99 protein-coding genes (2 of these 99 only partly in view) are annotated in these 115,343 nt (G+C 63.7%); 63 read left to right on the top strand and 36 right to left on the bottom strand.

The window, feature by feature from the left end:
- On the bottom strand, positions 1–725 hold the 5' portion of the coding sequence (locus ABX298_RS04470) for an NAD(P)-dependent oxidoreductase (protein WP_075046117.1). Its footprint begins 163 nt before the window's first position; the window shows 725 of its 888 coding nt (coding positions 1–725); its start codon is at positions 723–725; its stop codon lies off the left edge, out of view.
- Between the two features lie 264 nt (positions 726–989).
- The gene (locus ABX298_RS04475; protein WP_085590181.1) at positions 990–1,301 is read right to left on the bottom strand and encodes a DUF2288 domain-containing protein; all 312 of its coding nucleotides are present in this window, start codon (positions 1,299–1,301) and stop codon (positions 990–992) included.
- A 359-nt stretch (positions 1,302–1,660) separates the two neighbouring features.
- Here ABX298_RS04475 and ABX298_RS04480 point away from each other — a divergent pair, with 359 nt between their 5' ends.
- From ABX298_RS04480 to nhaA, 8 genes are all read left to right on the top strand, one after another.
- On the top strand, positions 1,661–2,776 hold the full coding sequence (locus tag ABX298_RS04480) for a branched-chain amino acid ABC transporter substrate-binding protein (protein WP_025340355.1): 1,116 nt from the start codon (positions 1,661–1,663) through the stop codon (positions 2,774–2,776).
- Between the two features lie 185 nt (positions 2,777–2,961).
- Positions 2,962–3,885: a high-affinity branched-chain amino acid ABC transporter permease LivH gene (livH, locus tag ABX298_RS04485; RefSeq protein WP_025340356.1), complete on the top strand. Its 924-nt coding sequence runs from the start codon at positions 2,962–2,964 to the stop codon at positions 3,883–3,885.
- A complete protein-coding gene (locus tag ABX298_RS04490) occupies positions 3,882–5,138 on the top strand; it encodes a high-affinity branched-chain amino acid ABC transporter permease LivM (RefSeq protein ID WP_025340357.1) in 1,257 nt (418 codons plus the stop codon). The genes livH and ABX298_RS04490 overlap by 4 nt, the downstream gene beginning before the upstream one ends.
- Positions 5,135–5,902, top strand: coding sequence for a high-affinity branched-chain amino acid ABC transporter ATP-binding protein LivG (livG, locus tag ABX298_RS04495; protein WP_025340358.1), 768 nt, complete (start codon positions 5,135–5,137; stop codon positions 5,900–5,902). Before ABX298_RS04490 ends, livG begins: the two co-directional genes overlap by 4 nt.
- The gene (locus ABX298_RS04500; protein ID WP_013973921.1) at positions 5,903–6,604 is read left to right on the top strand and encodes an ABC transporter ATP-binding protein; all 702 of its coding nucleotides are present in this window, start codon (positions 5,903–5,905) and stop codon (positions 6,602–6,604) included.
- A 159-nt stretch (positions 6,605–6,763) separates the two neighbouring features.
- Entirely contained in the window at positions 6,764–7,438 is a 675-nt protein-coding gene (locus ABX298_RS04505) for a COG3650 family protein (RefSeq protein ID WP_025340360.1), read from the top strand.
- A 103-nt stretch (positions 7,439–7,541) separates the two neighbouring features.
- The gene (locus tag ABX298_RS04510) at positions 7,542–9,149 is read left to right on the top strand and encodes an NAD(P)/FAD-dependent oxidoreductase (RefSeq protein WP_046614721.1); all 1,608 of its coding nucleotides are present in this window, start codon (positions 7,542–7,544) and stop codon (positions 9,147–9,149) included.
- A gap of 312 nt (positions 9,150–9,461) precedes the next feature.
- Positions 9,462–10,637, top strand: a complete 1,176-nt coding sequence (gene nhaA / locus ABX298_RS04515; RefSeq protein WP_367394127.1) for a Na+/H+ antiporter NhaA — start codon at positions 9,462–9,464, stop codon at positions 10,635–10,637.
- Between the two features lie 69 nt (positions 10,638–10,706).
- On the opposite strand, the gene ABX298_RS04520 is transcribed toward nhaA, so the two are convergent.
- Positions 10,707–11,171 (bottom strand): glycine zipper 2TM domain-containing protein, encoded by a 465-nt coding sequence (locus ABX298_RS04520; RefSeq protein WP_013973925.1) that lies wholly within the window; start codon positions 11,169–11,171, stop codon positions 10,707–10,709.
- Positions 11,172–11,317: 146 nt separating this feature from the next.
- On the opposite strand from ABX298_RS04520, the gene ABX298_RS04525 reads away from it, so the two are divergent.
- Positions 11,318–11,551, top strand: coding sequence for a hypothetical protein (locus tag ABX298_RS04525; protein WP_317410475.1), 234 nt, complete (start codon positions 11,318–11,320; stop codon positions 11,549–11,551).
- Between the two features lie 128 nt (positions 11,552–11,679).
- On the opposite strand, the gene pdxH is transcribed toward ABX298_RS04525, so the two are convergent.
- The 5 genes from pdxH to dinG form a co-directional block, all read right to left on the bottom strand.
- Positions 11,680–12,327 carry a pyridoxamine 5'-phosphate oxidase gene (gene pdxH, locus ABX298_RS04530; RefSeq protein ID WP_025340364.1) on the bottom strand — a complete coding sequence of 216 codons (648 nt, stop codon included), beginning with the start codon at positions 12,325–12,327 and terminating at the stop codon, positions 11,680–11,682.
- An 18-nt stretch (positions 12,328–12,345) separates the two neighbouring features.
- A complete protein-coding gene (locus ABX298_RS04535; RefSeq protein ID WP_085614187.1) occupies positions 12,346–13,323 on the bottom strand; it encodes an OmpA family protein in 978 nt (325 codons plus the stop codon).
- A gap of 99 nt (positions 13,324–13,422) precedes the next feature.
- Positions 13,423–14,568: an EstA family serine hydrolase gene (locus ABX298_RS04540; protein WP_025340366.1), complete on the bottom strand. Its 1,146-nt coding sequence runs from the start codon at positions 14,566–14,568 to the stop codon at positions 13,423–13,425.
- A gap of 227 nt (positions 14,569–14,795) precedes the next feature.
- Positions 14,796–17,030 carry a beta-galactosidase gene (locus ABX298_RS04545; protein WP_367394128.1) on the bottom strand — a complete coding sequence of 745 codons (2,235 nt, stop codon included), beginning with the start codon at positions 17,028–17,030 and terminating at the stop codon, positions 14,796–14,798.
- 81 nt (positions 17,031–17,111) lie between these two features.
- Entirely contained in the window at positions 17,112–19,256 is a 2,145-nt protein-coding gene (gene dinG, locus ABX298_RS04550) for an ATP-dependent DNA helicase DinG (protein ID WP_013973931.1), read from the bottom strand.
- Positions 19,257–19,354: 98 nt separating this feature from the next.
- Here dinG and ABX298_RS04555 point away from each other — a divergent pair, with 98 nt between their 5' ends.
- A complete protein-coding gene (locus ABX298_RS04555) occupies positions 19,355–19,819 on the top strand; it encodes a CopD family protein (RefSeq protein WP_003258897.1) in 465 nt (154 codons plus the stop codon).
- A gap of 118 nt (positions 19,820–19,937) precedes the next feature.
- Here the strand turns inward: ABX298_RS04555 and ABX298_RS04560 are convergent, their stop codons facing one another.
- From ABX298_RS04560 to ABX298_RS04575, 4 genes are all read right to left on the bottom strand, one after another.
- On the bottom strand, positions 19,938–20,696 hold the full coding sequence (locus tag ABX298_RS04560; RefSeq protein ID WP_075046127.1) for a collagen-like triple helix repeat-containing protein: 759 nt from the start codon (positions 20,694–20,696) through the stop codon (positions 19,938–19,940).
- The gene (locus ABX298_RS04565; RefSeq protein ID WP_025340369.1) at positions 20,689–20,964 is read right to left on the bottom strand and encodes a DUF1145 domain-containing protein; all 276 of its coding nucleotides are present in this window, start codon (positions 20,962–20,964) and stop codon (positions 20,689–20,691) included. The genes ABX298_RS04560 and ABX298_RS04565 overlap by 8 nt, the downstream gene beginning before the upstream one ends.
- A gap of 98 nt (positions 20,965–21,062) precedes the next feature.
- Positions 21,063–21,782, bottom strand: a complete 720-nt coding sequence (locus ABX298_RS04570; RefSeq protein WP_075046128.1) for an OmpA family protein — start codon at positions 21,780–21,782, stop codon at positions 21,063–21,065.
- Positions 21,783–21,871: 89 nt separating this feature from the next.
- A complete protein-coding gene (locus ABX298_RS04575; RefSeq protein WP_025340371.1) occupies positions 21,872–22,564 on the bottom strand; it encodes an OmpA family protein in 693 nt (230 codons plus the stop codon).
- A gap of 159 nt (positions 22,565–22,723) precedes the next feature.
- Between ABX298_RS04575 and ABX298_RS04580 the strand changes: the two genes are divergently transcribed.
- The 4 genes from ABX298_RS04580 to ABX298_RS04595 are packed head-to-tail and all read left to right on the top strand — an operon-like array spanning position 22,724 to position 24,390.
- Positions 22,724–23,218: a DUF6231 family protein gene (locus ABX298_RS04580; protein ID WP_286100417.1), complete on the top strand. Its 495-nt coding sequence runs from the start codon at positions 22,724–22,726 to the stop codon at positions 23,216–23,218.
- Between the two features lie 2 nt (positions 23,219–23,220).
- Complete coding sequence (locus tag ABX298_RS04585) at positions 23,221–23,697, top strand: YchJ family protein (RefSeq protein ID WP_015271542.1); 477 nt, start codon at positions 23,221–23,223, stop codon at positions 23,695–23,697.
- Between the two features lie 2 nt (positions 23,698–23,699).
- On the top strand, positions 23,700–24,185 hold the full coding sequence (locus ABX298_RS04590; RefSeq protein WP_075046129.1) for an LEA type 2 family protein: 486 nt from the start codon (positions 23,700–23,702) through the stop codon (positions 24,183–24,185).
- Positions 24,186–24,192: 7 nt separating this feature from the next.
- Positions 24,193–24,390: an SEC-C metal-binding domain-containing protein gene (locus ABX298_RS04595; protein WP_003258907.1), complete on the top strand. Its 198-nt coding sequence runs from the start codon at positions 24,193–24,195 to the stop codon at positions 24,388–24,390.
- Between the two features lie 54 nt (positions 24,391–24,444).
- Here ABX298_RS04595 and ABX298_RS04600 read toward each other — a convergent pair whose 3' ends face one another.
- A complete protein-coding gene (locus tag ABX298_RS04600; RefSeq protein ID WP_367394129.1) occupies positions 24,445–25,641 on the bottom strand; it encodes an MFS transporter in 1,197 nt (398 codons plus the stop codon).
- A gap of 154 nt (positions 25,642–25,795) precedes the next feature.
- On the opposite strand from ABX298_RS04600, the gene ABX298_RS04605 reads away from it, so the two are divergent.
- Positions 25,796–27,136, top strand: coding sequence for a PLP-dependent aminotransferase family protein (locus tag ABX298_RS04605; RefSeq protein ID WP_367394130.1), 1,341 nt, complete (start codon positions 25,796–25,798; stop codon positions 27,134–27,136).
- A gap of 103 nt (positions 27,137–27,239) precedes the next feature.
- On the top strand, positions 27,240–29,681 hold the full coding sequence (locus tag ABX298_RS04610) for a penicillin acylase family protein (protein ID WP_367394131.1): 2,442 nt from the start codon (positions 27,240–27,242) through the stop codon (positions 29,679–29,681).
- A gap of 43 nt (positions 29,682–29,724) precedes the next feature.
- Here ABX298_RS04610 and ABX298_RS04615 read toward each other — a convergent pair whose 3' ends face one another.
- Together ABX298_RS04615 and ABX298_RS04620 are read right to left on the bottom strand one after the other, a co-directional pair.
- Positions 29,725–30,174 (bottom strand): type II toxin-antitoxin system HicB family antitoxin, encoded by a 450-nt coding sequence (locus ABX298_RS04615; RefSeq protein WP_025340377.1) that lies wholly within the window; start codon positions 30,172–30,174, stop codon positions 29,725–29,727.
- Complete coding sequence (locus ABX298_RS04620) at positions 30,171–30,353, bottom strand: type II toxin-antitoxin system HicA family toxin (protein ID WP_025340378.1); 183 nt, start codon at positions 30,351–30,353, stop codon at positions 30,171–30,173. Before ABX298_RS04620 ends, ABX298_RS04615 begins: the two co-directional genes overlap by 4 nt.
- A 206-nt stretch (positions 30,354–30,559) precedes the next feature.
- Between ABX298_RS04620 and ABX298_RS04625 the strand changes: the two genes are divergently transcribed.
- From ABX298_RS04625 to pdeM, 5 genes are all read left to right on the top strand, one after another.
- Positions 30,560–31,576, top strand: coding sequence for a ligase-associated DNA damage response exonuclease (locus ABX298_RS04625; protein ID WP_085706037.1), 1,017 nt, complete (start codon positions 30,560–30,562; stop codon positions 31,574–31,576).
- Complete coding sequence (locus ABX298_RS04630) at positions 31,573–33,231, top strand: ATP-dependent DNA ligase (RefSeq protein WP_075046134.1); 1,659 nt, start codon at positions 31,573–31,575, stop codon at positions 33,229–33,231. The genes ABX298_RS04625 and ABX298_RS04630 overlap by 4 nt, the downstream gene beginning before the upstream one ends.
- Positions 33,232–33,453: 222 nt before the next feature.
- Positions 33,454–34,569: a succinylglutamate desuccinylase/aspartoacylase family protein gene (locus tag ABX298_RS04635; protein ID WP_025340381.1), complete on the top strand. Its 1,116-nt coding sequence runs from the start codon at positions 33,454–33,456 to the stop codon at positions 34,567–34,569.
- Positions 34,570–34,636: 67 nt separating this feature from the next.
- Positions 34,637–37,090, top strand: a complete 2,454-nt coding sequence (locus tag ABX298_RS04640; RefSeq protein WP_367394132.1) for a ligase-associated DNA damage response DEXH box helicase — start codon at positions 34,637–34,639, stop codon at positions 37,088–37,090.
- Positions 37,087–37,740, top strand: coding sequence for a ligase-associated DNA damage response endonuclease PdeM (gene pdeM, locus ABX298_RS04645; protein ID WP_317409621.1), 654 nt, complete (start codon positions 37,087–37,089; stop codon positions 37,738–37,740). Before ABX298_RS04640 ends, pdeM begins: the two co-directional genes overlap by 4 nt.
- A gap of 10 nt (positions 37,741–37,750) precedes the next feature.
- On the opposite strand, the gene ABX298_RS04650 is transcribed toward pdeM, so the two are convergent.
- Together ABX298_RS04650 and dcd are read right to left on the bottom strand one after the other, a co-directional pair.
- A complete protein-coding gene (locus tag ABX298_RS04650) occupies positions 37,751–37,978 on the bottom strand; it encodes a hypothetical protein (RefSeq protein ID WP_367394133.1) in 228 nt (75 codons plus the stop codon).
- Between the two features lie 93 nt (positions 37,979–38,071).
- Positions 38,072–38,638, bottom strand: coding sequence for a dCTP deaminase (gene dcd / locus ABX298_RS04655; RefSeq protein ID WP_003258001.1), 567 nt, complete (start codon positions 38,636–38,638; stop codon positions 38,072–38,074).
- Positions 38,639–38,966: 328 nt separating this feature from the next.
- Between dcd and ABX298_RS04660 the strand changes: the two genes are divergently transcribed.
- On the top strand, positions 38,967–39,176 hold the full coding sequence (locus ABX298_RS04660) for a cold-shock protein (RefSeq protein ID WP_003254922.1): 210 nt from the start codon (positions 38,967–38,969) through the stop codon (positions 39,174–39,176).
- Positions 39,177–39,361: 185 nt separating this feature from the next.
- Here ABX298_RS04660 and apbC read toward each other — a convergent pair whose 3' ends face one another.
- Positions 39,362–40,456, bottom strand: a complete 1,095-nt coding sequence (gene apbC, locus ABX298_RS04665) for an iron-sulfur cluster carrier protein ApbC (RefSeq protein WP_012273870.1) — start codon at positions 40,454–40,456, stop codon at positions 39,362–39,364.
- Between the two features lie 158 nt (positions 40,457–40,614).
- Between apbC and metG the strand changes: the two genes are divergently transcribed.
- The 7 genes from metG (at position 40,615) to ABX298_RS04700 (ending at position 46,379) form a co-directional block, all read left to right on the top strand.
- Complete coding sequence (metG, locus tag ABX298_RS04670) at positions 40,615–42,654, top strand: methionine--tRNA ligase (RefSeq protein WP_317409623.1); 2,040 nt, start codon at positions 40,615–40,617, stop codon at positions 42,652–42,654.
- A 165-nt stretch (positions 42,655–42,819) separates the two neighbouring features.
- Positions 42,820–43,368, top strand: coding sequence for an Rnf-Nqr domain containing protein (locus ABX298_RS04675; RefSeq protein WP_367394134.1), 549 nt, complete (start codon positions 42,820–42,822; stop codon positions 43,366–43,368).
- On the top strand, positions 43,365–44,339 hold the full coding sequence (locus tag ABX298_RS04680) for an RnfABCDGE type electron transport complex subunit D (protein WP_367394135.1): 975 nt from the start codon (positions 43,365–43,367) through the stop codon (positions 44,337–44,339). The genes ABX298_RS04675 and ABX298_RS04680 overlap by 4 nt, the downstream gene beginning before the upstream one ends.
- A complete protein-coding gene (locus tag ABX298_RS04685) occupies positions 44,336–44,938 on the top strand; it encodes an RnfABCDGE type electron transport complex subunit G (RefSeq protein ID WP_075046141.1) in 603 nt (200 codons plus the stop codon). Before ABX298_RS04680 ends, ABX298_RS04685 begins: the two co-directional genes overlap by 4 nt.
- Entirely contained in the window at positions 44,931–45,455 is a 525-nt protein-coding gene (locus tag ABX298_RS04690; protein WP_025340387.1) for an NADH:quinone oxidoreductase, read from the top strand. Before ABX298_RS04685 ends, ABX298_RS04690 begins: the two co-directional genes overlap by 8 nt.
- A gap of 4 nt (positions 45,456–45,459) precedes the next feature.
- Entirely contained in the window at positions 45,460–46,098 is a 639-nt protein-coding gene (nth, locus tag ABX298_RS04695; protein ID WP_025340388.1) for an endonuclease III, read from the top strand.
- 104 nt (positions 46,099–46,202) lie between these two features.
- Entirely contained in the window at positions 46,203–46,379 is a 177-nt protein-coding gene (locus ABX298_RS04700) for a PA3496 family putative envelope integrity protein (RefSeq protein WP_003258006.1), read from the top strand.
- 43 nt (positions 46,380–46,422) lie between these two features.
- Here ABX298_RS04700 and ABX298_RS04705 read toward each other — a convergent pair whose 3' ends face one another.
- Positions 46,423–47,043 carry a response regulator transcription factor gene (locus ABX298_RS04705; RefSeq protein WP_023660944.1) on the bottom strand — a complete coding sequence of 207 codons (621 nt, stop codon included), beginning with the start codon at positions 47,041–47,043 and terminating at the stop codon, positions 46,423–46,425.
- A 365-nt stretch (positions 47,044–47,408) separates the two neighbouring features.
- Between ABX298_RS04705 and ABX298_RS04710 the strand changes: the two genes are divergently transcribed.
- Positions 47,409–47,891 (top strand): hypothetical protein, encoded by a 483-nt coding sequence (locus ABX298_RS04710; RefSeq protein ID WP_317409627.1) that lies wholly within the window; start codon positions 47,409–47,411, stop codon positions 47,889–47,891.
- A gap of 58 nt (positions 47,892–47,949) precedes the next feature.
- Here the strand turns inward: ABX298_RS04710 and ABX298_RS04715 are convergent, their stop codons facing one another.
- Both ABX298_RS04715 and ABX298_RS04720 read right to left on the bottom strand, forming a co-directional pair.
- A complete protein-coding gene (locus tag ABX298_RS04715; protein ID WP_367394136.1) occupies positions 47,950–49,167 on the bottom strand; it encodes an argininosuccinate synthase in 1,218 nt (405 codons plus the stop codon).
- A gap of 505 nt (positions 49,168–49,672) precedes the next feature.
- Positions 49,673–50,632 carry an OmpA family protein gene (locus ABX298_RS04720; protein WP_317409628.1) on the bottom strand — a complete coding sequence of 320 codons (960 nt, stop codon included), beginning with the start codon at positions 50,630–50,632 and terminating at the stop codon, positions 49,673–49,675.
- Positions 50,633–50,762: 130 nt separating this feature from the next.
- Between ABX298_RS04720 and pyrC the strand changes: the two genes are divergently transcribed.
- Positions 50,763–51,809, top strand: coding sequence for a dihydroorotase (gene pyrC, locus ABX298_RS04725; protein WP_015271562.1), 1,047 nt, complete (start codon positions 50,763–50,765; stop codon positions 51,807–51,809).
- The gene (gene rnt / locus ABX298_RS04730) at positions 51,806–52,480 is read left to right on the top strand and encodes a ribonuclease T (protein WP_003258010.1); all 675 of its coding nucleotides are present in this window, start codon (positions 51,806–51,808) and stop codon (positions 52,478–52,480) included. Before pyrC ends, rnt begins: the two co-directional genes overlap by 4 nt.
- A 159-nt stretch (positions 52,481–52,639) precedes the next feature.
- Here the strand turns inward: rnt and ABX298_RS04735 are convergent, their stop codons facing one another.
- Positions 52,640–53,242: a peroxiredoxin gene (locus tag ABX298_RS04735; protein WP_003254945.1), complete on the bottom strand. Its 603-nt coding sequence runs from the start codon at positions 53,240–53,242 to the stop codon at positions 52,640–52,642.
- Between the two features lie 224 nt (positions 53,243–53,466).
- Here ABX298_RS04735 and ABX298_RS04740 point away from each other — a divergent pair, with 224 nt between their 5' ends.
- Both ABX298_RS04740 and bfr read left to right on the top strand, forming a co-directional pair.
- Complete coding sequence (locus ABX298_RS04740; RefSeq protein ID WP_003254947.1) at positions 53,467–53,685, top strand: bacterioferritin-associated ferredoxin; 219 nt, start codon at positions 53,467–53,469, stop codon at positions 53,683–53,685.
- A 201-nt stretch (positions 53,686–53,886) separates the two neighbouring features.
- The gene (gene bfr / locus ABX298_RS04745) at positions 53,887–54,360 is read left to right on the top strand and encodes a bacterioferritin (protein ID WP_003258014.1); all 474 of its coding nucleotides are present in this window, start codon (positions 53,887–53,889) and stop codon (positions 54,358–54,360) included.
- Between the two features lie 57 nt (positions 54,361–54,417).
- Here the strand turns inward: bfr and grxD are convergent, their stop codons facing one another.
- A complete protein-coding gene (gene grxD / locus ABX298_RS04750) occupies positions 54,418–54,753 on the bottom strand; it encodes a Grx4 family monothiol glutaredoxin (RefSeq protein ID WP_003254949.1) in 336 nt (111 codons plus the stop codon).
- Positions 54,754–54,844: 91 nt separating this feature from the next.
- Entirely contained in the window at positions 54,845–56,953 is a 2,109-nt protein-coding gene (locus tag ABX298_RS04755) for a molybdopterin-dependent oxidoreductase (RefSeq protein ID WP_286101905.1), read from the bottom strand.
- A 397-nt stretch (positions 56,954–57,350) separates the two neighbouring features.
- Between ABX298_RS04755 and argF the strand changes: the two genes are divergently transcribed.
- Positions 57,351–58,271, top strand: coding sequence for an ornithine carbamoyltransferase (gene argF, locus ABX298_RS04760; protein WP_013973960.1), 921 nt, complete (start codon positions 57,351–57,353; stop codon positions 58,269–58,271).
- Positions 58,268–59,377, top strand: a complete 1,110-nt coding sequence (locus tag ABX298_RS04765; protein WP_085614210.1) for an ABC transporter ATP-binding protein — start codon at positions 58,268–58,270, stop codon at positions 59,375–59,377. Before argF ends, ABX298_RS04765 begins: the two co-directional genes overlap by 4 nt.
- Before the next feature lie 138 nt (positions 59,378–59,515).
- On the opposite strand, the gene ybaK is transcribed toward ABX298_RS04765, so the two are convergent.
- On the bottom strand, positions 59,516–59,986 hold the full coding sequence (gene ybaK / locus ABX298_RS04770) for a Cys-tRNA(Pro) deacylase (protein ID WP_075046147.1): 471 nt from the start codon (positions 59,984–59,986) through the stop codon (positions 59,516–59,518).
- Positions 59,987–60,289: 303 nt separating this feature from the next.
- Between ybaK and ABX298_RS04775 the strand changes: the two genes are divergently transcribed.
- The 4 genes from ABX298_RS04775 (at position 60,290) to glpD (ending at position 65,515) form a co-directional block, all read left to right on the top strand.
- Positions 60,290–61,141: an MIP/aquaporin family protein gene (locus ABX298_RS04775; RefSeq protein WP_075046148.1), complete on the top strand. Its 852-nt coding sequence runs from the start codon at positions 60,290–60,292 to the stop codon at positions 61,139–61,141.
- Between the two features lie 51 nt (positions 61,142–61,192).
- Positions 61,193–62,692, top strand: a complete 1,500-nt coding sequence (gene glpK, locus ABX298_RS04780; protein WP_075046149.1) for a glycerol kinase GlpK — start codon at positions 61,193–61,195, stop codon at positions 62,690–62,692.
- Between the two features lie 282 nt (positions 62,693–62,974).
- Positions 62,975–63,730 (top strand): DNA-binding transcriptional repressor GlpR, encoded by a 756-nt coding sequence (gene glpR / locus ABX298_RS04785; RefSeq protein WP_025340394.1) that lies wholly within the window; start codon positions 62,975–62,977, stop codon positions 63,728–63,730.
- A 252-nt stretch (positions 63,731–63,982) separates the two neighbouring features.
- A complete protein-coding gene (gene glpD, locus ABX298_RS04790) occupies positions 63,983–65,515 on the top strand; it encodes a glycerol-3-phosphate dehydrogenase (protein WP_317409630.1) in 1,533 nt (510 codons plus the stop codon).
- Between the two features lie 75 nt (positions 65,516–65,590).
- Here the strand turns inward: glpD and ABX298_RS04795 are convergent, their stop codons facing one another.
- Entirely contained in the window at positions 65,591–69,919 is a 4,329-nt protein-coding gene (locus ABX298_RS04795) for an NEL-type E3 ubiquitin ligase domain-containing protein (RefSeq protein ID WP_367394137.1), read from the bottom strand.
- 209 nt (positions 69,920–70,128) lie between these two features.
- Here ABX298_RS04795 and ABX298_RS04800 point away from each other — a divergent pair, with 209 nt between their 5' ends.
- The 8 genes from ABX298_RS04800 to ABX298_RS04835 all read left to right on the top strand — a co-directional run bounded on the left by ABX298_RS04800 (position 70,129) and on the right by ABX298_RS04835 (position 81,477).
- The gene (locus ABX298_RS04800) at positions 70,129–74,283 is read left to right on the top strand and encodes an NEL-type E3 ubiquitin ligase domain-containing protein (protein ID WP_367394138.1); all 4,155 of its coding nucleotides are present in this window, start codon (positions 70,129–70,131) and stop codon (positions 74,281–74,283) included.
- A 319-nt stretch (positions 74,284–74,602) separates the two neighbouring features.
- Positions 74,603–75,520 (top strand): glutamate/aspartate ABC transporter substrate-binding protein, encoded by a 918-nt coding sequence (locus ABX298_RS04805; RefSeq protein ID WP_025340398.1) that lies wholly within the window; start codon positions 74,603–74,605, stop codon positions 75,518–75,520.
- Between the two features lie 142 nt (positions 75,521–75,662).
- Positions 75,663–76,409 carry an amino acid ABC transporter permease gene (locus tag ABX298_RS04810; RefSeq protein ID WP_025340399.1) on the top strand — a complete coding sequence of 249 codons (747 nt, stop codon included), beginning with the start codon at positions 75,663–75,665 and terminating at the stop codon, positions 76,407–76,409.
- The gene (locus ABX298_RS04815) at positions 76,410–77,081 is read left to right on the top strand and encodes an amino acid ABC transporter permease (RefSeq protein WP_075046155.1); all 672 of its coding nucleotides are present in this window, start codon (positions 76,410–76,412) and stop codon (positions 77,079–77,081) included.
- On the top strand, positions 77,078–77,812 hold the full coding sequence (locus tag ABX298_RS04820; protein WP_003258023.1) for an amino acid ABC transporter ATP-binding protein: 735 nt from the start codon (positions 77,078–77,080) through the stop codon (positions 77,810–77,812). The genes ABX298_RS04815 and ABX298_RS04820 overlap by 4 nt, the downstream gene beginning before the upstream one ends.
- 73 nt (positions 77,813–77,885) lie before the next feature.
- On the top strand, positions 77,886–79,790 hold the full coding sequence (locus ABX298_RS04825; protein WP_025340401.1) for an ATP-binding protein: 1,905 nt from the start codon (positions 77,886–77,888) through the stop codon (positions 79,788–79,790).
- Between the two features lie 47 nt (positions 79,791–79,837).
- Entirely contained in the window at positions 79,838–81,115 is a 1,278-nt protein-coding gene (locus ABX298_RS04830) for a sigma-54 dependent transcriptional regulator (protein ID WP_230385126.1), read from the top strand.
- A 26-nt stretch (positions 81,116–81,141) separates the two neighbouring features.
- Positions 81,142–81,477, top strand: coding sequence for a GlpM family protein (locus ABX298_RS04835; protein WP_013973973.1), 336 nt, complete (start codon positions 81,142–81,144; stop codon positions 81,475–81,477).
- 158 nt (positions 81,478–81,635) lie between these two features.
- Here ABX298_RS04835 and ABX298_RS04840 read toward each other — a convergent pair whose 3' ends face one another.
- The gene (locus tag ABX298_RS04840; protein WP_317409633.1) at positions 81,636–82,631 is read right to left on the bottom strand and encodes an alpha/beta hydrolase; all 996 of its coding nucleotides are present in this window, start codon (positions 82,629–82,631) and stop codon (positions 81,636–81,638) included.
- Positions 82,632–82,827: 196 nt separating this feature from the next.
- Here ABX298_RS04840 and metR point away from each other — a divergent pair, with 196 nt between their 5' ends.
- Positions 82,828–83,745 carry a transcriptional regulator MetR gene (gene metR / locus ABX298_RS04845; protein WP_003258025.1) on the top strand — a complete coding sequence of 306 codons (918 nt, stop codon included), beginning with the start codon at positions 82,828–82,830 and terminating at the stop codon, positions 83,743–83,745.
- On the opposite strand, the gene ABX298_RS04850 is transcribed toward metR, so the two are convergent.
- A complete protein-coding gene (locus ABX298_RS04850) occupies positions 83,729–84,142 on the bottom strand; it encodes an NUDIX domain-containing protein (RefSeq protein ID WP_367394139.1) in 414 nt (137 codons plus the stop codon). The genes metR and ABX298_RS04850 overlap by 17 nt on opposite strands.
- A 245-nt stretch (positions 84,143–84,387) precedes the next feature.
- On the opposite strand from ABX298_RS04850, the gene ABX298_RS04855 reads away from it, so the two are divergent.
- Both ABX298_RS04855 and ABX298_RS04860 read left to right on the top strand, forming a co-directional pair.
- The gene (locus ABX298_RS04855; protein WP_367394140.1) at positions 84,388–88,656 is read left to right on the top strand and encodes a DEAD/DEAH box helicase; all 4,269 of its coding nucleotides are present in this window, start codon (positions 84,388–84,390) and stop codon (positions 88,654–88,656) included.
- A gap of 245 nt (positions 88,657–88,901) precedes the next feature.
- Entirely contained in the window at positions 88,902–90,521 is a 1,620-nt protein-coding gene (locus ABX298_RS04860) for an FMN-binding glutamate synthase family protein (protein WP_133975020.1), read from the top strand.
- Positions 90,522–90,645: 124 nt separating this feature from the next.
- Here ABX298_RS04860 and ABX298_RS04865 read toward each other — a convergent pair whose 3' ends face one another.
- A complete protein-coding gene (locus ABX298_RS04865; protein ID WP_075046161.1) occupies positions 90,646–92,064 on the bottom strand; it encodes an amino acid permease in 1,419 nt (472 codons plus the stop codon).
- 419 nt (positions 92,065–92,483) lie between these two features.
- Between ABX298_RS04865 and ABX298_RS04870 the strand changes: the two genes are divergently transcribed.
- From ABX298_RS04870 to ABX298_RS04880, 3 genes are all read left to right on the top strand, one after another.
- Positions 92,484–95,633 (top strand): transglycosylase domain-containing protein, encoded by a 3,150-nt coding sequence (locus ABX298_RS04870; protein ID WP_317409635.1) that lies wholly within the window; start codon positions 92,484–92,486, stop codon positions 95,631–95,633.
- Positions 95,634–95,722: 89 nt separating this feature from the next.
- Positions 95,723–96,268: a PadR family transcriptional regulator gene (locus tag ABX298_RS04875; protein WP_367394141.1), complete on the top strand. Its 546-nt coding sequence runs from the start codon at positions 95,723–95,725 to the stop codon at positions 96,266–96,268.
- On the top strand, positions 96,261–97,022 hold the full coding sequence (locus ABX298_RS04880; protein WP_367394142.1) for a siderophore-interacting protein: 762 nt from the start codon (positions 96,261–96,263) through the stop codon (positions 97,020–97,022). The genes ABX298_RS04875 and ABX298_RS04880 overlap by 8 nt, the downstream gene beginning before the upstream one ends.
- Before the next feature lie 119 nt (positions 97,023–97,141).
- Here the strand turns inward: ABX298_RS04880 and ABX298_RS04885 are convergent, their stop codons facing one another.
- Both ABX298_RS04885 and ABX298_RS04890 read right to left on the bottom strand, forming a co-directional pair.
- Positions 97,142–97,777 (bottom strand): Pr6Pr family membrane protein, encoded by a 636-nt coding sequence (locus ABX298_RS04885; protein ID WP_367394143.1) that lies wholly within the window; start codon positions 97,775–97,777, stop codon positions 97,142–97,144.
- A 1-nt stretch (position 97,778) separates the two neighbouring features.
- Positions 97,779–98,000 carry a VF530 family DNA-binding protein gene (locus ABX298_RS04890; RefSeq protein ID WP_003252112.1) on the bottom strand — a complete coding sequence of 74 codons (222 nt, stop codon included), beginning with the start codon at positions 97,998–98,000 and terminating at the stop codon, positions 97,779–97,781.
- Between the two features lie 165 nt (positions 98,001–98,165).
- Between ABX298_RS04890 and ABX298_RS04895 the strand changes: the two genes are divergently transcribed.
- From ABX298_RS04895 to cmoB, 7 genes are all read left to right on the top strand, one after another.
- Positions 98,166–100,211, top strand: a complete 2,046-nt coding sequence (locus ABX298_RS04895) for a TonB-dependent receptor (RefSeq protein ID WP_367394144.1) — start codon at positions 98,166–98,168, stop codon at positions 100,209–100,211.
- A 319-nt stretch (positions 100,212–100,530) separates the two neighbouring features.
- The gene (locus ABX298_RS04900; protein WP_075046166.1) at positions 100,531–101,865 is read left to right on the top strand and encodes a carbohydrate porin; all 1,335 of its coding nucleotides are present in this window, start codon (positions 100,531–100,533) and stop codon (positions 101,863–101,865) included.
- A 30-nt stretch (positions 101,866–101,895) separates the two neighbouring features.
- Positions 101,896–104,307, top strand: a complete 2,412-nt coding sequence (locus ABX298_RS04905) for a glucose/quinate/shikimate family membrane-bound PQQ-dependent dehydrogenase (RefSeq protein ID WP_085614224.1) — start codon at positions 101,896–101,898, stop codon at positions 104,305–104,307.
- 217 nt (positions 104,308–104,524) lie between these two features.
- On the top strand, positions 104,525–106,945 hold the full coding sequence (lon, locus tag ABX298_RS04910; RefSeq protein ID WP_025340416.1) for an endopeptidase La: 2,421 nt from the start codon (positions 104,525–104,527) through the stop codon (positions 106,943–106,945).
- A 170-nt stretch (positions 106,946–107,115) separates the two neighbouring features.
- Positions 107,116–107,508, top strand: a complete 393-nt coding sequence (locus tag ABX298_RS04915; RefSeq protein ID WP_286100482.1) for a protease inhibitor I42 family protein — start codon at positions 107,116–107,118, stop codon at positions 107,506–107,508.
- A 146-nt stretch (positions 107,509–107,654) separates the two neighbouring features.
- Complete coding sequence (cmoA, locus tag ABX298_RS04920; RefSeq protein ID WP_025340420.1) at positions 107,655–108,398, top strand: carboxy-S-adenosyl-L-methionine synthase CmoA; 744 nt, start codon at positions 107,655–107,657, stop codon at positions 108,396–108,398.
- Entirely contained in the window at positions 108,395–109,351 is a 957-nt protein-coding gene (gene cmoB, locus ABX298_RS04925; RefSeq protein WP_286100483.1) for a tRNA 5-methoxyuridine(34)/uridine 5-oxyacetic acid(34) synthase CmoB, read from the top strand. Before cmoA ends, cmoB begins: the two co-directional genes overlap by 4 nt.
- A gap of 68 nt (positions 109,352–109,419) precedes the next feature.
- On the opposite strand, the gene ABX298_RS04930 is transcribed toward cmoB, so the two are convergent.
- On the bottom strand, positions 109,420–109,623 hold the full coding sequence (locus tag ABX298_RS04930) for a hypothetical protein (protein ID WP_075046170.1): 204 nt from the start codon (positions 109,621–109,623) through the stop codon (positions 109,420–109,422).
- Between the two features lie 349 nt (positions 109,624–109,972).
- On the opposite strand from ABX298_RS04930, the gene ABX298_RS04935 reads away from it, so the two are divergent.
- The gene (locus ABX298_RS04935) at positions 109,973–110,647 is read left to right on the top strand and encodes a heavy metal response regulator transcription factor (protein ID WP_003258489.1); all 675 of its coding nucleotides are present in this window, start codon (positions 109,973–109,975) and stop codon (positions 110,645–110,647) included.
- Complete coding sequence (locus ABX298_RS04940; RefSeq protein ID WP_075046171.1) at positions 110,644–112,026, top strand: heavy metal sensor histidine kinase; 1,383 nt, start codon at positions 110,644–110,646, stop codon at positions 112,024–112,026. The genes ABX298_RS04935 and ABX298_RS04940 overlap by 4 nt, the downstream gene beginning before the upstream one ends.
- Before the next feature lie 127 nt (positions 112,027–112,153).
- Here ABX298_RS04940 and pdxJ read toward each other — a convergent pair whose 3' ends face one another.
- From pdxJ to rnc, 4 genes are all read right to left on the bottom strand, one after another.
- Positions 112,154–112,894: a pyridoxine 5'-phosphate synthase gene (gene pdxJ / locus ABX298_RS04945; RefSeq protein ID WP_015271593.1), complete on the bottom strand. Its 741-nt coding sequence runs from the start codon at positions 112,892–112,894 to the stop codon at positions 112,154–112,156.
- Between the two features lie 43 nt (positions 112,895–112,937).
- On the bottom strand, positions 112,938–113,621 hold the full coding sequence (gene recO, locus ABX298_RS04950; protein WP_286100486.1) for a DNA repair protein RecO: 684 nt from the start codon (positions 113,619–113,621) through the stop codon (positions 112,938–112,940).
- Positions 113,622–113,789: 168 nt separating this feature from the next.
- Positions 113,790–114,692 (bottom strand): GTPase Era, encoded by a 903-nt coding sequence (gene era, locus ABX298_RS04955; RefSeq protein ID WP_367394145.1) that lies wholly within the window; start codon positions 114,690–114,692, stop codon positions 113,790–113,792.
- A protein-coding gene (gene rnc, locus ABX298_RS04960) for a ribonuclease III (RefSeq protein ID WP_003258487.1) crosses the window boundary here: on the bottom strand, positions 114,685–115,343 show its 3' portion. 31 nt of this gene lie beyond the right edge of the window; 659 of the gene's 690 nt are visible here — the last part of the coding sequence; its start codon lies off the right edge, out of view; the stop codon is at positions 114,685–114,687. The genes era and rnc overlap by 8 nt, the downstream gene beginning before the upstream one ends.

Raw genomic sequence — 115,343 nt, forward strand, 5'->3', positions numbered from 1 at the left:
GTGCGCACGTGCCACTTGATCGGCTCGAAGCGGCTTTCGGCCATTTGCGGAGCGAGGATCTGCAACGGCTTGGAATCGGCAAAGCCGCCCGCCAGCGCTTCGGCGATCAGCGTCGCATCGACCCCGGACTGTTCAGCCAAGGCCACCACTTCGGCGATCACCAGGGCATTGCAGGCCACGATCATCTGGTTGCAGGCCTTGGTCACCTGGCCTGCGCCCACCGCCCCCATGTGCGTCACCCGCTGGCCGAGTACCTGCAGTACCGGGCGCGCCCGCTCCAGGTCGGCCGCCTCGCCACCGACCATGATCGCCAGGGTGCCGGCTTCGGCCCCCGGCGTACCGCCGGAAACTGGCGCGTCCAACCAGGCCATGCCGCACAGCGCTGCCAGTTCGGCGGCCATTTCACGGGTGGCGGTTGGCTCCAGGCTGGAGAAATCGATCAGCAACTGGCCGCTGCGCCCGCCCTGGGCGATGCCTTGCTCGCCGAACACCACTTCGCGGACCACGGCCGTGTCGGCCAGGCACAGCAGCAGCATGTCGCTGTCGCGGCACAGTTCGGCAGGGCTGCTGGCCAGGCGCGCGCCGGCGGCGACCAGTGCAGCGCACTTGTCCGGGCTGCGGTTCCATACCGTCAGCGGGTAACCCGCGGCCAGCAGGCGGCGGCACATGGGCAGGCCCATCAGGCCGATGCCGGCGAATCCAAGCGAAGGTAGTTTTGAGTTCATCAATGACTCCGGACAAATTCGATATCGATCCGGGCCGCTTTGCGGCCTTCGCGGGCGCGCCCGCTCCCACGGGACCAGCGCTGGTCTGAAGAGCAACATCTGACCTGTGGGAGCGGGCATGCCCGCGAAGGGCTGCAAGGCAGCCCCCATTACGCATCCCGTAAACTGTTACCGCCACGCCGAATTGTTACTTCCCTCTACCCGCTTTGAGCGCCTTCGAGCACCAAAACAGGGCTGCTGCGCATTTTCGCGCACCAAAAGCGATCACGCCTCTGCCGGGGGCTTCACCTGGATCACGATGAACGGCGAAACCACCACCGCCCAGATCTCTGGATCGCGGCTTTGCAGGTCATGGGCCTGCTCGGCGGTCACCGGCCCAACAGTGCCATCACTACGCCACTTGGCGAAGATCTCGCTGCGATTCTCGGCCATCGCCTCGGCAACGGTGATCAGGTCGAGGCTCGGGTCGACCCAAATCAGGTCACCCTTGGCCCAGAAACGCTCCAGCGCTTTCCACTCGATGATTGCCGTCTCGCCAAGCAATTTGGCATAGAGGGTGCTTGTTTGATCAGTCATGGGTGGTTTCCGCAAAAATCGGCCAATAAAAAAGGTCGGCATTTTTGCAGAAAAACCCGGTTTCAAATATGTAATTTGGTCGATTGATCCCGAACTTGTGGGGCGGGGTCGCAGATGCAGGCAGTTTGATGGCGCCTTTCTGTATCTTTGTGTCGACCATGCGACAACCCAGGAAGCAGGCACTTTTCGACCGCTTTTCAAGCGCTCGAACAGCGCTCTACACTGTACCGGTACAGTTCCGGGACATGTTCCGGGGGAAGGTGGGCTTGCGCGTTGGCATGGCCACGCCGCAAATCCCGCCCGGTCTGTAGCCCTGGCCGCCAGGACTATAAGAATTACAACAGAATGAGTGGAGCACTATGATCAAGATTTCCAAGCTGTTCGCCGCAATGGTTCTGGCAGGGGTAGCCAGCCATTCGTTTGCCGCCGATACCATCAAGATCGGGATTGCAGGTCCCAAGACCGGCCCTGTGACCCAGTACGGCGACATGCAGTTCATCGGCGCAAAGCAAGCCATCAAGGATATCAACGCCGCGGGCGGCGTGGATGGCAAGATGCTCGAAGCCAAGGAATACGACGACGCCTGCGACCCTAAACAGGCCGTTGCAGTCGCCAACAAAGTGGTCAACGACGGCGTCAAGTTCGTCATCGGTCACCTGTGCTCCAGCTCCACCCAGCCTGCGTCCGACATCTACGAAGACGAAGGCGTGATCATGATCACCCCGGCCGCCACCTCCCCGGAAATCACCGCGCGTGGCTACAAGCTGATCTTCCGTACCATCGGCCTGGACAGCGCCCAGGGCCCGGCTGCCGGCAACTACATCGCCGACCACGTCAAGCCGAAGGTGGTCGCCGTCCTGCACGACAAGCAGCAGTACGGTGAAGGCATCGCTACCGCGGTCAAGCAGACCCTGGAAGGCAAAGGCACCAAGGTTGCCGTGTTCGAAGGCCTGAACGCCGGTGACAAGGACTTCTCCTCGATCATCCAGAAGCTCAAGCAGAACAACGTCGACTTCGTCTACTACGGCGGCTACCACCCAGAGCTGGGCCTGATCCTGCGCCAGGCTCAGGAAAAGGGCCTGAAAGCCAAGTTCATGGGCCCGGAAGGCGTGGGCAACGACTCCATCTCGCAGATCGCCCAGAACGCCTCCGAAGGCTTGCTGGTGACCCTGCCGAAGTCGTTCGACGCGGACCCTGCGAACAAGAAGATCGTCGACGCCATCAAGGCTGACGGCAAGGACCCAAGCGGCCCGTTCGTGTTCCCGGCCTACTCGGCTGTCGAGCTGATCGCCCAGGGCATCAAGGCCGCCAAGTCCGAAGACGCCGAGAAGGTGGCCGAGGCCATCCACGCCGGCTCCTTCAAGACCCCGACCGGCACCCTGTCGTACGACGAGAAGGGCGACCTGAAAGACTTCAAGTTCGTGGTCTACGAATGGCACTTCGGCAAGCCGAAGACCGAAGTCTCCCCTCAGTAACTGCGTGACTAATAGCTGACCGTAGAAGCCCACTGTGCGAGCAGTGGGCTTTGTTTTACGAGGTTCATGGGCCTGATCCCCGCGATCCGGGGGCGGGCTCACCTGAAAATCTTAAAACCGTCACCCGCGGTTTCCTGGCCTACCCCCGCCAGCGAAATGCAAATCAGGTTTTTAGGAGCGCTGTAATGCCTGAGATCTACCATTTCTTCCAACAACTGGTTAATGGATTGACCATCGGCAGCACCTATGCCTTGATCGCCATCGGCTACACGATGGTGTACGGCATCATTGGCATGATCAACTTCGCCCACGGCGAGGTGTACATGATCGGTTCCTACGTGGCCTTCATCGCCCTGGCGGGCCTGGCCATGATGGGTATCCATTCGCTGCCGATCCTGATGACCGTCGCCTTCGTCGCGACGATCTTCGTCACCAGTGCCTATGGCTACAGCATCGAACGGGTTGCCTACCGCCCCCTGCGCAACAGCAACCGACTGATCCCGCTGATTTCCGCCATCGGCATGTCGATCTTCCTGCAGAACACCGTCTTGCTTTCGCAAGACTCCAAGGACAAGTCCATCCCCAACCTGATCCCCGGAAGCTTCTCGTTCGGGCCGGGCGGCGCGGAGGAAGTACTGATCAGCTACATGCAGATCCTGGTGTTCGTGGTCACCCTGGTGGCCATGACCTGCCTCACCCTGTTCATCTCCCGTTCCCGCCTGGGCCGCGCCTGCCGCGCCTGCGCCGAGGACATCAAGATGGCCAACCTGCTGGGCATCAACACCAACAACATCATCGCCCTCACCTTCGTCATCGGTGCCGCCCTGGCGGCGGTGGCGGCCGTGCTGCTGAGCATGCAGTACGGGGTGATCAACCCCAACGCCGGTTTCCTGGTGGGCCTGAAGGCCTTCACCGCGGCGGTGCTGGGTGGCATCGGCAGCATTCCGGGCGCCATGCTCGGCGGGCTGGTGCTGGGCGTGGCCGAAGCGTTCGGTGCCGATATCTTCGGCGACCAGTACAAGGACGTGGTGGCATTCGGCTTGTTGGTTCTTGTCCTGCTATTCCGGCCGACCGGCATCCTGGGCCGCCCGGAGGTTGAAAAAGTATGAACAGAAATCTCAAACAGGCGTTCTTCAGCGCCTTGCTGGTATGGGCCGTGGCCTTCCCGGTACTGGGCCTGAAACTGAGCATCGACGGCATCAGCCTGTCCGTGCACAGCCAGGGCTCGTTCAACCTCAGCATCATTGCCCTGTGCTCTGTGCTGATGTTCCTGCGCGTGCTGTTCGACAAGCAGTGGAACTCGGTAATGGGTCGCCGTTCGGATCGCAAGCTGATCCCGCCGGCGGTCAGCAACTACCTGACCCTGCCGAAGACCCAGCGCTACGTGATCATGGGCCTGATCGTCGCGGCACTGGTGTGGCCGTTCTTCGGCTCGCGCGGTGCGGTCGACATTGCCACGCTGATCCTGATCTACGTGTTGCTGGGCCTGGGCCTGAACATCGTGGTCGGTTTGGCAGGCCTGCTCGACCTCGGTTACGTCGGCTTCTACGCCGTAGGCGCCTACAGCTACGCCATGCTCTCGCACTACCTGGGCTGGAGCTTCTGGGTATGCCTGCCGATCGCCGGCCTGATGGCCGCTACCTTCGGCTTCCTGCTCGGCTTCCCGGTGCTGCGCCTGCGCGGTGACTACCTGGCGATCGTGACCCTCGGCTTCGGCGAGATCATCCGCCTGTTCCTGCGTAACCTCACCGACTGGACCGGCGGCCCCAACGGCATCAGCAACATCCCCAAGCCAGAGCTCTTCGGCCTGACTTTCGAACGCCGTGCCGCCGAGGGCATGCAGACCTTCCATGAGTTCTTCGGGCTGGAATACAACTCGATCAACAAGGTCATCTTCCTCTACCTGGTGGCCCTGCTGCTGGCCCTGCTGGCGCTGTTCGTGATCAACCGCCTGCTGCGCATGCCGATCGGCCGCGCCTGGGAAGCCCTGCGCGAAGACGAGATCGCCTGCCGTGCACTGGGCCTGAACCCGACCGTGATCAAGCTGTCGGCATTCACCCTGGGCGCCTGCTTCGCCGGTTTCGCCGGCAGCTTCTTCGCTGCGCGCCAGGGGCTGGTGACGCCGGAGTCGTTCACCTTCATCGAGTCGGCGATCATCCTCGCCATCGTCGTGCTCGGCGGCATGGGCTCACAACTGGGCGTGATCCTCGCGGCCATCGTGATGATCCTGCTGCCCGAGCTGATGCGTGAGTTCAGCGAATACCGGATGCTGATGTTCGGTGCGCTGATGGTGTTGATGATGATCTGGCGTCCGCAAGGCCTGCTGCCTATGCAACGTCCACACATGGAGCTGCGTCGATGAGCCGCGAAATTCTGCAAGTCAGCGGCCTGAGCATGCGCTTCGGCGGCTTGTTGGCGGTCAACGGCGTGGGCCTGACCGTCAAGGAAAAACAGGTGGTGGCACTGATCGGCCCGAACGGCGCCGGCAAGACCACGGTGTTCAACTGCCTGACCGGCTTCTACAAGCCCAGCGGCGGCACCATCCTGCTCGATGGCCAGCCGATCCAGGGCCTGGCCGGGCACCAGATCGCCCGCAAGGGCGTGGTGCGGACCTTCCAGAACGTGCGCCTGTTCAAGGAAATGACCGCGCTGGAAAACCTGCTGATCGCCCAGCACCGCCACCTGAACACCAACTTCTTCGCCGGCCTGTTCAAGACCCCGAACTTCCGCCGCAGCGAGAAGGAGGCCATGGAGCGCGCGCAGTACTGGCTGGAGAAGGTCAACCTGACCGAGTTCGCCAACCGTACCGCCGGCACCCTCGCCTACGGCCAGCAGCGCCGCCTGGAAATCGCCCGCTGCATGATGACCCAGCCGCGCATCATCATGCTCGACGAACCGGCAGCGGGCCTGAACCCGAAGGAGACCGAAGACCTCAAGGCGCTGATCGCCTACCTGCGTGAGTCGCACAACGTCACCGTGCTGCTGATCGAGCACGACATGAAGCTGGTGATGAGCATTTCCGACCATATCGTGGTGATCAACCAGGGCACCCCCCTGGCCCACGGCACGCCGGAAGAGATCCGCGACAACCCTGACGTGATCAAAGCCTACCTGGGGGAAGCGTAAATGCTGAAGTTCGAGAACGTTTCCACCTTCTACGGCAAGATCCAGGCGCTGCACAGCGTGAACGTGGAGATCAACCAGGGCGAGATCGTTACCCTGATCGGCGCCAACGGTGCCGGCAAGTCGACCTTGCTGATGACCCTGTGCGGCTCGCCGCAGGCGCACAGCGGCAGCATCAAGTACCTGGGTGAAGAACTGGTCGGCCAGCCGTCCTCGCACATCATGCGCAAGAGCATCGCGGTGGTGCCGGAAGGCCGCCGTGTGTTCTCCCGCCTGACCGTCGAGGAAAACCTGGCGATGGGCGGTTTCTTCACCGACAAGGGCGATTACCAGGAGCAGCTGGACAAGGTGCTGCAGCTGTTCCCGCGCCTGAAGGAGCGTTATATCCAGCGTGGCGGCACCATGTCCGGTGGCGAGCAGCAGATGCTCGCCATTGGCCGGGCGCTGATGAGCAAACCCAAGCTGCTGCTGCTCGACGAGCCCTCGCTGGGCCTGGCGCCGATCATCATCCAGCAGATCTTCGACATCATCGAACAGCTGCGCCGTGATGGCGTGACGGTGTTCCTGGTGGAGCAGAACGCCAACCAGGCGCTGAAGATCGCTGACCGGGCGTATGTGCTGGAGAACGGCCGGGTGGTGATGCAGGGTACTGGGGAAGCACTGTTGACCGACCCGAAGGTGCGCGACGCGTACCTGGGGGGTTGACCGGGAAAAGGGCCATCTACTGGCCCTTTTTTCTACCTGCCAGAAATGTATTGCCTGTGCCGGCGATAGGGCCAGCACAGGCAACCATTAACTTGTGATCCAGCGCCAGCCTGAGTAACGTGGCCTGCTTTCACGGCAAAGACCCCCGGAGCCCGCCCCATGCGCCTCACCCCCACCCTGCTGCTCACCGCCCTGCTGCCCCTGTTCGCCGGCTGCCAGCTCATGGCTGACGCCCCCAGCGACCCGAACATCGGCACCACGCGCATGCAGGGCGAGTTGCGTGCCGCCGGTGGCCAGCTGCTGTTCAAGCCGTGCAGCGAAAACCGCACTTTCGTGATCAACGACGTCGCCGCCACCGGCATCCTGCAGGAGGCCGCCAACCTCGCCAAGGACGCCAATGACAAGCTGTTCGCCGACGTCCGTGGCCGCCTCACCGGCAGCAGGCAGGCCAACAACGACGGCCAACTGGAGGTTCGTCGCCTGTACCGCCTGGAACCTTCCACCCGCGCTTGTGAAGACCCCAACTTCAAGCAGCTGACCCTGCGCGCCAACGGCCACGAGCCGGAATGGGACATCAAGGCCAGCGGCAAAGGCATGGTGCTCAACCGCGTCGGCCAGGAACCCCTGCCCCTGCCCTTCCTGGAAGAAGAAGTGCCCGGCGGCGGCCTGACCCTGACCAGCGAAGCCAACGGCCAGCACGTGGAGCTGTGGGTCGCGCCACAACGCTGCGTAGACACCGCCACCGGTGCCATCCACCACCTGCGCGCCGAACTGCGCATCGACGGCAAGACCCTGCAGGGCTGCGGTTACTACGGCGGTGCGCGCGACAACTGATCGCCGGGCGCTTTTATCCTGCCAGTCGGGGCGGCGAACAGCTTATACTTGGCGGTTTGTGTAAAGCCGCCGGCCGCCCATGGCCGGGATACTGGACCCTGCCATGCTACGAATCACCGAACTGAAGCTGCCCCTGGATCATCCCGACGAAGCCCTGCGTGAAGCCATCGTCCAGCGCCTGGGCATCCGCGACGAGCAACTGCTCAGCTTCAACCTGTTCAAGCGCAGCTACGATGCGCGCAAGAAGAACAGCGAACTGCTGTTCATCTACACCATCGACCTGGAAGCCAGCAACGAAGCCGAACTGCTCAGCAAGTTCGCCGACGATCGCAACATCGGCCCGGCGCCAGACGTGACCTACAAGTTCGTCGGCCAGGCCCCTGCCGATCTGCAGGAGCGCCCGATCGTGGTCGGCTTCGGCCCGTGCGGCATCTTCGCCGGCCTGTTGCTGGCACAGATGGGCTTCAAGCCGATCATCCTCGAGCGCGGCAAGGAAGTGCGCCAGCGCACCAAGGACACCTGGGGCCTGTGGCGCAAGAGCGTGCTCAACCCCGAGTCCAACGTGCAGTTCGGCGAAGGCGGCGCCGGTACCTTCTCCGACGGCAAGCTGTACAGCCAGATCAAGGACCCGCAGCACCACGGCCGCAAAGTGCTGGAAGAGTTCGTCAAGGCCGGTGCGCCGGACGAGATCCTGTACATCAACAAGCCGCACATCGGTACCTTCCGCCTCACCGGCATGGTCGAGCAGATGCGTCAGGACATGATCGCCCTCGGCGCCGAAGTGCGCTTCCAGCAGAAGGTCACCGACCTGCTGATCGAGGATGGGCAGCTGACCGGCGTGGTGCTGGAGAGCGGCGAACAGCTGCACTCGCGCCATGTGGTGCTGGCCCTGGGCCACAGTGCCCGCGACACCTTCCGCATGCTGCATGCCAAGGGCGTGTACATGGAAGCCAAGCCGTTCTCGGTGGGCTTCCGCATCGAACACCCGCAAACGCTGATCGACAAGGCGCGCCTGGGCAAGTACGCCGGTCACCCGAAACTTGGTGCCGCCGACTACAAGCTGGTGTACCACGCCAAGAACGGCCGTTCGGTGTACAGCTTCTGCATGTGCCCGGGCGGCACCGTGGTCGCCGCCACCAGCGAGCCAGGCCGGGTGGTTACCAACGGCATGAGCCAGTACTCGCGTAACGAGCGCAACGCCAACTCCGGCATAGTCGTCGGCATCGACCCCGAGCGCGATTACCCGGGCGGCCCGCTGGCCGGCATCGAGCTGCAGGAGCGCCTGGAAGCCCACGCCTACGTGATGGGCGGCAGCAACTACCAGGCCCCGGCGCAGCTGGTGGGTGACTTCGTCGCCGGCCGGCCGTCGACTGCACTGGGCAGTGTCGAGCCGTCCTACAAACCGGGCGTGACCCTGGGCGACCTGGCGCCAAGCCTGCCGGACTTCGCCATCGAGGCCATTCGCGAGGCACTGCCGGCGTTCGACCGGCAGATCAAGGGCTACAACCTGCATGATGCAGTGTTGACCGGGATCGAGACCCGCACCTCGTCGCCGCTGCGCATTACCCGCGGTGAGGACTTCCAGAGCCTGAACCTGAAGGGGCTGTTCCCGGCGGGTGAAGGGGCTGGGTATGCGGGCGGGATCCTGTCGGCGGGTGTCGATGGCATTCGTATCGCCGAGGCGGTGGCGCGGGATATGCTCGGCCTCTGAGCCTTTATTACATGCCAGGGCCTCTTCGCGGGTAAACCCGCTCCCACAGGTACTGCACAGGTATTGAAGACTGTGATGTACCTGTGGGAGCGGGTTTACCCGCGAAAGGGCCACTGCAGACATCAGAAAAATCCACAACAAACATCAGACTTCCCCTCCCCACTCTTTCCCCATCTGCATCTAGGCTTCCCTCAGCCCAGCCAGTAACAACATATAACAAAAACGAATATAGTTTTTGTTTGAAAGCATATCGTCACAGGCTAGGGTGTACGCCCGTTCCATCGTCAACTGCTCATGGAGAGCCTATAGCCCGTGCGTAGCCTGTTCACCCGCTTCTTCCAGCTCGAAGCCGCCAGCGGCCTGTTGCTGATCGCTGCGGCCATCCTGGCCCTGATCATCAACAACTCGCCACTGTCCTACCTGTACAACGGCCTGCTCGACGTCCCCGTCGCCGTCCAGGTCGGCGCGCTGCACATCGCCAAACCGCTGCTGCTGTGGATCAACGACGGCCTGATGGCCCTGTTCTTCCTGCTCATCGGCCTGGAGGTCAAACGCGAGGTGGTCGACGGCCACCTGTCCAAGCCCTCCCAGGTGATCCTGCCTGCCACTGCCGCCGTGGGCGGCATGGTGATACCGGCACTGATCTACTGGTTCATCAACCGTGACAACCCGGCGGCCGTGGCCGGCTGGGCGATTCCCACCGCCACCGACATCGCCTTCGCCCTTGGCGTACTGGCCTTGCTGGGCAAGCGCGTGCCTGTGTCGCTGAAACTGTTCCTGATGACCCTGGCGATCATCGACGATCTGGGTGCGATCATCGTCATTGCCCTGTTCTACTCGGGCACCCTGTCGAGCGTGTCGCTGCTGCTGGCCGCCGCCTGCCTGGTAGTGCTGGTGGCCATGAACCGGCTTGGCGTGGTCAAGCTTGGGCCGTACATGGTCGTTGGCCTGATCCTGTGGGTCTGCGTGCTCAAGAGCGGTGTACATGCCACCCTGGCCGGGGTTGCCCTGGCCCTGTGCATCCCGCTGCGCACGCGCCATGCCGAACGCTCGCCACTGCTCGCCCTGGAGCACGCCCTGCATCCTTGGGTCGCCTACGCCATCCTGCCGCTGTTCGCTTTCGCCAACGCCGGCGTATCGCTGGCAGGCATGACCGTAGAAAGCTTCACCCACCCGGTGCCACTGGGCATCGCCGTCGGGCTGCTGCTGGGCAAGACCGTGGGTGTCTTCGGCCTGACCTGGGTCGCAGTCAAGCTGCGCCTGGCCGCGCTGCCTGTAGGCGCCAGCTGGGGGCAATTGCTGGGTGTGGCGATACTTTGCGGTATCGGCTTCACCATGAGCCTGTTCGTTGGCTCGCTCGCCTTTGTGCCTGGCAGCAGTGATTACGCCGGAATGGACCGCATGGGTATTCTCACCGGCTCGTTCTTCGCCGCCGTGATCGGCTATGCGATAACCGCCATGGCCAGCCGCAAGCCCAACGTCGGCTGACCTGGCCGCAGCATGAAAAAACCCCGACTGGCGAGCGCCATGTCGGGGTTTTGTCTTGTTGGGCAACGGTCAGTGCGTGACGCGGCTGGTGCCATCGACAGTCATGATGCGCACGCGGTCGCCAACGCGGAAGATCTCGTTCTGCTGCACGGCCTGCACATAGGCACGCATGCTGCCATCATCCTCACGCACGGTGATTTCGACACCCTGGGTACGAGTCAGGCCTTCTTCGGCGGCGGAACCGGCCAGGCCACCGGCAACGGCACCGATCACGGCGGCGACGATGCTGCCACGGCCCCCACCCACGGCGCTGCCGGCCACGCCACCGACGATGGCGCCAGCACCACCGCCGATCGGGGTCTTGGTGCCCTCGATCTTGACCGGGCGCAGGGACTCGATGGTGCCCATGCGCACGGTTTGCACGCGGCGGGCCTCATCACGGGAGTAGCTGTCACCGGTCAGGCTCGAGGCACAGCCACCCAGCAACAACGACATGGTGGTAAAGGTCGCCACCAGCAAAGCGGATTTACGCATGGGTAAAGTCTCCATAAGTCAGGTGCTCATTAGACGCTGCACGTTGACGGCTGTCACGGTACAAACGTAATAAAATTGTTTTCATTCAGCCAAGGGACAGCCTGCGTGGCTGTGTCGAGGCCTTTCAAGTGAGACCAAGGATAGCCATGGATTACTTCATCGTCGTGGTCACCACCGTTGCGGGGTTGTACTTCCACTGGTGGCTGTATGTGCGCATGCGCCGCTGGATGGACCGTGACCTGGCGTTGTCGCTGGCTGGGGCGGACCCTGGAAAACGCGCTTATATGCTGCAAAGGCTGGAGCAGGCGCGGGTGGAGAAGGTGGGGCGCAAGCAGTTGGCGGGGTGGTTGGAGCGGGAGGCTGCGGGGTATCCGGGGTAGCCTTGGAGATTGCTGGGGCCGCTTTGCGGCCCTTTCGCGACACAAGGCCGCTCCCACAGATTGGGTCTGCGCTGTACCTGTGGGAGCGGCCTTGCGTCGCGATGGGCTGCGCAGCAGCCCCCGGAATCTCAGGGCGCCAACCGCTCCCGCAGCCACTGCCCATCCACCAGCCGGTAGTTCAGTCGGTCATGCAGGCGGCTGGCCCGCCCCTGCCAGAACTCGATACGCTCAGGCAGCAATCGATACCCACCCCAATGTTCCGGGCAATGCGGCTGGGTGTCGGAGAAGCGCGCCTCGGTGGCCTTGACCAGCCCCTCCAGCTCCTCACGGCCGGCAATCACCTGGCTCTGCGGCGAAGCCCAGGCCCCCAGGCGGCTGCCCAACGGGCGCACCTGGTAGTAGGCGTCCGACTCCTGGGGCGTGACCTTTTCCACCCGCCCTTCGATGCGCACCTGGCGCTCCAGTGCCGGCCAGAAGAAGGTCATGGCGGCGAAAGGGTTGACCAGCAGTTGCTGGCCCTTGGCACTATCGTAGTTGGTGAAGAAGGTGAAACCACGCTCATCGAGCCCCTTCAGCAGCAAGATACGGCAGTGAGGGCGGCCTTCACCATCGACAGTGGCCAAGGTCATGGCGTTGGCTTCCACCGGTACCTGCTCGGTTTTCACCGCATCGGCGAACCACTGGTGGAACAGGGCGAACGGCTCCCCCGGGGCCTGGGCTTCGGCCAGGCCATCACGGGTGTAGTCGCGGCGCATATCGGCCAGGGATTGGGTCATTGCTGCGTTCCTTGACGATCAGTTGGTCTTCGCAGGGCTATTGGCAGCTACTTTCTTGTCAGTGGTAGCTTTCTTGGCGACGGGCTTGGCCGGCGCGGCTTTTTTCTTGGCCGTGGTCTTGGCTGGCGCCTTGGCCTTGGCTTTGGTTACAGGCTTCTTCGCCGCAGCCTTGGTGGCCGGCTTGCTGTCGGCAGGCTTGGCGGCAGGCGCCTTGACGTCCTGCACCGCCACCATCGGGGCCCGCGCCGGGGCGGCTTGCTGGTACTTGGCCAGCAGGGCGACCATGGTGTTCTGCGGGGTCAGCAGCATTTCCACACGGCGGTTCAGGGCACGGCCCTCGGCGCTGTCGTTGGCGGCGCGCGGCATTTCCGAGCCCATACCCTTGAGGTTCAGGCGATCACGCTGCAGGCCGCTGAGGCGGAAAATGGCCGACACCGAAGCGGCGCGCTCCAGGCTGAGCTTCTGGTTGGCGGCAGCGACACCGCTGCTGTCGGCATGGCCGAGCACCAGCACGGCGGTCTTGGCATCGCCCTCGACAGTCTTGGCCACACGAGTGATCGGGCCCAGGGTCATCGGCAGCAGCATGTTCGGACGGTCAGGGTTGTACGAGCTGTCCACCGGGATGGTTACGGCCAGCACGTTGTCACGGCGCTCCAGTTCCAGCTTGCTGCCCTTGATCGCCTCACGCAGCTTGGGCTCGTACTCGTCCAGCCAGGCCTGGGTGGCCTTCTGGTCGATCTTCGGTACCACCGGCCCCTTTGCCTGCTTCTCTTCACCGCCGAACGGCCACCACCAACGGCTGGCGTTGTCGGACTTGGCGTCGGCCTTGGCCACGTTTTCCGTGACGGCTTGCTTCACTTCCTGCTCGGCAACCTTGTCCGAACCGAAGGGCCACCAGCTCGAGGCGCTGTCCTTCGAGCCGTCCTGGGGGTGACTGGCGCAGCCGGTAACGGCGGTCAGGCACAGGGCGAGTGCTAAGGTTTTGTGTGAAGACATCAGCGATACACCATGAAATAGAAAGAAATTTTGCCTACGCCTTTCAGGCGTTGGCATTGAGGATAGTCAAAGGGGTGGGCCAACACCCGCATTACCCGATCAAAGGCAACTGGCAAGGACGCGTACCAGTTTCTGGGCTCGCGGGTCCATGAGCACATAAGGGCCGAGGGTATTGACCACGAAACCGAAGGCCACATCATGTTCCGGGTCAGCGAAACCGACCGAGCCACCGGCACCTGGGTGGCCGAAGGCGCGGGCCCCGAGGCCGAACGTGGCATTGGCCACGTCGGGCTGGTCGAGCATGCAGCCCAGGCCAAAACGGGTCTGGGTGAGCAGGGTGCGATCCTGGCCGAGGCTGTGCTCACGGGTCAGTTCGTCGAGCAGTTCGGATTCGAGCAGGCTGCCGTCCAGCAACCCTGCATAGAAGCCCGCCAGGCTGCGCGCATTGCCATGGCCATTGGCCGCTGGCTGCTGCATGCGCCGCCACTCCGGCTTGTTGGTACTGGTCAGGATCGCCGGCGGGTTGGTGAAGGCACGGGTCGACAGGGCCTCGGGCTCGCGCATGGTCACCTGCAGCAGGCGCTGCGCCGCAGCGTCCCCGGCGTTGCCCTTGCCACGGGCGATGTGCGCCACGCGATAAAACTCATCGTCCGCCAGGCCGACATGAAAATCCAGCCCCAACGGCCGAGCGGTACGGGCCACGATCGAGTCGCCGGGGCCACGGCCGTCGGCACGGCGGATCAGCTCGCCGATCAGCCAGCCGTAGGTAATGGCGGCATAGCCGTGCTCGGTGCCGGGTGTCCACCAGGGCGTTTCGGCAGCCAGCGCATCGACCATGGCCTGCCAGTCATACAGTGCCTCGGCCGGCAGCAGCTCACGGATGGCCGGCAAGCCGGCACGGTGGCTGAGCAGCTGGCGCAGGGTGATCGCCTGTTTGCCTGCCTGGGCGAACTCGGGCCAGTAGTTGGCCACCGGCGCATCGAGGGCCAGCTTGCCCTCGCCGACCAGTTGCAGGGCGGTGACAGCGGTGAAGGTCTTGGTGCAGGAGAACAGGTTGGCGATGGTATCGCTGTGCCAGGCCTGCTGGCCGTCCTTGTCGGCACTGCCGGCCCACAGGTCGACCACGGTTTCGCCACCAACCTGGATGCACAGCGCGGCGCCACGCTCCTGGGGATCATCGAACAGCGCGGCGAAGGCTTCGCGCACTGCTTCGAACTTCAGCTCATAGTGACCCTGGATCTGCACCCGCTGTTCTCCGTACGACCAATTCCGAAAATGGTGTGCATTGTTTCAGTAGTTTGGCGTTTTGCAAACTGGCTTGGGCTGGGTGGTCACTGTGGGAGCGGCCTTGTGTCGCGATGGGCTGCGCAGCAGCCCCGGCAATTTATGCAGCGCCGCTGAATTCAGGGGACTGCTCCGCAGTCCTTTCGCGACGCAAGGCCGCTCCCACAAAAAGACCGCGTCGTCCTGGGCTAGGGCGCCGGTTTTTCCAGTTGGGCGCGCAGCTGGCTCATTGCCTGCAAGTTGCTCTTGCGCACGGTATCGACAAACCCCGGGTATGGCATATCGGTGATCGCCACCAACCCGAGGTGGCCGTTCTCGCCATCGAGCAGGCGGCCGCTGGCCGGCTGGTCGAGGTACTGGAACCAGTGCGCGCCAACGATCATCGGCTGCGCCAGGGCCGCCTTGAGGAAGTTGCCGTAGGCCGGGCCACGGTCTTCTTCCCGCGCCACTTCCAGCGGCCCCGGCCAGAACGGCCCGCGATCGCGCGAGCCGAACTGGAACTCGGACACCAACACCGGCTTGTCCAGCTCGGCCAGGCGGGCGAAGTCGTAGCCATCCTGCGGCTTGAGGGTATAGAAGTTGAAGCTGAGCACATCGCAGAACTCCGCGCAGGCCTTGACCGCCTCCGGCGTGCTGACGGCATAGCGGCCCCCCAGCAGCAGGTGATTGGGCGCATGCCACTTCAACGAGTCGGCAATGGTCCTGAAGTAGGTTTCGGCGAACACCTGCTGGAAGTGCTGGTAGTCACGCTCGATTTCCGGGTGCTCCGGGTCGGGCAACGGTGCCTCGAAGCCCGGGTCCTCCATCAGTTCCCAAGCGGTCAGCTCGATGCCCCAGGCCTTGGACAGCCCTTCCTGGTTGCGGTACTTGTCACGCAACTGCTTGAGGAAGGCGCGCTTGGCCGGTACATCGGTGGTCAGGCGCAAGGTACCGTAGGCCAGGCCGTAACGCGCCGTCGGGTCGCTACCGGGGGCGGCCCAGGCCAGTTCGTTGTCGGCGAAATAACCGATCAGCCAGGGGTCGTCACGGTGATCGCGGGCGGCAATGGCCACGGCGCGCTCGGTAGCCATGGCAAAACGCGGGTCGAACGGGTCGGGCATGCGGCCCCACCAGTCCATGCCGGTGCTGATGCTGGCGTAATCCCCCACGATCGATAGCGGCAAGGTGTACGGCATGCGCCTGGCTTGGCCCAGGGCCGGCTCGCTCCAGTTGCCGACCGTGTTGAAACCCCAGGCCTGCAGGCGGTCGAGCGCATGCGCCTGCCAGCGGGCGGCATCCAGCGCCAATGGTGGGCAGTTGGCCGGCTGCCCTTCTACCGCGGGCGGGCAGGGTTTGCCATAGGTGCGCTGCAGGTTGGCGGCATAGAAATCGAACCAGCGCCCCTGTTTGAAGTTGCGCCCTTGCGACGAGGGGTTGCCGTCGTCGTTGTTGCCGTCGCCATAGAATGCGGCCAGTGCATCACCCTCGCCCGGCAACGCCTTGAACATCCCTTCACGCCCGGCGACGTAGGTACGCCCGCCATCCGCGGCCACGGCATTCACCCCCAGGGAATAGAATGGATGCCCCTCGGGCGTTACCAGGTACCAGCGGCCGTCACGCTTTTCGGTGCGGAAGAAGCCTTTGGCCTCGAACGCCGGCCCGGCCAGCAGGCCACCGTATGCATCCAGCTGCTGCTTGCCACGCTCTGCCAGCCAGCCTTTGAGCTGTTGCTGCTCGCGTGCATCGGCCGCCTTGAGCTGCTCGTCATTGGCAACCTTTTCAGGCCAATGGCCGCGGGTGGACTGGCCATAGGCATCGATCAGTTCATGGTAGGCCGCCTTGTAGGCCTGGTCGTCATCCTGGATGCCGACCCGCTCGATCAGCAGGTTCTGCGCCACCTTGGGGTTGGGGATACTCAGGCTGACCGACGCCACCTGCTTGAGGTCGACCGCGCCGGCGCTGCTGGTCAGCAGCAGGCGCTGGCCGCCATGGTTCCAGGGCATGGGCGGGCCGGCGCGCATGCCCTGGCTCAGCGGCGAGCTGGCCGTCAGCGGTACCATCACGGTTTGCGCAGGACCGGCCGGAAGGTCGATGCGGCTGGTCAACGTGCGGCCATCACTGCCCTGCACCATGACGTCCACGGTCAGCGCCCAATCCATCGCGCTTTGCAGGCGCAAGGTCAGGAACTGACCGCCGGACCAATCCCACACACCGCTTTGCGGGCTCAGCCGCAGGGTCGGCCGCTGGGCCGGGTTGAACACCACGCGCCGCAACACTTCGCCTTCGGCCGTCTGCTCCGCGTTGTACTGCGGCATGCCGGCATCCTCGGTCGCCACGTTGACCACCGAGGCCGGGCGCACGAAGCTGAACAGCGTCTGCTGCCCAGCCAGCAAGGGCGAGCTGAACAACAGGGCGAAAACGGCGGGCAGGGTACGGCGGACCATAAGGCTGGGGCTCTCCTTCAGGGCCCTCATGGCCCACGACTGAGTAATGGACAACGCGCCGGAGCAAGTGTGCTCCGGCGGTCAGGAAATCTCCCGCCGGAACGGCGGCAGCGCATTGAGAATAGCCTTGCCGTAGCGCTGGGTGACCAGGCGCCGGTCAAGCAAGGTGATGACACCGCGATCCTGTTCGGTTCGCAGCAGGCGGCCGCAGGCCTGGATCAGCCGCAGCGAGGCGTCGGGCACGGCAATTTCCATGAACGGGTTGCCGCCGCGAGCTTCGATCCACTCGGCCAACGCCGCTTCGACCGGGTCGTCGGGCACGGCAAAGGGAATCTTGGCGATCACCACGTGCTCGCAGTAGGCACCCGGCAGGTCGACACCCTCGGCAAAGCTGGCCAGACCGAACAGCACGCTGTGCTGGCCATCGTCGACCCGCGCCTTGTGCTTGTTAAGGGTTTCCTGCTTGGACAGGTTGCCCTGGATCAGCACCAGCTTGCGCCAGTCACGGTCCAGGCCATCGAACACGTCCTGCATCTGCTTGCGCGAGGAGAACAGCACCAGCGCGCCGCGGGCATCTTCGACGATGTTCGGCAGTTCGCGGATGATCGCTGCGGTATGCGCCGCCGCATCCCGCGGGTCGGCCTTGAGGTCGGGGACCCGAAGCAGGCCGGCATCGCCATGCACGAACGGGCTGGGCACCACGCAGGTGACCGCGTCACGCGGCAACCCCGAGCGCATGCGGAAGCGGTCGAACTTGCCCAGCGCAGTCAGCGTCGCCGAGGTCACCAGCGCGCCATGGGCCACGCTCCACAGGCTGCGGCGAAGCATTTCGGCGGCCAGGATGGGGCTGGCGTTGACTTCGATATCGAACAGCGCACCGCTCTCGGCCAGGGTCAGCCAGCGGGCCATGGGCGGGCTGTCTTCCGGGTCTTCGGCGGTAAAGGCCGTCCACAGCTCCCAGTTGCCCTGAGCACGGGTGACCAGGCTACCGAACAGCGGGTACCACTCCTCGGCCTGGTGGCTGGCGATGCCGATGTTGACCTCACCGTCCATGCCCTCCTTGAGCAGGTCGGCCAGGCGGGTAAACAGGTCGTTGAGGCGGGCAAAGCCCTTTTTCAGCTCGATGCCCACTTCGCGAATCTGCTCCGGCACCACGCCGCCTTCGAAGCGGTAGCGCGGGCGCTCACGGCCTTCGTTGTCCTCGCTGGGGCGGAAGTCGGCAACCTGCTCGCACAGGGTGAACATGAACTGCTGCTGGGTGCGCACTTCCCGCGCAAGCTCCGGCACCTGTTCGATGTACTTGCCCAGGTCACCGGGCAGCGGGTGCTGGGCCAGCAGCTTGGTCAGGTTCTTGGCGGTCTGTTCCAGCCAGTCGGCAGTGGAGCGCAGGCGCGAATAGTGGGCGAAATGGCCGATGGCCTTGTCCGGCAGGTGGTGGCCTTCGTCGAATACGTACATGGTGTCGCGCGGGTCGGGCAATACCGCGCCGCCGCCCAGGGCCAGGTCGGCCAGCACCATGTCGTGGTTGGTGACGATCACGTCGACCTTGCCCATGCCTTCGCGGGCCTTGTAGAACACGCACTGCTGGAAGTTCGGGCAATGACGGCCGGTGCACTGGCTGTGGTCGGTGGTCAGGCGCGCCCAGTCCTGGTCTTCCAGGGCTTCGGGCCAGCTGTCGCGGTCACCGTCCCAGCGGTTGCCGGCAAGCTTCTCGATCATGCTGTTGAACAGCTTCTGGCTGCGCTCGTCGACTTCGATGTGGAAGCCTTCTTCCTCGAACAGCTGGGCGGTGGCCGATTGGGCGTGGCCCTCCTGCAGCAGGATGTCGAGCTTGGACAGGCACAGATAGCGGCCACGGCCCTTGGCCAGGGCGAAGCTGAAGTTCAGCCCGCTGCTGCGCATGAGGTCGGGCAGGTCCTTGAAGACGATCTGCTCCTGCAGCGCCACGGTGGCGGTGGCGATCACCAGGCGCTTGCCGGCGGCCTTGGCGGCCGGAATGGCAGCCAGGCTGTAGGCCACCGTCTTGCCGGTACCGGTGCCCGCCTCCACTGCCACCACGGCAGGCTCGCCGGCACGGCGGCCTTCTTCGTCGCAGGCGATGTCGCCGAGCACCTTGGCCACTTCGGCGATCATCAGGCGCTGGCCATAGCGCGGCTTGAGGCTCTTGGCTTCGAGAAAACGCGTATAGGCGCCCTGGATGGTGGCTTTGAGTTCGTTGCTGATCATGGTCTGCAGGCGCCCGGAGGGCTGGATATATTTTCAGTGTTTCGCATGGGGCGGCTATCATACCCCGCTATTGCCCTTTATGCCGCATGGAGATCCGGATGCTTGCCTTTGCCCTGCCCTACACACTGCATGTCCTGGCCGCCCTGGTGTGGGTCGGCGGCATGTTCTTCGCCTGGCTGGTGCTGCGCCCGGCAACGGTTGCAGCCCTTGAGGGGCCTGCCCGGCTGCGCTTGTGGGTGGAAGTTTTCCGACGCTTCTTCGGTTGGGTCTGGCTGGCCGTGGCGATTTTGGCGATAAGTGGTATCGGCATGTTGCACATGCGCTTCAGCGGCTTCGAGACTGCACCGAAGTATGTGCAGGTGATGATCGGTGGAGGCATCGCCATGTTTGCCCTGTTCATGCGCATCCAGGCGTTGCTGCTGCCGGAGCTGAGGGCGGCGGTGCAGGCCGAAGACTGGCCGGCAGGTGCGGCAGTGCTGGGGCGGATTCGGCGGATGGTGGGGATCAACCTGCTGCTGGGCCTGGCGGTGGTAGCCGTGGCCAGTTCGCGGCTGATGCTCTGATATTGCCTGCACCGGCCCTATCGCCGGCAAGCCAGCTCCCACAGGTACTGCACATGCCTTGCAGCCGATGCGGTCGCAGTGGGAGCTGGCTTGCCGGCGATAGGGCCTGTACAGGTTTTCACAAGCGCTGCAGAATCAGCTCACCTGCAGCCCCGGCCAACCCAGGCTGGCCCGGCTGCCCCGGCCGGCCATTGGCGCCGGCGTCTGTGCGGTACACCAGGCAACCCTTGCTAGCCCCGCCCTTGCCGGCCTTGCCTGCAGCCCCGGCCTTGCCCGGTGCGCCGCCGTCCAGGCGCACCACGATGCGTTCTTGCGGGAAGCCCTGCGGCACGCTCAAGCGGATGCGCCCACCCGGCGCACCATCGTGCCCGTTGCCGCCGTCATCGCCATTGGCACCGCGGCTGGCCTGGCCCCAGGTGCAGCCACCGGCCTGGCCGTTGGCGCCATCGAGCCCCACGTACCCCGGCGCACCGGCACCGCCACGGGCATCGATGGCCAGGCGCTCGGCATCCACTTCAGCCAGTTTCAGGTCCAGGCTGCGACCCGACCGGGCTCCCCGCTGGTAAGTACCCGCCGCTCCCGGCGCACTGAATTCGCTACCCTCACCCAGCCGCGCGCTGCGCGCCTCGATCAGCAACGGGCTATCGGACGGTGCAATGGCGATACGCGCATCGCGCCCCAACTCCAGTTGGTCGACCTTCAACTCAGCGAGCGTGGCAGGCAGCAGCAGGGTTGCGGCATCGGCGACACGCAACTGTGCCAGGTGCACGCTTGCCGACTTGTCGGGCAAGCGCAGCATGGAATTGGCGGCGACCTCCAGGCTTTCGGCCTGGGCCAGGGGAACGGCCAACATGGCCAGCAACATCAGATTACGCATTTCGCGGCGCCTCCTGCACACGGGGGATGGACATGACATGGAAGATACCCGTCAACAGGATCTGCAGACGATCGAACCAGCGGTGGCTGCGCCCGCGCAGGCTGCCATTGAAGAACAGCACTTCGAGCAGGTGCAGGCCCAGCAAGGTGATGCCGGCGGCGTTGATCAGCAGGTTGAACGGCAAGGGTTGTGGCATCAACTGATTGAACAACACCACACCCCAGAAAGCGACTGTCAGGACCTTGCCCAAGCCCAGGATGAATTTCATATCCCGCCCCCATGGATTGTTGTTATGTCGAGACGGCCCGTTCGAGCGGGCCGTGCGACCAACATTAACTGCAATGTCAGGACAGGCGCCAGCACCACTCAGTTGAGGTGCAGCTCCACCCGTCGGTTGCGGGCGCGGCCCTCCTCGCTTTCGTTGTCGGTGAGCGGTTCACTCTCGCCGCGCCCCTGGCTGGTGACCTTGCCCGCCTCCAGCCCCTGGCTGATCAGGTAAACGGCCACGCTGCTGGCGCGGCGTTCGGAAAGTGCCTGGTTGTAGCTGTCGGAGCCTACGTTGTCGGTATGCCCGATCACGCTTACTTTCGCCACCGTCGGTGAATCGAGCTTCGCCACCAGGCCTTGCAGGCGCTGCTGGGCCGCCGGGGTCAGCTCGGCGGAATCGAAGGCGAACATCACCGCGCCGTTGTCATCCAGGATGATCACCTCTGGCGAGGGTTCAGGTTCAGTGGCAGGCGGCGATGCGGGGTACACCTTCAACGGGCAACCCATGTGGTCGACCGCAGTGTTGGCGGGGGTATCGGGGCAAAGATCGCGGCGGTCGAAAATACCGTCGCCATCTTCGTCGCCATCCTGGGCGTAACAGATCAGGCCCCCGGCAATGGCGCCAAGGGCACCGCCGCCAGCCGCCCAGCTCGAACTTTCGATGGCGCCCAGGCCACCACCGACCAGGCCGCCGAGCAGGCTGCAGATGGGCCAGGTTCTCTGGTTGAGCGGCGCGCCGCCATCGCTGTGGGTGGCGCAGCCCGCGAGCAGGCTGGCAGCCACCAACAGCGGCAGCGCCGCCTTCGACGTCACACTCATGCTGAATGCTCCTGTGTCATTGGCCACGGACGGTTGACCGCCGTGAAGGCGCGCCCGTGCCACTGCTCAAGGCACGGGCGCACGCCGCTCTACCGCTGGATCTTGATCTCGGTACGGCGGTTCATGGCGCGCCCATCGGCCGTGGCGTTGTCTGCCACCGGCTGGGTTTCACCAGCACCGACCACCGACACGAAGCTGCTGCGCGGCACACCGCTCTCGACCAGGTAATCGGTCACAGAGTGGGCTCGGCGCTCGGACAGTTTCTGGTTGTAGCTGTCGGAGCCGACGCTGTCGGTATGGCCGCTGACGCTCAGGCGGGCGGACGGCGCTTCCTGTTTCAGGCGCGTGGCAATGGTGTTGAGGCGCTCCTTGTCGCTGGCGGTCAGGCGCGCAGAGTCGAACTCGAAGTGCACATCGCGGATGACGATGACTTCTTCCTTCTGCACCACCACTTCCTCGACCACCGCGGCCGGCTCTGGCGGGCAGCCGTTGGCATCGACCTGCACACCGCGCGGGGTGCCTGGGCACTTGTCACGGCTGTCCGGCACGCCGTCGCCATCCTCGTCGCCATCGCCATGGGCCCAGCAATAACCCGCCGCCAGGCCACCGCCCAGCAACGCGCCCCAACCAGCCCAGCTGGAGCTCTCGATGGCGCCCAGGGCAGCGCCGCTTACACCCCCGACGGCGGCACATTTCGGCCAGTCGGTCTTTTGCAAACCTGCACAACCAGTCAACACACTGGTGAGCAGAACCAGGGGTATCGCTGTGCGTACTATGCTCATTTCATTGCTTCTCCTAGGGGGAATCGGCATAAGGCCGATTTCAGGGAGTAAAGACCGAGCATCTGATCCCTGCCACCAATAAGCCACGACACAGTCACATGCCTCTTTGCCCGCACGCTGCGGCCCGCTAGTCTTGGACGACTTCAACGAGGATTGCCAATGACCGACGGTTTTTCCCAGCGCACCCCGCAGCAGGCCCTGGCGGCCCTGCTCGAGCGCTTCACCCCGCAACGCCTGCTGCTGGTGGGCACGCGCTTCCCGGCGCTGGACGCCTTCGCCCAGGCGCACCCACAGGTAACCATCGCCACGGCCGCCCCAGGCCCGTTGCCGGCCGACCTGGCAGCCCAGCGCTTTGACCTGGCGGTACTGGTGGACTGCCTGGAGCACCTGCCCAAACGCACCGGCCTGGAATTGCTCGGCGGCATTCGCAACCTCAATGCCAGCCGGGTCGCGGTGCTGGCCGACCTGGCCGCCTGTGGCTGGCAAGACACCGATTTCTTTGCCCTGGCCCTGTCGGCCAGCGAGAAATTCCGCCGTGACCAGCAGGTATTGAGCCTGTTCACCTATGATCTACATGACTACAAGCAGGTACCGGACTGGCTGAATGCCAAGTTCTGGGCCAACCCTGAAAACTTCGGCAAGTACTGGTGGTGATGATGAGTGTCTCGGTCTGCCCTTGTGGCAGTGGCAACCTGCTCGACGCCTGCTGCGGGCATTACCATGCCGGCACCCCGGCACCGGATGCCCAGGCGCTGATGCGCTCACGCTACAGCGCCTACGTGCTGGGCCTGGTCGACTATCTGGTGGCCACCACCCTGCCCGCCCAGCAAGCCGGCCTGGACCGTGCCGCCATGGCCGCCTGGAGCGCCCAGAGCACCTGGCTGGGCCTGGAGGTGGAAAGCGCAGAGGTGCTGGGCGGCCAGCCGGAGCACGGTTTTGTCACCTTCACTGCACGCTGGCATGACCAAGAGGGTGACCATCAGCACCGCGAGCGCTCGGCATTCGTCCAGCATGCCGGGCGCTGGTACTTCATCGACCCCACGGTCGGGCTCAAGGCCGGGCGCAACGACCCCTGCCCCTGCGCCAGCGGCCAGAAGTTCAAGAAATGCTGCGCCAGTTACGTGGGTAGCTGAACATGATCGCCCGCACCCGCCCGCTGCTGCTCGCCACCCTGATGGCATGCCTGGCACTGCTGGCGGGCTGCGCCAGCTGGGGCAGTGACGACTGGCGCGAACCCGAGGTGCACCTGGTCGAGGTGGAGACGGTCAAGGCCAGGTTGCTGGAGCAGGAGTTCGTGCTGCATCTGCGAATCGACAACCCCAATGACAGCCGCCTGTTCATCCGCAACCTGTCGTATGCCATACGCCTCAATGACCTGTTGCTGGTGCAGGATGAAACCAGCGTGTGGCGCAGTGTCGGCGGGCATGCCCGGCGTACTTTCAAGATCACCGCGCGGACCAACCTGTGGCAGCACCTGAAACCACTGGCCAAGCTGCTGAAAAGCGAACAACCGCTGCACTACAGCCTGCAGGGCGAGCTGGCGACCGGGTTGCTCATCCATCGGGACCTGCACTTGTCGCGCAGTGGTGAGATAATCCCCGGTGATTACAAACCGGAGTAACCCTGCAATGTCCCAGCAACCCCACGTTCATGGCCCTGACTGCAACCACGATCATGATCACCACCACGATCATGGCCATGTACACGGCCCGCACTGCAACCACGGTCACCAGGAGCCGGTACGCAACGCCCTGAAGGACGTTGGCCGTAACGACCCGTGCCCGTGCGGTAGCCAGAAAAAGTTCAAGAAGTGCCACGGCGCCTGACCTGAACAGCACTTGCGCGTCCCTGCCGCGGGCCGCGCAGTGGGTAGCCGGGGCCTAGCTGGCCCTGGCAGGCCCTGAAACCTTGCGCTGCAGCACCCCTGCGGTGGCCATGAGCAGCACGATGCACAGGGCCATGCAGATGGCATTGGTGCCATCCCAACCGACCGTGCCCAGCAACAGCGACGGGCTGAATGCGCCAATGGTCGCGAACACAGCAATGGCCAGATCGTTCTTCCCCTGCATCTGCATCGCTGCCGGGCTGTTTTGCAGCGTCTGCGCCAACAGCGCCCCACCGCCCACGTAGGTCAGGTTCCAACCCAGGCCCAGGGCTATCAGTGACAAGGTCATCATCGCGTAGCTGTGCGACCACATGTTCATGGCCGTGCAACCGATCAGCAGGCCCAGGCCGAGACAGATGGTGGCCCTGATGCCGAGCTTGTGGATGATGGCGCCGGTGAAGAACGACGGCGCAAACATGGCAATCACATGCCATTGAATCGCCAGGCGAACGTCGGAAAAGTCCTCATGCATGTGTTTCATGTGCATGGACGCCTGGATCATCAGCAAATTCATGATCCCGTAGCCCAGCGCGGCCACTGCCATGGCCACGGCAACCACCGGGCTCAGCGGCTCGGCGGTGGTGCCAGCCGGTTTCGCTGCACGGTCGTTACTGGCGGTGCCGGTATCGCCGGGCAGGCAGGCCGCTGTCAGCAACGACATCACCGCCAGGCCGACAAAAGCGGCGTAGCACAGCGAAAACAGCGGATACGCACCAACGTCCCTCAGCCACTCGGTGAGCGCCGGCCCGACCACGGCGGCGATCACCCCACCGGCCACGACCAGGGAAAGCGCCTTGGGCTTCAGGTTCTGGGCCAGATTGTCGGTGGCCGCGAAGCGGTTGAAGTTGGCAAACGCAATGTAGATGCCCAATGCCGAATGGCTGATCACCAGCATCGGGAAGTGCTGGTACTGCACCGCCAGGTAACCACTGATGCCAGACACCGCCAAAGGGATCGAGCCCAGCATGAAGGCGCGCTTGCGGCCAATACGGCTCATCAGCCTGGAGACTGGATAGGTGGCCAGCATCAGGCAGAGGAACTGGAAACCATAGGGCACGGTGGACCACGTGGCGGCAGGCGCCAGCGCCGCCCCGACAATGGCCGCCATGGTCACGGACATGACCGCAGTCGTCAGGTTGATCGATTGCGCGGTGAAATACAGGTACGTGCGCCGCGGAAGTGTGCTCGACATAGCATGTGCTCACGATTGGTGGACGGGTCGATTCGGCATTGGAAAAGCTGCCGACAGGTGCATGGTCGCATCTGCCGCGCCCTGAAATTCGAACAGTCGACGCGCTTTCCGGTTAACTGTTAGGCTGTTTTTTCTAACAGCTGCTGGACCCGCCATGCGCCCGCACAGCCTTCATGACCAGTTGAAACAGCGCCTCGAAGCCGGCGAATGGCTGCCCGGCCAGCGCATGCCGTCCATCCGCAAGCTGACGGCGGCGGTTGGCTGCAGCTACCACGATGTCGTCTCCAGCTATGCCCGGCTGGTCAGCGAAGGTGTGTTGACCGCCATTCCTGGCCGCGGCTACTTCGTCGCCAGCCACACACGGCAAACCAGCGCGGTGGATGCGCCCGCAGGCATGGCCGGCGACCCACTGTTCAAGCTGCTGCAGGGGGGCCAGCACTACATCAAACTGGGCAGCGGCTGGCTGCCACCCGCCTGGCGTGACACCGAGCTGCTGGCCAAGGCGATTCGGCGCACGGCGCGGCTGGAGCAGAGTTCGCTGGCGGAATATGGCGACATCCAGGGCTACCTGCCCATGCGCAAACAGCTGTGCGTGCACCTGAAACGCCTGACCCGTGTCGATGCCCGGCCAAGCCAGTTGCTGACTACGCTGGGCGCCACACAAGCGCTGGACCTGGTGGCGCGGTTGTTGATCAAGCCAGGCGATCACGTGTTCGTCGACGAGCCCGGCAACGGCAACCTGATCAAGCTGATCCAGTTGGCCGGCGGTCACGTGGTCGGGGTGCGCCGAACCCAGGACGGACCAAGCGTGGAAGACATGCAGGAGCACCTGGCCAGGCACAAGGTCAAGGCGTTCTTCTGCAACAGCACCTTCCACAACCCGACCGGCGGCAACATCAGCCCGCACAATGCCTTCAGCGTCCTGCGCCTGGCGGTGGAACACGACTTCTTCGTGGTCGAGGACGATGTCTACGGCGACTTCAGCCCGGGTGTGCGCCAGACCTTTGCCGAACTGGACAACCTTGAGCGGGTCATCTACATCGGCAGCTTCTCGAAATGCCTGTCCGCTTCATTGCGCGTGGGCTACATCGCCTGCTCGGCAGAGCTGATAGAGCCGCTGACGCGCCTGAAGCTGCTGACCTGCGTGGCGGTGCCGGCGTTTTGCGAACGCTTCGTCAACACCATCTTGTCCGACGGCACCTATGCCCGGCACATGCAAGACCTGCAGCAGCGCCTGATCCGGCAGCAGGCGCAGACCCAGCAGTTGTTGCGGGCGCGTGGCTGGCAGTTCGACATAACGCCCCAAGGCGGCATGTTCCTGTGGGTCTACCACCCCGAACTGGCCGACCTGCAGCCTTTCATGCGTCGCCTGGAACAGCACAAGGTGCTATTGATGCCAGGCTCGGCCTTCGCCGTCAGCCGTGACTATCAACGCCTTGCTCGCATCAATTGCACGCACTTTTCCGACGCCGTGGCCGAACATTTCAAGGTTTGAGTCGGCACTGGCAAATAAACCGCCCAGGGACCTTGCACGGCGCCTGCGCGCTCACTACCTTAGCGCCTTTCGAAACCCGCCACGCCTTGCAGGAGCCCTTGTCATGGCCGCCTCCGCCTTTCCTCCATTCCGCCCGCGGTTCGCAACCGCTGCCACGCTGCTCGGCATGCTCGGGCTGGCCGGCTGCCAGACGGGCGGCTACCAGGGCAGCGTGCCACCGACCAGCGGCGTGCAGCCGCTCAAGGGCCTGGCGCAGAACGTCTCGGTACGGCGCAACGCAATGGGCGCACCACTGATCGAAAGCAGCAGCTTCCATGACGCCCTGTTCAGCCTGGGCTATGTGCATGCCGGCGACCGCATCGAGCAGATGGTCGCCATGCGCCTGCTGGCCCAGGGCCGCCTGGCAGAACTGGCCGGCAGCGACGCGCTGGACATCGACCGCCTGATGCGCGCGGCCAACCTCAAGCAGAGCGCCGCCCAGCAGTACGCCGACGCGTCGCCACGGCTCAAGCGCTTCTTCGAAGTGTATGCACGCGGGGTCAACGCCTACCTGTTCCGCTACCGCGACAAGCTGCCCGCCGGCCTGGCCAGCAGTGGCTACCGACCCGAATACTGGAAGCCCGAAGACTCGGCGCTGATCTTCAGCCTGTATGCGTTCAGCCAGTCGGTGAACCTGCAGGAAGAACTGAGCGCCCTGACCCTGGCGCAGAAAGCCGGCAGCGACAAGCTGGCCTGGCTGCTGCCCGGTGCCCCGGACGAGCCGTTGGCCGAAGCCGAAGTGGACAAGCTCAAAGGCCTGAACCTGGACAGCCAGTTGCCGGGGCTGCCGGCCCTGGCAGCTGCCAGCCAGAAACTGGCCGACCTCGACCTTCTGGGCAGCCCGGGCTCGGCCAACCTGGCACTGGCGCCGCAGCGCAGCCGCAGCGGCAAGAGCCTGCTGGCCAGCGACAGCCGAGCCGCCTGGGCCCTGAGCCCGGTACAGATCCACACCGGCAAGTACCAGGTCGCCGGCCTGTCGTTGCCCGGCCTGCCGATCGTGCTGGCCGGCTACAACGGCAAGCTGGCCTGGAGCAGCAGCGCGGTCATGGCCGACAACCAGGACCTGTACCTGGAGCAACTGCGCCACCAGGGCAGCCAGCTGAGCTACCTGGCCGACGGCAAATGGCTGCCGGCCCGCGCCCGTAGCGAAACCTTCTTCGTCCGCGGCCAGCGCCCGCTGCGCGAGGTGATGTACGACACCCGCCACGGCACCCTGCTGGCCCAGCCAGGCAATGCCAGCCTGGGCCTGGCGCTGAACCTGCCACAGTTCAAGGGCGACCGCAGCCTGGATGCGCTGTTCGACCTGACCCGTGCCAAGAGCGTGGAGCGTGCCTTCGACAGCACCCGTGAAGTGACCGCCGCCGCCCTCAACTTCGTCTTCGCCGAACCCGAGCACATCGGCTGGCAAGTCAGTGGCCGCTACCCCAACCGCCGCGAAGGCCAGGGCCTGCTGCCCTCGCCGGGCTGGGACGGGCGCTACGACTGGGACGGCTATGCCGACCCGATGCTGCACCCTTACGATCAGGACCCGCCCGCCGGCTGGATCGGCCACGCCAACCAGCGCAGCCTGCCGCGTGGCTATGGCATGCAGCTGTCCAGCACCTGGTACTACCCCGAGCGCGCCGAGCGCCTGGCCCAGCTGGCCGGCAATGGCCGCCACGACAGCCGCAGCCTGATGGCCCTGCAGAACGACCAGACCACCCTGCTGGCCGACAAGCTCAAGCAGATGTTCGACGCCCCGGGCATGGCCCAGCCGCTCAAGCAGGCGATCGACGCCCTGCCCGCCGCACAGCGCGACAAGGCCAGCGACGCGCTGGTCCGGCTCAAGGCCTTCGATGGCCGCCTGAGCCCGGTATCGGCCGATGCCGCACTGTACGAACTGTTCCTCCAGGAAGTCGCCCGGCAAACCTTCCTCGACGACCTGGGCCCGGAATCCGGCCCGGCCTGGCAGGCTTTCGTCAGCAATGCGCGGTTGTCGTTCTCGGCGCAGGCCGACCACCTGCTGGGCCGCGACGACAGCCCGTTCTGGGATGACCGCAGCACGCCGCAGAAAGAAGACAAGCCGGCCATTCTCGCCCGCAGCCTGGCTGGCGCGGTGGATGCCGGCACCGCGCAACTGGGCGCCGACCGCCGCGCCTGGCAGTGGGGCAAGCTGCACCAATACCGCTGGCCTGCACCGGCCTACCATGGCCTGGGCGACGCCCTCGGCCGCTCGCCGCTGGCTGCCGGTGGCGACTTCACCACCCTGGCCCTGACGCCATACGCCTGGGGCAGCGACTTCGACACCCGCCTGCCGGCCTCGGCGCGGATGATCGTCGACTTCGGCCAGGCCGAGCCGTTGCAGGTGCTGACCAGCAGCGGGCAATCCGGCAACCCGGCCAGCACGCATTACAGCGATGGGCTGGATGCCTGGTTCAAAGGGCGCTTCATGAGCCTGCCACTGCAGCAGCAGAACTTCGGGCGGGCGTATGGCAACCAGCGTTTGACCCTGGTGCCCGGCAAGTAAACCTCTCAATCAAGCCGCCACCTGTGGCGGCTTGGACTATGCACTAAACAGCTACGACTGAAAGCTCGATCCGCTGTCCCAACACGTGCAGCGCATGCTCGACCTGCTCGATCTTGGAACGGTGCAGCAGATCGACCAGACGATCGACCTGGGGACGATTCACTCCAAGTCGGCGCGCCATCTCGGTCTTGCTGATTTTTTGTGCAACCATCGTATTCCACAACGCTGCCTTCGCGGCGGTCAGGGCTGGCAGACGTACGACGGGTTGACCTTCGGTTGGTGTTGCAGGCAGCGGAATAGCTATTTTTTGATCCACATAGAACGAAAGTGCGGACTCCAAGGCATCCACGGCATCGAACAGAGCTTCCTCCGAAGTGTCACCTGCGCAGGCCATCTCAGGCACATCGGGACAACTCACCCAGACACTGCCGTCTTCCAGATGAACGACTACCGGATATTCGAATACCATCACGTGCTCCCCTAAACCGTTCATGATTTCAACCCTAGGTCCTTCAGGATCTTCCGTCTCAGGCCTTCGCTTATTTCCTTCGCCCCGTGATCTGGGAAAATCGTCTGGCGATTACCTAGATAGACCTTGAAATGACTACCCTTGGCAGCGACAAACGTAGCGCCTTGGCCGCGCAGCCATCGGCGAAATTCACTGTATTTCATATCAGCCTTTGTCGAACCAATGTGCATCATGCGCCGACAGACCGCAACATTTTTGTTGCACCCCTTCGACCTGAGGACACAGTTAACCGCAAAAGGCGGTTCGGCATTTCTGAATGGCAAGTAGTCCATTTCGCTTGTTAAAACGTTCGAACTCTCATGACATTCCCGCGCTCCTAACAAGAACGTCGGCCACCAGCGCCCATACCATGGACCTCGTCATCGCCCGCCCCGAAGGCCTGTATTGTCCGCCCGGTGATTTCTACATCGACCCCTGGCGGCCAGTGGAGCGTGCCGTCATCACCCACGGCCACGGCGACCATGCCCGCGTCGGCAACCGCCATTACCTCACCGCCGCCCCAGGCGCCGGCATCCTGCGCAGCCGCCTGGGCCAGGACATCAACCTGCAAACCCTGCCGTACGGCGAACGTCTGCTGCACCATGGCGTAACCCTGAGCCTGCACCCGGCCGGGCATGTACTGGGCTCGGCGCAAGTGCGCCTGGAGTACCAGGGCGAGGTCTGGGTCGCCTCCGGCGACTACAAAGTGGAACCCGACGGCACCTGCACGCCGTTCGAACCGGTGCGCTGCCACACGTTCATCACCGAATCGACCTTCGGCCTGCCCATCTACCGTTGGCCCAGCCAGGGCGAGATCTTCACCGGCATCAATACCTGGTGGCGCGCCAATAGCGAACAGGGCAAAGCCAGCGTGCTGTTCTGCTATGCCTTCGGCAAAGCCCAGCGAATCCTCCACGGGCTGGACGCCAACATTGGTCCTGTCCTCGTGCATGGCGCTGTCGAACCACTCAACCGGGTGTACCGGGACGCTGGCGTCTACCTTCCGCAAACCCGCTATGTGGGCGATATCCCACGCAACGACCCGCTGCTGCGCCAGGCACTGGTCCTGGCACCGCCTTCGGCGGGTGGCAGCAGCTGGATGCGCCGTTTCGGCGACTACAGCGATGCCTTTGCCAGTGGCTGGATGCTGTTGCGCGGCACCCGCCGCCGGCGCGGGGTAGACCGAGGTTTCGTGCTCTCGGACCATGCCGATTGGCCGGGGTTGCTCTGGGCCATCGGCCAGACTGGCGCAGAACGCGTGATGGTCACCCATGGCTCGGTCAATGTGCTGGTGCGCTACCTCATCGAACAAGGCCTCGATGCCCGCGCTTTCGTGACCGAGTACGGCGAGGAAGATGACGTGGTAGCTGCGGAGCCAGACGCATGAAGGCATTCGCCGAGCTGTACCTGAGGCTGGATGCGACTACCTCCAGCACTGCAAAGCTCACGGCGCTACGCGACTACTTCAGCACCGCCCCGGCTGGGGATGCCGCCTGGGCGGTGTACTTCCTGGCAGGTGGCCGCCCCCGCCAACTGGTGCCGACACGCGTGCTGCGGGAGCTGGCCGGCAGGTTGGCGGGGCTGCCTGACTGGCTGTTCGAGGAATCCTACCAGGCCGTTGGCGACCTGGCCGAAACCATCTCCCTGCTGGTACCGGAAAGCCACCACCCTGGCGACGACGGCCTCGCCCGCTGGGTCGAAGCCCATCTGTTGCCATTGCGTGGCCTGCCGGTCGAGGAGATCCAGCAACGCCTGCCGCCTCTTTGGGCCCAGTTGGACCGCCCCAGCCTGATGCTTTGCCTGAAACTCATCACTGGCAGCTTTCGCGTGGGGGTATCGAAGCTGTTGGTCACTCGCGCCCTCGCGCAACTGGCCGGGCTGGATGCCAAACGCGTGGCCCAGCGCCTGGTTGGCTACACCGACATCAGCCACCGCCCGACGGCAGCCAGCTATCAACGGCTGATAGCCCCGGAATCAGACGATGAACATAGCCAGCGTGGCGGCCAGCCCTACCCGTTTTTTCTGGCCCACCCCTTGCAGGTACCAACCGAACAGCTCGATGCACTGCTCGGGCCGCCGAGCGAATGGCAGATCGAATGGAAATGGGATGGCATTCGCGCCCAGGTGGTCAAGCGCGAAGGCCAACTGTGGGTCTGGTCACGCGGTGAGGAACTGGTCACCGAACGCTTCCCCGAATTGCACAGCCTGGCGCAGACGCTACCCGACGGTGTCGTGCTCGATGGCGAGATCCTGGTGTGGAAACCCGGCGGCTCAGCGGCTGAACTGGCTGTACAACCCTTTGCCATGTTGCAGCAGCGCCTGGGTCGAAAGACCTTGGGCAAGAAGCTGCTGAGCGACGCGCCGGTCGTGCTGCAGGCCTACGACCTGCTGGAATGGCAAGGCGAGGACTGGCGCAGCCGGCCGCAGCATGCACGCCGCCAACAGCTGGAACACGTGCTTGAGCAGCACCCATTGGCCCCGGTGTTGCTCTCGCCTCTACTCGAAGGGCGGGACTGGGCCGACCTTGCCTGCCAGCGGGAACAGTCCCGCAGCCTGGGGGTGGAAGGGCTGATGCTGAAACAGCGCGAGGCCTTGTATGGCGTGGGGCGCACCAAGGACATGGGCACCTGGTGGAAGTGGAAGATCGACCCGTTCAGCGTCGATGCCGTGCTGATCTATGCCCAGCGCGGCCACGGCCGGCGGGCCAGCTTGTACAGCGACTACACCTTCGCCGTGTGGGACGCGCCAGCCGGTACGCCGGGGCGGGCACTGGTCCCCTTTGCCAAGGCCTATTCAGGGCTCAGTGACGAAGAGATGCGCAAGGTCGACGCCATCATCCGCAAGACCACGGTTGAAACCTTCGGGCCGGTACGCAGCGTGACGCCGACGCTGGTGTTCGAGCTTGGCTTCGAGGGCATCGCGCTGTCGAGGAGGCACAAGAGCGGCATTGCCGTGCGCTTTCCACGGATGCTGCGCTGGCGGCTGGACAAGCCAGTGGAAGAAGCGGATGACCTGGCTACATTGCAGGCGCTGCTGGCCTGAAAAAATTTCTGGACCGTGCTGGCTTCTTCGCGGTTAAACCCGCTCCCACAGGTCATGCACAAAAGCTGAGTTTTGTGCGATCCCTGTGGGAGCGGGTTTACCCGCGAAGAAGCCAGCGCGGTGGCCAGGAGGGCACCGATGGAGGCGCAAGCCCGAAAACTGTGCTTCCATCTCTGTGCCGACTGTGTCGCAGACCGTTTTCGCCACGCACCCAGGACCACCATGCACCATTCAACTCACGACCTGCTCTCGCCCGTTCCGGGCATTACCCGCCAGTTGCACAGCTTCCACTTCGGACCTCGCGGTGGCGGCAAAGTCTATATCCAGGCCTCACTGCATGCCGACGAGCTGCCCGGCATGCTGGTGGCCTGGCACCTCAAGCGCCGCCTGGGTGAACTGGAACAGCAAGGCCGCCTGCAGCGCGAGATCATCCTGGTGCCGGTGGCCAACCCGGTCGGCCTGGAACAGGTGCTGCTGGACGCGCCGCTGGGGCGTTTCGAACTGCAAAGTGGCGAAAACTTCAACCGTAACTTCGTCGACCTTTCCGACAGCATCGGCGACCAGATCGAAGAACACCTGACCGACGACCCGGCACACAACCTCGCACTGATCCGCGAATACCTGCGCCGGGGGCTGGACGCACACCCGGCGCGCACACCGCTGCAGGCCCAACGCCTGATACTGCAGCGCCTGGCCTGCGATGCCGACATGGTGCTGGACCTGCACTGCGACTTCGAGGCGGTCGAGCACCTGTACACCACGCCAGACGCCTGGCCGCAGATCGAACCGCTGGCCCGCTACCTGGGTGCCCAGGCAAGCCTGCTGGCCACCGATTCGGGCGGGCAGTCGTTCGATGAATGCTTCAGCCTGGTGTGGTGGCAGTTGCAGCAACGCTTCGGCAAACGGTTCCCGATTCCGCTGGGCTGCTGCTCGGTCACCGTCGAGCTGCGCGGCCAGGCCGATGTCAGCCACGACCTGGCCAGCAAGGACTGCCAGGCGATTCTCGATTTCCTGACCCATGCGGGGGTCATCGAAGGCGCAAGCCCGGCCCTGCCCGACTTGCGCTGCCCGGCCACGCCGCTGGCCGCCGTCGAACCGGTGATAACGCCACTGGGCGGGCTGCTGGTGTACCACGCTCGGCCAGGCCAGCACCTGGAAGCGGGCCAGTTGATCGCTGAAGTCATCGACCCGCTCAGCGACCGGGTGACTGCCATCCACAACAGCCAGCCCGGCCTGCTGTATGCACGTAACGTACGGCGCATGGCTACCGCCGGCATGGTCATCGCCCACGTCGCAGGCGAGCAGGTGTGCCGCAGCGGCTACCTGCTGGCAAACTGATTCGGTAAAACCATTGCACCTGGCTGGTTGTCTGTAGAAACACAGCCACCGAAGGACCCTATGCCCCATGCCCGCCGCCACCGACCTCGCCAAGGCCTGGTTCGCCAAGCGTGGCTGGAAGCCTTTCGCTTTCCAGCGCCGTGTATGGGCAGCCGTGGACCGGGGCGAATCCGGCTTGCTGCATGCCAGTACCGGTGCCGGCAAGACCTACGCGGTATGGCTCGCCGCGCTGCGGGCCTTCAAGGCCGAAGCCCAGGGGCGTCATGCTGCACCCTTGCAGGTGGTGTGGGTTACCCCCATGCGTGCCTTGGCCGCCGACACCGCCCGCGCGTTGCAGATGCCGCTAGACGACCTGGGTTTGGCCTGGAGCGTGGGCGTTCGCAGCGGCGACACCGGCAGCGCCGAACGTGCCCGGCAAGCACGGCGCCTGCCCAGCGTACTGGTCACTACCCCTGAAAGCCTTACGCTGCTGCTGACCCGGGCACAAGCCCGCGAAGACTTCGCCACGCTGCGCCTGGTAGTGGTGGACGAATGGCACGAACTGCTGGGCAACAAGCGCGGGGTACAACTGCAACTGGCGCTGGCCCACCTGCGCCACTGGCACCCGAGCCTGCCGACCTGGGGCCTGTCCGCCACCCTCGGCAATCTTCAACATGCGCTGGACGTATTGCTGCCACAAGGCGGCTTGCTGGTACAAGGCCGACAAGACAAGCCGCTGCAGGTCGATACCCTGCTGCCAACGGCTATCGAGCGCTTCCCCTGGGCCGGGCACATGGGTTTAAAGATGCTCGACCAGGTCAGCCGGGAGATCGATGCCAGCACCAGTTGCCTGGTATTCACCAACACGCGGGCGCAGGCCGAACTCTGGTACCAGGCCCTGCTCGAAGCACGCCCCGACTGGGCCGGCCTGATTGCCTTGCACCATGCCTCGCTGGCCCGCGATACCCGTGACTGGGTCGAGCGCAGCCTCAAGCAAGGCAGCCTGAAGGCAGTGGTCTGCACCTCCAGCCTGGACCTGGGGGTGGACTTCCTGCCCGTGGAGCGAGTACTGCAGATCGGTTCCGCCAAGGGCATTGCCCGCCTCGTGCAACGGGCCGGGCGCTCCGGCCACGCGCCGGGGCGGCGCTCCCGGGTTACTCTGGTGCCCACCCACAGCCTGGAACTGGTGGAAGCAGCCGCCGCCAGGCAGGCCTTGGCAGCCGGGCACATCGAGGCCCGTCATTCGCCGCGCTTGTGCATGGACGTGCTGGTGCAACACTTGGTCAGCATGGCCCTGGGCAGTGGCTTTCACCCGGAGCAGTTACTGGCCGAAGTGCGCAGCACCTGGGCCTTTCGCGAGTTGCGCGACAGCCAGTGGCAATGGGCGCTGGACTTCGTCTGCCATGGCGGCAGTTCACTCAGCGCCTACCCGGACTACCAGCGCGTCGAGCGCCAGGCCGACGGTGCTTACCGGGTTGCCAGCGAACGCCTGGCACGTCGCCACCGCATGAGTATCGGTACTATCGTCAGCGACGCCAGCCTGCAGCTCAAGTACTGGAGCAAGGGCGGCGGAGGCAAGGCGCTGGGCAGCGTCGAAGAGGCGTTCATTGCCCGTTTGCGCCCTGGCGATACCTTGGTGTTCGCCGGGCGAGTGCTGGAACTGGTGCGCGTGGAAAACATGACCGCCTACGTACGCCGCAGCACCGCGCGCAAGGCAGCGGTCGCTCGCTGGAATGGTGGCCGCATGCCGCTTTCCAGCGAACTGGCCGACGCACTGGTCGAGCAGCTTGGCGCAGCATCCCAAGGGTGCTTCCGAGGCCCGGAGATGCGTGCAGTGCGCCCTCTGCTGACCTTGCAGGCGCTATGGTCGGCGCTGCCCACCTCCGGCACGCTGCTGGCCGAGACCTTCAAGTCGCGCCAAGGTTGGCACCTGTTCCTGTACCCGTTCGCCGGACGCATGGCCAACCTTGGCCTGGCCAACCTGATTGCCTGGCGAGTGAGCCGCGTGCAGCCGCTTTCGGTTTCGATTGCCGTCAATGACTACGGGTTCGAACTGCTCAGCCCGGGCAACGTGGACTGGGCAACGCATCTGCCACAGGCGCTGGGTACCGAACACCTGCTGGAGGATGTGCTGGCCAGCCTCAATGCTGGAGAAATGGCATTGCGCCGTTTTCGCGAGATCGCGCAGATTGCCGGGCTGGTGTTTGGCGGGTATCCGGCGGCGCAGAAAAGCCTGAGGCAGATCCAGGCCTCCAGCGGGTTGTTCTATGAGGTATTTCGCAAGCACGACGCCGGCAACTTGCTGCTGGCCCAGGCTCGGGACGAAGTGCTGAATGAGGAACTGGAGATCGACCGGCTGCACCGGCAATTGCTGAAAATGGGGCAGTTACGGCTGGAGCTGCGAAAGCTTGAGCGGCCCGGGCCTTTGGCATTTGCCTTGTTGGTGGAAGGCATGCGCGAAACGTTGAGCACCGAGAAACTGGCGGACCGGATTGCCAGGATGGTCGCGGAACTGAACAGTGCGGCGGACGCTACGGAATGACCAGCTTTCTATCCATCGAACACCATGGCCAGGTGCTCTGGCTGCTTTCGGACAAGGCCATCTACTGGCCAGCCCGTCGTGCCCTGCTGGTGGCCGACGTGCACATCGGCAAGGCAGCAAGCTATCGCGCCCTGCACCAACCGGTGCCACGCGGCACCACCGAAGCGACACTCGAGCGTCTGGATGCATTGCTGGCCGCGCATGATTGCGAGCAACTGATCGTTCTTGGCGATTTCCTGCATGCCCGAACAGCGCGGGCGCCATCAACGCTCACCAGGCTGCAGACATGGAGGGAACGGCACAAGGCCCTGAAAATCGTGCTGATACGCGGCAATCATGATCGCAACGCCGGTGATCCACCCGTGTCGCTCGAAATAGAAGTCATGAACGAACCCTGGCTGCTGGAACCCTTCGCGCTCCAGCACGAACCCGAACCGCACCCCAGCCACCCGGTACTGGCAGGCCATGTACATCCGGTATTTGTACTGCGTGGCAAGGCTCGGCAACGCCTGCGACTGCCCTGCTTCCTGATCGATGGCCAGGTCAGCCTGTTGCCGGCGTTCGGTGAATTCACCGGGGGTTGGGAAATCGCGCCCACGAGCGCCAGCCGCGTGTACCTGGCAGGGGCAGACCGTGTCTGGGCGCTCTAGCCGAGTGCACTCAGGCTACAGGCGCCGGAGGAGGCTCATCAGGCAAGGTGGGCTCGCCCGGTTCCATGGGTGGTGTTTCACCGGGCTCCGGGGGTTGCGGGGTATCTGGGTCAGGCTGGTGGGGCACGCCGCCCACCTGCATGGGCAGCGGGTGTGCCAGCAGTGACCATGGCAGCAACCCGACGTGGTTGGGCTGCAGACCTGCCAGCTTGGCACTGATTGCGGGGTGGAGTTTCATTGGCTGCTCCTGACAAGGCCGCTGCGCATCATGCGCACCGGCGTTATCCAGTTGGAGTGCCAAAGGCGCGGGGAATTCCCCGCGCTCGTCGGCTCAGGTACGCGGCAGGGTGACGCCGCGCTGGCCCTGGTACTTGCCGCCACGGTCCTTGTACGACACTTCGCATTCTTCGTCGGACTGCAGGAACAGCATCTGGGCCACACCTTCGTTGGCGTAGATCTTCGCCGGCAGCGTGGTGGTGTTGGAGAACTCCAGTGTCACATGGCCTTCCCACTCGGGCTCGAGCGGGGTGACATTGACGATGATGCCGCAACGGGCGTAGGTGCTCTTGCCCAGGCAGATGGTCAGCACATCACGCGGAATGCGGAAATACTCGACGGTGCGCGCCAGGGCGAAGGAGTTCGGCGGGATGATGCATACGTCGCTCTTGATGTCGACGAAACTGCCGGCATCGAAGTTCTTCGGGTCGACGGTGGCCGAGTTGATGTTGGTAAACACCTTGAATTCGTCGGCGCAGCGCACGTCGTAGCCGTAGCTGGAGACGCCGAAGGAGATCACCCGGCTGTCCTGTTCGCCGCGCACCTGGCGCTCGACGAACGGTTCGATCATGCCGTGTTCCTGCGCCATGCGGCGAATCCACTTGTCCGATTTGATGCTCATGGCGGGGTGTCCTGAAGAGTTGCGAGGTGAAAATTCGAGACGCGCATCTTACCGGTCCCGGCGCCCAGGTTAAAGTTCCATGCCTCATCCCGCGCCGGGCGGGGGCTGTAGCCGCCGTCGATCCGAATTTGCGTAAAGCGCCTTCTGACCATTGGCAGGTTGCGGAAAGTGGGGTAAGGTGGCGCCACTGTGCTGCACGTGACACCGAGAATCTCTAGTTTGATGCACGATCCTGATCGGCCCATCGCTGAATTTTCTGCTCTCTTTGCGCTCAGTCCCGGCCAGGGTTTTTCCTGACCGTTATCAAATTGTCCAAGGAGACAGAAAAATGTCCAACCGTCAATCCGGTGTTGTTAAGTGGTTCAACGATGAGAAAGGCTACGGCTTCATCACCCCTCAGTCGGGCGACGACCTGTTCGTGCACTTCAAAGCCATCCAAGCTGACGGCTTCAAAACCCTGAAAGAAGGCCAGGCTGTTACTTTCGTCGCTACCCGCGGCCAGAAAGGCATGCAGGCTGAAGAAGTTCAGATCGCCTAAGTCGATCGAAGCTTCCTAGCTTTCAAAAAACCCGCCTTCCGGCGGGTTTTTTTATGCCTGGCCGAAAGACCGAGCCGGCCTCTTCGCGGGTAAACCCGCTCCCACAGGGACAGCGCGGTACTTGAAGGCTGCGCTGTACCTGTGGGAGCGGGTTTACCCGCGAAGCAGGCGACTCGGTCTGCCAGTCAATCTTCGCTGATGGTAATGCTAGGCATCGCCGGCGCAGCAGCTTCCTGCAGCACGATCCGCGCGCCCACCTGGCGGGCCAGTTCCTGATAGACCATGGCAATCTGGCTTTCCGGCTCGGCGATCGCCGTCGGCTTGCCACTATCGGCCTGCTCGCGGATCAGCATCGACAGCGGCAACGACGCCAGCAGGTCGACGCCATACTGGCTCGCCAGCTTCTCGCCACCGCCTTCGCCGAACAGGTGCTCGGCATGGCCGCAGTTCGAGCAGATGTGCACGGCCATGTTCTCCACCACGCCCAGCACCGGGATGTTGACCTTGCGGAACATCTCCACGCCCTTCTTGGCATCCAGCAAGGCCAGGTCCTGTGGGGTGGTGACGATCACCGAACCGGCCACCGGTACCTTCTGCGCCAGGGTCAGCTGGATGTCACCGGTGCCCGGCGGCATGTCGATCACCAGGTAATCCAGGTCGTCCCAGGCGGTCTGGGTCACCAGCTGCAGCAGCGCGCCGGAAACCATCGGGCCACGCCATACCATCGGCGTGTTGTCGTCAGTCAGGAACGCCATGGACATGACTTCCACGCCATGGGCCTTGATCGGCACGAACCACTTCTGCTCGCGAATCTGCGGGCGGGTGCCTTCGGCGATGCCGAACATCACGCCCTGGCTGGGGCCATAGATATCGGCATCGAGAATACCCACCCGCGCACCCTCGCGGGCCAGCGCCAGGGCCAGGTTGGCCGCGGTGGTCGACTTGCCCACACCGCCCTTGCCCGAGGCCACGGCGATGATGTTCTTGACGTTGGCCATTGCCGGCACCTGGGCCTGGGCCTTGTGCGCAGCCACCACGCAGTCGATCGACACCTGGGCACCGCTGACGCCCTCGAGGTTGCCGATGGCGGTCTGCAACACCTGGGCCCAGCCGTTCTTGAACAGCCCTGCGGCATAACCCAGCTGCAACTGCACGCTGACCTGCCCGCCCTGGATATCGATGGCGCGCACGCAGCCGGCGCTGACCGGGTCCTGGTTCAGGTAGGGGTCGGTGTACTGGCGAAGCACGCCCTCGACGGCGGCACGGGTGACGGCACTCATGGAGACTCCCAATGGCAAACTGAATGTAAAACAGACGCCTATCCTAACCCGTCAATCGTCAGCAGATGCGCATGCGGGGTGAAATATCTTCGCCAGCCCTTTATAGTGGCCGATCAACCTCATTTTTACCCCGTCGCCAGATAAGTAGCCGAGCCACCATGTCCGAGCCACGTCAGATTCTCGTCACCAGCGCCTTGCCCTATGCCAACGGATCGATCCACCTTGGCCATATGCTCGAGTACATCCAGACAGACATGTGGGTCCGCTTCCAGAAGCTGCGCGGCAACCAGTGTATCTACGTCTGCGCCGACGACGCCCACGGTTCGGCCATCATGCTGCGCGCCGAAAAGGAAGGCATCACCCCGGAACAGCTGATCGCCAACGTCCAGGCCGAACACAGCAGCGATTTCGCCGACTTCCTGGTGGATTTCGACAATTTCCACTCCACCCACAGCGAAGAAAACCGCGAGCTGTCGAGCCTGATCTACGCGCGCCTGCGTGACGCCGGGCACATCGCCACCCGTTCGGTGACCCAGTACTTCGACCCGGAAAAGGGCATGTTCCTCGCCGACCGCTTCATCAAGGGCACCTGCCCCAAGTGCGCGGCCGAAGACCAGTACGGCGACAACTGCGAAAAATGCGGCGCCACCTACGCGCCCACCGAGCTGAAGAACCCCAAGTCGGCGATCTCCGGCGCCACCCCGGTACTGCGTGATTCCCAGCACTTCTTCTTCAAGCTGCCGGACTTCCAGGCCATGCTGCAGCAGTGGACCCGTAGCGGCACGCTGCAGGACGCGGTAGCCAACAAGCTGGCCGAATGGCTGGACTCGGGCCTGCAGGAATGGGACATCTCCCGCGACGCGCCGTACTTCGGCTTCGAGATCCCGGGCGAGCCAGGCAAGTACTTCTACGTGTGGCTGGACGCACCGATCGGCTACATGGCCAGCTTCAAGAACCTCTGCGCACGCCGCCCGGAGCTGGACTTCGACGCGTTCTGGAACGAGGGCTCCAAGACCGAGCTGTACCACTTCATCGGCAAGGACATCGTCAACTTCCACGCCCTGTTCTGGCCAGCCATGCTCGAAGGCGCCGGCTTCCGCAAGCCGAGCGCGGTCAACGTGCACGGCTACCTGACCGTGAACGGCGCCAAGATGTCCAAGTCGCGCGGCACCTTCATCAAGGCCCGCACCTACCTCGACCACCTGCAGCCGGAATACCTGCGTTACTACTACGCGGCCAAGCTGGGCCGTGGCGTCGATGACCTGGACTTGAACCTGGAAGACTTCGTGCAGAAGGTCAACTCCGACCTGGTCGGCAAGGTGGTCAACATCGCCAGCCGCTGCGCCGGTTTCATCCACAAGGGCAACGAAGGCGTGATGGTGGCTGGCGATGCCGCACCGGAGCTGACCGAAGCCTTCCTGGCGGCCGCCCCGTCGATCGCCGACGCCTATGAAGGCCGCGACTTCGGCCGTGCCATGCGCGAAATCATGGCGCTGGCCGACCGTGCCAACGCCTGGATCGCCGACAAGGCACCATGGTCACTGGCCAAACAGGAAGGCAAGCAGGATGAAGTGCAGGCCATCTGCGCCCAGGGCATCAACCTGTTCCGCCAACTGGTGATCTTCCTCAAGCCTGTCCTGCCAGTGCTGGCCGCCGACGCCGAGGCCTTCCTCAACGTGGCACCGCTGACCTGGAACGACCACCTGTCGCGCCTGGAAAACCACCAGCTGAACCCGTTCAAGGCGCTGATGAGCCGTATCGAACCGGCCAAGGTCGAAGCCATGGTCGCCGCCAGCAAGGAAGACCTGCTGGCCGCCGAAGCCAAGGCCCCGGCCGGCAACGGCGAGCTGGCCAAGGACCCGCTGTCGGCGGAAATCGAGTTCGACACCTTCGCAGCCGTCGACCTGCGCGTGGCACTGATCGTCAAGGCCGAGGCCGTGCCGGGTGCCGACAAGCTGCTGCAACTGACCTTGGACATCGGTGACGAGCGCCGCAACGTGTTCTCCGGCATCAAGTCGGCCTACCCCGACCCGTCCCAGCTGGAAGGCCGCCTGACCATGATGGTGGCCAACCTCAAGCCACGCAAGATGCGCTTTGGCGTGTCCGAAGGCATGGTCATGGCGGCCGGGCCTGGCGGTGAAGAGATCTACCTGCTGAGCCCGGACAGCGGTGCCAAACCGGGCCAGCGCATCAAGTAACAAAACCTGCTGGACCTTGTGGGAGCGGGCGTGCCCGCGAAACGGACTACGCGGTGCATGGCACCGGCGCTGCCGGTGTTCGCGGGCACGCCCGCTCTCACAATGACTCCGGCACCTTGATGCCAAACCCGGACAATCGCCCCGATTCCCGGCTATCGTCATCTCATGAGCGACTACATCCTGGTCCTGATCAGCGCTGCGCTGGTCAATCACCTGTGCCTGCAACAACAGCCACTCGCAAGGCTGCACCTCCATGTGCACGGCCTCGCCTGCGCACTGTGCATTGCCTTGGGCGTGATCGGCGCACAACTACTGGTGCGCGGGGTGCTTGCCCCGCTGCAGGCCCAGGACCTTGCCCTGTTCCTGTTGCTGCCCTGGCTGGCCGTGCTTGCCTGGGGCGTGCCATGGCTGCTGACAAGGTGGCGCCCGAGCTGGCCGGTGACGCAACTGCCCGCGCTGCTGTTGAGCAACGCGGTAGTACTAGGGTTGACCCTGCAACAGGCAAGCGACGACAGCACATGGCTCGCTACCTTGCTGCAAGGCCTGCTGGCCGGCGGCGGCTTCTGGCTGGCGTTGGTGCTGTTCGCCGACCTGCGCCAGCGCAGCGCTCATGCCGACGTCCCCAGGGCAATGCGCGGCCTGCCCATCGAAGTGCTTGGGGCCGGGGTAATGGCCATGGCGTTTTCCGGCTTCAACGGGCTGTTCGCCCAATGACCGGCAAGCCCGACCCGCGGCTACGCACCAGCATGGGCCTGGTGTTGCTGGCCTGCGTACCTGGCCTGCTGGCGCTGTTCTGGCTGCATGGCTGGAGTTTGCTACTGAACCTGTTGCTGTGCGCCAGCGCCGCGCTGCTGTGCGAGGCGCTGTTGCTTACCTTGCGAACACAACCGCTGCGCACGGCGCTGAACGACGGCAGCGCGCTGGTGACCGCCGTGCTGCTGGCCGCCGCCCTGCCCACCCTGGCGCCCTGGTGGTTGCCTGTGGTCGCAGCCAGTGTTGCCATCGGCATCGGCAAGCAGGCCTTTGGCGGGGTCGGGCGCAACCTGTTCAACCCGGCCATGGTCGGCTACGCCTTCGTGCTGCTGAGCTTCCCGTTGCAGATGAACCATTGGCCAGGGCCGGCACCAGGCCTGCTCGACAGCCTGCAGCTGGTGTTCGCCGGCGGCGAGCAGATCGATGCCTGGGCCCGGCCGACACTGCTCGACGGCCTGCGCCACAACCGCAGCCTGACCATCGATGAACTGTTCGCCAGCCATCCGGGCTTCGGCAGCATCGGTGGGCAGGGCAGCGAATGGGTCAACCTGGCGTTCCTGCTGGGCGGCCTGTTCTTGCTGCAACGCAAGGTGATCAGCTGGCATGCGCCGGTTGGCCTGCTGGCAGGGCTATTCCTGTTCAGCCTGTTGGGCTGGAATGGCTCGGGTTCGGACTCCAACGGCTCCCCCCTGCTGCACCTGTTCTCCGGCTCGACCATGATGGCGGCGTTCTTCATTGCCACCGAACCGGTGTCCGGCCCCCGGCAGGAGTGGGCGAAGCTGGGGTTTGGCCTGGGGGCGGGCCTGCTGATCTACCTGATCCGCACCTGGGGCAGCTACCCGGACGGTACGGCGTTCGCCATCCTGCTGATGAACCTCATGGCGCCGAGCCTCGAACGCCTGGCTTTGCAGCGCCAGCAGGTTGCACGATGAAGCGCCTGGTACGTGATGTGGGCCTGTTGCTACTGACCGGGGTACTGGCACTGTCGGCCACCCTGGCCTGGCGACACTGGACCAGCGCGGCCATCGCCGACGCCGAGAAACAACTGAATAGCCGTCAGCGGCTGGCAGTGCTGCCAGAAGGCAGTTACGACAACCAGCCCCTGGACAGCCCGCTGCCCAGGCCCGCCGCACAGCGGCCAAACAGCCGTATCCTGGCAGCTTACCGGGCGACGCTGGCAGGCAAGCCGGCCGCCATCATCCTGGTCACCCAGGCCCAGGGCTATGCCGGGCCGATCGTGCTGAGCGTGGCCATCACCCCGGACGGCCGGCTGATCGGCAGCCAGGTGGTCGAGCAACAGGAAAGCCCCGGGCTGGGTGCACGCCTGGGTGATCCGCAGCTGAACTGGCTTGGGCAATTTGCCAACCGCCAGTTGGGCGATCGCTGGGCGCTGAAGCGCGACCAGGGCGACTTTGACCAGTTGGCAGGCGCAACCGTGACCTCACGGGCGGTGATCGGCGCGCTGCAGGAAGCGCTGAGCTACTTCGATGAGCAGCGCAGCGTATTGCTGGAGGGCGCCATGCATGAATAGGTTCTGCCTGCTCGGCGCAAGCCTGGTGCCCCTGCTGGGCGCCACCCGAACACTGAGCGAAGGCGCCACCATCGGCGTGTGTGCGGTGCTGATGAGCAGCCTTCACCAGCTGTTGCTGGCCCCCCTGCGCCAGCGGCTTGCCACCTGGACCTATGTGCTGGCCAGCCTGCTGCTGTTGGCGGCCCTGGCCAGTTGCCTGCAACTGGCGCTGCGTGCCTGGCTGCTGCCAGTGGCACTTGCCCTCGGCCACTATCCCGCACTGCTGTGCCTGCAATGCCTGGCCACTGACCACCTGCTGCCCGATCAAGGGCGCTGGCGCCTGCTGGCCGGCCACCTTTGTGCGCTGCTTGCCACATGCCTGCTGCTCGGCGCCAGCCGCCAATGGTTGGCCGACGGTACCGGCCTGCACCTGGCCAGCCTGGCCCCGGGCGCCTTGCTACTGCTCGGACTGCTGTTGGCCTTGTACAATCGCCTGCGTCCGGGCCCCGCCCAACCACGTCGTCAAGGAAAGCTCTGATTTCATGAATGCCGCCAAACGCCTGGAGATCTTTCGCAGGCTGCACGAAGACAACCCCGACCCGAAGACCGAACTGGCCTACACCACCCCGTTCGAACTGCTGGTCGCCGTAACACTGTCTGCGCAGTCCACCGATGTCGGCGTCAACAAGGCCACCGCACGCCTGTTCCCGGTCGCCAACACCCCCGAGGCCATCTATGCGCTGGGCGTCGAAGGCCTGAGCGAGTACATCAAGACCATTGGCTTGTACAACAGCAAGGCCAAGAACGTCATCGAAGCCTGCCGACTGCTGATCGAACGCCATGGCAGCCAGGTACCGCAAACCCGCGAAGCCCTGGAGGCGCTGCCCGGCGTGGGCCGCAAGACCGCCAACGTGGTGCTCAACACGGCGTTCCGCCAGCCAACCATGGCGGTGGATACCCATATCTTCCGGGTCAGCAACCGCACGGGCATTGCGCCAGGCAAGACGGTGCTGGAAGTGGAGAAAAAGCTGATCAAGTTCGTGCCAAAGGATTACCTGCTCGACGCCCACCACTGGCTGATCCTGCACGGGCGCTATGTGTGCCAGGCACGCAAGCCGCGCTGCGGCAGTTGCCGGATCGAAGACTTGTGCGAGTACAAGCACAAGACCTCCGACGATTGAGTCGATAGCTGGAAACCAGCTGCGGCGATTGAAAAAATCTTTTTTACCAGCGTCTGCTTTCTGGTTATAAGGACGGCCAATGGCCCCTTGGCTTGGAGCGACTCATGAGTAGCGATAAAGACGACCTGTCGATCGAAGATGATTTTGTTGCCGCGGATGACGAAGCGGAACCCCAGGTGGAAACCGCAAAGACCAACCTGAGCAAGCGCCGCACCATCGACAACATGCTGGAAGAAAGGCGCCTGCAGAAGCAGCTGGCCGACTTCGACTACGATCTGTAACCCTGGCAAAGCCTCCTGGCTGGAGGCTTTACGGCCTTGGCGGTCAGTTCAACCCTTGCCGCTGCGCCAGCTCGATCAGGTCGACCAGCGAGCGCGCATTGAGCTTGAGCAACAGGCGCGACTTATAGGTACTGACCGTCTTGTTGCTGAGAAACATGCTGTCGGCAATCTCCTTGTTGGAACGCCCTCGCGCCAGCTGTTGCAACACGGTCATCTCGCGCGCCGAGAGGCGGTTGACCATATCCGTCTCGCTTCCGCCCCTGCCACGTGACACATGCAAGGCCTGGTTGGGGAAGTAGCTGTAGCCCGAAAGTACGGCCTTGATGGCGCTCAGCAGCTCGGTGAGTTCCTGCTGCTTGCACACATACCCCGCCGCCCCCGCCTGCATGCAGCGCATCGAGAAGTTGCCGGGGGCCTGCGATGTCAGCACCAGCACCTTGCTGCCCGGGCTGAAAGTTGTCATGCGACCGATCACCTCCAGGCCATCCAGCTTGGGGATACCGATATCGAGCACCACGATATCCGGCAGGTGTTGCCGTGTGAGTTGCAGCGCAGCCACCCCGTTGTCGGTTTCCGCCACGACGTCATACCCATGCCGCTCCATCAGCATGCGTACGGCCAGGCGTATGACCGGATGATCATCCACGATAAGCACTTTATTCATGCGATATCCATTCATTGCTTTTGCTTTGGCCCGCCAAGATAACCTACAGAACGCTTACTGGCGCGGTGATTTACCGGCGAAATATATGAACAGATAGAACCTACAACACTTACAGAAATTTCCTACACTCAACTGATGCACTTGTAACAATCAAATTCCCTGTTACCGAATGAACGGTATCACCGGCCGGTAAAAGTGCACCAGTTGGAAACCGGCCGACACCTCAGGAAATATTCAGCTCAAATGCGCTGAACAAACACCGTCATCAGGATTTCAAGCGATTATTCTCACCCGGGAAACAATCCAGTCTTTAGTTGAGCATCGCCGTAAGGTAAAGATGTGCAAAATCGCTGGAGACGACCCATATGCACCAAGTACAGCCTGTCGCCCCGCTGACGATCATTGCCATCTTCGCAGGGATTATCGAAGCCTCCGCCCTTGCCACATTGCCGTTTCTCAGCGAATCCAGCCAAAAGCTCTATACCTGGTTCCTGGTGGGCTTCCCATTCTTCCTGACGGCACTGTTCTTCCTCACGCTCAACTTCAATTACAAGTCGTTCTACGACCCTTCATCAAACAGGACGGCAAATGACAACACGTCGACACAGAGCGATGTGGCCAAACATGCAACGCCCGGTAATACCAGCGAAGCGCTGCAGGGCGAGCCTGTCACATTCATGTTTTCCGGCCCCGATGCCTATCGCATGATGGAGCAGCAATTGCTGTCCGCCCTTGCCCAACCGCCGCAGCAAGCGCGCACGTGGCGCTTTTGCAACCTGGATAGACGCCAGTGCGCACAACTATCGATCAGCGCGCTTGATGGACAGCAGGCGAACGACGGCCATTGATATCACAGACAAAAAAAACCCCGGCCTGGGCCGGGGTTCTTGTTTCACATGCCAGCGATCAGAGCAGCGAGCGGCCCTTGTTGGCAGCAATGCGCATACGCAGGGCGTTGAGCTTGATGAAGCCCGCTGCGTCCGCCTGGTTGTAGGCGCCGCCATCTTCCTCGAAGGTAGCGATGTTGGCATCGAACAGCGAGTCGTCCGACTTGCGGCCGACAACGGTGACGTTGCCCTTGTACAGCTTCAGGCGTACCACGCCGTTCACGTTGAACTGGGAAGCGTCGATCATCTGCTGCAGCATCAGACGCTCCGGGCTCCACCAGTAGCCGGTGTAGATCAGGCTGGCGTACTTCGGCATCAGCTCATCCTTCAGGTGAGCGACTTCGCGGTCCAGGGTGATCGACTCGATGGCACGGTGGGCCTTGAGCATGATGGTGCCGCCTGGGGTCTCGTAGCAACCACGCGACTTCATGCCGACGTAACGGTTCTCGACGATGTCCAGACGGCCGATGCCATTGGCACCACCGATACGGTTCAGGTCGGCCAGGACGGTGGCCGGGGTCTTCTCGACACCGTCGATGGCAACGATGTCACCGTTGCGGTAGGTCAGCTCGATGTAGGTAGCCTGGTCCGGGGCGTTCTCGGGCGAGACGCTCCAGCGCCACATGTCTTCTTCGTGCTCGGTCCAGGTATCTTCCAGGACACCGCCTTCGTAGGAGATGTGCAGCAGGTTGGCGTCCATCGAGTACGGCGACTTCTTCTTGCCGTGGCGCTCGATCGGGATGCCGTGCTTCTCGGCGTAGTCCATCAGCTTCTCGCGGGACAGCAGGTCCCACTCACGCCATGGGGCGATTACCTTGACGCCTGGCTTCAAGGCGTAGGCACCCAGTTCGAAACGCACCTGGTCGTTGCCTTTGCCGGTGGCGCCGTGGGAAATGGCGTCGGCGCCGGTTTCGTTGGCGATTTCGATCAGGCGCTTGGCGATCAGCGGACGGGCGATGGAAGTACCCAGCAGGTACTCGCCCTCGTAGACGGTGTTGGCGCGGAACATCGGGAACACGAAATCACGCACGAATTCTTCGCGCAGGTCGTCGATGTAGATCTCTTTAACGCCCATTGCCTGGGCCTTGGCACGAGCCGGCTCGACCTCTTCGCCCTGACCCAGGTCAGCGGTGAAGGTCACCACTTCGCAGTTGTAGGTATCCTGCAGCCACTTGAGAATCACCGAAGTATCAAGGCCGCCGGAATACGCCAGTACGACCTTTTTTACGTCCGCCATGCCATCACTCCACGGGGTTGTACGGAAAGGGATCGATTCTAACGACGTTACGGATAAATTTACAGTGGGGCGACAGCTTCTGACGACAAAGCGACAGGAAGTTTCGGAAGGGCGACGGGAGAATAGTATCAGGGCCCCAAGGTGAATGCCTTGACCTGTACAGCGCCTATGAGATCGAGCGCCGCCCGCGCGGCGCATCGCCGGCAAGCCGGCTCCCACATCTGTTTCGGGCCAGTTACTCCTGCCTCCTGCGCACTCGCACCCTGGGGTGCATGGCTGGAGATTGCAGAAGAGCAGCAGCGCTACCTTCGATATCGTGTCGTACAAACAAGGGGTCGCGCGCGCCAGGCACAGAAGAGACTGGCCCGAAACAGATGTGGGAGCCGGCTTGCCGGCGATGCGCCGCGCGGGCGGCGCTCGGTCTCACAGGCGCCAAAAATGTTGTGGCGGACACCTGTAGGCCCTGATGCAATCCCCTGCCATGTACCCGGCAACCAACCCGATCTCAGGGCGCCTTCGCCCCCGGCGCGGCAGCAGCCGGACTGGCTGGCGCTGGCGTCGGAGCAGCAGGCGCCGCCTGCTCAACCGGCTTCTCCACCGGTTTTTCAACCACCGCCACCCGATCCAGTTCAATATTCACCCGACGATTACGCGCCCGGTTGGCAGCATTGGTGTTCTTCGCCAATGGGTAACGCTCGCCGTGGAAACGCACGGTAATCTGCTCTTCCGGAACGCCATGGGCCTTGAGGTAGTCGGCCACCGCCAGTGCCCGGCGGCGCGACATGTCGCGATTGGTCAGGCGGTTGCCACTGTTGTCGGAGTGGCCGTTGAGCTCGACATGGTTCACCGTCGGGTCAGCCTTCATGTAGTCGAGGATCACGTCCAGCCGCGCCTTGGCCGCACCATCCAGCTCGAAGCCGCCCCCGGGGAAGCCCACCTGGGTCTGGCGCACCTGGTCGTAATTCATCGGCAGCAGCTTGCCGGCACAGGCCTGATAGTCGCTGTAGGCCTTGGCGAAGCTGACCGGTAGCACACGCACTTCCATCGGCCTGCCCGCCTCGCCGGCGTAATTGCGTACCACCGTGCTGCGCCCATCGAGCAGGCCGTTGATCAGGCGGCTGGCCTGGCCCTGGGACGAACTGAACAGCACCCCGGTGCGAGCCATGCGCACGCTGCCCAGGTTGATGTCGCTGCGCCCGGGTTGCCACGGCGCAGCGGCTGCCAGCAAGGTGGCCGTGCCCGCACCCAGTACATTGCTGTCCGAACGCAGCTGGAACACCGGCTGCTCGCCCGCGCGGCGCACGAACTCGCCGCTGCCGAAGCCGTCGATCGGCTGGATCAGCCGGCACTCGAACTGGTCACCCTCGACCTTCCAGGCGATGTTCTCCATGCGCGTCTGGAAGGTCAGCGCGCCGGCCGGCAGGCTGGCGAACAGGGTCAACAGGGCTAGGTAACGCTGGCGCACGGGCGGCTCCACAAATTCTGACGGCTTACCTGCAGGCTATCGGACGCCTGCCGGAAAACTTGATAGCCGTGCTCCACCCAGGGTTTTCCGGTAGCATTGGGGCTTGAGTTCGACCCGCCTGGAATCCCCAATGTCCGATCGCCTGACCCTCCTGCGTCCCGACGACTGGCACATCCATCTGCGCGATGGTGCCGTCCTGCCCCACACCGTTGGCGACGTGGCGCGTACTTTCGCCCGTGCCATCATCATGCCCAACCTGGTTCCGCCGGTACGCAATGCCGTCGAGGCCGGCGCCTACCGTGAGCGCATCCTGGCCGCCCGCCCGGCTGGCAGCCGCTTCGAGCCGCTGATGGTGCTGTACCTCACCGACCGCACCAGCCCCGAGGACATCCGCGCGGCCAAGGCCAGCGGTTTCGTGTACGCCGCCAAGCTGTACCCTGCCGGCGCCACCACCAACTCCGACTCGGGCGTGACCAGCATCGACAACATCTTCCCGGCCATCGAGGCGCTGGCGGAAGTTGGCATGCCGCTACTGGTGCATGGCGAAGTGACCCGCAGCGAGATCGACGTGTTCGACCGCGAGAAGCGCTTCATCGACGAGCACATGCGCCGTGTGGTCGAGCGCTTCCCGACGCTGAAGGTGGTGTTCGAGCACATCACCACCAGCGATGCCGCGCAGTTCGTCACCGAGGCCCCGGCCAACGTCGGCGCGACCATCACCGCGCAGCACCTGCTGTACAACCGCAACCACATGCTGGTTGGCGGCATTCGCCCGCACTTCTACTGCCTGCCGATCCTCAAGCGCAACACCCACCAGGTGGCGCTGCTGGACGCGGCCACCAGCGGCAACCCGAAGTTCTTCCTGGGTACCGACTCGGCCCCGCACGCCCGTCACGCCAAGGAAGCCGCCTGCGGTTGTGCCGGTTGCTACACCGCCTACGCAGCCATCGAGATGTACGCCGAAGCATTCGAGCAGCGTAACGCGCTGGACAAGCTGGAAGGCTTCGCCAGCCTGCACGGCCCGGCGTTCTACGGCCTGCCGGCGAACACCGACACCATTACCCTGGTCCGCGAAGAATGGACCGCCCCGGACAGCCTGCCGTTTGGCGAGCAGACCGTGGTCCCGCTGCGCGCCGGCGAAAAACTGCGCTGGCGCCTGCTGGAGGAAAACGCGTGAGCGAAGACCTCTACGAAGACGACCTGGACACCCAAGGCAGCAGCGGCTCGCGCCACCCGATGGCCGAGCGCTTCCGCGGCTATCTGCCGGTAGTAGTGGATGTTGAAACCGGCGGCTTCAACAGCGCTACCGATGCCCTGCTGGAAATTGCCGCTGTCACCATCGGCATGGACGAAAAGGGCTTCCTGTTCCCCGAGCACACCTACTTCCACCGGGTGGAGCCATTCGAGGGCGCCAACATCGAGGCGGCCGCGCTGGAGTTCACCGGGATCAAGCTGGACCACCCGCTGCGCATGGCGGTCAGCGAGGAAAGTGCGCTGACCGACATCTTCCGCGGCGTACGCAAGGCGCTCAAGGCCAATGGCTGCAAGCGGGCGATCCTGGTCGGCCACAACAGCAGCTTCGACCTGGGCTTCCTCAATGCAGCGGTAACGCGCAATGACCTGAAGCGCAACCCGTTCCACCCGTTCTCCAGCTTCGACACCGCTACCCTGGCGGGCCTGGCTTATGGCCAGACCGTACTGGCGCGGGCCTGCCAGAGCGCAGACATCGACTTCGACGGGCGTGAGGCGCATTCGGCGCGTTATGACACCGAGAAGACGGCCGAGCTGTTCTGCGGCATCGTCAACCGCTGGAAAGAGATGGGCGGCTGGCGCGATTTCAACGATTGAGTTGAAAAAGCATTCGCGGGCATGCCCGCTCCCACAGGTACTGCAGTGGCCTCAGCCATTGTGGGATTTCTGTGGGAGCGGGCAAGCCCGCGAAGAGGCCGGCACAGGACGGCACAAAAAAACCGGCCACAAGGGCCGGTTTTTTCATGCGCTTGGCAATTACAGCTTGCCAGCGTTCTCGCTCAGGTAGGCAGCAACGCCTTCCGGCGAAGCGTTCATGCCTTTGTCGCCTTTTTTCCAGTTGGCAGGGCAAACTTCGCCGTGCTCTTCGTGGAATTGCAGGGCGTCGACCAGGCGCAGCAGCTCGTCCATGTTGCGGCCCAGTGGCAGGTCGTTGACGATCTGCGAACGGACAACACCGTTGGTGTCGATCAGGAAGGCACCACGGAAGGCCACGCCGCCTTCGGACTCGACGTCGTAGGCCTTGCAGATTTCGTGGGTCATGTCGGCAGCCAGGGTGTATTTGACCTGGCCGATACCGCCGTTGTTGACCGGGGTGTTACGCCAGGCGTTGTGGGTGAAGTGCGAGTCGATCGACACGCCGATCACTTCCACGTTGCGCGCCTGGAAGTCAGGGATGCGGTTGTCCAGGGCGATCAGCTCGGACGGGCAGACGAAGGTGAAGTCCAGCGGGTAGAAGAACACCAGGCCGTACTTGCCCTTGATGGCCGAAGCCAGGTTGAAGCTGTCGACGATCTCGCCATTGCCCAGCACGGCCGGAACGGTGAAATCGGGGGCTTTCTTACCAACGAGTACGCTCATTGTAATCTCCTGATGAGGGTGAAAAACCGTTTGCCGGGCCAGACGGGCTTGCCCGACATCCAACAAAGGCCGACCATCATACACGGCTTCTGGTGACAGGCCGACTCCAACGACGAAGCAACCGCCGGTCGCTCAAGCACGGCCCTTTCAGAAACTCCTTTGACAAGCATTCTCATTAACATTAAGCTCCACCCCATCGAGCCCACCAACGATGGTCAGCCTTTATGTATGTGTGTCTTTGTGTCGGCGTTACCGACGGACAGATCCGCGATGCGATCTATGAAGGATGCTGCAGCTACAAGGAAGTGCGAGCCGCGACCAATGTCGCCAGCCAGTGTGGTAAATGTGCCTGCGTGGCCAAGCAGGTGGTCCGCGAGACCCTGACCGAACTCCAGGTCAGCCAGGCAGCCCTGCCCTACCCCGTGGAATTTACCGCAGCCTGAAAACCCAGAATTCGAAGAACCGGACCTTGCGTCCGGTTTTTTTATGCCCGCAATTCAATAAGTTAGCGCTCCAACGCGGTTCACAAACATTCTTATTTACATTAATTTTCACTTATTATTCAAGAACTTAGGTTTGACACACCTAAGTATCGGGCTCAAACTTCACTGTATTGGCACACTTCTACAGGGCAGGAACCCGACATGAAAGGCGACGTAAGCGTCATCCAGCATCTCAACAAGATCCTCGGAAACGAGCTGGTCGCGATCAACCAGTACTTCCTGCACGCACGCATGTACGAAGATTGGGGCCTGAACAAACTCGGCAAGCACGAGTACAAGGAATCCATCGACGAGATGAAGCACGCTGACAAACTGATCAAGCGTATTCTCTTCCTCGAAGGCATCCCCAACGTCCAGGACCTGGGCAAGCTGCTGATTGGCGAGCACACCAAGGAAATGCTCGAATGCGACCTGAAGATCGAACAGAAAGGCCTGGTCGACCTGAAAGCAGCCATCGCCCATTGCGAAACCGCTGGCGACTTCGGCTCGCGTGACATGCTCGAAGACATCCTCGAGTCCGAGGAAGAACACATCGACTGGCTGGAAACCCAACTGGGGCTGATCGACAAGATTGGTATCGAGAACTACCTGCAGTCGCAGATGGGCGAAGAATAAATATTCGCCCCATGAAAAAACCCGCGATGAGCGGGTTTTTTCATGCTTGCCGGAAATTCAGGCTTCGGAAGCCTTGGCCTTGGCAGCCGCTTCCTTGATCAGGGTCTGCAGCTCACCCTTTTCGAACATTTCCAGCATGATGTCGCTGCCGCCGACCAGCTCACCGGCTACCCACAGTTGCGGGAAGGTCGGCCAGTTGGCGTACTTTGGCAGGTTCGCACGGATTTCCGGGTTCTGCAGGATGTCGACGTAGGCGAACTTCTCGCCACAACCCATCACGGCCTGCGATGCACGCGCAGAGAAGCCACACTGCGGGGCATTCGGCGAGCCTTTCATGTAAAGCAGAATGGTGTTGTTGGCAATCTGCTCTTTGATCGTTTCGATGATATCCATGTAGCACCTCGGCTGAACTTTCCGACGCGGTCGTCGGCACGGTGACGCATTGTATCGGAAAGCCGAGCAGCATGCTCGGCCTTACCGTTCCTTACGCGGCCTCTACCTGCACGGGTACGCCATTGAGGGCGGCATTGCCGGAAACCTGATCACGCAGGCGCTCATCGGTGAGGTCGTTGGCGCTCACGCCAGGTTGCGCCTGGGCGGTCTGCATGTGCACGCCCCGACGAGAGTGACCGAAGCCATGGGGCAGGCTCACCACGCCCGGCATCATGTCCTCGCAGGCCTGCACCTCGACTTCAAGCTCCCCGGTACGCGAGCGGATACGAACCCGCTGGCCGTCCTGCAGCTGCCGCTGCTGCAGGTCCTGCGGGTGCATCAACAACTGATGTCGCGGTTTGCCTTTCACCAGCCGATGAAAATTGTGCATCCACGAATTGTTGCTGCGTACATGGCGACGGCCGATCAGCAGCAGTTCGCCCGGCGTCGGAGGGGCTTGTTGCGCCAACCGCCCCAGGTCGTCCAGCAGCACCTGGGGCGCCGCTTCGACAGCCTTGCTGGCAGTCGTCAGGCGCGCTGCGAGGTTGGCGCGCAATGGCCCCAGGTCGAGGCCATGCGGGTGCTCGTCCAGCGCTGCCAGCGACAACTGCCAGGGTGTCGCTTCACCATAGCGCCCCTTGCGCAGGGCCAGGTCGATCATCTGCGCTGGCGCCCAGGTCGGCTTCAACTCCAGCTCGGCGCGTTTGGCGAACGCTTGTGCCAGCCCGACGAAAATCTCCCAGTCATGCAATGCCCCTTCGGGCTTGGCCAGGATCGCCCGGTTGAAGCGGGTCACGTTGCGCACGGCCAGCAAGTTGAACGTTGTGTCGTAATGGTCGTTTTCCAGCGCCGAGGTGGAGGGCAGGATCAGGTCGGCATGGCGGGTGGTTTCGTTGATGTACAGGTCGATGCTGAGCATGAACTCCAGCCCTTCCAGCGCCGCATCCAGCTGGCGGCCGTTGGGCGTCGACAGCACGGGGTTGCCAGCCACCGTCACCAGCGCGCGCACCTGCCCTTCGCCGGGTGTGAGCATTTCCTCGGCCAAGGCCGCCACGGGCAATTCGCCGCCGTACTCGGGCAAGCCCGACACCCGGCTCTGCCAGGCGTTGAAATGGCCACCCGAGGTGGTCGCCACCAGGTCGACGGCAGGCTCGGTGCACAACGCGCCGCCTTCACGGTCAAGGTTGCCGGTCACCAGGTTGATCAGTTGCACCAGCCAGTGGCAAAGGGTGCCGTAGGCTTGGGTCGAAACCCCCATGCGGCCGTAGCACACCGCCTTGTCGGCCGCGGCGAAGTCCCGTGCCAGCTGGCGGATGTCTGTAGCGGCAATGCCACAGTGCGCACTCATGGCCTCCGCGCTGAACGGCGCGATCGCTTCGCGCACCTGCTGCAGACCCGCGACCGGCAAGTGCGAGCCGCGCGCCAGGCCTTCAGCGAACAGGGTGTTGAGCAAGCCGCACAACAAGGCCGCATCCCCTCCAGGGCGAATGAACAGGTGACTGTCGGCCATCGCCGCCGTTTCGCTGCGCCGCGGGTCCACCACCACCAGGCGCCCACCCCGGGCCTGCAGCGCTTTCAGGCGTTTTTCCACATCCGGCACGGTCATGATGCTGCCGTTGGAGGCCAGCGGGTTGCCGCCGAGGATCAGCATGAAACCGGTCTGGTCGATGTCCGGGATCGGCAGCAGCAGGCCATGGCCGTACATCAGGTGGCTGACCAGGTGCTGCGGCAACTGGTCCACCGAGGTGGCAGAGAAGCGGTTGCGGGTTTTCAGCAGGCCCAGGAAGTAGTTGCTGTGGGTCATCAGGCCGTAGTTGTGCACGCTCGGGTTGCCTTGGTACACCGCCACCGCATTGCGCCCATGGGCCTGCTGGATCGCCCACAGCCTGTCGGCGGCCAGGGCAAAGGCCTCGTCCCAGCCGATGGCCTGCCAGTGCTCGCCCACCCGCTTGTGCGGTTGGCGCAGGCGGTCGGGGTCGTTCTGGATGTCCTGCAGGGCCACGGCCTTTGGGCAGACATGGCCGCGGCTGAACGGGTCCTGGGGGTCGCCCTTGATCGAACTGATCAGCGCCCGCCCGTCGTCGTCATGGCTGACTTCGATGTTCAGCCCACAGATCGCTTCGCACAGGTGACAGGCACGGTGATGCAGGGTCTTGGTCATGGCCGCCTCTGCCTTGTTGTCGTGGAGGATGTGTAGAGGGTTGTCGAACATCGACTATGCGCCCGGCCCCCGCCGCCGACCAGCGCGCTTCGCGGCGTGAATCCACCGACATCAGGCACACGATTTGCGACAGCCATTTGCCAAATTGCCGGCAAGCCGTGTACAACCCTCTGTAGCAAATAAAAAACAGCACTGCCCGTCGGGTAAAGACACCCTTTGCAACACCCTTTGGTACTGGGCAGCTGTTTCCCCTCTTGGCTTCAGGCGACATTTACTTATAGTATTGCGCCTTTCCCTATTTCGTCCGCCCCCGTGCGGCTTACGCCGCAGGTCACTCCCGTTGTCAAAAAAAACCATACGGTCGACCTGCATACCGTTGCAGATAAGGTAGTCAATCATGAGCGCTAGGCACTTTCTCTCCCTGCTGGACTTCACCACCGACGAATTGCTCGGGGTGATCCGCCGCGGCATCGAGCTGAAGGACCTGCGCAAGCGAGGCGTGCTGTTCGAGCCCCTGAAGAACCGCGTGCTGGGCATGATCTTCGAGAAGTCCTCGACCCGTACCCGCGTGTCGTTCGAGGCCGGCATGATCCAGCTCGGCGGCCAGGCCATCTTCCTGTCCCCGCGCGACACCCAGCTGGGCCGTGGCGAGCCGATCGGCGACAGTGCCATCGTGCTGTCGAGCATGCTCGACGTGGTGATGATCCGTACCCACGCCCACAGCACCCTGACCGAATTCGCCGCCAACTCGCGTGTGCCGGTGATCAACGCGCTGTCCGACGAGTCGCACCCGTGCCAATTGCTGGCCGACATGCAGACCTTCCTCGAACATCGCGGCTCGATCCAGGGCAAGACCGTGGCCTGGATCGGCGATGGCTTCAACATGTGCAACTCGTACATCGAGGCAGCCAGGCAGTTCGACTTCCAGCTGCGCATCGCCTGCCCGGAAGGCTACGAGCCGGACCCACGCTTCATGGCCATTGGTGGTGACCACGTGCAGATCGTGCGTGACCCGAAGGAAGCCGTGCGCGGCGCCCATCTGGTGACCACGGATGTCTGGACTTCCATGGGCCAGGAGGAGGAAACTGCACGGCGCCTGGCGCATTTCGCGCCTTACCAGGTCACCCGCGAACTGCTCGACCTGGCGGCACCCGACGCCCTGTTCATGCACTGCCTGCCAGCCCACCGTGGTGAGGAAATCAGCCATGACCTGCTCGACGACCCACGTTCGGTCGCCTGGGACCAGGCTGAAAACCGCCTGCATGCACAGAAGGCCCTTCTCGAATTCCTTGTAGAACCGGCTTACCACCACGCATGAGTCAACCCCTACTGCTCAACCTGCGCAACCTCGCCTGCGGCTATGGCGACCAGCGCATCGTCCAGAACCTCAATCTGCACCTGAACGCAGGCGACATCGGTTGCCTGCTGGGTTCATCCGGTTGCGGCAAGACCACCACCCTGCGCGCCATCGCCGGTTTCGAACCCGTGCACGACGGCGAGATCCAGCTGGCTGGCGAGGTCATTTCCCGGGCTGGCTTCACCCTGGCCCCGGAAAAACGCCGCATCGGCATGGTGTTTCAGGATTACGCGCTGTTCCCGCACCTGACCGTGGCACAGAACATTGCCTTCGGCATCGCCAAGCACCCGCGCCAGGCCGAGGTCATCGAAGAGATGCTCGAGCTGGTCAAGCTGGGCGGCCTGGGCGGGCGCTACCCGCATGAACTGTCCGGCGGCCAACAGCAACGGGTCGCCCTGGCCCGTGCGCTGGCACCGGAGCCGCAACTGCTGCTGCTCGACGAGCCATTCTCCAACCTTGACGTGGAGCTGCGCCGGCGCCTGAGCCATGAGGTTCGCGACATTCTCAAGAGCCGCGGCACCAGCGCCATCCTGGTGACCCATGACCAGGAAGAGGCCTTTGCCGTCAGCGACCAGGTTGGCGTGTTCAAGGAAGGCCGCCTGGAGCAGTGGGACACGCCCTACAACCTTTACCACGAGCCGCAGACGCCGTTCGTGGCCAGCTTCATTGGCCAGGGGTATTTCATCCGTGGGCAGATGATCAGCCACGAAGCGGTCAATACCGAGCTGGGTGAACTGCGCGGCAACCGTGCCTACATCATGGCGCCGGGCAGCTCGGTGGATGTGCTGCTGCGCCCTGACGATATCGTCCACGCACCGGGCAGCGCGCTGCAGGCGAACATCGTCGGCAAGAGCTTCCTTGGGGCATCGACCCTGTACCGCCTGCAGTTGCCGACCGGCAGCCAGCTGGAGGCGATCTTCCCTAGCCATGACGACCATCAGGTCGGTGAGGATGTGGGGATTGCGGTCAAGGCCGATCACCTGGTGCTGTTCCCGGTTCCGGGCAGCGTGGCGGCGCAGTTGCCGCGGCAGGAGAACGGCGTTCGCCGATACAGTTCGGCGACCTGATTCGACATTCTGGGGCCGCTCTGCGGCCCTTTCGCCGGCAAGCCAGCTCCCACAGAATCACCACATGCCCTGAAGGCAACGCTGTACCTGTGGGAGCTGGCTTGCCGGCGATGGGCTGCAAAGCAGCCCCCAAGATTCTCAGCCTCTACCGATCCCGGCAAACTTGCCCTGGGTGTGTTCCGCCAGCACCACGGCCGCCAACTCCACCTCCAGCCCACGCCGCCCGGCGCTGACATGGATGGTTGCAAAGTTCTGCGCCGAGTCATCGATGAAGGTGCGCAGGCGCTTCTTCTGCCCCAGCGGGCTGATCCCGCCCACCAGGTAGCCCGTGGCCCGCTGCGCAACCGCCGGGTCGGCCATCTCGCACTTTTTCACCCCGGCAGCATGGGCCAGGGCCTTGAGGTCGAGCGTACCCACCACAGGCACCACCGCCACCAGCAATTCACCTTTCTCACTGCTCGCCAGCAAGGTCTTGAACACCTGCTGCGGGTCGAGACCGAGCTTTTCCGCCGCCTCCAGGCCGTATGACGCCGATTTGGGGTCATGTTCGTAACTGTGCACACGATGCTCGGCACGGTGTTTCTTCAACAGGTCTAGGGCGGGGGTCATGCAGGGGCTCCGGTCGGGGACAGCTCGGCGGCTACTTTAGGACAATTCCCACACCTCAGCCAGCGAACCGCAACTGCGCGCCTCTAGTACGCGGATCCGCACCTGAAACCAGCATCCAGATCGTGACCGACCGTTCACTTTCGACCTTTGACATCAGCGTTTCTTGTCTATATTTTTTCGTTTCTGAATAAATGGTGCACTTTTAAGGTGCATTTCCTACATCTGCCTGGGGTCAACGGGGATAGACTCCGGGCTTTGCTGTCGAGCGCCACGCGCCTCACAACAAAAAAAACGAGGTCATACATGACGACTGCTCTACGCCAACCCGCGCTGTCCAGCCAATGCCTGGCCGAGTTCCTCGGCACTGCCCTGCTCATCTTCTTCGGTACCGGCTGCGTCGCCGCGCTCAAGGTCGCGGGCGCCAGCTTCGGCCTTTGGGAAATCAGTATCATCTGGGGCGTGGGCGTCAGCATGGCGATCTACCTCACCGCCGGTGTTTCCGGCGCGCACCTGAACCCTGCGGTGAGCATCGCCCTCACCCTGTTCGCCGGTTTCGACAAGCGCAAGCTGCCCTTCTACATGCTGGCCCAGGTATGCGGCGCATTTTGTGGCGCAGCGTTGGTCTACACCTTGTACAGCAACCTGTTCTTCGATTTCGAACAAACCCACGCCATGTTGCGCGGTAGCGAAGCCAGCCTGGAACTGGCCTCGGTGTTCTCCACCTATCCGCACCCATCGCTGTCCACCGGCCAGGCGTTCCTGGTCGAAGTGATCATCACCGCCATCCTGATGGCCGTGATCATGGCCCTGACCGACGACAACAACGGCCTGCCGCGCGGCGCCATGGCCCCGCTGCTGATCGGCCTGCTGATCGCCGTGATCGGCAGCGCCATGGGCCCGTTGACCGGCTTTGCCATGAACCCGGCCCGCGATTTCGGACCAAAACTCATGACCTTCCTGGCCGGTTGGGGCGAAATCGCCTTCACTGGCGGTCGGGACATGCCTTATTTCCTGGTTCCGGTGTTCGCACCGATCCTTGGCGCCTGCCTGGGCGCCGCGACCTATCGCGGCCTGATCGCCCGCAACCTGCCAATGGCAGCCGCCGTGAACCCTGAGACAAATGACAATCGCCAGGGCGATACTCAAGTCAATTGACGCCGGCATCACGCCCAGCCCTGAACCCCTATTTTCGCAAGGCCTACGACCATGACAGACACCCAGGATAAGAACTACATCATCGCCCTGGACCAGGGCACCACCAGTTCGCGGGCCATCATTTTCGACCGCGACGCCAATGTGGTGGGTACCTCTCAGCGCGAATTTGCCCAGCACTACCCGCAAGCGGGCTGGGTCGAGCACGACCCGATGGAAATCTTCGCCACGCAGAGCGCGACCATGGTCGAGGCCCTGGCCCAGGCGGGCATCAGCCACGCCCAGGTCGCCGCACTGGGTATCACCAACCAGCGTGAAACCACCGTGGTATGGGACAAGGAAACCGGCCGCCCGGTGTACAACGCCATCGTCTGGCAGTGCCGCCGCAGCACCGAGATCTGCGCCCAGCTCAAGCGCGACGGCCATGAAGCCTACATTCGCGAAACCACCGGCCTGGTCACCGACCCGTACTTCTCCGGCACCAAGCTGAAGTGGATCCTCGACAATGTCGAGGGCGCCCGCGAACGCGCCGAGCGCGGCGAGCTGCTGTTCGGCACCATCGATACCTGGCTGATCTGGAAGTTCTCCGGTGGCAAGGTGCATGTCACCGATTACACCAACGCCTCGCGCACGCTGATGTTCAACATCCACAGCCTGCAGTGGGACGACAAGCTCCTGGAAATCCTCGGCATCCCACGGCAGATGCTGCCCGAGGTACGCCCTTCCTCCGAGGTCTACGGCCACACCAAGAGCGGCATCGCCATTGCCGGTATCGCCGGCGACCAGCAGTCGGCACTGTTCGGCCAGATGTGCGTGGAGCCGGGCCAGGCCAAGAACACCTATGGCACCGGCTGCTTCCTGCTGATGAACACCGGCGACCAGGCGGTGAAGTCGTCCCATGGCCTGCTCACCACCATCGCCTGCGGCCCGCGAGGCGAAGTGGCCTATGCGCTGGAGGGCGCGGTGTTCAATGGTGGTTCCACCGTGCAGTGGCTGCGTGACGAACTGAAGATCGTCAACGACGCACTGGATACCGAATACTTTGCCAGCAAGGTCAAGGACAGCAACGGCGTATACCTGGTGCCTGCCTTCACCGGCCTGGGTGCCCCGTACTGGGACCCATATGCCCGTGGTGCACTGTTCGGCCTGACCCGTGGCGTGAAGGTGGACCACATCATCCGCGCCGCTCTGGAATCGATCGCCTACCAGACCCGCGATGTGCTCGACGCCATGCAGCAGGACTGCGGCCAGCGCCTGTCCGAGTTGCGCGTGGACGGCGGTGCGGTGGCCAACAACTTCCTCATGCAGTTCCAGGCCGACATCCTCGGCACCTGCGTGGAGCGGCCGAAGATGCGCGAAACCACCGCGCTGGGTGCGGCCTACCTGGCAGGCCTGGCCTGTGGCTTCTGGAGCGGCCTGGACGAACTGCGCGACAAGGCGATCATCGAGCGCGAGTTCAGCCCGCAGCTGGATGAAACGCAGAAAGAGAAGCTGTATGCCGGCTGGAAGAAGGCAGTCGACCGTACCCGTGACTGGGAAGATCACGAGGCGTGATCCCCGGCGCGATAGCTTGTCCAAATTCTGTGGGTGCAGCGTTGATCTCGAGGTTGTCGCTGTACCTGTGGGAGCGGCCTTGTGTCGCGAAAGGGCCGCAACGCGGCCCCAGGATTGATGCGCAATAGTTGAAATTGCTGGGGCTGCTTTGCAGCCCTTTCGCGACACAAGGCCGCTCCCACAGGGGATCGCGTGAAACAGCCGGCCCGATAGTCTACTGGTCGTAGTCCGCGTCCTACGGCATCATTGCAGCATTTGTCCGGCAGCCCCAAAGGACCGCCCATGAATCTGCCCCCTCGCCAACAACAAATCCTCGAACTGGTGCGCGAACGCGGTTACGTCAGTATCGAAGAAATGGCGCAGCTGTTCGTCGTCACACCACAAACCATCCGCCGTGATATCAACCAGCTGGCCGAGCTCAATCTGCTACGCCGCTACCACGGGGGCGCGGCCTACGATTCGAGCATCGAGAACACCGCCTACGCCATGCGCGCCGACCAGATGCGTGACGAAAAGCAACGCATCGCCGAAGCCGTGGCCCGGCAGATTCCCGACCATGCCTCGCTGTTCATCAATATCGGCACTACCACCGAATCCATCGCCCGGGCGCTGCTCAACCACAACCACCTGAAAGTCATCACCAACAACCTGCACGTGGCCGCGATCCTTGCCGCCAAGGACGATTTCGAAGTGCTGGTGGCAGGTGGCACGGTGCGCCGTGATGGCGGCGTTGTCGGCCAGGCCAGTGTCGACTTCATCAACCAGTTCAAGGTCGACTTCGCCCTGGTGGGCATCAGCGGCATCGACGAAGACGGCAGCCTGCTCGATTTCGACTATCAGGAAGTTCGGGTGTCCCAGGCGATCATTGCCAATGCCCGTCAAGTGGTCCTTGCCGCCGACTCCAGCAAGTTCGGGCGCAACGCCATGGTGCGCATGGGCTCGATCAGCCTGGTCGACTGCCTGGTGACCGACCAGGCGCCAACCCCCGCCCTCACCCAGCTGCTGAACCAGTACAAGATCCGGCTTGAGGTGGTTTGAGGGCTGACAGGCGCATGCCGCAAGGCTTGTCGCGCCTGTGGGATCGAGCGTCGTCCGCGCCGCGCTCGATCCCACAGACGCCACACCTTTCAAACCGATCATCCAAAATTTTCGTAAATGTTCATTTCTTTTTCATCTGATCAGTTTTTTCTATAAAGACTGACTGGCGACCGGCTTTCTGTTGCGCTAGTATTTTCGAAAACGAACATCAATGTTCATATTCGATGTGAACAGCCCCAGGAGGCCTTGCCCGTGTCCCAGCCCGTTTCGTCCCAGCCCCCCGTCGCTGACTGCTATGACCTCGCCGTGATCGGCGGCGGCATCAATGGCGTGGGCATCGCTGCCGACGCCGCCGGGCGTGGCCTCAAGGTATTCCTCTGCGAAAAGGACGACCTGGCCCAGCACACCTCGTCGGCCAGCAGCAAACTGATCCACGGCGGCCTGCGCTACCTGGAGCACTACGAGTTCCGCCTGGTACGTGAAGCGCTGGCCGAGCGCGAAGTGCTGCTGGCCAAAGCCCCGCACATCGTCAAGCCGATGCGCTTCGTGCTGCCGCACCGCCCGCACCTGCGCCCGGCCTGGATGATTCGCGCCGGCCTGTTCCTCTACGATCACCTCGGCAAGCGCAAGCGCCTGGGTGCTTCGCGCAGCCTGCGCTTCGGCCCGGGCTACCCGCTCAAGCCTGCAATCAGCCGTGGCTTCGAATATGCCGACTGCGCGGTGGACGATGCCCGCCTGGTAGTGCTGAATGCGATGGCCGCACGGGAAAAAGGTGCCCATATCCATACCCGTACCCGTTGCCTGCGCGCGGAGCGTGTGGATGGCCTGTGGCAGGTGGAGTTGCAGCACGCTGACGGCCGCCTGCAGACCATTCGCGCCCGCGCCCTGGTCAACGCTGCCGGCCCGTGGGTTGCCAGCTTCATCAAGGATGACCTCAAGCTCGATGCCCCCTATGGCATCCGCCTGATCCAGGGCAGCCATATCATCGTGCCGCGCATGTACGAAGGCGAACATGCCTACATCCTGCAGAACGAGGACCAGCGCATCGTCTTCTGCATCCCGTACCTGGAGCGCTTCACGCTGATCGGCACCACCGATCGCGAATACAGCGGCGACCCCGCCAAAGTCGCGATCACCGAGCAGGAAACCGATTATCTGCTCAAGGTGGTCAACGCCCATTTCAACCACCAGCTCAGCCTCAGCGACATCGTGCACACCTATTCCGGCGTGCGCCCACTGTGCAACGACGAATCGGACAATCCGTCCGCGGTCACCCGCGACTACACCCTGGCGCTGTCCGCCAGTGAAGGGCAAGCGCCGTTGCTCTCGGTTTTCGGTGGCAAGCTGACCACCTACCGCAAACTGGCCGAGTCGGCCATGGCCGAGCTCAAGCCACACTTCCCACAGATGCGCGGTAGCTGGACCGCTGGCGCGCCGCTACCAGGTGGTGAGCAGATGACCACGGTGCAGGCTCTGGTCGATGCGGTGCTGGCGCGTTGTGGCTGGTTGCCGGTCGATATCGCCAGGCGCTGGGTGCTGACCTATGGCAGCCGCGTATGGCAGTTGCTGGATGGCGTGCAAGGGCCGGAAGACCTGGGCCAGGCCATTGGCGGCGGGTTGTTCGGCCGGGAGGTGGACTACCTTGCACGCAACGAATGGGCATGCAGCGCTGAAGACATTCTCTGGCGCCGCACCAAGCTGGGCCTGTTCACCAGCACCGGCGAGCAACAGGCGCTTGCAGACTATCTGCAACGAGAGCAGCAGGCGCGCACCCAAGCGGCGTGACCCGTGGTCTGCCCGCACCCACGGAACGGCGAGCAAGTCGTCCGTGAGTTCGCACCGGGTGCGTAACCGCTGCAGTCACAGGTTCAACCGGTCATAAGCTTCCCTGGCCAACGTGCTTATCAAGTCACGTTCGGCAACCTGATAATCACTCATGACCGTCCTGCCGCGTTGTACGTGGGTCCATTCATCGATGCGCTGCGCGGCCAGGTCCGCCTCGATCTGTTCCAGGCGCAGGTCGAAGCGCTGCCGCACCTCGTCGAAGCGACCTGGGTAACGCTGGCGCACATGCGCCTCCCAGAACGGGCGCTGGGCGAGCGAGACGATCAGGTCCTCTCGGTTTTCCATTTCCAGCACACTACTCTGAACACTGCGCAGCTCCTGCTCGGTGACTCTCGCGAATTCTTCGAAGTGCATCGTGTCCGGCACGATTGGCAGGTCAAGCGGCTGCCGCAGGCGCAGCCTGAAAAAAAGCCTCGTTTCGATATCGTCCACGATCGACGCATCCACTCTGCGCAACTGCCTGATATGCGCAGCGGCGAACCGGTCGACCGCATCCAGGCGAGCCAGTTGCCGCCCCAGACGAACCAGCCCCTCTTCCAGCTCCGCCGCTGGAACACGGCTGCTCACCCGCTCCGCCAGCAAGCTCAACTCCAGTTGCTCCAGAATCAACAGCATCTGGTCTTCGCAGGTGCGGGGGGACGAGGCCTCGGCAAACACCCGCAACCGCAACTGTTCATGTTGCTCGCATGCCTGAAGGATGCGCCAGATGCGTTTACGGAAATAATCGGGATGCTCGTGAAAATCGTCGCTGTCGATAAAGTCCGCAAGAAACTGGAACAGCCCTTGCGCATCTGGCTCCTGATGTAACGACTCCCACAATGCGGCCCTGGGCGCTTTCAATGCGCCGTCTTTACCGACCCAGGCATCGCGGACAGCCTGGTCAACAGCACGATGGCGGAACGAGCCACCACCCCTGCTGCCAGCGCGGTCAACACCGGCAGCCCGATCAAGCGCGGCCTCGCCCTGGGCATCGAGCGGGTTGTCATGCAGGCTGAACGACTGCAATTGCTCGCCCAAGCCGTTCAGTTCCTGGCGCAACTGGCGAATACGGTTTTCCCTCAAGTCCACATGCCCACGCAGGATCACGTCCGCGGGCGTCGTCTCCAGGCCTGCGTCGCGCAGCCGAACATCAGTAAGTTGGTGCAAGCCGGTCAGCACAGGCGCGCGCCCCAACGGGTTGTGGCTCAGGTCCAGCATCGTCAGCCGCCCCAGGCTGGCCAGGCGCCGTTCACTGGCGACATTCATCACGATACGGTTGCCGGAAAGGTTCAAACGCAGCAGACGCGACAGTCGCTCGAGCCCGACAGGCACTTGCTCGAGACGATTGCCACCGAGGTCCAACTCGATCAGGTTGCCGAAACGTGACAGGAAGTCTGCACCGACTTCGCTCAGGTTCATGTTGCGCAGCACCAGCCTGCTGACGTGTCCGAAATCCAGCCCAGCGGGCAGCACCGGCAGGGAGCCAAGCCGCTCTCCGTCGATTGTCAGAACATATTCGCCGGCGTGATTGGATATTTTCCGCCGCCAGCTTCGCCGTACCTGCCGGGCCACTCGGCGTCGCCTGGCATTCTCAAGTACGCCTGGAGCCTCGGCGCACCAGCCATGCAACGCCTCCCGCAACCGGGAAAGCTGCTGCTGGAGCTGGCTGAAATGCTCCCATAGCCCTGTCGAATGTTGCATGAGCTCCGCCAGGTAAGCGTCCAACTGCTCATCGGTCAACGTCGGGAAAACCTGGTGAATACCGCTTCTGATTGCCTGCCGGCTGCTTTCGGCACGGCCACTGAGAGGGTACCCGATACGCCCGTCGGCAAATCTGTGCACCGGGCGCAACCCCTGCCCGACCGGCGCCAAGCCGATCAGCCGCGCGGCCCGTTCACGGTCGGCAGCGGCCAGGGTAGCCAGGGAATCACGCAGGCCCTGCTCCCCTTCGATACCGCCGAGCAGCCCTTTCTGATCGTCCTCGAGCAGGCGCAGCAACGCTTGTGAAAGCTCCAGATTCTGGCTGGCAGCGTCAGCAAGATGGTATCCCTGCTCGCCTCTGACGATGCAACGCACATCAGCAGCTTGCTCCGCGCCGAAAGCCATCAAGAGCCGGCCGTTTAGCTGCGCCTCACGCAGCTCCACGCGAACCGATTCCGGCCACGGGGCGGCTTCCGATACAAGCCCCAACGCCAAGGCCTCGCTGTCTGCATTGGCCGCGCGCAGCAGGCGCACGCCGGCGCAGGCCCGATCGAGACGAGTGTCATGCAGTAGCCAGCGCGCACGTTCCGCCAGCGCCAGCGGCACTCGCTGACCTTGGGCCAGGTTATCGAGTTGCACACCAGAAGCCTGGCCAAGCAACTCGTCCAGCGCGTGCGCAGACAACGTGGGGAAGTCACGCACAAGCACGGCAGCTGCCTCGGCACTGGGCTTGGGTTGGCGCTCGGTGAAGACGCGATCAAGCGCTGCCCCCCGTAACAATGGCATCTGCTCATGCAATTGATGGAACTCGAAGGCGTCCAGCAAACGGCCCGGAGCCGGAGCATTCTCCACACGCAGCCGGCGAAGCTGCTCCAGCTTCAGGCCGGTGATCTGCAACAGCTGGTGCGCCGTTTCATCAGGCACTTCTGCCAGGCTCGCCGCCAGGCGCCGCATCAGGCGAGCAGCGCCCTGCCAACGCTGAGGCTGCTCGAGCGCATGATGCCAACCACCGCCGTTGTCCTCCACCCACGGCGCAAATGCCTCGGCGCGGCCCGGGTGACGAATACGCGGTATCCCGTCCTGCGGATCGTCCCAGACCTGAAAGGCCGACTCTTCACTGCGCAGCAGACGGTAATCGGAAGCGCCCCCAGCGTCGGCCAATTTCGCCTCGGCAGCATCCACGCCATATCCTTCGAGACTTGGCGAACACAGCCTTACCTTGCCCAGGCCATCAGATAACGGTACGAGGCCATCGACGAAGGCGACTCGCTTCAAGCCTTGGATCACTACCGCGCCGCCCTTGGCAAGGAGCAGGCCGGCGGCGACGTTTTCCGCCACACCAAAAAGGTGGTCCAGCGCACCCTCGCGATCCCCGATACGCCAGTCCTGGTAGCCCTCATAGACTTCAGAAGCCACCTGCACCGCAGCCACCGCCAGCAATGCCTCCCCAAGCACCGGCACGAACAGGCCCGCCAGGTTGAGCAGGTCCAACCCCAGTGATGCATAGGCGTTGAACCGCTCGTTACGGGCCTGCTGGTCTTCATCGCCCGTGGGCACGGCGAGCAGGCGGGCATCGTCGTAGATCTTGCCTATCTGCAAGCGTCGCAGGTGGACGTACAGCGGTTCACTGACAGCCAGGTGGCGACCGTCGAGCTCGATAGCCGAACCCGCCCTCTTCGCCAGGCGCTCGGTCAACAGGGTAAAGAAGCGGCCTCGGTCCCGCTCACTGATAAACCGAGCGAAGAATGCACGGTAGCCCGGGCTCTGCATACGAACGGCCAGTGCAGCGTAAAGGGCTTGCCAGGTGGCAAACCGAGCGACAGGGTTGATCGGATCGCCGGGAACCCAGGCAATGACCCCCTCGACACCATCGCCGCCTGCCTGTGCCACTTCGAGGGTCACTACACCGCGGATGCATTTCCCCAACAGATAGAGCTGCCGCGCCGTGGTCACCTGGGGCACTGCCGGCACCACCGGGGTTTCAGCCAACACGGGCAACAGTTGCAGGTAGCTGCGTTCGTCCAGCGCGCCCTTGAACAAGGCCATGTACACAGCGACCTGAAAATGCGCGCGCTGATTGTCTTCGAACAGTTTGTGTACCTCGCGCTCGGCCTGACCTGGCGCGGCGCCTTGCGGATCACTCGGTTTCAGGCAGGTATCGAGCTTGGCCTGGTATCTTCCACCCACGTCCAATTGCCTGCACAGCTTCGCGAACGCCTCGAAGTTCAATTGCAGACTCCTGCCATTCCCGTCCAGGAAATAGGCTTTTCGCAGGGAGTCAGCCTTTGTCTCGTTTACGTGATAGTTGTGCAGCGCGGCGGTCAACAAATTGCGTGTAGACCAACTGACAGGGTATGCCTTGCGTATCCCCGGTTGCACGGATGGCTGGAACTCCGATTCCTGCTGGAACACCTGCCAACGCCACGCCTGCTCATTGCTGACCCCGGCTTGCTGCAGGCCAGCGGTAAGCAGTTGCCGGGCAAACGCTTCCAGCGATGGAATCTTGTGTAGCACCTCGCCCAGGTTACGGGTGGTCTGTTCCTGTTTGCGCAAGGCCTTCAGGAAAGTGCTCCGTCGGTCGGCTGGGGCATGGGTGAGCCAATCGGGCAACTGGCGGGCTATCAGCGTATCGATCGAGTCAGGGGGGAAATCAACGGATGTCATGTGGTGTCTCCAGCGGCAATGGGCGGCCACCTCAACACCTGCGCACCGGGCATGGGCACTAGATAATGCTCATGGATCGAACCTTGGTTTCCCGGCTGGCCGTCATCGCCCCTGCCGGCACCGCAGGCAACTCAAGCAGCACTATCTACCGCCAAGCCAGGTTCCCAGCGTGATGCTCTGGTGGCTTTTTCAGCCCCAGAGATCACCACGTGCCGCCCATCGAAAGTATCCCGTCCGACTCCATCGACAATCTGATCGCGCAGCAGCTTCCTGACTGGTTGATACGCGCGGACGCACAGCACCGTGAAGCCTATCGCGAGGCCTTGAGCGAACAGCAGCAAGCAGCCGACAGCCTCAAGCATCTGCTTGCCTCGATACCGGACATTGAACAGTTCGCCGTCCCTCTGCTCGAAGGCGCCTTGCTTGCAGAAGGGCTTGGCGAGGTCGACCCTCGGTCTACATACGTGGTCATCAGCGAAGCGTTTCAGTTGCCCTCTGCTGCAGAAAAGCTTTACCAACCCAGCATCACTCACACCACACGACAGAGCCTGCTAGCCGCCGCGCTACACAACTTCGAAGCACACGAAACCCAGCCTTGGTGGCAGCGCAAGGCGTATCTGGTAGACGAAAAGGGCAGGCGCCTGGCGATGACGTTCGAGCGCTTTGCCAGCCTGTGCCGCACGCTGGACATCGGCGGACGATACCAAGCCCTTCTGAACCGCATCCTCAAACCCAGAGCGGGCCGAGGCCAACCAGCGGATCAGGCGCGAATCAAGGTGGAACAGCAGTTTCAGCGCGGTATTCGTTCGCGCATGCGAGCCGCGCTTCATGAAGGCAGGCTCAAGGGCCAACTGGATGAGCAGGATCTGCTGCGGTTGCTACCGGTGCTTGCGACCCCTGCCCAGCCCGCGCATGACAAAGGCAGCCTGATCCCGCGCCAACTGTATCTGCTGGGCAAGTGCATGGTCGGCATCATCGCGCTCGAATGGCGACCGCTGCCAGATTCCGCCCTCGATGAGATCATCGTCTGGATCCCTGATGACCCTGACCGAAGCCTGCGTTTCTACGACTCGTGGCGCGAGCTCTACGACGACCTTGCCAGGCGCCTCGAACACCGGTCGTTCCAGACCTTTCTGCGGCGTTTCGTCAAGGCGCAGGACAGGAGCGAGTTCGACCAGGCTCTCTCGCGGGCTTTGGCTGCATCGAAGAAGGAGCACACCCCGGAAATTGACGGGCGCAACCTCGCCGTGAGCGGTGATGTGTTCGCCCACGTGCAGGCGTTGCTGATCACCAGGATCTTCGACGATGCCGCCTACCTGGCCGTAGCGACCGATCAGGAAGACCGTCTAAGCAGGCACAGGCGCTTGCAGGCCATGCTCAGCGCAGGGCTGGACCTGCTGGGGCTGGTTGCATTCGTCGTGCCCGTCGTAGGCGACCTGATGCTGGTGCTTAGTGCTGCGCAACTGTTGGACGAGGTCTACGAAGGCTATCAGGACTGGCAACTGGGTAATCGCCAAGGCGCCCTGGATCACCTGTTCGCCGTGGCCCAGGGCCTGGTTTTAGCCGGCGCCAGCGCAGGCGCGATAAAGGCAATACGGCGGGTACCTTTTGTCGACGGGTTGGCCCCAAGGCCGCTTCCTGAAGGCAAAGTCAAACTGGCTCGCTCTCCTCACTACTTCCCAGCCGAGGAAAACGCGTCGGTACTGCTGCAGGGGTTGCAAGGCAACCACCTGGGTGAACTTCAGGAGTCGAGCGCCAGCATGCTGCTGGATGTCACCGGTTTTTCCACGGAGCAATTACGCCAACTGTGCCAGGAACACGCCTCACCGCCGGCGCGGCTGCTCGACATCCACGAACGTATCGCATTGCATACCGACCACCCGGAGCTACGCGGCGCGGCCTTCGAAGAGCAATTGCGCGCCCGTCGCCAGGCTGTTTCCGATGAGCAGAGAACATTGATGAATGCCTTCAGGTACCTCTCACCGAGGGGTGCCCAGGAAATCATCGAGCACAGCAGCTCCTCCCAGCTGGAAAAACTCCAGGCAACCGGGCGTGTGCCGTTGGGTATCGCGGAAAGTGCCCGCTGGTATGAGCGGGACAGCCGTATCGACCGGGCTTGCCTTGGCATGCGCCTGGCGGCGCTGGGTACAGACGACAGCGAAAAACTGGCGATGGGGCTGATCGAGCGCCAAGCGCCCTGGCCGGCCGCATTGCGTGTGGAACTGCGTGAAGGTCACCAGAAAGGTCGCCTGTTGTATGCAAGCCCAGATACGCAGAACAGCCAGGTGTCGATCATCGTGCGACAACCAGACGGCTACAGGCTGGCCAATGACGCGAATCACCTGGCCAGCGGTACCTTGCTCGAAACGGTACTGCGCACCTTTGACGAGCAGCAGAAAACCAAGCTTGGAAACCGCAATTTGCAGGCCAGGCAGCTCCGTCAGCAACTCCTTGTGGCCGCGGTGCAGGATCGGCAACGCACGGCGGAAATCCTCGGGCTACCCCGTATCGGTGCCAATCTGCGGCCGCCCAGGCGCTTTGCCGATGGAAGGCTTGGATACCCACTCAGCGGTGGCGGCGAAAGCAGCCGGCAGGCCATTCGCCAAGGCATCCATCAGATCTTCCCGACATTGAGCGAACTGCAACTGGACGCCTACCTGAACGCCGTGCGTCAGCGAGGCGAAAACCTGTGGAGCCATTATCAGATGCTGCAACGCCAGCTTGGCGAACTACGCGAGACGCTACGGGCCTGGCAGGCCGACTGGCAGTCGCCGGTCGACGCCATCCGTCGCCGCCGTATCGTCGATGCCCTTCGCCGCAGCTGGCGGCGCAAGCTGGTGGATGGCAACGACCAGTACGAGTTGTTCATAGACGGCGAGTCCGTACCGACCCTGCCAGCGTTGCCAGCAGGCATCGAATACGGGCATGTGCGCCGCCTGACATTGCGCGACATGCATCTGGAACACATCGATGCCCAATTCCTCAGGCGTTTTCCCAACATCGTCGATCTGGACCTCAGCGGCAACCGGCTGACCCAGGTGCCCGAGGGTATCGAAAGCCTTACCCAGCTGCGACGCGTGAACCTTGGCAACAACCGGATCACGCTGGACCAGACGGCAAGCAACCGCCTGGCCCAACTGCAGCGCCTCGATACGCTGATACTGAGCTACAACCCGCTCAATGGTTTGCCTGACCTATCGGCGTTGCCGCATGTGCGTGACCTGCAGCTGCGCGCCACGGGCCAGGCAGACATCAGCCAGATTCACCAGTTGATAACGATGCGCGCCCATGTCGATCTGCGCGACAACAGGATCAGCGAGCTACAGCGGGAAATGCGCGGGCTGCGCCTGCGTTTGCAGCGTCTCAACCTGCACGACAACCCCTTGAGCGAAAGCAGTATCGAGTATCTCGACGAAGCGCGCGGCGTCACCGATGCCGGTGGCAGGGGCAGCGCCAGCTACACCCATGGGGTGATCGACGAGGACACCCGCGCCAATTGGGTAGCGTCCAGGAACGAGCTGCTTCGCGCTCAACGCGAGGCAGCCTGGGACCGCCTGATCGAAGAGCCTGGTTCGGCAGGCATGTTCCGGTTCCTGGCCGACTTCGCCCAAAGCGAGGACTTCCAGGACAATCCTCGCCATTATCGTCGGCGCGTCTGGCATATCCTGGAAGCCTGCGAAAACAACGAAGCGCTGCGTGAACAGCTGTTTCGCGAGGCTGATGGACCACGCAGCTGCGATGACCGCCTGCTGCTGATGCTCAACCAGATGGAAGTCGGCGTCATGGCTTATCAGGGCGTCGAAGGCGTACCTGCTGCAATGAGAGAAACAAGCTTGCTGCACCTGGGGGAGCAGTTGCATCGTCTCGACCTGCTGGATGCCATTGCCAATCGCCATGTCCAGCGCTTGCGCCAGGCAGGGCGCAAGCCGGATGAAATCGAAGTCCGCCTGTTCTATCGCTTGCGCCTTGCAGACGCCCTCGACCTGCCAGTACCGCCCGATGAAATGCATTTCGCTTCGTACGCGCATGTGACGTCCGCAGACCTGAACGATGCACAACTGGAAGTGCTGGGCACCTACGAGACGTTACCCATGCTGGATGCGCTCGCCGCCCGCCCCTATTGGCAGACCTACCTGCGTGAAACCTATGCGGAGCGTTTCGAGGCGATGACCGGGCCTTACCATGATCGGATGGAAGCGCTCGAAGCGCAGGCCACAGCGGGCCAGGAAGGCGACTACGAAGAACGCGCCAGCTCACTGATGCACGAATTGGCGGCAGAAGAATCAACCTTGATTCGCCGTTTGACGGCCGAGGCGTGGGCACGTTCCAGGTCGGCTGACGCGGGCCGCCCGCTTCAGCGCTGATCCTCGAACGCTGCCCCGGTCAGGCTGCCTGGACCGTGGCCTGACCGGGTTGGTAGCGGCAGCGTGTGACGAGATATGCGTTCGGATTTCCGAATGACCGAAAACAATTCGTTCGGAAATGCGCACGAAACTCACCGTCATACAATGGTCAAAAAAGATTGATTCCCAGCAAATTCGCGGCGTTATCATCGAACACAGGGCTTGGCACGACTCATGCTCTACACTTGGTAGCCGAATGCAATCGTTTATTTCTGTATTCGTTGAACGAAGAGTCCGCCAACGGCTCCATAAAAAAAACAAACACGTCGAGGAAAATTTGATGCGCATCGTTCGTCAATTGCTGGGCGCCGCCATCGCGGCCGCTGTGATCGCTTCGCCGGCCATGGCCGAAGAACTGACCGGCACCCTGAAGAAGATCAAAGATTCGGGCACCATCACCCTGGGCCACCGCGACTCCTCCATCCCGTTTTCCTACCTGGCCGGCAAGCCCGAGCCCGTGGGCTACTCGCATGACATCCAGCTGGCTGTCGTCGACGCCCTGAAGAAGCAGCTGGGCACGGACATCAAGGTCCGCTACAACCTCGTCACCTCCCAGACCCGCATCCCGCTGGTGCAGAACGGCACCGTGGACCTCGAGTGCGGCTCCACCACCAACAACGTCGAGCGCCAGCAACAGGTCGGTTTCTCGGTCGGCATCTTCGAAGTCGGTACCCGCCTGCTGACCAAGGTCAAGGACGGTCAGCCGGCATACAAGGACTTCCCGGACCTGGCCGGCAAGAACGTGGTGACCACCGCCGGTACCACCTCCGAGCGCATCCTCAAGGCGATGAACGCCGACAAGCAGATGAAGATGAACGTGATTTCCGCCAAGGACCACGGTGAAGCCTTCAACATGCTCGAAAGCGGCCGCGCCGTGGCCTTCATGATGGACGACGCCCTGCTCGCCGGCGAAATGGCCAAGGCTCGCAAGCCGTCGGACTGGGTCATCACCGGTACCCCGCAGTCGTACGAAATCTACGGCTGCATGGTGCGCAAGGATGACGCGGCCTTCAAGAAAGCGGTCGATGACGCCATCGTCGGCTACTTCAAGTCGGGTGAAGTCAACAAGAGCTACGACAAGTGGTTCCAGCAGCCAATCCCGCCAAAGGGCCTGAACCTGCAGTTCCCGATGAGCGACGAGCTGAAGAAACTGATCGCCGAGCCGACCGACAAGGCTGCGGACGAGAAGAAGTCCTGACTCTCAGATAGTGGCCTGGTGCTCAACAGCACCAATCAATACTGCAGGCCACTCATTAGTGTCTAACCTTTCATCCGAGGGCGCCAAGCGCTCTCGGATGCTCGAAGGTGCCCGTGAAACAATCGTCTGAGGGGAAATCCCGATGAATTACAACTGGGACTGGGGCGTGTTCTTCAAGTCCACCGGCGTGGGCAGCGAAACCTATCTGGACTGGTACGTCACCGGCCTGGGCTGGACCATCGCCATCGCCATCTCCGCCTGGATCATCGCCTTGCTGCTGGGCTCGGTCCTCGGTGTCATGCGTACCGTGCCGAACCGTGTGGTAGCAGGTATCGCCACCGCCTACGTGGAGCTGTTCCGCAACGTACCGCTGCTGGTGCAGCTGTTCATCTGGTACTTCCTGGTGCCGGACCTGCTGCCAGAGGGCCTGCAGGAATGGTTCAAGCAGGACCTCAACCCGACCACTTCGGCGCTGATCAGCGTGGTCATCTGCCTGGGCCTGTTCACCGCCGCCCGCGTGTGCGAACAGGTGCGTACCGGCATCCAGGCGCTGCCCCGTGGCCAGGAAGCCGCCGCCCGCGCCATGGGCTTCAGCCTGTCGCAGATCTACACCAACGTGCTGCTGCCGCAAGCCTACCGGATCATCATTCCGCCGCTCACCTCGGAATTCCTGAACGTGTTCAAGAACTCGTCGGTGGCGTCGCTGATCGGCCTGATGGAACTGCTGGCACAAACCAAGCAGACCGCCGAATTCTCGGCCAACCTGTTCGAGGCCTTCACCCTGGCCACGCTGATCTACTTCACCCTGAACATGGGCCTGATGCTGCTGATGCGCATGGTCGAGAAGAAAGTCTCGGTGCCCGGCCTGATTTCCGTAGGGGGCAAATAAATGGACATGGATTTCAGCGAAATCATCCCGGCCCTGCCTGCCCTGTGGGAAGGCATGGTCATGACCCTGCAGCTGATGGTCATGGGCGTGGTCGGCGGCATTGTGCTGGGGACCATCCTGGCCCTGATGCGCCTGTCGTCGAGCAAGCTGCTGTCGAACGTGGCCGGCGCCTACGTCAACTACTTCCGCTCGATCCCGCTGCTGCTGGTCATCACCTGGTTCTACCTGGCGGTACCGTTCGTGCTGCGCTGGATCACCGGCGAGGACACCCCGGTGGGTGCCTTCACCTCTTGCGTGGTGGCATTCATGATGTTCGAGGCCGCGTACTTCTGCGAAATCGTCCGCGCCGGCGTGCAGTCGATCTCCAAGGGCCAGATGGGCGCCGCCCAGGCACTGGGCATGACCTACGGCCAGACCATGCGCCTGATCATCCTGCCCCAGGCCTTCCGCAAGATGACCCCGCTGCTGCTGCAGCAGAGCATCATCCTGTTCCAGGACACCTCGCTGGTATACACCGTGGGCCTGGTGGACTTCCTCAACTCGGCACGCTCCAACGGCGACATCATCGGGCGCTCCCATGAGTTCCTGATCTTCGCCGGTGTCGTGTACTTCCTCATCAGCTTCTCCGCTTCGTGGCTGGTCAAGCGCCTGCAAAAAAGGATCACCGTATGATTTCCATCAAGAACGTCAACAAGTGGTACGGGGACTTCCAGGTACTGACCGACTGCAGCACCGAGGTCAAGAAGGGTGAAGTGGTGGTGGTATGCGGCCCGTCGGGCTCGGGCAAGTCCACCCTGATCAAGTGCGTCAACGCCCTGGAGCCGTTCCAGAAAGGTGACATCGTGGTCGACGGCACCTCGATCGCCGACCCCAAGACCAACCTGCCCAAGCTGCGTTCGCGCGTTGGCATGGTGTTCCAGCACTTCGAGCTGTTCCCGCACCTGTCCATCACCGAGAACCTGACCATTGCCCAGCGCAAGGTGCTTGGCCGCAGCGAAGCGGAAGCGACCAAGAAGGGCCTGGCCCTGCTCGACCGTGTCGGCCTCGGTGCCCACGCCAAGAAGCACCCCGGCCAGCTGTCCGGCGGCCAGCAGCAGCGCGTGGCCATCGCCCGTGCCCTGTCGATGGACCCGATCGTCATGCTGTTCGACGAACCGACCTCGGCGCTGGACCCGGAAATGGTCAACGAAGTACTGGACGTGATGGTCGAACTGGCCCACGAAGGCATGACCATGATGTGTGTGACCCACGAAATGGGCTTCGCCCGCAAGGTGGCCAACCGCGTGATCTTCATGGACAAGGGCAACATCATCGAGGATTGCCAGAAGGAAGACTTCTTCGGCAACCCGAGCGCCCGCCACGAGCGTACCCAGCACTTCCTCAGCAAGATCCTGCAACACTGATTTTGCTTCACTGAAGCGGTCGGCGCCGCTGCCCTTTCGGGCAGCAGGCGCTGGTCGTGACAAGGCCACTGTGATGAAATGCGATCCTTCGCTTCTTCTCCCTGCCAAGCCTGCCGTGAAATCCCGCCTGCTCCGCCAATTGCTGTTGCCGCCACTGATCATCCTGCTGATGGTCGGCCTGGGTATGGCTGGCTACCTGATCAGCGAGAGCAACGGTATCCGCACCCTAAGCGAAAACGGCGAACGCCAGCTGGAGCTGCACGCGCGCACGGTCGAGAGCGAAATCAGCAAGTACACCTACCTGCCGAGCCTGCTGGAGCTGGAAGACAGCGTCTCGCACCTGCTCACCGACCCTGATGGCGGCTCGCGGCAGATCGTCAACGAATACCTCGAAGGCCTGAACCGGCGCAGCCGCAGCCGGGCCATTTTCGTCCTCGACACCAATGGCCGGGTCCAGGCCACCAGCAACTGGCGCGATGCCGACTCGTTCCTCGGCGAAGACCTTTCATTCCGTGCCTACTTCCAGACCGCCGTGCGCGGCGAGCCCGGGCGTTTCTACGGTATCGGCAGCACCACCGGCGAGGCTGGCTATTACCTGGCCCACGGCCTGGAGGAACACGGCAAGATCATTGGCGTGGCGGTGATCAAAGTGCGCCTGGACACCCTCGAGGAGCGCTGGCAGCGTGCCCGCCTGGAAGCTTTCGTCAGCGACGAGAACGGCATCATCATCCTCTCCAGCGACCCGGCCCGGCGCCTGAAATCTGTACGCCCGCTGACCCCGCAGATCAAGGAGCGCCTGGCCCGTAGCCTGCAATACTACTGGTGGCCGCTGAACGAGCTGCAGCCCCTGGCCCGGGAAACCCTGGCCGATGGTGTGGAAAAGCTGACCTTCCCGGCCAACAGCGAAACCGCACAGGGCAAGGCCCGCGAAATGGCCTACCTGGCCCAGACTCGGCGCCTGGTCGACACGCCCTGGCATTTCACCCTGCTGACCCCGCTGCAGGACCTGCGCCGCGAATCCATGGTACAGGGCATCCTGGTGGGCGTGGCCTTCGCCTTGCTGGCGATCCTCGGCATCGCCTGGAACGAACGGCGCAAGGTCATCGCCACCCGCCTGGCAGCCCGCGAGGCACTGCAGGAAGCCAACAGCCAGCTGGAGCGACGGATTACCGAACGCACGGCCGACCTGCGTGCCAGCAACGAACGCCTCAAGGGCCAGATTCGCGAGCGCCGGCATGCCGAGCAGACCCTGCGCCACGCCCAGGATGAGCTGGTACAGGCCGGCAAGCTGGCCGCCATCGGACAGATGTCCACCAGCATTGCCCACGAACTGAACCAGCCGCTGGCCGCGCTGCGCACGTTGTCCGGCAACACCGTGCGCTTCCTCGAGCGCGGGGCACTGGAAACCGCCAGCACCAACCTGCGCACCATGAACGACCTGATCGACCGCATGGGCCGCATCACCGCCAGCCTGCGCTCGTTCGCCCGACGCAGTGACGACAGCGGCCAGGCCTCGCTGGCCAAGGCGGTGGACGCTACCCTGCAGGTGCTGGCCAACCGCATCAGCGCCTGCCACCTGCAGCTGCACAATCAGTTCGAGGACCAGCAGCTGGCCATCGACCAGACCCGCCTGGAGCAGATCCTGGTCAACCTGATCGGCAACGCCCTGGATGCCATGGCCGCCCAACCGCTGCCGCAACTGTGGCTGGAGGGCGAGCTGCAGGGCGACAAGTACCGTTTGCAGGTGCGCGACAATGGCCACGGCATCGACGCCGAGGCGCGCAAGCACCTGTTCGAACCTTTCTTCACCACCAAACCGGGCGAACACGGCCTGGGCCTGGGCCTGACCCTGTCGGCGAGCCTTGCCGCCGCCGCCAAGGGCAGCCTCAACGTCGAGCACCCCGCCAGCGGCGGCACGGCCTTCGTCCTCGCCCTGCCCCTGGTCTCCCCCCCTAGCGAATCGGCAGAGCACCCATGAACCAAGCGCCTCTTACCGTCCTGATCGTCGAAGACGACCCGCATGTGCTGCTCGGCTGCCAACAGGCGCTGGCCCTGGAAGACATTGCCTGCGAAGGCGTGGGCAGCGCCGAGCAGGCGCTGGAACGCATCGGCGACGACTTTGCCGGCATCGTCGTCAGCGATATCCGCCTTCCGGGCATCGATGGCCTGGAGCTGCTCAACCGCCTAAAGGCCCGCGACCGCAGCCTGCCGGTGGTGCTGATCACCGGCCACGGCGATATCGACATGGCGGTCGGCGCCATGCGCAATGGCGCCTACGACTTCATGGAAAAGCCCTTCTCCCCGGAGCGCCTGGTCGACGTGGTGCGCCGCGCCCTTGAGCAGCGCGGGCTGTCGCGCGAAGTGGTGGCCCTGCGCCGCCAGCTGGCCGAACAAAGCAGCCTGGAGGGGCGCATCATTGGCCGCTCGCCGGCCATGGAGCACCTGCGCGAACTGATCGCCAACGTCGCCGATACCTCGGCCAACGTGCTGATCGAAGGCGAAACCGGTACCGGCAAGGAACTGGTCGCCCGCTGCCTGCACGACTTCAGCCGCCGCCAGGGCCAGCCGTTCGTGGCACTGAACTGTGGCGGCCTGCCGGAAAACCTGTTCGAAAGCGAGATTTTCGGCCACGAGGCCAACGCCTTCACCGGTGCTGGCAAACGCCGCATCGGCAAGATCGAACACGCCAACGGCGGCACGCTGTTCCTCGACGAAGTGGAGAGCATGCCGATCAACCTGCAGATCAAGCTGTTGCGCGTGCTGCAGGAGCGCACCCTGGAGCGACTGGGCTCGAACCAGAGCATTCCGGTGGACTGCCGGGTGATCGCCGCCACCAAGTCCGACCTGGATGCCATGGGCCAGAGCGGCCAGTTTCGCAGCGACCTGTATTACCGGCTGAACGTGGTGACCCTGGAGCTGCCGCCGCTGCGCGAGCGCCGCGAAGACATCCTGCAGCTGTTCGAACACTTCCTGCAGCAGTCGGCCCTGCGCTTCGATCGCGAAACGCCTGCGCTGGACAGCCAGACCTTGTCGCGCCTGATGGCCCACGATTGGCCGGGCAACGTGCGTGAACTGCGCAACGTCGCCGAACGCTATGCCCTCGGCCTGCCAGCGTTCAAGAAAGGCCCCAGCGGTGGTGCCAGCCAAGGTTTGGGCTTTGCCGAGGCGGTGGAAGCGTTCGAGCGCAACCTGCTCGGCGATGCCCTGCAACGCACTGGCGGCAACCTGAGCCAGGCCAGCCAGGAGCTGGGCATGGCCAAGACCACGCTGTTCGACAAAGTGAAGAAATACGGCCTCGGCTGACCTCAACCCCAACCTGGAAAGACAACGTGGACCTGGTATTCAAAGCTGCCCTGGGCGCTGGCGTGGTGGTGCTGCTGGCGGTGCTGTCGAAGACGCGCAATTACTACATCGCCGGGCTGGTGCCGCTGTTCCCCACCTTCGCCCTGATTGCCCACTACATCGTCGGCAAGGGGCGCAGCATTGCCGACCTGAAGACCACCATCCTGTTCGGCATGTGGTCGATCATTCCGTACTTCGTGTACCTGGCGACCTTGTATGTACTGGTCGACCGCATGCGCCTGGAGGCATCGCTGGCGTTGGCCACGGTGGCCTGGCTGATGGCCGCGACCGTGTTGGTGACCCTGTGGGTGCGGATGCACTAGCCTGAAGGCGCACGCAACCCTGTGGGAGCGGCCTTGCGTCGCGAAAGGGCCGCAAAGCGGCCCCGGCATTTTTGCAGGGGGGCTTGAAACCTGGGGCCGCTACGCGCCCCTTTCGCGACGCAAGGCCGCTCCCACAATGGACCGCGCCAGACCTCGATTCAGAGCCCTGCGATATGCGTGACATCCTGCCGATGTGCCTGCAGGTAGGGCAACACCGCCCCCAGCAACGGCGCCTTGAACGGCTCCTGGAAGCGGTGCGCCAACCCCGGTATCAAGCGCAGCTGGCTGCCCTGGATATGCGCCGCCAGGTGCACGCCATGCATCACCGGCAGCAACGGGTCGGCCGTGCCATGCACCACCAGGGTCGGCACCCGCAACTGGTTCAGCAACTCGACCCTGCTCGGCTCGGCCAGTATCGCCATGATCTGGCGCTTGGCCCCGTCCGGGTTGAACGCCCGGTCATAGGCCACCGCCGCCTGCTGCAGCAAGGCCGCACGGTCGTCACGCACCTCGGGGCTACCCAGCGCCGCCAGCAGGTCGGCCTGCTGTTCGATGGCCACTTCGCGGTTCGGCGCGCTGCGCCGGGCCAGCAACTGCACCAGCGCCGGATCCGGCGCTGGCAACCCCGCCGCCCCTGAACTGGACATGACCAGCGTCAGGCTGCGCACGCGCTCGGGCGCCATGGCGGCCAGGTGCTGGGCAATCATGCCGCCCATGCTCACCCCCAGCACATGAAACTGGCGCACGCCCAACGCATCCATCAGGCGCAGGCCATCGTCCGCCATGTCGGTCAGCGTATAGGGCGCAGCCACCGGCAGGCCCAGCTTGTAGCGCAGCAGTTCGACCGTCAGGTTGGCCGACGGTGGCAGCTGGCTCCAGCGTGACAGGCCGACATCGCGGTTGTCATAGCGAATCACCCGAAAGCCCTGGCGGCACAACGCTTCGACCACGTCGTCCGGCCAGTGGATCAGCTGCCCGCCAAGGCCCATCACCAGCAGCAAGGCCGGGTCGCGTGGCGCACCGACGCTCTGATACACCAGGCTGAGCGCGCCCAGTTCGGCACGCTGCACCGGCACGTGGGCGTCACAACGCTGTTCAGCGAAACTCGCCGGTACGCCGAATACAAAGAAAAGAAAAAGCCAAAAAGCCCGCATGAAAGAAACACCAGAATGCAGATCCCCAGTAGAGCGCGAGTCTGATGAATTCTGTTCGGGCGCGCTGCCACAGTTCAGTGACAGTTTGATGACTCCCGCCAGGCGGTGCGGCGGTACGCCCAGTCGACAGGCGCGGCAACATGAGGGAAACTCAACTCATTCCCTGTTTCCTCAAGTCCACACACCGGAGTCAGCTGTGCTGGAGATCCGTCACCTGAAAACCCTTCATGCCCTGCGCGAGGCCGACAGCCTGGTGGAGGCCGCCGAGCGCCTGCACCTGACCCAGTCGGCGCTGTCGCACCAGTTCAAGGAGCTGGAAGAGCGCCTGGGCCTGCCGCTGTTCGTGCGCAAGACCAAGCCGATCCGCTTCACCAGCGCCGGGTTGCGCCTGCTGCAACTGGCCGATGCCACCCTGCCGCTGCTGCGCGGCGCCGAACGTGACATCGCGCGCCTGGCCGGTGGCACCGCTGGGCGCCTGCACATGGCCATCGAATGCCACAGCTGCTTCCAGTGGCTGATGCCGACCATCGACCAGTTCCGTGACGCCTGGCCGGAGGTGGAGCTGGACCTGGCCTCCGGCTTTGCCTTCGCCCCACTGCCGGCCCTGGCCCGCGGTGACCTCGACCTGGTGGTGACCTCCGATCCGCTGGACCTGGCGGGCATCACCTACGTGCCGCTGTTCACCTACGAGGCGATGCTGGCGGTGGCCAACCAGCATCCGTTGGCCAGCAAGCCCTACATCGTGCCGCAGGACCTGCTTGACCAGACCCTGATCACCTACCCGGTGGAGCGCGACCGCCTGGACATCTTCACCCGCTTCCTGGAGCCGGCCGACATCGAGCCCGCTGCCGTGCGCACCTCGGAGCTGACGGTGATGATGATGCAACTGGTAGCCAGCGGCCGAGGCGTGTGCGGCATGCCGCACTGGGCGCTGCACGAGTACAGTTCGCGCGGGTATGTGAAGGGCAAGCGCCTGGGTGAAAAAGGCCTGTTCGCCACGCTTTATGCCGCTGTGCGCACCGACATGCTCGATGCGCCATACATGCGCGACTTCCTGCTGACGGCGAAGGACACCTCGTTCGCCACCCTCGATGGCGTCAGCGCGGTGCGCTGACGGCCTGGCGGTATAGCGGCAGGATCAGGTCGCGGGTCAGGGGTGCCAGCTGCATGGCGGGGGCCTGGTCTGCGGCCAGCCACACCACCTCCTCGATCTCCGCGGCCGGCAGCACGGCTGCGGCGCTGTCGACACGGAACAGTTCGGCCTGTACCTCGAAGCCCGGCTCGTTGGCGGCCGGGGCGCTGAACTGGCCCAGGTGCACGGCCTGGGCCGGGTCGATGTGCAGGCCCAGTTCCTCATCCAGCTCACGCACCAGTGCCTGCACCGGGGTTTCGCCAGGATCGATCTTGCCGCCGGGCTGCATGAAGGCCTGGGTGCCGCGTTTGCGTACCAGCAGGGTGCGGCCTTGGGGGTCGATCAGCAGGGCGGCGGCGATGCGGATGGTGTTGGGCATGGGTGGGCTCACCTGAAACAATGGCCGGGGAGGATCCCATGGGGTTCCTGGCCTGACAAGGCCAGTGTTTCCTGTGCCGGCCTCTTCGCGGGTAAACCCGCTCCCACAAGTGCACCACAAGGCCAGAGAGCGGCGCAGTACCTGTGGGAGCGGGTTTACCCGCGAAGAGGCCGGCACAGGTCATAGCAGATCTGGCAGACGAACGGCCCCTTGCCAACCCGCCCCACACCCTCCATAACCAACACATGAACCTGCCCGCCAAACACCACCCGGTGCTCGAGCTGTTCCACCCCGCCGTGCGCACCTGGTTCCGTCGCCACTTCGCCACGGTGACCGATGCCCAGGCCCAGGCCTGGCCGTTGATCCATGCGGGCCAGTCGATGCTGCTGGCCGCGCCGACCGGTTCGGGCAAGACCCTCAGTGCATTCCTGGCCGTGCTCGACGAACTGTTCCGCCAAGGCCTGGAGCATCAGGGCGAGCTACCAGCGCAGACCCAGGTGGTCTACGTTTCGCCACTCAAGGCGCTGTCCAACGATATCCGCCTGAACCTGCAAGCCCCGCTCGAAGGCATCAGCCAGGCCCTCGCGGACCAGGGCCTGAACGCCCCGCGCATCACCACCGCCGTGCGCAGCGGCGACACCCCGCAGAAGGAGCGTGCTGCCATGCGCAAGCTGGCGCCGCACATCCTGGTGACCACCCCCGAATCGCTCTACGTGCTGATGGGCTCGGCTTCTGGCCGTAAAGGCCTGGCCAGCGTGCACACGGTGATCGTCGACGAAATCCATGCCCTGGCAGGCAACAAGCGGGGCGCCCACCTGGCACTGACCCTGGAGCGCCTGCAGGCCCTGTGCAACCGGCCGTTGCGGCGCATCGGCCTGTCGGCCACGCAACGCCCGGTCGAGCGGGTGGCGCAATTTCTGGTCGGCAACGGCCGCCCCTGCGCAATCGTCGATGTCGGCCATGCTCGGCAGCGCGACCTGGACATCGAGGTGCCGCCAGTGCCGCTGGGTGCAGTTATGGCCACCGATGTCTGGGGCCTGGTCTATGACCGCCTGGCCACCCTGGCGCGCGAACATCGCACCACCCTGGTGTTCGTCAACACCCGACGCCTGGCCGAGCGCATCACCCGCCACCTCAGCGACCGCCTGGGCAAGGAGGCGGTTGCCGCGCACCACGGCAGCCTGGCCAAGGAGCTACGCCTGGATGCCGAACAACGCCTGAAAAACGGACAACTGCAGGTGCTGGTGGCCACTGCATCGCTGGAGCTGGGCATCGATATCGGCGACATCGACCTGGTCTGCCAGATCGCTTCGCCAGGCTCGATCGCGGCCTTGCTGCAGCGGGTCGGCCGCGCCGGACACCAGGTCGATGGCGTGCCCAAGGGGCGCTTGTTCCCGACCTCGCGCGATGACCTGATCGAATGCGTGGCCCTGCTCGACTGCATACGCCGGGGCGAGCTGGATGAACTGCACATTCCCCGGGCGCCGCTGGATGTGCTGGCCCAGCAGATCGTCGCCGAAGCCAGCAACCAGCCCTGGCACGAACAGGCCCTGTTCGACTGCCTGCGCCAGGCCACACCCTACGCCGAGCTCGACCAGCAACATTACCAGGCCCTGCTGCGCATGCTCGCCGAGGGCTACAACGGCCGCCAGGGCGTGCGCAGTGCCTACCTGCACCGCGATGCGGTGAGCGGCACCCTGCGCGGCCGCCGCGGCAGCCAGCTGACCGCCCTGACCAGCGGCGGCACCATCCCCGACAACGCCGACTACGCCGTGCTGCTCGAACCGCAGGCGCTGAACATCGGCAGCGTCAACGAAGACTTTGCCGTGGAAAGCATCGCCGGCGATATTTTCCAGCTGGGCAATGCCTCCTATCGTATCCTGAGGGTCGAGCCGGGTCGGGTGCGGGTGGAGGATGCCCAGGGCCTGCCACCGACCATCCCGTTCTGGCTGGGCGAGGCGCCGGGGCGCAGCGACGAGCTGTCTGCCGCGGTGGCCCGGCTGCAGGCGCAGATCGACCAACAGCTGGCTGACAACAACCAGGCCGAGGTGCTGGCATGGTTGCAGGCCACCTTCGAACTGGACGAAGCCGCCGCTGGGCAGCTGCTCGACTACCTGGCCCGCACCCGCGAAGTGCTCGGCGCCCTGCCATCGCAGGACACGCTGGTGATGGAGCGCTTCTTCGATGAGTCCGGCGGTACCCAGCTGATCATCCATTCGCCCTACGGCAGCCGCATCAACCGCGCCTGGGGCCTGGCCCTGCGCAAGCGCTTCTGCCGCACCTTCAACTTCGAGTTGCAGGCGGCAGCCAGCGAGGACGCCATCGTGCTGTCGCTGTCCTCCAGCCACAGTTTCGAACTGGACGACGTGTGGCGTTACCTGAACAGCCGCAGCGCCGAGCCGATCCTTGTCCAGGCGCTGCTCGATGCGCCGCTGTTTGGCGTGCGCTGGCGCTGGAACGCCAGCGTGACCATGGCTCTGCCGCGCTTTGTCGGCGGTCGCAAGGTGGCGCCACAGATCCAGCGGATGAAGAGTGAAGACCTGATTGCCGCCGTATTCCCCGATCAGATCGCCTGCCTGGAGAACATCGTCGGCGAGCGGCAGATTCCCGATCATCCGCTGGTCGAGCAAACCCTCGACGACTGCCTGCACGAGGCGATGGACAGCGAAGGCTGGCTGGCGCTGTTGCGGCGTATGGAAAGCGGCACGGTGCGCCTGCTGTGCCGCGACCTGCCCGCCCCTTCGCCGCTGGCGGCGGCCATCCTCAATGCACGGCCCTATGCCTTCCTGGATGACGCGCCACTGGAAGAACGGCGCACTCAGGCGGTGCTCAACCGGCGCTGGAGCGAAGTGCAGAGCGGCGACGACCTGGGCGCGCTGGACGCCGATGCCATCGCCGCCGTCGCAACCGAGGCCTGGCCGCAACCGGGCAATGCCGACGAAATGCATGAAGCGTTGATGGGCCTGGGGGCCATCAGCCAGGACGAAGTGCAGGGCAATGCCAGCTGGGAGCTGCTGCTCAGGCAGTTGGCCAAGGCCGGCCGGGCCTTGCGCCTGGTGGATGAAAAGCTGTGGTTGGCGCGTGAGCGGTTGAGCCTGCTGCAAGTGCTGTATCCCGGCTCCCGGGTGGAACCGGCGTTGCAGGCACTGCCAGGCTTCGATCAGGCCATCGAGCCGGACATTGCGCTGGTCGAACTGCTGCGAGCCCGCCTGAGCGGCCATGGCCCGCTGACCCGTGCGCAGATTGCGGCAGCACTTGGCAAACCGCTGCCAGCCATCGAACAGGCCCTGGCCCGCCTGGAGGCCGAAGGCTACGTGCTGCGTGGGCATTTCAGCCCCGGCGCAAGCGAACTGCAGTGGTGCGAGCGCCATTTGCTGGCGCGCATCCACCGCTACACGGTCAAACGCCTGCGCCGGGAGATCGAGCCGGTCAGCCTGCAGGACTTCATGCGCTTTCTGTTCGACTGGCAGCACCTGGCTGACGACACGCGCCTGCGCGGCCCGCAAGCCGTGGCCGAGGTACTAGGCCAGTTACAAGGATTCCCGAGTGCCGCCGGAGCATGGGAGGCCGAACTGCTGCCAGCACGTATCAAGGACTACAGCCCGCACTGGCTCGACGATGCCTGCCGTAGCGGGCAGTTTGCCTGGAGCCGGCTGGCGGCGACCGTGTCGAGCAACACCTTGTCGAGCACACCGCTGGTGCTGTTGCCGCGCGAGCATCTTGGGTTGTGGCGCAGCCTTGCCCCCGTGCCAACCCTGGATAGCCTCGGCGCACGGGCGCAACGCGTCCACGAGGTGCTGAACGCACATGGCGCGCTGTTCTTCGACGAGCTGACACACGATGCCCACCTGCTGCCCAGCGAACTGGAAACGGCCTTGCAAGAGCTGGTAGGCGCAGGCCTGGTGGGGGCCGACAGCTTCACCGGCCTGCGCAGCTTGATCACCCCGGCGGCGAAACGCACATCGCGCAACAGCCGACGCGGCCACCCGCCGCTGTCCAGCAGCATGTCCCATGCCGGGCGCTGGGCCTTGCTGCGCAGGGGCGCTGTAGACGACAGCCAGCGCCTGGAGCACATCGCCCGGGCCCTGCTTCGGCGCTATGGCGTGGTGTGCTGGCGCCTGCTGGAGCGCGAAAGCGATGTGCTGCCGCCCTGGCGCGAACTGCTGCGCTGCTATCACAGGCTGGAAGCGCGTGGCGAGATTCGTGGCGGGCGTTTCATTGCCGGGCTGGCCGGCGAACAGTTCGCCTTGCCGGAGGCGGTGGGGCTGCTGCGGCAGGTGCGCAAGCGTGAATTGGACGGGGCACTGGTGGTGGTAAGCGCCAGTGACCCGCTGAACCTGGTCGGGTCGTTGCTGCCGGGGGCGAAAGTGCCGGCGGTGAGTGGCAACCGCCTGTTGTATCGCGACGGGGTGCCGGTGGCGGTGCGGGTGGCCGGGCACTATTCGTACCTGGACGAAGCGCCGGCGCAAGAGCAGGAAAGCTGGCGGCAGAAGCTGCTGCGCGACACTATCTGAATGCTTTTTTGCGGTACTGGCCCTATCGCCGGCAAGCCTGCTCCAACCTCGACCGCATCGGCCTTGAGCGATGCGCTACCCCTGTGGGAGCCGGCTTGCCGGCGATAGGGCCAGTACAGCCAGCACAAGGCTTGGCGAGAATGATTTTCGCTACCCCGATTTTAATTTGCACAGCCGTGCAACTTGGCTATGGTCGGGGTTTGCCCCAGGCCCTGAGCCTGACCGCGCCATCGCAAGGACCCTGTATGAGCCTGTCACTTCTCAGCCGCTATGCCTTCTTCGCCGCCTGTGTGCTGTTCACCCTGGCGAGCCTGCCGTTCACCCACCATGAATGGTTGTGGCCGTTCACCCTGAGCACCGCCATCCTCAGCCTGATCGGCCTGTTCGACCTGTTGCAGCAACGCCACGCAGTGCGCCGCAACTACCCGATCCTGGGCAACATCCGCTATCTGGTCGAGGCCATTCGCCCGGAAATCCGCCAGTACCTGCTGGAGGCAGACAGCGACGCCCTGCCGTTCTCCCGCGCCCAGCGCTCGCTGGTGTATGCACGGGCGAAGAACGAAGCCTCGGACAAACCCTTCGGCACCCTGATCGACGTGTACGAGTCCGGCTTCGAATTCATTGGCCACTCCATGCGCCCGGCGCCATTGGCCGACCCGGCCAGCTTCCGGGTCATCGTCGGCGGGCCGCAGTGCAGCCAGCCATACTCGGCATCGATCTTCAACATATCGGCGATGAGCTTTGGCTCGCTCAGCGCCAACGCCATCCGCGCCCTCAACCAAGGCGCCAAGCTGGGCAATTTCCACCATGACACCGGCGAAGGCAGCATCAGCCCCTATCACCGCGAGCACGGTGGCGACCTGGTCTGGGAACTGGGCAGTGGCTACTTCGGGTGCCGCACGCCGGACGGGCGCTTCGACCCCGAACGCTTTGCCGCCCAGGCACGCAGCCCGCAGGTGCGGATGATCGAGATCAAGATGAGCCAGGGCGCCAAGCCCGGCCATGGCGGCATCCTGCCCAAGCACAAGGTGACCCGGGAAATTGCCGAAACCCGTGGCGTGCTGATGGGCGAAGACTGCATATCGCCATCGCGCCACAGCGCCTTCTCCACCCCCATCGAGATGATGCAGTTCATTGCCCAGCTGCGTGAGCTGTCTGGCGGCAAACCGGTAGGTTTCAAGTTCTGCCTGGGCCACCCGTGGGAGTTCATGGGCATCGCCAAGGCCATGCTGGAAACCGGCATCCTGCCCGACTTCATCGTCGTCGACGGCAAGGAAGGCGGCACCGGCGCGGCGCCGGTGGAGTTCACCGACCACATTGGCGTACCGCTGCGCGAAGGGCTGCTGTTCGTGCACAACACCCTGGTCGGCCTGAACCTGCGCGACAAGATCAAGCTGGGCGCCAGCGGCAAGATCGTCAGCGCGTTCGACATTGCCAGCGTGCTGGCCATTGGCGCCGACTGGGCCAACTCGGCGCGCGGCTTCATGTTCGCCATCGGCTGCATCCAGTCGCAGAGCTGCCACACCAACAAGTGCCCGACTGGTGTGGCCACGCAAGACCCACTGCGCCAGCGTGCGCTGGTGGTGCCGGACAAAGCCCAACGGGTGCTGAACTTCCACCACAATACCTTGCGTGCCCTGGCCGAAATGCTTGCGGCAGCAGGCCTGGAGCACCCGGCGCAGCTGGAGGCCAAGCACCTGGTACGGCGCATCTCGGCCACCGAGATCAAGCTGTTCTCGCAGATGCATGTGTTCCTGAAGCCGGGTGAGCTGCTGACTGGCGAGGTGAACGGGCAGTTCTATTCGCGCATGTGGCAGCTGGCGCGGGCGGACAGCTTCGAACCGAACAGCGAAGTGGCAGCCTGATAGAACCCTGGGGCTGCTACGCAGCCCATCGCGACACAAGGCCGCTCCCACAGGAGTACGCTATCTCTTGTGGGAGCGGCCTTGTGTCGCGAAAGGGCCGCAAAGCGGCCCCAGCCATTTCAGATCAGGAAGCAGTACTGGCCACGCCCTGCGCATCTTTCGGCGCCAGGCGGAATGCGTAGTACAGCACCGTCAGCAGCACCAGGAACGCCGGGCCAATGTACAGCGCCACGCGGGTGTCCTCGAAGTACGCCATCAGGCCGACCACCAGCACCAGGAAGGCCAGCGCCAGGTACGAGCTCAGCGGCCACAACCACATACGGTACTTCAGTGCCTTGCGCTCGGCAGTGGTGAGGCCGGCACGGAACTTCAGCTGCGCCAGCAGGATCATCACCCAGGTCCAGATCGCGCCGAAGGTGGCGATCGAAGTCACCCAGACGAAGACCTTCTCCGGCACCAGGTAGTTGGCCAGCACGCCCAGCAGCAGCGCGCCGATCGACAGCAGCAGCGCGTTGCGCGGCACGCCGTTCTTCGACGTGCGGGCGAAGGCCGCCGGGGCCTGGCCGTTCTGCGCCAGGCTGTAGAGCATGCGCCCGGTGCTGAAGATGCCGCCGTTGCACGACGACAGCGCTGCAGTGATGACCACGAAGTTGATGATGCCGGCGGCGGTCTTGATGCCCAGGCGCTCGAAGGTCATGACGAACGGGCTGCCCTGGCTGCCGATTTCGTTCCACGGGTAGATCGACAGGATCACGAACAGCGCACCGACATAGAACAACAGGATGCGCCAGAACACCGAGCCGATGGCCTGTGGGATGGTCTTTTGCGGGTTGCGTGCTTCACCGGCGGTCAGGCCGATCATTTCCACGCCCAGGTAGGCGAACATCACCATCTGCAGCGACATCAGCACGCCGGTCACGCCATTGGGCATGAAGCCGCCGTTGCTCCACAGGTTGGAGATACCCACTGCCACGCCGTCATTGCCGAAGCCGAAGGCAATGATGCCGATGCCGCCAAGGACCATGGCGATGATGGTGACAATCTTGATCAGGGCGAACCAGAATTCGAACTCACCAAACGCCTTGACGGCCACCAGGTTGACCGCCCCCATGCTGCCCAGCGCCGCCAGGGCCCAGATCCAGCGTGGTACGTCGGGGAACCAGATGCCCATGTAGATGGCCACCGCGGTGATTTCGGCAACGCAGGTCACCAGCCACAGGAACCAGTAGTTCCAGCCGGTAAGGAAACCCGCCAGCGGGCCGAGGTAGTCCTGGGCATAACGGCTGAACGAGCCGGCGACAGGGTTGTGCACGGCCATTTCGCCAAGGGCGCGCATGATCACCAGAATGGCCAGGCCGCCGATGATGTAGGACAGCATGATGGCGGGGCCGGCCATTTCGATGGCCTTGGCCGAACCGAGGAAAAGACCGACACCGATACAGGCGCCCAGCGCCATCAGGCGGATGTGCCGTTCGCCCAGTTCACGCTTGAGCGGGCCGCCTTCGGTGGCCTGGCCGTGGGCAGGGTGGTTGCCGACTGGCATAGCAATACAACCTCATTTTGTTATTGGATTTGACCTTCGTGCAGCACCGGCCAGGCCGATAGGCGTGGCGTTGGCTTGCCGAGCTGGCCTTGTGGGCCGGCCCGTGTGCCGGAATAGAGCGCCCGGCAAGGCGAAGGGGGCGAGCAGTATAGGAAGACCGTTGTAGGGGTTTTCACTGTAAATATGCAGAAATTTGGCGAGAACTCGGGCTCTGTGGGAGCTGGCTTGCCTGCGATCGGGCGCAAAGCGGCCGCAAAATTTCCTGGCCACCATAGCAATATCGCCTTACGAAAAAACCCACACCAAAGCCGCATAGCCCTACGCCACTTTTCTCCGTCTCTTACAAATTTTTCACCTGACCCGCTCAACGTCTAAGCTTCAGACAAGCAAGACGAAAATACCTGGCCGGATAGAAGACTATGGGCGCACTGTGGCAATCGGAACCAAGCAGAACGGAAGCACCCGAGATACCTCCGGCCGAGACGCCACAACCCAAGTCCCCCCGTCAGCGTCGGCTATGGTGGCGGCTGATCATCCTCATCCTGCTGGTGGCGCTGGTGGCCATCGGCTTCGCTGCGTATGACGAATTCCGCACTTCCAACCTGCAGTCGCGGGAATTCAGCAAGCTGGCCAGCACCCTCACCTATTCGCTGCAACCAGGCCCCAGCGATGCCATCGTCTACCCCGGCGAAGGGCCGTTCGACAAACGCCTGGGCTACAGCGCGCTGGGCGAATTCCTGCCGCGCCTGCTCAAGCGCGACTACCTGATCAGCGAGCAGGTGAAGTTCTCGCCGGCGTTGATGAACTACGTCGATCATGGGCTGTTCGCCCCCTATATCGAGAAAATCCAGGCTGGCCTGTCGATCACCGACTGCCGCGGCGACATGCTGTACCAGTACAACTACCCGCAACACCTGTACCCGGACTTTGCGGCGATCCCGCCGGTGATCGTCAACAGCCTGCTGTTCATCGAGAACCGCGACCTGCTCGACACCAAGGACCCACGCAACAACCCGGCCGTGGACTGGCCGCGCTTCGCCAAGGCCGCCTACAGCCAGGTGGCCAAGTACCTGGCCCTGCCCGGCCAGTCCGCTGGCGGCAGCACCCTGGCCACGCAGCTGGAAAAGTACCGCCATTCACCGGACGGCCTGACCGTTTCCGGCGCCGAGAAGATCCGCCAGATGATTTCCGCCAGCGTGCGCGCCTACCAGGGCGGCCCTGACACCACCGAGGCGCGCCAGCGCATCGTGCGGGACTACCTCAACAGCGTGCCGCTGTCGGCAGTGCCTGGGCATGGCGAAGTGCATGGCATGGCCGAAGGCCTGCGGGTGTGGTACGGCGCCGACTTCGACCAGGTCAACCAGGCTCTGAACTCCACCGCCAGCGACCCCGAGAGCATGGCCGCACGCGGCCTGGCCCTGCGCCAGGTGCTGTCACTGATGATTGCCCAGCGCCGGCCGTCGCACTACCTGTCCAAGGGGCGGCTCGAACTGGCCGAACTGACCGACGCGCACATCCGCGTGCTGGCCGCCAACAAGGTCATCGAGCCGCCACTGGCCGACGCGGCACTGGCCAGCAAGGCGGTATACCGCGACTGGGTGGCGCAACCGACCATCGTGCCGATCGTCACCAACAAGGGCATCAGCCTGGCACGCAACCGCCTGGCGGCCATGCTCAACCGCCCGCTGTACGACCTCGACCGGCTCGACGTGTCGGCCACCAGTACCCTGCAGTCCGACCTGCAGCTGCAGGTCAGCCAGTACCTGAAAAACCTTGCCGACCCTGAATTCGCAGCGCAGATCGGCCTGATCGGCGAACGCCTGCTTACCGCCAAGACCACCGACCAGGTGAGCTACAGCTTCACCTTGTTCGAGCGCACCGCTGACGGCTCGCGGGTGCGGGTGCAAACCGACAGCACCGACCAGCCGTTCGACATCAACGAAGGCAGCAAGCTGGAACTGGGTTCCACCGCCAAGTTGCGGGTGCTCACCACCTACCTGGAGATCATCGCCGAACTGCACGACAAGTACGCCGGCAAGCCAGCCGCCGAGTTGAAGAAAGTCGAAGTCGCCGAACTCGATCGCATCAGCCAGTGGTCGCTGGAATGGCTGGCGCAGAACAGCAAGAACCAGAGCCTGGACGCGATGCTCGATGCGGCGCTGGAACGCAAGTATTCGGCCAACACCGGCGAAGCCTTCTTCACCGGCGGCGGCATGCATGTGTTCAACAACTTCCGCAAGGAAGACAACAGCCGCAACCCAACCCTCAAGGATGCATTGCGCGAGTCGATCAACCTGCCGTTCATCCGCCTGATGCGCGACCTGGTGCGCTACGTGACCTACCAGCAGCCGTACAACCGCGTGCCGCTGCTCAAGGACGACTCCGACCCGCGCCGCCAGGAATACCTGGCCCGTTTCGCCGACAAGGAAGGCACCAACTACCTGATGCGCTTCTGGAAGAAATACCAGCGCAAGACCTCGCAGCAGCGCCTGGACACCTTCCTCGACAGCATGCGCGTGACCCCGCAACGGTTGGCGGCCGTGCACCGCTACCTGTTCCCCGAGGCTGGCCAGGAAACCTTCAACGCCTTCGTCCGCGCCCACCTCAAGGGTGACAAGATCGTCCTGGGCAAACTGACCGATGGCCGCCTGTCGGAGATGTACGACGCCTACGGCCCGGGCAAGTACGACCTGCCCGACCAGGGCTATATCGCCAAGGTCCACCCGCTGGACTTGTGGCTGTTGGGTTACCTGCTGAAGAACCCCGGTTCGACCTTGACCGAAATGGTCAATGCCAGCCGCTTCGAGCGCCAGGAGGTTTACGGCTGGCTGTTCAAGAGCCGCCATCAGGGCGCCCGTGACAGCCGCATTCGCACCATGGTCGAGATCGAAGCGTTCCTCGACATTCACCAGCGCTGGAAGCGCGTGGGCTATCCATTCGACCACCTGGTACCCTCGCTGGCCACCGCCATCGGCAGCTCGGGCGACCGCCCCGCCGCCCTCTCCGAACTGGTCGGCATCATCCAGAACGACGGCGTGCGCCTGCCGACCTTGCGGATCGACACCCTGCACTTCGCTGCCAACACGCCTTACGAAACCAAGCTGGTCACCGATCCGGACCGAGGTGTGCGGATTCTGCCGGTCGAAGTGGCGCGCGCCCTCAAAGGCGCCATGTCGCAGGTGGTGGATGCGGGCACCGCGCGGCGTATTTCCGGCAGTTTCAAGCTGCAGGACGGCACGCCATTGGTGATGGGCGGCAAGACCGGTACCGGTGACAACCGCATCGAAAGCTTTGGTGCTGGCGGCCGGCTGATCGGCTCGCGCTCGCTGAACCGTACCGCCACCTTCGTGTTCTTCCTGGGTGACAACCACTTCGGCACCTTGACCGCGTTCGTGCCGGGGCGCTCGGCAGAGGCCTTCAAGTTCACCTCGGCGCTGCCGGTGCAGGTACTCAAGGGCATGGCTCCGATCCTCATGCCATACCTGCAACCGGGCAATCCGAATGAGTGCAAAGCGCCGCAGGTGGCCATGCACACAGCCGCGCCGCAAGGGGATACATCGAACAACTAGATGATAATCATCTGCAATTGAGGGCTTGTCTTTAGATATATCTTGAGTAATATCTTACGATATATCGCAAACGACGGAGCCCTGCCCCCATGCGCGAACATACCCCCCATGACCCCTTCGAGCGGCGCCCAGGTCGTGGCGAACGCGGCCCGCGCGTCTTCGCCCCCGGCGACCTCAAGCTGCTGATGCTGGCCCTGCTTGCCGAGCAGCCAGGCCACGGCTACGACCTGATCCGCCAGATCGAAAACCTGTTCGACGGCAGCTACAGCCCAAGCCCCGGGGTGATCTACCCCACCCTCAACTTCCTCGAGGAGGCCGAGCTGATCAGCGGCCAGGTGCAGGGCAGCAAACGCCTCTATGCCATCACCGAAGCCGGCCGCACCGCCCTGGCCGACCAGGCCGTCGCGCTGGACGGCGTGCGCATGCGTATCGAAGTCAGCAAGCGCGCCCTGCGCGGCCATGACCGCCCACCAGAGATTCATGAAGCGGTCGGCAACCTGCGCCACGCACTGCACATGCACAGTGGCCGCTGGACACCGGAAGAAATCGAGCGGGTCCGCGACCTGCTCAACCACACCGCCAAGGCCATCGCCTCCGGGCCGGCCGAACCTGTCAGGGAGACACCCCATGAGTGACACCATTCACCGCGTCAATCACGAAATCCGCCAACGCCGCCTGCAGGTGCTGCGGGTCACCGAACTGACCCCGCGCATGCGCCGCATCACCCTCGGGGGTGCCGAGCTGCAAGGCTTCACCAGCGTGGGCAGCGACGACCATATCAAGCTGCTGTTCGCCGAGACGCCGGAGCAACAGCGGGCCATAGAGGCTCGTAACCTGGGCCGAGAAGGTGGCGCGCGGCCTACCATGCGCGAATACACGCCACGGCGCATCGACCTGGTGGCCAATGAGCTGGACATCGACTTCGTGCTGCACGGCGATGGCCCTGCCTCTACCTGGGCAGCCCAGGCGGCACCCGGGCAAACCCTGGACATCGCCGGGCCGCGGGCTTCGATGGTGGTGCCGGACATCTTCGACAGCTACCTGCTGATCGGCGACGAAACCTCCATTCCGGCCATTGGTCGCCGCCTGGAGGAATTGCCAGCGGGCCGCCAGGTACTGGCGGTTATCCAGATCGAAGACGAGCAGGAACGCCAGCCACTGCCGAGCAAGGCACAGGTGGAAGTGATCTGGGTACGTCGCCAACAGGAAGACCTGCTGGCGCTGGTGAAGAACCTGACCTTGCCGCAAGGCCGGTTGTATGGCTGGGTGGCACTGGAAAAAGCCCTGACCCGCCAGGCCAAGGCACTGTTGCTGGAGAAAGGTTTGCCTGAGGATGCGCTCAAGGCTGTGGCCTACTGGCGTGCCGACGGGACTGCGGACGACGAATGATTGTTTATTGCTGCCCCGGCCCTATCGCCGGCAAGCCAGCTCCCACAGGTACCCCGCAGCGTTCAAGGGCTGCGCAATTCCTGTGGGAGCTGGCTTGCCGGCGATAGGGCCAGTGCAGGTCAAGCCAATCTGTGCAGCCCCCGCCACCTGTCCAGCCCCAGCAACACCAGCCCAATCCCCCAGAACCCCGCCAACACCCCCAGGGCATTGAGCAATACGTGCCCATACCCCAGGCTCGCCACATCGATGAACGGGTAGGCATACACGCCAATCTCGCTCCCCCGCCACAGCGCGTAAGCAAAATACGTCGCCGGGTACACCGCCCAGACCAGCAGATGCCATAGCCGCAACCTGCCCTTGGGCACCTCGCACCACCAGTACAAGGCATATAGCACGGGCATCACATCGTGCAGCAACTCGTCCGCCAGCCATTGCCAGCCCTGTGGTTGCCACAAGTGACGCAACAGCACGCTGTAGGCCAATGCCACCAGCACGATGCTGGTGGCCACCGCGGAACCCACCACAGGCGACAGGAAAAAGCGCTTGGCACGGCCTTCCCGGCCGAACGCCGCATAACTGAGCACCGTTGCCACCAGGGTATTGGTCAACACGGTGAAATACCCGAACACATTAATCAGGCCACCCACCAGACTGGCCTGTTCCTGCCAACGCGCCAACAGCACCAGGTACACCTGCACGGCCAGGCCGAACCAACCCAGCACGGCCATGCCGGTCAGCCAGGGACGGCGCGGCATATCAGGCCTGGCGCTGCAGCTTCACGTACAGCTGCTCGACCTTTTCCCGTGCCCACGGCGTCTTGCGCAGGAAGGTCAGGCTCGACTTGATGGTCGGGTTGCTTTTGAAGCAGCGCACATCGATGCGCTCGGCCAGGCCCTGCCATTGGTAGTGCGCCACCAGCTCGGTGAGGATCTGTTCGAGGGTCTTGCCGTGCAGCGCGTTGTGTTGGGCCGTGCTCATGCCAGTGCTCCGTAGGAAAGATGCGCACCTTACACGAGTGTAGTGGTGGGTGGGATCAGGTGAGTCGACAGAAAAACCGCTGGCCAGGCGCAAAACCTCTGTGCTGAAATAGAGATGTTATATTGTAACAATACAAAAGCATCTGCCAAGGAACGCCCCATCCCCATGCTGTACACACCGCTTCGTCTCTCTCCCCTCGCCGTCGCGCTGTGGCTGGCCGCATCACCCAGCCACGCCGTGGAACTCGAACCCCAGGTCATCACCGCCAACCCTTTGGGCAACAGCCAGCTGGCCGCACCCAGCACCGTGCTCGAAGGCGACAACCTGCTGCAACAGCAGCACGGCAGCCTCGGTGAAACCCTGAACAAGCAGCCTGGGGTCGCCTCCACCTGGTTCGGCCCTGGCGCCAGTCGCCCGGTAATTCGTGGCCTGGATGGCGACCGTATTCGCATCCTGCGCAATGGCGTCGGCGCCCTGGATGCTTCATCGCTGTCCTACGACCACGCCGTGCCGCTGGACCCGGTGACCGTCGACCGTGTCGAGATCGTCCGTGGCCCGGCTGCCCTGCTCTACGGCGGCAACGCCATCGGAGGTGTGGTCAATACCTTCGACAATCGCATCACGGATACCCCCATCGAGGGCATCCAAGGTGCCGGTGAACTGCGCTACGGCGGCGCCGATACCACCCGCAGCAGCGCTGGCAAGCTGGAGGCCGGCAACGGTGCCTTCGCCCTGCACCTGGATGCCAACAGCCGCCAGTTCAACGACCTGCGCATCCCCGGTTACGCGCGCAGTTCCAAAGTGCGCGACGCCGACGAACCCGGCAGCAAGCACCGCCTGGAAAACAGCGACGGCCGCCAGGACGGTGGCGCCGTGGGTGGCGCCTACCATTGGGATCACGGTTACGCCGGCCTGTCGTACAGCCGCTACGACAGCAACTATAGCTCGGTGGCCGAGCCAGGTGTGCGCCTGGACATGAAGCAGGACCACTACGCCTTCGCCTCCGAACTGCGTGACCTGGACGGCCCATTCACTTCGGTCAAAGTCGATGCCGGCTACACCGACTACGAGCACCGTGAAATAGAAGAAGGCGAAGTCCACACCACCTTCAGGAACAAGGGCTATGAAGCACGTATCGAAGCCCGCCACCAACCGCTCGGGCCGGTAGAAGGCGTGATCGGCGCCCAGGTCAGCCGCAACGAATTCTCCGCCTTGGGCGAGGAAGCTTTCGTCCCGCACACCGACACCGACAGCCTGGCGCTGTTCATGCTGGAGCAGTGGCAAGCCACCGAGCGCCTGAACCTGAGCCTGGGCGCACGCATGGAGCACACCCGGGTCGACCCGGATGCCAAAGGCAACGAGAACTTCGCCGACGCCGACAGCGCCAGCACTTTCAACGCCTTCAGCCTGTCTTCCGGGGCGGTGTACCAACTCGACCCGATCTGGTCGCTGGCCGCCAACCTCGGCTACACCGAGCGCGCCCCGACCTTCTACGAGCTGTATGCCAATGGTGCCCACGTGGCCACCGGAGCCTTTGAAGTCGGCGATGCCAGCCTGAACAAGGAAAAAGCCATTTCTACCGACCTGGCCTTGCGTTTCGACAATGGCACCCACAAGGGCAGTGTCGGGGTGTTCTACAGCCACTTCCGCAACTACATCGGCCTGATCGGCACCGGCAACACCCGCGAGGGGCATGACCACGACCATGGCGAGGATGACCATGACCACGATCACGACCATGACGGTTTCCCGGAATACCAGTATCAGGGCGTGCGAGCGCGCTTCTATGGCATCGAGGCCCAGGACCGCTGGCAACTGGCCGAGAACCGCTATGGCAGCTTTGCCCTGGAGCTCTCCGGTGACTACACCCGGGCGAAAAACCTCGACAGTGGCGAGCCGCTGCCACGCATCGCCCCACTGCGCCTGAACAGCGTCCTGGTCTGGGAGCTGGACCGCTGGCAGGCGCGGGTCGACGTGCAGCATGCTGCGTCGCAGCATCGCAAACCGGCCAACGAAACCAGCACCGATGGCTACACCACGCTGGGGGCCAGCGTTGGCTACCGCTTCGAAGTTGGCCAGAGCCAGTGGCTGGCGTTTGTGCGCGGCGAGAACCTGACTGACCAGACCGTGCGCTATGCCAGCTCGATCCTGCGCGATATCGCCCCGGCGCCGGGGCGTAGTGTGGAAGTGGGCCTGCGTACCACGTTCTAAAATCGCGGGGCGCTTCGCGCCCCTTTCGCCGGCAAGCCAGCTCCCACCGGTATTGCTTCTGCCTCAAGTGCATCGCGATCCTGTGGGAGCTGGCTTGCCGGCGATTGGGCTGCAAAGCAGCCCCCTCTGCAGCCAATTGTTACCTGTTGAACAACAATCCACTGCGACAATTTGTCTTTTTTTCTTACAACTTCCCCTATATCCTCCCCGCCGCAAGCTGAATCGCTTCATCGAAACCATCTTGTCGCCATATCCATTGAGGGGCCCGCCCTTCGATGCGCTTGCCATTTATTCAATAATCAAAAGATAGCGCTATCTCATGCTCCAACTGCCCAAAACCTGTTACATCGGCCTTGCCCTCAGCGCCCTGGCGGCCCCCACCGGCGCCAGCGAGATGTTCGCCAGCGACTCCCCCTGGATGCTCGGCGACTGGGGTGGCACCCGCAGCGAACTGCTGGAAAAAGGCTACGACTTCACCCTCGGCTACACCGGCGAGATGGGCAGCAACCTGCATGGTGGCTACGACCACGACCGCACCGCGCGCTACAGCGACCAGTTCACCTTCGGCAGCCACCTGGACCTGGAGAAGATCCTTGGCTGGCACGACACCGAATTCCAGCTGACCATTACCGAGCGCCACGGCGACAACATCAGCAACGACCGCATCAACGACCCGCGTGTCGGCGGCTTCACCTCGGCCCAGGAGGTATGGGGCCGTGGCGAAACCTGGCGGCTGACGCAGATGTGGATCAAGCAGAAGTACTTCGATGGCGCACTGGACGTGAAATTCGGCCGTTTCGGCGAAGGCGAGGACTTCAACAGCTTCCCCTGCGACTTCCAGAACCTGGCCTTCTGCGGCTCGCAGGTAGGCAACTGGGTGGGCGGCATCTGGTACAACTGGCCGGTCAGCCAGTGGGCCCTGCGCGTGCGCTACAACCTCAGCGACGCGCTCTACGCCCAGGTCGGCGTGTTCGAGCAGAACCCCTCGAACCTGGAGTCGGGCAACGGCTTCAAGCTCAGCGGCAGCGGCACCCAGGGCGCGGTAATGCCGGTGGAATTGGTGTGGAGCCCACAGATCAATGGCCTGAAAGGGGAATATCGCGCCGGCTACTACTACAGTAATGCCAAGGCACAGGATGTTCTCAAGGACAGCAACGGCCAGCCGGCAGCCCTCAGCGGCGCCGCCTACCGCAGCAGTTCGAGCAAGCACGGCTTGTGGCTCGGCGCCCAGCAGCAGGTGACTTCGCTGGCGTCCGACCAGTCGCGTGGCCTGAGCCTGTTCGCCAACGCCACGGTGCACGACAAGAAGACCAATGCCATCGACAACTATGTGCAGGCAGGACTGGTATACAAAGGGCCCTTCGACGCCCGCGCCAAGGACGACATCGGTTTCGCCCTGGCCCGTGTGCACGTCAACCCTGCCTATCGCAAGAACGCACGCCTGGCCAACCAGGCCGCCGGCCTCTACGACTACGACAACCCTGGTTTCCTGCCGGTGCAGGACACCGAGTACAGCGCCGAGCTGTACTACGGCATCCACCTGGCCGACTGGCTCACGGTCCGCCCCAACCTGCAGTACATCCGCCACCCGGGCGGGGTGTCGCAGGTCGATGGCGCCCTGATCGGCGGCCTGAAGATCCAGAGCAGTTTCTAACCCCCTTTTTGACCTGACGGAGAACCTACGATGAGCACTGAAGGTGCCAACAATGGAAGCCGCTGGCTACCGCGCCTGATCGGCGCGCTGCTGTTGCTGATGGGCCTGGCCCTGCTGGCCGGCGGCATCAAGCTGAGCCAGCTGGGCGGATCGCTGTACTACCTGATCGCCGGTATCGGCTTTGCCCTGTCGGGCATCCTGCTGCTGGCCCAGCGCCGCATCGCCCTGGGCCTGTACGGCCTGGTACTGCTGGGCAGCACCGTGTGGGCCCTGCTCGAAGTGGGCCTGGACTGGTGGCAACTGGTACCGCGCCTGGCCATCTGGTTTGCCATCGGTGTGGTCCTGCTGCTGCCCTGGGCGCGTCGCCCGCTGATCGGCCCGGCCAACAAGGCCAACACTGCGCTGCTCGGCATTGCAGTGGTCGCTTCGGGCGCTTGCGCCCTGGGCAGCCAGTTCACCCACCCCGGTGAAGTGTTCGGCGAACTGGGGCGCGACAGCAGCGAAATGGCCAGCGCCGCCCCGGCCATGCCGGACGGCGAATGGCAGGCCTACGGCCGCACCGAGCACGGCGACCGCTATTCGCCGCTGCGCCAGATCACCCCGCAGAACGCCTACCGCCTGGAAGAGGCCTGGCGCATCCGCACCGGTGACCTGCCGACCGAAAACGACCCGGTGGAGCTGACCAACCAGAACACCCCGCTGAAGGTCAACGGCATGCTCTATGCCTGCACCGCGCACAGCCGCGTGCTGGCCCTGGACCCGGACACCGGCGCGGAAATCTGGCGCTACGACCCGCAGGTCAAGAGCCCGGTCGGCACCTTCAAGGGCTTCGCCCACATGACCTGCCGTGGCGTTTCGTACTATGACGAAAACCGCTACGTCAGCCGCGACGGCAGCCCGGTACCGAAAATTACCGACGCCGGCCAGGCCGTGGCCCAGGCCTGCCCGCGCCGCCTCTACCTGCCTACCGCAGACGCCCGCCTGATCGCCATCAACGCCGACAACGGCAAGGTCTGCGAAGGCTTCGCCAACCAGGGCGTGATCGACCTCACCACCGGCATCGGCCCGTTCACCGCCGGCGGCTACTACTCCACCTCGCCAGCGGCGGTCACCCGTGACCTGGTGATCATCGGTGGCCATGTCACCGACAACGAGTCGACCAACGAGCCATCCGGCGTTATCCGCGCCTACGATGTGCACGATGGCCACCTGGTGTGGAACTGGGACAGCAACAACCCGGACGACACCCAGCCACTGGCTCCCGGCAAGATGTACAGCCGCAACTCGGCCAACATGTGGTCGATCGCCAGCGTCGACGAAGACCTCGGCATGATCTACCTGCCACTGGGCAACCAGACCCCGGACCAGTGGGGCGCAAACCGCACCCCAGGCGCCGAGAAATACAGCGCCGGCGTGGTCGCCCTGGACCTTGCCACCGGCAAGGCTCGCTGGAACTACCAGTTCACCCACCACGACCTGTGGGACATGGACGTCGGCAGCCAGCCGACCCTGGTCCACCTGAAGACCGACGATGGCGTGAAGCCGGCAATCATCGTGCCGACCAAGCAAGGCAGCCTGTACGTGCTCGACCGCCGCGACGGCACGCCGATCGTGCCGATCCGCGAGATCCCCACCCCGCAAGGTGCGGTGAAGGGCGACCACACCTCGCCGACCCAGGCCCGCTCCGACCTCAACCTGCTCGGCCCTGAACTGACCGAACAGGCCATGTGGGGCGCCACGCCGTTCGACCAGATGCTGTGCCGCATCCAGTTCCGCGAGCTGCGTTACGAAGGCCAGTACACCCCGCCGTCCGAGCAAGGCTCGCTGATCTACCCGGGCAACGTCGGTGTGTTCAACTGGGGTAGCGTGTCGGTCGACCCGGTGCGCCAACTGCTGTTCACCTCGCCCAACTACATGGCCTTCGTGTCGAAGATGATCCCGCGTGAGCAGGTGGCCGAGGGCAGCAAGCGCGAAAGCGAGACCAGCGGCGTGCAGCCGAACACCGGTGCGCCGTACGCGGTGACCATGCACCCGTTCATGTCGCCACTGGGCGTACCGTGCCAGGCCCCGGCCTGGGGCTATGTCGCCGCCATCGACCTGTTCACCAACAAGGTGGTGTGGAAGCACAAGAACGGCACCACCCGCGACAGCACCCCGGTGCCGATCGGCATGCCGGTTGGCGTGCCGAGCATGGGTGGTTCGATCGTCACCGCCGGTGGCGTCGGCTTCCTCAGCGGCACCCTGGACCAGTACCTGCGCGCCTATGACGTGAACAACGGCAAGGAACTGTGGAAAGCCCGCCTGCCAGCGGGTGGCCAGGCCACGCCGATGAGCTACAGCGGCAAGGATGGCAAGCAGTACGTGCTGGTGACTGCCGGCGGGCATGGCTCGCTGGGCACCAGGATGGGCGACTACATCATCGCTTACAAACTGGCTGAGTAACCCAGAGATGCGGCAGTGAACCTGCTGCCGCATTCGCGGGTAAACCCGCTCCCACAGGTACGGCACTGCCCCCAAGTTCGGCGCCGTACCTGTGGGAGCGGGTTTACCCGCGAAGAGGCAGGTACAGGCATCACTCCTCTCTGCACCCTTCAACTACCATTGAAACCCATCCCCCCGCGCCCCATCTAAGCACCATAGTCATTCACGCAGGTGCCCCATGAGCGACCAGCAGGATTTCCCGGAACATCCCGACGAACACAGCGAAGTCGAACACACCACTCCCCAGGCCGAAACCGGCCACGCCCTTGCCCTGCCCGGCCAGCAGCTGCCGGACAAGGTCTATGTGATCCCGATCCACAACCGCCCGTTCTTCCCGGCCCAGGTGCTGCCGGTCATCGTCAATGAAGACCCTTGGGCAGAAACCCTCGACCTGGTGGCCAAGTCACCAGACCACAGCCTGGCCCTGTTCTTCATGGATACCCCGCCAGAAGACCACCGCCACTTCGACACCTCGGCGCTGCCGCAGTACGGCACGCTGGTGAAGGTGCACCACGCCAGCCGCGAAAACGGCAAGCTGCAGTTCGTCGCCCAGGGCCTGACCCGGGTACGCATCCGTACCTGGCTCAAGCACCACCGCCCGCCGTACCTCGTCGAGGTGGAATACCCGCGCCAGCCAGCCGAGCCGACCGACGAGGTCAAGGCCTACGGCATGGCGCTGATCAATGCGATCAAGGAGCTGCTGCCGCTCAACCCGCTGTACAGCGAAGAGCTGAAGAACTACCTCAACCGCTTCAGCCCCAACGACCCGTCGCCGCTCACCGACTTCGCCGCCGCCCTCACCTCGGCCACCGGCAACCAGTTGCAGGAAGTACTCGACTGCGTACCCATGCTCAAGCGCATGGAAAAGGTCCTGCCGATGCTGCGCAAGGAAGTCGAGGTGGCGCGCCTGCAGAACGAGATCTCGGCCGAGGTCAACCGGCAGATCGGCGAGCACCAGCGCGAGTTCTTCCTCAAGGAACAGCTCAAGGTCATCCAGCAGGAGCTGGGCCTGACCAAGGACGACCGCAGCGCCGACCTCGAGCAGTTCGAGCAGCGCCTCGAAGGCAAGACCCTGCCGGACCAGGCACGCAAGCGCATCGACGAAGAGATGGGCAAGCTGGCCATCCTCGAAACCGGCTCGCCCGAATACGCCGTCACCCGCAACTACCTGGACTGGGCCACCGCCCTGCCCTGGGGCGTGTACGGCAAGGACAAGCTCGACCTCAAGCATGCACGCAAGGTCCTCGACCAGCACCACGCCGGCCTCGACGACATCAAGGAGCGCATACTCGAATTCCTCGCCGTGGGCGCCTGGAAAGGCGAGATCAGTGGCTCGATCGTGCTGCTGGTGGGCCCGCCCGGGGTAGGCAAGACCAGCATCGGTAAATCCATCGCCGAATCGCTCGGCCGGCCGTTCTACCGCTTCAGTGTCGGCGGCATGCGTGACGAGGCCGAGATCAAGGGCCACCGCCGCACCTACATCGGCGCCCAGCCCGGCAAGCTGGTGCAGGCCCTGAAGGACGTCGAAGTGATGAACCCGGTGATCATGCTCGACGAGATCGACAAGATGGGCCAGAGCTACCAGGGCGACCCGGCTTCAGCGCTGCTGGAAACCCTCGACCCGGAGCAGAACGTCGACTTCCTCGACCACTACCTCGACCTGCGCCTGGACCTGTCCAAGGTGCTGTTCGTGTGCACCGCCAACACCCTGGATTCGATCCCCGGGCCATTGCTCGACCGCATGGAAGTGATCCGCCTGTCCGGCTACATCACCGAAGAGAAACTGGCCATCGCCAAGCGCCACCTGTGGCCCAAGCAGCTGGAAAAGGCCGGTGTGGCCAAGACCAGCCTCGGCATCAGCGACAGCGCCCTGCGCGCGGTGATCGAAGGCTATGCCCGCGAAGCCGGGGTACGCCAGCTGGAGAAACAACTGGGCAAGCTGGTGCGCAAGGCCGTGGTCAAGCTGCTGGAAAACCCCGAGGCGAAACTGAAGATCGGCACCAAGGACCTGGAAGCCGCGCTCGGCATGCCGGTGTTCCGCAGCGAGCAGGTACTGGCTGGCAAAGGCGTGATAACCGGCCTGGCCTGGACCAGCATGGGCGGCGCCACGCTGCCGATCGAAGCCACCCGCATCCACACCCTCAACCGCGGCTTCAAGCTGACCGGCAAGCTGGGTGATGTGATGAAAGAGTCGGCCGAAATCGCCTACAGCTACGTCAGCTCCAACCTCAAGCAGTTTGGTGGTGATCCTGGCTTCTTCAACGAAGCGTTCATTCATCTGCACGTGCCCGAAGGCGCCACGCCCAAGGACGGCCCGAGTGCCGGCATCACCATGGCCAGCGCCCTGCTGTCGCTGGCCCGAGACCAGGCGCCGAAGAAGGGCGTGGCCATGACCGGCGAGCTGACCCTGACCGGGCAGGTACTGCCGATTGGCGGTGTGCGCGAGAAGGTGATTGCGGCGCGGCGGCAGAAGATCTTCGAGCTGATCTTGCCGGAGCCTAACCGTGGGGACTATGAGGAGCTGCCGGACTACCTGCGCGAAGGCCTGACCGTGCATTTCGCCAAGCGCTTCGCCGACGTGGCCAAAGTGCTGTTCTAGCCAACACCGGCCTCTTCGCGGGTAAACCCGCTCCCACAGGGATAGCGCAGGGCTTGAGCCCAGTGAGATCACTGTGGGAGCGGGTTTACCCGCGAAAGGGCCGGCACAGGCAACACAAATCTCCTCGATCATCGGTTATCCTCAGGCCATCGTCAGCCTCCGGAGCCAACATGACCGTCCCTCGTCTGCTCGTTCCCCTGAGCTTCGCCCTGATTTCCGCCTGCGCCCAACAGCCCACGCAACCCGTCGAACTGGACGCCGAAAGCGAATGCCCGACGCGCCTGCAGGTTGGCCAGGCGCTGATCCTGAGCTTGCCCAGCAACCCGTCCACCGGCTACCGCTGGCGCGTCGAAGCACCTGCCTCCAACGTACTGCGCAGCCTTGGTCCGGAGGTGTATAGCGCTCCCGAGGAGGAAGACGTGGTCGGCAGCGCCGGTGTCTCCACCTGGCGCTACCAGGCCAGCGATACCGGCGATGGTCAGTTGGTGCTGGTGTACCAGCAGCCGTGGGCCGCAGATATCGCCCCCGTGCAAACCTTCGACTGCAAGATCATCGTCCGCTAAAGTCCGCAGCTTCGCTCATAGGCAACCTGCACACCCACCAGGCAGGCGCAGAGGTCCCTCAGCGCCCGCCCCTGAAGCGCTGCCATGGCAAGAATCCCGGCCTTTGGCTAAAATGCGCCTCCGTTTCACCCTGTATCGAGCCCGCCGTGAGCAAACAACCCGACCGCCTTTTCGCCCAGCCCTTGGAGCAAGTGCCCGACTTCGTCTTCAACGAGGATGTGGTGCGTGTGTTCCCGGACATGATCAAGCGCTCGGTTCCGGGCTACCCGACCATTGTCGAGAACCTCGGCGTGCTGGCCGCGCGCTTCGCCCAGCCGCATACCGCGCTGTACGACCTGGGTGCGTCGTTGGGTGCCGTTACCCAATCGCTGCGCCGCCATGTGCGCAGTGACGGCTGCCGGGTAATCGCCGTGGACAACTCCGCGGCGATGGTCGAGCGTTGCCGCCAGTACCTCACCGCCCAGGACTCGATGTTCCAGGAACTGCTGCCGGTGCAGGTGCTGGAAGCCGACATCCTGGCCCTGCCCTTCGAGCCCGCCTCGGTGGTGGCGATGAATTTCACCCTGCAGTTCATCGCCCCCGACCAGCGCCTGGAGCTGCTCGGCCGCATCCGCCAGGCGCTGTTGCCCGGTGGTGCGCTGATCCTCTCGGAAAAACTGCGCTTCGCCGATGATGAACAGCAGGACCTGCTCAATGAACTGCACCTGGACTTCAAACGTGCCAATGGCTACAGCGAACTGGAAATTGCCCAGAAGCGCAGCGCCATCGAGAACGTGATGAGGCCCGACACCCTCGAAGCCCACCAGGCGCGCCTGCGCGCAGCCGGTTTCTCGAAGGTGGTGCCCTGGTTCCAATGCCTTAACTTCGCCTCTTTGATTGCCCTGCCATGATCGATCTGTCCCCCCTCGTCCGCCGCCTGGCGGGCACGCCCCTGGCTTCCTGGTCGCAAGGCCTGCAAGCGCAACTGGAAGCCAAGCTGGAGAAGGGTCACGGTGACCTCGACCGCTGGCGCGGTGCGCTGGAAGCCTTGCCCGCCCTGATTCCGAGCGAAATCGACCTGGTCAACGGGCTGCGCCTGGACTGCGATTGCGACGACGCCACCCGCGCGCAGATGCGCCAGGCACTGATGGGCCTGTCCCCTTGGCGCAAAGGGCCGTTCGACCTGTTCGGCGTGCATGTGGACACCGAATGGCGTTCGGACTGGAAATGGTCCCGGGTCGGCCCGCACCTGGACCTCAAGGGCAAGCGCGTGCTCGACGTGGGCTGCGGTAACGGCTACTACCAGTGGCGCATGCTCGGTGCCGGCGCCGACATGGTGATTGGCGTCGACCCCAACTGGCTGTTCTTCTGCCAGTTCCAGGCCGTTCAGCAATACCTGCCAGAGCTGCCCGCCTGGCACCTGCCATTCGCCCTGGAAGACCTGCCGGCCAACCTCGAAGGTTTCGACACGGTGTTTTCCATGGGGGTGTTCTACCACCGCCGCTCGCCTATCGAGCACCTGCTGGCGCTCAAGGACTGCCTGGTCAAAGGCGGGGAACTGGTGCTGGAAACCCTGGTGATCGAGGGTGACGAAAACCAGGTGCTGGTACCTGAGGACCGCTATGCACAGATGCGCAACGTCTGGTACCTGCCGTCGGTACCGGCCCTGGAGCGCTGGTTGCGCCGTGCCGGTTTCAGCGATGTGCGTTGCGTCGACGTAAGCGTGACCAGCGTCGAGGAACAGCGCAGCACCGAGTGGATGCGCTACCAGTCACTGGGCGACTTCCTCGACCCGAACGACCACAGCAAGACCATCGAAGGCCTGCCGGCCCCACGCCGCGCCACCCTGCTGGCGCGCAAATAAAAAAGGCGCCCGGATGGGCGCCTGAATACACCTGCGCCGAGGAGCTGTCACGGCGCAGGTGCTGTCACTCAATCCTTGGCCAACTCGCGGGCCTTCTCCTGCGCCTTGCGCTCACGCTCGGCAACGGCCTGTTGCTTGTCGCCGTGCAGGCGCTGCTGGTCTTCGCGGAACGCTTGCCAGAATTGTTTTGAACGTTCCGCACCGCCCTCGGCGTAAACACTGGCGCTGCCCAGGGCAACGGTGGCCAACAGCAGATATTTGGTCAGGTTCATCGTGGTTGCCTCGTGATAACCGATCAGACAGGGCCATCCTAGCGAGGGCTAGCTAACGGCAACGTGAGGCGGGGATTACAGTCTTGCAATGTGGCCCTGTTTTGCCTGTTCGGGCCCTATCGCCGGCAAGCCAGCTCCCACAGGATCACCACAAGTCTTGAAAACTGTGCAGTACCTGTGGGAGCTGGCTTGCCGGCGATAGGGCCCGAAAAGACAGCCAGATAACACCAGGATTACAAATCCGTTATCTGCGTCGCGCGTCCTTACTCATGCCGTAACATCCCACGCCTTGACCCTGATGCCACTACAGGGTCGAGAATCGCCCCCTTTCATCACACCGAGCCCACCCATGCGTCTACTGATCATCGAGGACGAACTGCGTACCGCCGACTACCTGCAGCAGGGCCTGCGCGAGAACGGCTACGTGGTCGACTGCGCCCACACCGGCACCGATGGCCTGCACCTGGCCCGCCAGCAGCCCTACGACCTGGTCATCCTCGACGTCAACCTGCCCGAACTCGATGGCTGGACCGTGCTGCAGCGGCTGCGCGCCGAATCGGCCACGCGCATCATGATGCTTACCGCCCACGGCCGCCTGGCCGACCGGGTCAAGGGCCTGGACCTGGGGGCCGACGATTACCTGCTCAAACCTTTCGAGTTCCCGGAACTGCTGGCCCGTATCCGCAGCCTGCTGCGCCGCAACGACCAGCAACTGCAGCCCAGCACCCTGCGCGTCGCCGATCTGGAGCTGGACCCCGGCCGCCACCGCGCCTACCGCGCCGGCCAGCGTATAGACCTGACCGCCAAGGAATTCGCCCTGCTGCACCTGCTGATGCGCCAGACCGGCGAGGTGCTGTCGCGCACCCAGATCATCTCGCTGGTGTGGGACATGAACTTCGACTGCGACACCAATGTGGTCGAGGTTTCGATCCGGCGCCTGCGGGCAAAGATCGACGACCCGTTCGACAACAAACTGATCCATACCCTGCGCGGCGTCGGCTACGTGCTCGAGGCACGCTTTTGAAAAACGCCAGCCTGTCACTGCGCCTGGGCTTGAGCGTGACGCTGATGGGCGCTGCACTGGTGCTGCTGCTGGCCTGCCTGGCCGTGTTCGCCCTCGATCACGAACTGGACAGCCGCGCACGCAAGGACCTGGCGCGCAAGATGCTGCAGGTCGAGCACAACCTGCGGGTCGACCTGCGTAGCGAAGACCTGGGCAGCCGCGCTCATCCCTTGCTCGACCTGGTGATGGGGCACGACAACCTCAGCCTCAGCGTGCTGGCCCTCGAAGGCCGCCATCCGCACCTGCTCAGCCTGGGGCCAGCGCTGGAATCGCAGGTAGGCGATCTGCGCACCGATGCCCGTCTGGCCTTTCATGCGTGGCGCGACAGCAATGGCAACCAGATACTCACCGTGACCCGGCTGATGCGCCTGCGCGACGACACCCCGGTCAAGGTGATGATGTCGCTCAACCGCGCCGACGACAACGCCCTGCTGCAGGCCTACCTGCACTCCACCTTGCTCGCGCTGCCGTTGCTGCTGCTGCTGATCGGGGCCGGTGCCTGGTGGCTGATGCAGCGCGGCCTGAAGCCACTGCGGCACTTCCGGCGCATTGCCGGGCGGGTGTCGGCCCAGGACCTGCAACATCGTCTTCCCGCTACCGGCCTGCCGCTGGAACTGGCAGAGCTGGCCAGTAGCATCAACGTGATGCTCGACCGCCTCGACCAGGGCGTCAGCCAGCTGTCGCAGTTCTCCGATGATCTGGCCCATGAACTGCGCACACCGTTGAGCAACCTGATGGGCAAGGCGCAAGTGACGCTGGCCCGCGAACGGGACAACGCGAATTACCGGGAAGTGCTGGAAGACAGCATCGAAGAACTGACCCGGCTCAACCGCATCATCAATGACATGCTGTTTCTCGCCCAAGTCAGCCAACCCCAGGCCCAGGTCGCGCTCAAGCCCATGGCATTGGCCGACGAGACGGCGCGGGTTGCCGAGCTGTTTGCGTTCAGTGCCGAGCTGAAAGGGGTTGAGTTGCGTGTGCAAGGCTGGGGGACGGCGCAGGGTGATCGGCTGATGTTTCAGCGGGCACTGTCGAACCTGTTGAGCAATGCCATTCGGCACTGCCCCGATGACAAGCCTGTGGAACTGCGTATCGAGCGCGTGGGCAGCGAAGTTCGGCTTTCGGTGGAAAACCAGGGGCCTGGTATTGCTGAAGAACACCAGTCGCGCTTGTTCGAGCGGTTTTATCGGGTGGGCTCGGGGCGCTCGCGGCTGGAGGGAGGGACCGGGTTGGGGCTGGCGATCGTGAAATCGATCATGCAGTTGCATGGTGGGCGGGTCGAGGTCAGCAGCAGCCCCTTGGGGCCTACCCGGTTTACCTTGGTGTTTCCAGCCGAGTAATACATCGCTTGTGCCGGCCTCTTCGCGGGTAAACCCGCTCCCACAGGGATCGCACAAGCCTCAAGGCCTGTGGAGTACCTGTGGGAGCGGGTTTACCCGCGAAGAGGCCGGTACAGGCGACCAACGATTAGCGCGAAGCCGCCACGATCAGCGCCTTCATCTCGGCCACTGCAGCCTTGAAGCCGACGAACAGCGCATGCGCTACCAACGCATGGCCGATGTTCAGCTCATTGATGCCTTTGATTGCCGCCACCGCCTCGACGTTGTGGTAATGCAGCCCGTGGCCGGCGTTGACGATCAGCCCCTGCCCCACGCCAAACGCCACGCCATCGACGATACGCTTGAGTTCCTCGGCCACTTCGGTCGGGGTTTCGGCATCGGCGTAACGCCCGGTGTGCAGTTCGATGGCAGGCGCGCCAACGCGACGCGAAGCCTCGATCTGCCGCTCGTCGGCATCGATGAACAGCGACACTTCGGCACCGGTACGCGACAGGCGCTCAACCGCAGCCTTGATCCGTGCTTCCTGGCCCGCCACGTCAAGGCCGCCTTCGGTGGTCAACTCCTGACGGGTTTCGGGTACCAGGCAGATGTGCGCCGGGCGGATCTTCTCGGCAAAGGCCATCATCTCTTCGGTGACGCCCATCTCAAAGTTCATGCGGGTCTGCAGCACGTCCTTGAGCAGCACCACGTCACGCTCCTGGATGTGCCGGCGGTCTTCACGCAGGTGCACGGTGATGCCATCGGCGCCTGCTTCCTCGGCATCCAGGGCAGCCTTGACCGGATCAGGGTAACGCGTGCCCCGGGCCTGGCGCAGGGTCGCCACGTGGTCGATGTTTACGCCGAGAAGCATGCGGTTGCTGTGAGTCACGAAAGGCTCTCCTGAAGATTGAGCCCCACAGCATACGTCGTGATCAGCGCTTGCGAAACAGTTCCCGGCTGACCAGTGGTTTTGCCCCTAGGTGAACCGCCAGTGCCTGGCGCATCAGGCGCTTGGCAGCGAGCAAGGCACCTGGGGCATCCCAGTCGGCTTCGGCCAGGGCCAGCAGTTCGGTGCCGCGGAACAGCCCGGGTTGCACCAGCTCGACCCGCTCCAGGCCGGCATCCACACGCAAGCGGTACAAGCCATCGACCGCGATCGCCTGGTCATTGACGTCGTGGTGCAACGAAAACGCGTAACCGAGCTCGTCCAGCAGCCGCCATTCGAAGGACCGCAGCAGCGGCTCCAGCGGGCGACCGGCGGCCAAGGCTTGCAAGGTCAGGGTGTAGTGCTCGAACAGCGCCGGGAAAGGCGCTTCGGCTGGCAGCAGGCGCATGAGCAGTTCGTTGAGGTACAACCCGCTGAACAGGGCATCGCCATGCAGCCAGGCGGCGATGCCGGCACTGTCCATGCGCCCGACATTCTTCAGCTCGCCACGCCCGCGCAGTTCCAGCTCCAGCGGCACGAACGGCCGCACCAGGCTACCACCCTTGCCACGCGCACGGCGCAGCACGGCGCGCATGCGGCCCTGCGGGGTGAAGAAGTCCACCAGCGCGCTGGTTTCCTTGTAGGCACGGCTGTGCAGCACATAGGCTGGCTGGCCGACAGGTAGTTCCATGGAAGATCACTTAGCCCAAGTTTGATGCAAATCCCTGTGGGAGCGGCCTTGTGTCGCGAAAGGGGCGCGCAGCGGCCCCAAGATCTCGGCTATTGCATAGATTCTGGGGCTGCTTCGCAGCCCTATCGCGACGCAAGGCCGCTCCCACAAAGGAGGGCCTTGCGAGGCTTAGAGGTCGCCGTAGCCCAGCGAGCGCAGGGCGCGCTCGTCGTCGGACCAGCCGCCTTTCACCTTGACCCACAGGTTGAGCATGACCTTGGAGTCGAACAGCACCTCCATGTCCTTGCGCGCCTCGGAGCCGATGCGCTTGATGCGCTCGCCCTTGTCGCCAATGATGATCTTTTTCTGGCCGTCGCGCTCGACCAGGATCAGCGCATGGATGTGCAGCACATGACCCTGCTGCTTGAATTCTTCAATTTCCACGGTGATCTGGTACGGCAATTCCGCACCCAGCTGGCGCATGATCTTCTCGCGCACCAGTTCGGCGGCCAGGAAGCGGCTGCTGCGGTCGGTGATCTGGTCTTCGGGGAAGAAGTGCTCGTTCTCGGGCAGGTGCTTGGCGATCTGTGCTTCCAGCGCCTGCAGGTTGTGCCCCTGTTGCGCGGAAATAGGCATCACTTCGGCGTTCGGCAACTGCTCCTGCAGCCATTGCAGGTGCGGGATCAGTTCGGCCTTCTCTTCCATGCGGTCGGTCTTGTTGACCGCGATGATCAGTGGGCCCGTCACGTACTGCACGCGCTCCAGCACCAGTTGGTCCTCGTCGGTCCATTTGGTGCGGTCGACCACGAAGATCACCACGTCGACGTCCTTCAGGGCCGCCGAGGCGTTGCGGTTCATGTAGCGGTTCAAGGCCTTGTCGTTGGCCTTGTGCATACCGGGGGTATCGACGTAGATCGCCTGCACTTCACCCTCGGTCTTGATGCCGAGCATGTTGTGGCGGGTGGTCTGCGGCTTGCGCGAGGTGATCGCCAGCTTCTGGCCGAGGATGTGGTTGAGCAGGGTCGACTTGCCCACGTTCGGGCGGCCGACAATGGCTACGTAGCCGCAGCGGGTCGGGTTGCTATCAGTCATTGCCATTCTCCACGCCCAGGGCGATCAGTGCAGACGCGGCAGCGACTTGCTCGGCGATACGCCGGCTAACGCCCTGGCCACGGCTCTTGTTGTTCAGCAGCACCACTTCGCATTCGACGAAGAAGGTCCGGCAGTGCGGTTCGCCCTGGATGTCCACCACTTCGTAACGCGGCAGCTCGCAGCTGCGCGACTGCAGGAACTCCTGCAGGCGGGTTTTCGGGTCCTTGTTGGTATCGACCAGGGTAAGGCCTTCGAACTCATCGGCCAGCCAGGCCAGCACGCGCTCCCGGGCCGTTTCCATGTCGGCGTCCAGGTAGATGGCGCCAATCAGCGCCTCCAGGGCGTCGGCCAGGATCGACTCGCGGCGGAAGCCACCGCTCTTGAGCTCACCCGAACCCAGGCGCAGGTGATCGCCCAGGTCGAAACCACGGGCCAGGCGGGCCAGGGTCTCACCCTTGACCAGGCGCGCGCGCAGGCGCGACAGCTGGCCTTCGCGGGCCTGCGGGAAGCGCTCGAACAGCGCTTCGCCGGCGACGAAGTTGAGAATGGCGTCACCGAGAAACTCCAGGCGCTCATTGTTGCGCCCGGCGTAACTGCGATGGGTCAGTGCCAGGAGCATCTGATCCTGGTTCTTGAAGGTATAACCGAGCT

The organism is Pseudomonas sp. X4, assembly GCF_040784925.1.
GTDB lineage: Bacteria > Pseudomonadota > Gammaproteobacteria > Pseudomonadales > Pseudomonadaceae > Aquipseudomonas > Aquipseudomonas putida_Z.

Bases quoted from the DNA above. Each gene is read 5' to 3' on its own strand.
- ABX298_RS04815 (WP_075046155.1), top strand. From the start codon at position 76,410: ATGGACATGGATTTCAGCGAAATCATCCCGGCCCTGCCTGCCCTGTGG.
- pdeM (WP_317409621.1), top strand. From the start codon at position 37,087: ATGACCAGCTTTCTATCCATCGAACACCATGGCCAGGTGCTCTGGCTG.
- ABX298_RS04710 (WP_317409627.1), top strand. From the start codon at position 47,409: ATGCACCAAGTACAGCCTGTCGCCCCGCTGACGATCATTGCCATCTTC.
- livG (WP_025340358.1), top strand. From the start codon at position 5,135: ATGAGCCGCGAAATTCTGCAAGTCAGCGGCCTGAGCATGCGCTTCGGC.
- ABX298_RS04915 (WP_286100482.1), top strand. From the start codon at position 107,116: ATGACCGTCCCTCGTCTGCTCGTTCCCCTGAGCTTCGCCCTGATTTCC.
- ABX298_RS04700 (WP_003258006.1), top strand. From the start codon at position 46,203: ATGAGTAGCGATAAAGACGACCTGTCGATCGAAGATGATTTTGTTGCC.
- ABX298_RS04650 (WP_367394133.1), bottom strand. From the start codon at position 37,978: ATGAAACTCCACCCCGCAATCAGTGCCAAGCTGGCAGGTCTGCAGCCC.
- ABX298_RS04810 (WP_025340399.1), top strand. From the start codon at position 75,663: ATGAATTACAACTGGGACTGGGGCGTGTTCTTCAAGTCCACCGGCGTG.
- ABX298_RS04825 (WP_025340401.1), top strand. From the start codon at position 77,886: ATGAAATGCGATCCTTCGCTTCTTCTCCCTGCCAAGCCTGCCGTGAAA.
- ABX298_RS04890 (WP_003252112.1), bottom strand. From the start codon at position 98,000: ATGAGCACGGCCCAACACAACGCGCTGCACGGCAAGACCCTCGAACAG.
- bfr (WP_003258014.1), top strand. From the start codon at position 53,887: ATGAAAGGCGACGTAAGCGTCATCCAGCATCTCAACAAGATCCTCGGA.
- grxD (WP_003254949.1), bottom strand. From the start codon at position 54,753: ATGGATATCATCGAAACGATCAAAGAGCAGATTGCCAACAACACCATT.
- ABX298_RS04535 (WP_085614187.1), bottom strand. From the start codon at position 13,323: ATGTCTTCACACAAAACCTTAGCACTCGCCCTGTGCCTGACCGCCGTT.
- ABX298_RS04880 (WP_367394142.1), top strand. From the start codon at position 96,261: ATGAGTGACACCATTCACCGCGTCAATCACGAAATCCGCCAACGCCGC.
- dcd (WP_003258001.1), bottom strand. From the start codon at position 38,638: ATGAGCATCAAATCGGACAAGTGGATTCGCCGCATGGCGCAGGAACAC.
- ABX298_RS04555 (WP_003258897.1), top strand. From the start codon at position 19,355: ATGCTTGCCTTTGCCCTGCCCTACACACTGCATGTCCTGGCCGCCCTG.
- ABX298_RS04635 (WP_025340381.1), top strand. From the start codon at position 33,454: ATGCACCATTCAACTCACGACCTGCTCTCGCCCGTTCCGGGCATTACC.
- ABX298_RS04795 (WP_367394137.1), bottom strand. From the start codon at position 69,919: ATGACATCCGTTGATTTCCCCCCTGACTCGATCGATACGCTGATAGCC.
- ABX298_RS04705 (WP_023660944.1), bottom strand. From the start codon at position 47,043: ATGAATAAAGTGCTTATCGTGGATGATCATCCGGTCATACGCCTGGCC.
- ABX298_RS04520 (WP_013973925.1), bottom strand. From the start codon at position 11,171: ATGCGTAAATCCGCTTTGCTGGTGGCGACCTTTACCACCATGTCGTTG.
- ABX298_RS04580 (WP_286100417.1), top strand. From the start codon at position 22,724: ATGACCGACGGTTTTTCCCAGCGCACCCCGCAGCAGGCCCTGGCGGCC.
- ABX298_RS04620 (WP_025340378.1), bottom strand. From the start codon at position 30,353: ATGAAATACAGTGAATTTCGCCGATGGCTGCGCGGCCAAGGCGCTACG.
- metG (WP_317409623.1), top strand. From the start codon at position 40,615: ATGTCCGAGCCACGTCAGATTCTCGTCACCAGCGCCTTGCCCTATGCC.
- recO (WP_286100486.1), bottom strand. From the start codon at position 113,621: ATGGAACTACCTGTCGGCCAGCCAGCCTATGTGCTGCACAGCCGTGCC.
- ABX298_RS04570 (WP_075046128.1), bottom strand. From the start codon at position 21,782: ATGAGTGTGACGTCGAAGGCGGCGCTGCCGCTGTTGGTGGCTGCCAGC.
- ABX298_RS04765 (WP_085614210.1), top strand. From the start codon at position 58,268: ATGAGTCAACCCCTACTGCTCAACCTGCGCAACCTCGCCTGCGGCTAT.
- ABX298_RS04675 (WP_367394134.1), top strand. From the start codon at position 42,820: ATGAGCGACTACATCCTGGTCCTGATCAGCGCTGCGCTGGTCAATCAC.
- ABX298_RS04885 (WP_367394143.1), bottom strand. From the start codon at position 97,777: ATGCCGCGCCGTCCCTGGCTGACCGGCATGGCCGTGCTGGGTTGGTTC.
- ABX298_RS04850 (WP_367394139.1), bottom strand. From the start codon at position 84,142: ATGCCCAACACCATCCGCATCGCCGCCGCCCTGCTGATCGACCCCCAA.
- nth (WP_025340388.1), top strand. From the start codon at position 45,460: ATGAATGCCGCCAAACGCCTGGAGATCTTTCGCAGGCTGCACGAAGAC.
- ABX298_RS04930 (WP_075046170.1), bottom strand. From the start codon at position 109,623: ATGAACCTGACCAAATATCTGCTGTTGGCCACCGTTGCCCTGGGCAGC.
- apbC (WP_012273870.1), bottom strand. From the start codon at position 40,456: ATGAGTGCCGTCACCCGTGCCGCCGTCGAGGGCGTGCTTCGCCAGTAC.
- ABX298_RS04870 (WP_317409635.1), top strand. From the start codon at position 92,484: ATGGGCGCACTGTGGCAATCGGAACCAAGCAGAACGGAAGCACCCGAG.
- ABX298_RS04740 (WP_003254947.1), top strand. From the start codon at position 53,467: ATGTATGTGTGTCTTTGTGTCGGCGTTACCGACGGACAGATCCGCGAT.
- ABX298_RS04715 (WP_367394136.1), bottom strand. From the start codon at position 49,167: ATGGCGGACGTAAAAAAGGTCGTACTGGCGTATTCCGGCGGCCTTGAT.
- ABX298_RS04690 (WP_025340387.1), top strand. From the start codon at position 44,931: ATGAATAGGTTCTGCCTGCTCGGCGCAAGCCTGGTGCCCCTGCTGGGC.
- ABX298_RS04600 (WP_367394129.1), bottom strand. From the start codon at position 25,641: ATGTCGAGCACACTTCCGCGGCGCACGTACCTGTATTTCACCGCGCAA.
- ABX298_RS04505 (WP_025340360.1), top strand. From the start codon at position 6,764: ATGCGCCTCACCCCCACCCTGCTGCTCACCGCCCTGCTGCCCCTGTTC.
- ABX298_RS04805 (WP_025340398.1), top strand. From the start codon at position 74,603: ATGCGCATCGTTCGTCAATTGCTGGGCGCCGCCATCGCGGCCGCTGTG.
- ABX298_RS04510 (WP_046614721.1), top strand. From the start codon at position 7,542: ATGCTACGAATCACCGAACTGAAGCTGCCCCTGGATCATCCCGACGAA.
- ABX298_RS04585 (WP_015271542.1), top strand. From the start codon at position 23,221: ATGAGTGTCTCGGTCTGCCCTTGTGGCAGTGGCAACCTGCTCGACGCC.
- ABX298_RS04935 (WP_003258489.1), top strand. From the start codon at position 109,973: ATGCGTCTACTGATCATCGAGGACGAACTGCGTACCGCCGACTACCTG.
- ABX298_RS04905 (WP_085614224.1), top strand. From the start codon at position 101,896: ATGAGCACTGAAGGTGCCAACAATGGAAGCCGCTGGCTACCGCGCCTG.
- ABX298_RS04590 (WP_075046129.1), top strand. From the start codon at position 23,700: ATGATCGCCCGCACCCGCCCGCTGCTGCTCGCCACCCTGATGGCATGC.
- ABX298_RS04855 (WP_367394140.1), top strand. From the start codon at position 84,388: ATGAACCTGCCCGCCAAACACCACCCGGTGCTCGAGCTGTTCCACCCC.
- ABX298_RS04820 (WP_003258023.1), top strand. From the start codon at position 77,078: ATGATTTCCATCAAGAACGTCAACAAGTGGTACGGGGACTTCCAGGTA.
- ABX298_RS04865 (WP_075046161.1), bottom strand. From the start codon at position 92,064: ATGCCAGTCGGCAACCACCCTGCCCACGGCCAGGCCACCGAAGGCGGC.
- glpR (WP_025340394.1), top strand. From the start codon at position 62,975: ATGAATCTGCCCCCTCGCCAACAACAAATCCTCGAACTGGTGCGCGAA.
- ABX298_RS04525 (WP_317410475.1), top strand. From the start codon at position 11,318: ATGGATTACTTCATCGTCGTGGTCACCACCGTTGCGGGGTTGTACTTC.
- ABX298_RS04640 (WP_367394132.1), top strand. From the start codon at position 34,637: ATGCCCGCCGCCACCGACCTCGCCAAGGCCTGGTTCGCCAAGCGTGGC.
- ABX298_RS04490 (WP_025340357.1), top strand. From the start codon at position 3,882: ATGAACAGAAATCTCAAACAGGCGTTCTTCAGCGCCTTGCTGGTATGG.
- pyrC (WP_015271562.1), top strand. From the start codon at position 50,763: ATGTCCGATCGCCTGACCCTCCTGCGTCCCGACGACTGGCACATCCAT.
- ABX298_RS04625 (WP_085706037.1), top strand. From the start codon at position 30,560: ATGGACCTCGTCATCGCCCGCCCCGAAGGCCTGTATTGTCCGCCCGGT.
- pdxH (WP_025340364.1), bottom strand. From the start codon at position 12,327: ATGACCCAATCCCTGGCCGATATGCGCCGCGACTACACCCGTGATGGC.
- ABX298_RS04840 (WP_317409633.1), bottom strand. From the start codon at position 82,631: ATGCGGGCTTTTTGGCTTTTTCTTTTCTTTGTATTCGGCGTACCGGCG.
- ABX298_RS04775 (WP_075046148.1), top strand. From the start codon at position 60,290: ATGACGACTGCTCTACGCCAACCCGCGCTGTCCAGCCAATGCCTGGCC.
- livH (WP_025340356.1), top strand. From the start codon at position 2,962: ATGCCTGAGATCTACCATTTCTTCCAACAACTGGTTAATGGATTGACC.
- lon (WP_025340416.1), top strand. From the start codon at position 104,525: ATGAGCGACCAGCAGGATTTCCCGGAACATCCCGACGAACACAGCGAA.
- ABX298_RS04500 (WP_013973921.1), top strand. From the start codon at position 5,903: ATGCTGAAGTTCGAGAACGTTTCCACCTTCTACGGCAAGATCCAGGCG.
- dinG (WP_013973931.1), bottom strand. From the start codon at position 19,256: ATGATCAGCAACGAACTCAAAGCCACCATCCAGGGCGCCTATACGCGT.
- ABX298_RS04475 (WP_085590181.1), bottom strand. From the start codon at position 1,301: ATGACTGATCAAACAAGCACCCTCTATGCCAAATTGCTTGGCGAGACG.
- ABX298_RS04615 (WP_025340377.1), bottom strand. From the start codon at position 30,174: ATGAACGGTTTAGGGGAGCACGTGATGGTATTCGAATATCCGGTAGTC.
- ABX298_RS04755 (WP_286101905.1), bottom strand. From the start codon at position 56,953: ATGACCAAGACCCTGCATCACCGTGCCTGTCACCTGTGCGAAGCGATC.
- ABX298_RS04605 (WP_367394130.1), top strand. From the start codon at position 25,796: ATGCGCCCGCACAGCCTTCATGACCAGTTGAAACAGCGCCTCGAAGCC.
- era (WP_367394145.1), bottom strand. From the start codon at position 114,692: ATGACTGATAGCAACCCGACCCGCTGCGGCTACGTAGCCATTGTCGGC.
- ABX298_RS04595 (WP_003258907.1), top strand. From the start codon at position 24,193: ATGTCCCAGCAACCCCACGTTCATGGCCCTGACTGCAACCACGATCAT.
- ybaK (WP_075046147.1), bottom strand. From the start codon at position 59,986: ATGACCCCCGCCCTAGACCTGTTGAAGAAACACCGTGCCGAGCATCGT.
- ABX298_RS04610 (WP_367394131.1), top strand. From the start codon at position 27,240: ATGGCCGCCTCCGCCTTTCCTCCATTCCGCCCGCGGTTCGCAACCGCT.
- ABX298_RS04545 (WP_367394128.1), bottom strand. From the start codon at position 17,030: ATGGTCCGCCGTACCCTGCCCGCCGTTTTCGCCCTGTTGTTCAGCTCG.
- glpK (WP_075046149.1), top strand. From the start codon at position 61,193: ATGACAGACACCCAGGATAAGAACTACATCATCGCCCTGGACCAGGGC.
- ABX298_RS04480 (WP_025340355.1), top strand. From the start codon at position 1,661: ATGATCAAGATTTCCAAGCTGTTCGCCGCAATGGTTCTGGCAGGGGTA.
- ABX298_RS04895 (WP_367394144.1), top strand. From the start codon at position 98,166: ATGCTGTACACACCGCTTCGTCTCTCTCCCCTCGCCGTCGCGCTGTGG.
- ABX298_RS04860 (WP_133975020.1), top strand. From the start codon at position 88,902: ATGAGCCTGTCACTTCTCAGCCGCTATGCCTTCTTCGCCGCCTGTGTG.
- ABX298_RS04685 (WP_075046141.1), top strand. From the start codon at position 44,336: ATGAAGCGCCTGGTACGTGATGTGGGCCTGTTGCTACTGACCGGGGTA.
- ABX298_RS04680 (WP_367394135.1), top strand. From the start codon at position 43,365: ATGACCGGCAAGCCCGACCCGCGGCTACGCACCAGCATGGGCCTGGTG.
- ABX298_RS04900 (WP_075046166.1), top strand. From the start codon at position 100,531: ATGCTCCAACTGCCCAAAACCTGTTACATCGGCCTTGCCCTCAGCGCC.
- cmoB (WP_286100483.1), top strand. From the start codon at position 108,395: ATGATCGATCTGTCCCCCCTCGTCCGCCGCCTGGCGGGCACGCCCCTG.
- ABX298_RS04560 (WP_075046127.1), bottom strand. From the start codon at position 20,696: ATGCGTAATCTGATGTTGCTGGCCATGTTGGCCGTTCCCCTGGCCCAG.
- ABX298_RS04660 (WP_003254922.1), top strand. From the start codon at position 38,967: ATGTCCAACCGTCAATCCGGTGTTGTTAAGTGGTTCAACGATGAGAAA.
- ABX298_RS04875 (WP_367394141.1), top strand. From the start codon at position 95,723: ATGCGCGAACATACCCCCCATGACCCCTTCGAGCGGCGCCCAGGTCGT.
- ABX298_RS04735 (WP_003254945.1), bottom strand. From the start codon at position 53,242: ATGAGCGTACTCGTTGGTAAGAAAGCCCCCGATTTCACCGTTCCGGCC.
- ABX298_RS04630 (WP_075046134.1), top strand. From the start codon at position 31,573: ATGAAGGCATTCGCCGAGCTGTACCTGAGGCTGGATGCGACTACCTCC.
- ABX298_RS04575 (WP_025340371.1), bottom strand. From the start codon at position 22,564: ATGAGCATAGTACGCACAGCGATACCCCTGGTTCTGCTCACCAGTGTG.
- ABX298_RS04565 (WP_025340369.1), bottom strand. From the start codon at position 20,964: ATGAAATTCATCCTGGGCTTGGGCAAGGTCCTGACAGTCGCTTTCTGG.
- argF (WP_013973960.1), top strand. From the start codon at position 57,351: ATGAGCGCTAGGCACTTTCTCTCCCTGCTGGACTTCACCACCGACGAA.